The sequence below is a fragment of the Enterobacter sp. H2G27 genome (genome assembly GCF_054403075.1).
On sequence record NZ_JBSVSI010000001.1, the window covers coordinates 4,010,054 to 4,125,396 of the forward strand.

Annotated in this window: 95 protein-coding genes, 4 tRNA genes and 3 rRNA genes (2 of these 102 running past the window's edge); 31 read left to right on the top strand and 71 right to left on the bottom strand. The window is 56.0% G+C overall.

What is annotated here, in order from left to right:
• On the top strand, nucleotides 1-794 hold the 3' portion of the coding sequence (locus tag ACW9E7_RS19165) for an NAD(P)-dependent oxidoreductase (protein WP_458728405.1). It extends 145 nt beyond the left edge of the window; only the last 794 of its 939 coding nucleotides appear in the window; the start codon falls outside the window, past its left edge; its stop codon occupies nucleotides 792-794.
• Between the two features lie 32 nt (nucleotides 795-826).
• Here the strand turns inward: ACW9E7_RS19165 and ACW9E7_RS19170 are convergent, their stop codons facing one another.
• Nucleotides 827-2,023, bottom strand: a complete 1,197-nt coding sequence (locus tag ACW9E7_RS19170; RefSeq protein WP_458728216.1) for a BaiN/RdsA family NAD(P)/FAD-dependent oxidoreductase — start codon at nucleotides 2,021-2,023, stop codon at nucleotides 827-829.
• Between the two features lie 228 nt (nucleotides 2,024-2,251).
• On the opposite strand from ACW9E7_RS19170, the gene pitA reads away from it, so the two are divergent.
• From pitA to ACW9E7_RS19185, 3 genes are all read left to right on the top strand, one after another.
• Nucleotides 2,252-3,751: an inorganic phosphate transporter PitA gene (pitA, locus tag ACW9E7_RS19175; RefSeq protein ID WP_127732547.1), complete on the top strand. Its 1,500-nt coding sequence runs from the start codon at nucleotides 2,252-2,254 to the stop codon at nucleotides 3,749-3,751.
• A 173-nt stretch (nucleotides 3,752-3,924) separates the two neighbouring features.
• Nucleotides 3,925-4,314, top strand: coding sequence for a polymorphic toxin type 44 domain-containing protein (locus tag ACW9E7_RS19180; protein ID WP_458728217.1), 390 nt, complete (start codon nucleotides 3,925-3,927; stop codon nucleotides 4,312-4,314).
• A complete protein-coding gene (locus ACW9E7_RS19185) occupies nucleotides 4,292-4,699 on the top strand; it encodes a hypothetical protein (protein WP_127732549.1) in 408 nt (135 codons plus the stop codon). The genes ACW9E7_RS19180 and ACW9E7_RS19185 overlap by 23 nt, the downstream gene beginning before the upstream one ends.
• Before the next feature lie 43 nt (nucleotides 4,700-4,742).
• Here ACW9E7_RS19185 and uspB read toward each other — a convergent pair whose 3' ends face one another.
• Nucleotides 4,743-5,078, bottom strand: coding sequence for a universal stress protein UspB (uspB, locus tag ACW9E7_RS19190; protein ID WP_003861224.1), 336 nt, complete (start codon nucleotides 5,076-5,078; stop codon nucleotides 4,743-4,745).
• A 283-nt stretch (nucleotides 5,079-5,361) separates the two neighbouring features.
• Between uspB and uspA the strand changes: the two genes are divergently transcribed.
• The gene (gene uspA / locus ACW9E7_RS19195) at nucleotides 5,362-5,799 is read left to right on the top strand and encodes a universal stress protein UspA (protein WP_003861223.1); all 438 of its coding nucleotides are present in this window, start codon (nucleotides 5,362-5,364) and stop codon (nucleotides 5,797-5,799) included.
• 92 nt (nucleotides 5,800-5,891) lie between these two features.
• On the opposite strand, the gene rsmJ is transcribed toward uspA, so the two are convergent.
• Nucleotides 5,892-6,644, bottom strand: a complete 753-nt coding sequence (gene rsmJ, locus ACW9E7_RS19200; protein WP_017384177.1) for a 16S rRNA (guanine(1516)-N(2))-methyltransferase RsmJ — start codon at nucleotides 6,642-6,644, stop codon at nucleotides 5,892-5,894.
• A gap of 7 nt (nucleotides 6,645-6,651) precedes the next feature.
• A complete protein-coding gene (gene prlC / locus ACW9E7_RS19205) occupies nucleotides 6,652-8,694 on the bottom strand; it encodes an oligopeptidase A (protein WP_458728218.1) in 2,043 nt (680 codons plus the stop codon).
• Between the two features lie 207 nt (nucleotides 8,695-8,901).
• On the opposite strand from prlC, the gene ACW9E7_RS19210 reads away from it, so the two are divergent.
• The 3 genes from ACW9E7_RS19210 (at nucleotide 8,902) to ACW9E7_RS19220 (ending at nucleotide 12,999) form a co-directional block, all read left to right on the top strand.
• A complete protein-coding gene (locus ACW9E7_RS19210; RefSeq protein WP_047652937.1) occupies nucleotides 8,902-9,744 on the top strand; it encodes a 23S rRNA (adenine(2030)-N(6))-methyltransferase RlmJ in 843 nt (280 codons plus the stop codon).
• Nucleotides 9,745-9,815: 71 nt separating this feature from the next.
• Complete coding sequence (gorA, locus tag ACW9E7_RS19215) at nucleotides 9,816-11,168, top strand: glutathione-disulfide reductase (RefSeq protein ID WP_458728219.1); 1,353 nt, start codon at nucleotides 9,816-9,818, stop codon at nucleotides 11,166-11,168.
• 181 nt (nucleotides 11,169-11,349) lie between these two features.
• Entirely contained in the window at nucleotides 11,350-12,999 is a 1,650-nt protein-coding gene (locus ACW9E7_RS19220; protein WP_111963711.1) for an alpha,alpha-trehalase, read from the top strand.
• A gap of 61 nt (nucleotides 13,000-13,060) precedes the next feature.
• On the opposite strand, the gene ACW9E7_RS19225 is transcribed toward ACW9E7_RS19220, so the two are convergent.
• Nucleotides 13,061-14,650: an STY4199 family HEPN domain-containing protein gene (locus ACW9E7_RS19225; RefSeq protein ID WP_133295296.1), complete on the bottom strand. Its 1,590-nt coding sequence runs from the start codon at nucleotides 14,648-14,650 to the stop codon at nucleotides 13,061-13,063.
• Between the two features lie 148 nt (nucleotides 14,651-14,798).
• Here ACW9E7_RS19225 and ACW9E7_RS19230 point away from each other — a divergent pair, with 148 nt between their 5' ends.
• Nucleotides 14,799-15,338: a GNAT family N-acetyltransferase gene (locus tag ACW9E7_RS19230; protein ID WP_136195970.1), complete on the top strand. Its 540-nt coding sequence runs from the start codon at nucleotides 14,799-14,801 to the stop codon at nucleotides 15,336-15,338.
• A gap of 265 nt (nucleotides 15,339-15,603) precedes the next feature.
• On the opposite strand, the gene ACW9E7_RS19235 is transcribed toward ACW9E7_RS19230, so the two are convergent.
• On the bottom strand, nucleotides 15,604-16,362 hold the full coding sequence (locus ACW9E7_RS19235) for an SDR family NAD(P)-dependent oxidoreductase (RefSeq protein ID WP_458728406.1): 759 nt from the start codon (nucleotides 16,360-16,362) through the stop codon (nucleotides 15,604-15,606).
• A 119-nt stretch (nucleotides 16,363-16,481) separates the two neighbouring features.
• Between ACW9E7_RS19235 and ACW9E7_RS19240 the strand changes: the two genes are divergently transcribed.
• The 3 genes from ACW9E7_RS19240 to ACW9E7_RS19250 all read left to right on the top strand — a co-directional run bounded on the left by ACW9E7_RS19240 (nucleotide 16,482) and on the right by ACW9E7_RS19250 (nucleotide 20,040).
• Nucleotides 16,482-17,381, top strand: coding sequence for a LysR family transcriptional regulator (locus tag ACW9E7_RS19240; protein WP_047652945.1), 900 nt, complete (start codon nucleotides 16,482-16,484; stop codon nucleotides 17,379-17,381).
• A gap of 50 nt (nucleotides 17,382-17,431) precedes the next feature.
• The gene (yhjD, locus tag ACW9E7_RS19245) at nucleotides 17,432-18,457 is read left to right on the top strand and encodes an inner membrane protein YhjD (protein ID WP_458728220.1); all 1,026 of its coding nucleotides are present in this window, start codon (nucleotides 17,432-17,434) and stop codon (nucleotides 18,455-18,457) included.
• A gap of 260 nt (nucleotides 18,458-18,717) precedes the next feature.
• Nucleotides 18,718-20,040, top strand: coding sequence for an MFS transporter (locus ACW9E7_RS19250; protein WP_104949925.1), 1,323 nt, complete (start codon nucleotides 18,718-18,720; stop codon nucleotides 20,038-20,040).
• Between the two features lie 60 nt (nucleotides 20,041-20,100).
• On the opposite strand, the gene ACW9E7_RS19255 is transcribed toward ACW9E7_RS19250, so the two are convergent.
• Together ACW9E7_RS19255 and pdeH are read right to left on the bottom strand one after the other, a co-directional pair.
• Nucleotides 20,101-22,143, bottom strand: a complete 2,043-nt coding sequence (locus tag ACW9E7_RS19255; RefSeq protein WP_458728221.1) for an AsmA family protein — start codon at nucleotides 22,141-22,143, stop codon at nucleotides 20,101-20,103.
• 65 nt (nucleotides 22,144-22,208) lie between these two features.
• Nucleotides 22,209-22,982: a cyclic-guanylate-specific phosphodiesterase gene (gene pdeH, locus ACW9E7_RS19260; protein ID WP_458728222.1), complete on the bottom strand. Its 774-nt coding sequence runs from the start codon at nucleotides 22,980-22,982 to the stop codon at nucleotides 22,209-22,211.
• Nucleotides 22,983-23,211: 229 nt separating this feature from the next.
• On the opposite strand from pdeH, the gene kdgK reads away from it, so the two are divergent.
• Nucleotides 23,212-24,141, top strand: coding sequence for a 2-dehydro-3-deoxygluconokinase (gene kdgK / locus ACW9E7_RS19265; RefSeq protein ID WP_458728223.1), 930 nt, complete (start codon nucleotides 23,212-23,214; stop codon nucleotides 24,139-24,141).
• Between the two features lie 46 nt (nucleotides 24,142-24,187).
• On the opposite strand, the gene ACW9E7_RS19270 is transcribed toward kdgK, so the two are convergent.
• The 9 genes from ACW9E7_RS19270 to bcsR form a co-directional block, all read right to left on the bottom strand.
• Nucleotides 24,188-25,681 (bottom strand): M16 family metallopeptidase, encoded by a 1,494-nt coding sequence (locus ACW9E7_RS19270; RefSeq protein ID WP_047646783.1) that lies wholly within the window; start codon nucleotides 25,679-25,681, stop codon nucleotides 24,188-24,190.
• Between the two features lie 226 nt (nucleotides 25,682-25,907).
• Nucleotides 25,908-27,194, bottom strand: coding sequence for a dicarboxylate/amino acid:cation symporter (locus tag ACW9E7_RS19275; RefSeq protein WP_023309587.1), 1,287 nt, complete (start codon nucleotides 27,192-27,194; stop codon nucleotides 25,908-25,910).
• Nucleotides 27,195-27,353: 159 nt separating this feature from the next.
• Entirely contained in the window at nucleotides 27,354-29,360 is a 2,007-nt protein-coding gene (gene hmsP / locus ACW9E7_RS19280; protein ID WP_458728224.1) for a biofilm formation regulator HmsP, read from the bottom strand.
• 119 nt (nucleotides 29,361-29,479) lie between these two features.
• Nucleotides 29,480-32,962, bottom strand: coding sequence for a cellulose synthase complex outer membrane protein BcsC (gene bcsC / locus ACW9E7_RS19285; RefSeq protein ID WP_458728225.1), 3,483 nt, complete (start codon nucleotides 32,960-32,962; stop codon nucleotides 29,480-29,482).
• The gene (bcsZ, locus tag ACW9E7_RS19290) at nucleotides 32,944-34,050 is read right to left on the bottom strand and encodes a cellulose synthase complex periplasmic endoglucanase BcsZ (RefSeq protein WP_458728407.1); all 1,107 of its coding nucleotides are present in this window, start codon (nucleotides 34,048-34,050) and stop codon (nucleotides 32,944-32,946) included. The genes bcsC and bcsZ overlap by 19 nt, the downstream gene beginning before the upstream one ends.
• A 6-nt stretch (nucleotides 34,051-34,056) precedes the next feature.
• Nucleotides 34,057-36,477: a cellulose biosynthesis cyclic di-GMP-binding regulatory protein BcsB gene (bcsB, locus tag ACW9E7_RS19295; RefSeq protein WP_458728226.1), complete on the bottom strand. Its 2,421-nt coding sequence runs from the start codon at nucleotides 36,475-36,477 to the stop codon at nucleotides 34,057-34,059.
• 10 nt (nucleotides 36,478-36,487) lie between these two features.
• Nucleotides 36,488-39,103 (bottom strand): UDP-forming cellulose synthase catalytic subunit, encoded by a 2,616-nt coding sequence (gene bcsA / locus ACW9E7_RS19300; RefSeq protein ID WP_136195975.1) that lies wholly within the window; start codon nucleotides 39,101-39,103, stop codon nucleotides 36,488-36,490.
• Nucleotides 39,100-39,852 (bottom strand): cellulose biosynthesis protein BcsQ, encoded by a 753-nt coding sequence (bcsQ, locus tag ACW9E7_RS19305; RefSeq protein WP_115876797.1) that lies wholly within the window; start codon nucleotides 39,850-39,852, stop codon nucleotides 39,100-39,102. Before bcsQ ends, bcsA begins: the two co-directional genes overlap by 4 nt.
• Before the next feature lie 11 nt (nucleotides 39,853-39,863).
• Complete coding sequence (gene bcsR, locus ACW9E7_RS19310) at nucleotides 39,864-40,052, bottom strand: cellulose biosynthesis protein BcsR (protein WP_008503237.1); 189 nt, start codon at nucleotides 40,050-40,052, stop codon at nucleotides 39,864-39,866.
• A 175-nt stretch (nucleotides 40,053-40,227) separates the two neighbouring features.
• Here bcsR and bcsE point away from each other — a divergent pair, with 175 nt between their 5' ends.
• The 3 genes from bcsE to bcsG are packed head-to-tail and all read left to right on the top strand — an operon-like array spanning nucleotide 40,228 to nucleotide 43,653.
• Nucleotides 40,228-41,790, top strand: coding sequence for a cellulose biosynthesis c-di-GMP-binding protein BcsE (bcsE, locus tag ACW9E7_RS19315; RefSeq protein ID WP_458728227.1), 1,563 nt, complete (start codon nucleotides 40,228-40,230; stop codon nucleotides 41,788-41,790).
• A complete protein-coding gene (gene bcsF / locus ACW9E7_RS19320; protein WP_024908822.1) occupies nucleotides 41,784-41,981 on the top strand; it encodes a cellulose biosynthesis protein BcsF in 198 nt (65 codons plus the stop codon). The genes bcsE and bcsF overlap by 7 nt, the downstream gene beginning before the upstream one ends.
• Nucleotides 41,974-43,653 carry a cellulose biosynthesis protein BcsG gene (gene bcsG, locus ACW9E7_RS19325; protein WP_458728228.1) on the top strand — a complete coding sequence of 560 codons (1,680 nt, stop codon included), beginning with the start codon at nucleotides 41,974-41,976 and terminating at the stop codon, nucleotides 43,651-43,653. Before bcsF ends, bcsG begins: the two co-directional genes overlap by 8 nt.
• Before the next feature lie 54 nt (nucleotides 43,654-43,707).
• On the opposite strand, the gene ACW9E7_RS19330 is transcribed toward bcsG, so the two are convergent.
• The 10 genes from ACW9E7_RS19330 to pepQ all read right to left on the bottom strand — a co-directional run bounded on the left by ACW9E7_RS19330 (nucleotide 43,708) and on the right by pepQ (nucleotide 56,010).
• Nucleotides 43,708-44,700, bottom strand: a complete 993-nt coding sequence (locus ACW9E7_RS19330) for a glycosyl hydrolase family 8 (protein ID WP_458728229.1) — start codon at nucleotides 44,698-44,700, stop codon at nucleotides 43,708-43,710.
• 16 nt (nucleotides 44,701-44,716) lie between these two features.
• Complete coding sequence (birA, locus tag ACW9E7_RS19335; RefSeq protein ID WP_458728230.1) at nucleotides 44,717-45,679, bottom strand: bifunctional biotin--[acetyl-CoA-carboxylase] ligase/biotin operon repressor BirA; 963 nt, start codon at nucleotides 45,677-45,679, stop codon at nucleotides 44,717-44,719.
• Entirely contained in the window at nucleotides 45,676-46,704 is a 1,029-nt protein-coding gene (murB, locus tag ACW9E7_RS19340) for a UDP-N-acetylmuramate dehydrogenase (RefSeq protein WP_458728231.1), read from the bottom strand. Before murB ends, birA begins: the two co-directional genes overlap by 4 nt.
• 124 nt (nucleotides 46,705-46,828) lie before the next feature.
• Nucleotides 46,829-46,944: ribosomal RNA gene (gene rrf, locus ACW9E7_RS19345) — 5S ribosomal RNA — on the bottom strand.
• Between the two features lie 73 nt (nucleotides 46,945-47,017).
• A 23S ribosomal RNA gene (locus ACW9E7_RS19350) occupies nucleotides 47,018-49,922 on the bottom strand.
• A 199-nt stretch (nucleotides 49,923-50,121) separates the two neighbouring features.
• Nucleotides 50,122-51,663 (bottom strand): 16S ribosomal RNA (locus ACW9E7_RS19355).
• The 16S, 23S and 5S rRNA genes sit together here, the layout of an rRNA operon.
• Before the next feature lie 354 nt (nucleotides 51,664-52,017).
• Nucleotides 52,018-52,563 (bottom strand): menaquinone-dependent protoporphyrinogen IX dehydrogenase, encoded by a 546-nt coding sequence (gene hemG, locus ACW9E7_RS19360; protein WP_136196052.1) that lies wholly within the window; start codon nucleotides 52,561-52,563, stop codon nucleotides 52,018-52,020.
• A 10-nt stretch (nucleotides 52,564-52,573) separates the two neighbouring features.
• Nucleotides 52,574-54,025, bottom strand: a complete 1,452-nt coding sequence (gene trkH, locus ACW9E7_RS19365) for a Trk system potassium transporter TrkH (protein ID WP_023309600.1) — start codon at nucleotides 54,023-54,025, stop codon at nucleotides 52,574-52,576.
• A 39-nt stretch (nucleotides 54,026-54,064) separates the two neighbouring features.
• Complete coding sequence (locus ACW9E7_RS19370; RefSeq protein ID WP_024908007.1) at nucleotides 54,065-54,679, bottom strand: IMPACT family protein; 615 nt, start codon at nucleotides 54,677-54,679, stop codon at nucleotides 54,065-54,067.
• Nucleotides 54,679-56,010: a Xaa-Pro dipeptidase gene (gene pepQ / locus ACW9E7_RS19375; protein ID WP_111963551.1), complete on the bottom strand. Its 1,332-nt coding sequence runs from the start codon at nucleotides 56,008-56,010 to the stop codon at nucleotides 54,679-54,681. Before pepQ ends, ACW9E7_RS19370 begins: the two co-directional genes overlap by 1 nt.
• Before the next feature lie 189 nt (nucleotides 56,011-56,199).
• Here pepQ and fadB point away from each other — a divergent pair, with 189 nt between their 5' ends.
• Together fadB and fadA are read left to right on the top strand one after the other, a co-directional pair.
• Entirely contained in the window at nucleotides 56,200-58,389 is a 2,190-nt protein-coding gene (fadB, locus tag ACW9E7_RS19380; protein ID WP_458728232.1) for a fatty acid oxidation complex subunit alpha FadB, read from the top strand.
• Between the two features lie 9 nt (nucleotides 58,390-58,398).
• Nucleotides 58,399-59,562, top strand: a complete 1,164-nt coding sequence (gene fadA, locus ACW9E7_RS19385; protein WP_458728233.1) for an acetyl-CoA C-acyltransferase FadA — start codon at nucleotides 58,399-58,401, stop codon at nucleotides 59,560-59,562.
• 78 nt (nucleotides 59,563-59,640) lie between these two features.
• On the opposite strand, the gene fre is transcribed toward fadA, so the two are convergent.
• Nucleotides 59,641-60,342, bottom strand: coding sequence for an NAD(P)H-flavin reductase (fre, locus tag ACW9E7_RS19390; RefSeq protein ID WP_008501516.1), 702 nt, complete (start codon nucleotides 60,340-60,342; stop codon nucleotides 59,641-59,643).
• Nucleotides 60,343-60,384: 42 nt separating this feature from the next.
• Nucleotides 60,385-61,878, bottom strand: a complete 1,494-nt coding sequence (gene ubiD / locus ACW9E7_RS19395) for a 4-hydroxy-3-polyprenylbenzoate decarboxylase (RefSeq protein WP_458728234.1) — start codon at nucleotides 61,876-61,878, stop codon at nucleotides 60,385-60,387.
• A 170-nt stretch (nucleotides 61,879-62,048) separates the two neighbouring features.
• Here ubiD and rfaH point away from each other — a divergent pair, with 170 nt between their 5' ends.
• Nucleotides 62,049-62,540: a transcription/translation regulatory transformer protein RfaH gene (rfaH, locus tag ACW9E7_RS19400; RefSeq protein WP_111963548.1), complete on the top strand. Its 492-nt coding sequence runs from the start codon at nucleotides 62,049-62,051 to the stop codon at nucleotides 62,538-62,540.
• Here rfaH and tatD read toward each other — a convergent pair.
• From tatD to udp, 9 genes are all read right to left on the bottom strand, one after another.
• Nucleotides 62,537-63,319 carry a 3'-5' ssDNA/RNA exonuclease TatD gene (tatD, locus tag ACW9E7_RS19405; protein WP_458728235.1) on the bottom strand — a complete coding sequence of 261 codons (783 nt, stop codon included), beginning with the start codon at nucleotides 63,317-63,319 and terminating at the stop codon, nucleotides 62,537-62,539. The genes rfaH and tatD overlap by 4 nt on opposite strands.
• A gap of 41 nt (nucleotides 63,320-63,360) precedes the next feature.
• Nucleotides 63,361-64,131 carry a Sec-independent protein translocase subunit TatC gene (tatC, locus tag ACW9E7_RS19410; protein WP_115877026.1) on the bottom strand — a complete coding sequence of 257 codons (771 nt, stop codon included), beginning with the start codon at nucleotides 64,129-64,131 and terminating at the stop codon, nucleotides 63,361-63,363.
• A 2-nt stretch (nucleotides 64,132-64,133) separates the two neighbouring features.
• The gene (gene tatB, locus ACW9E7_RS19415; protein WP_115877025.1) at nucleotides 64,134-64,676 is read right to left on the bottom strand and encodes a Sec-independent protein translocase protein TatB; all 543 of its coding nucleotides are present in this window, start codon (nucleotides 64,674-64,676) and stop codon (nucleotides 64,134-64,136) included.
• Nucleotides 64,677-64,679: 3 nt separating this feature from the next.
• On the bottom strand, nucleotides 64,680-64,934 hold the full coding sequence (tatA, locus tag ACW9E7_RS19420) for a Sec-independent protein translocase subunit TatA (protein WP_020882874.1): 255 nt from the start codon (nucleotides 64,932-64,934) through the stop codon (nucleotides 64,680-64,682).
• Nucleotides 64,935-65,010: 76 nt separating this feature from the next.
• Nucleotides 65,011-66,651: a ubiquinone biosynthesis regulatory protein kinase UbiB gene (ubiB, locus tag ACW9E7_RS19425; protein WP_111963544.1), complete on the bottom strand. Its 1,641-nt coding sequence runs from the start codon at nucleotides 66,649-66,651 to the stop codon at nucleotides 65,011-65,013.
• Nucleotides 66,648-67,253, bottom strand: coding sequence for a ubiquinone biosynthesis protein UbiJ (ubiJ, locus tag ACW9E7_RS19430; RefSeq protein WP_126304516.1), 606 nt, complete (start codon nucleotides 67,251-67,253; stop codon nucleotides 66,648-66,650). The genes ubiB and ubiJ overlap by 4 nt, the downstream gene beginning before the upstream one ends.
• 13 nt (nucleotides 67,254-67,266) lie before the next feature.
• Nucleotides 67,267-68,022, bottom strand: a complete 756-nt coding sequence (gene ubiE, locus ACW9E7_RS19435) for a bifunctional demethylmenaquinone methyltransferase/2-methoxy-6-polyprenyl-1,4-benzoquinol methylase UbiE (RefSeq protein WP_023309612.1) — start codon at nucleotides 68,020-68,022, stop codon at nucleotides 67,267-67,269.
• 66 nt (nucleotides 68,023-68,088) lie between these two features.
• Nucleotides 68,089-69,546 carry a DNA recombination protein RmuC gene (rmuC, locus tag ACW9E7_RS19440; protein WP_133295314.1) on the bottom strand — a complete coding sequence of 486 codons (1,458 nt, stop codon included), beginning with the start codon at nucleotides 69,544-69,546 and terminating at the stop codon, nucleotides 68,089-68,091.
• A gap of 139 nt (nucleotides 69,547-69,685) precedes the next feature.
• Nucleotides 69,686-70,447: a uridine phosphorylase gene (gene udp / locus ACW9E7_RS19445; protein WP_003860792.1), complete on the bottom strand. Its 762-nt coding sequence runs from the start codon at nucleotides 70,445-70,447 to the stop codon at nucleotides 69,686-69,688.
• Between the two features lie 255 nt (nucleotides 70,448-70,702).
• On the opposite strand from udp, the gene ACW9E7_RS19450 reads away from it, so the two are divergent.
• The gene (locus tag ACW9E7_RS19450; RefSeq protein WP_115877022.1) at nucleotides 70,703-71,509 is read left to right on the top strand and encodes a dienelactone hydrolase family protein; all 807 of its coding nucleotides are present in this window, start codon (nucleotides 70,703-70,705) and stop codon (nucleotides 71,507-71,509) included.
• Nucleotides 71,510-71,558: 49 nt separating this feature from the next.
• Here ACW9E7_RS19450 and metE read toward each other — a convergent pair whose 3' ends face one another.
• Entirely contained in the window at nucleotides 71,559-73,820 is a 2,262-nt protein-coding gene (gene metE / locus ACW9E7_RS19455; RefSeq protein ID WP_458728236.1) for a 5-methyltetrahydropteroyltriglutamate--homocysteine S-methyltransferase, read from the bottom strand.
• A 115-nt stretch (nucleotides 73,821-73,935) separates the two neighbouring features.
• On the opposite strand from metE, the gene metR reads away from it, so the two are divergent.
• On the top strand, nucleotides 73,936-74,889 hold the full coding sequence (gene metR, locus ACW9E7_RS19460) for an HTH-type transcriptional regulator MetR (protein WP_045357166.1): 954 nt from the start codon (nucleotides 73,936-73,938) through the stop codon (nucleotides 74,887-74,889).
• On the opposite strand, the gene ACW9E7_RS19465 is transcribed toward metR, so the two are convergent.
• The 3 genes from ACW9E7_RS19465 to pldB form a co-directional block, all read right to left on the bottom strand.
• Nucleotides 74,777-75,676 (bottom strand): carboxylate/amino acid/amine transporter, encoded by a 900-nt coding sequence (locus ACW9E7_RS19465; RefSeq protein ID WP_133295315.1) that lies wholly within the window; start codon nucleotides 75,674-75,676, stop codon nucleotides 74,777-74,779. The genes metR and ACW9E7_RS19465 overlap by 113 nt on opposite strands.
• 82 nt (nucleotides 75,677-75,758) lie before the next feature.
• Entirely contained in the window at nucleotides 75,759-76,559 is an 801-nt protein-coding gene (gene yigL / locus ACW9E7_RS19470) for a sugar/pyridoxal phosphate phosphatase YigL (RefSeq protein ID WP_136196058.1), read from the bottom strand.
• A 31-nt stretch (nucleotides 76,560-76,590) separates the two neighbouring features.
• Nucleotides 76,591-77,583: a lysophospholipase L2 gene (gene pldB, locus ACW9E7_RS19475; protein WP_111963538.1), complete on the bottom strand. Its 993-nt coding sequence runs from the start codon at nucleotides 77,581-77,583 to the stop codon at nucleotides 76,591-76,593.
• Nucleotides 77,584-77,693: 110 nt separating this feature from the next.
• Here pldB and rhtB point away from each other — a divergent pair, with 110 nt between their 5' ends.
• Nucleotides 77,694-78,314 carry a homoserine/homoserine lactone efflux protein gene (gene rhtB, locus ACW9E7_RS19480; protein ID WP_458728237.1) on the top strand — a complete coding sequence of 207 codons (621 nt, stop codon included), beginning with the start codon at nucleotides 77,694-77,696 and terminating at the stop codon, nucleotides 78,312-78,314.
• On the opposite strand, the gene rhtC is transcribed toward rhtB, so the two are convergent.
• From rhtC to pldA, 3 genes are all read right to left on the bottom strand, one after another.
• Entirely contained in the window at nucleotides 78,311-78,931 is a 621-nt protein-coding gene (rhtC, locus tag ACW9E7_RS19485; protein WP_010426287.1) for a threonine export protein RhtC, read from the bottom strand. The genes rhtB and rhtC overlap by 4 nt on opposite strands.
• A 61-nt stretch (nucleotides 78,932-78,992) precedes the next feature.
• Nucleotides 78,993-80,822 (bottom strand): ATP-dependent DNA helicase RecQ, encoded by a 1,830-nt coding sequence (gene recQ, locus ACW9E7_RS19490; protein ID WP_047345452.1) that lies wholly within the window; start codon nucleotides 80,820-80,822, stop codon nucleotides 78,993-78,995.
• Between the two features lie 90 nt (nucleotides 80,823-80,912).
• A complete protein-coding gene (pldA, locus tag ACW9E7_RS19495; RefSeq protein ID WP_133295316.1) occupies nucleotides 80,913-81,782 on the bottom strand; it encodes a phospholipase A in 870 nt (289 codons plus the stop codon).
• Nucleotides 81,783-81,945: 163 nt separating this feature from the next.
• On the opposite strand from pldA, the gene yigI reads away from it, so the two are divergent.
• Nucleotides 81,946-82,413, top strand: a complete 468-nt coding sequence (gene yigI, locus ACW9E7_RS19500) for an acyl-CoA thioesterase YigI (RefSeq protein WP_008501538.1) — start codon at nucleotides 81,946-81,948, stop codon at nucleotides 82,411-82,413.
• A gap of 51 nt (nucleotides 82,414-82,464) precedes the next feature.
• Entirely contained in the window at nucleotides 82,465-83,361 is an 897-nt protein-coding gene (gene rarD, locus ACW9E7_RS19505; protein ID WP_008501539.1) for an EamA family transporter RarD, read from the top strand.
• 83 nt (nucleotides 83,362-83,444) lie between these two features.
• On the opposite strand, the gene corA is transcribed toward rarD, so the two are convergent.
• From corA to lptM, 8 genes are all read right to left on the bottom strand, one after another.
• Nucleotides 83,445-84,395, bottom strand: a complete 951-nt coding sequence (gene corA, locus ACW9E7_RS19510) for a magnesium/cobalt transporter CorA (RefSeq protein ID WP_008501540.1) — start codon at nucleotides 84,393-84,395, stop codon at nucleotides 83,445-83,447.
• Between the two features lie 150 nt (nucleotides 84,396-84,545).
• A complete protein-coding gene (ysgD, locus tag ACW9E7_RS19515; protein WP_212743980.1) occupies nucleotides 84,546-84,602 on the bottom strand; it encodes a YsgD/CorL family protein in 57 nt (18 codons plus the stop codon).
• A gap of 149 nt (nucleotides 84,603-84,751) precedes the next feature.
• Nucleotides 84,752-86,914, bottom strand: a complete 2,163-nt coding sequence (uvrD, locus tag ACW9E7_RS19520) for a DNA helicase II (RefSeq protein WP_458728238.1) — start codon at nucleotides 86,912-86,914, stop codon at nucleotides 84,752-84,754.
• Nucleotides 86,915-86,990: 76 nt separating this feature from the next.
• On the bottom strand, nucleotides 86,991-87,707 hold the full coding sequence (gene yigB / locus ACW9E7_RS19525; RefSeq protein ID WP_045909227.1) for a 5-amino-6-(5-phospho-D-ribitylamino)uracil phosphatase YigB: 717 nt from the start codon (nucleotides 87,705-87,707) through the stop codon (nucleotides 86,991-86,993).
• The gene (xerC, locus tag ACW9E7_RS19530) at nucleotides 87,707-88,609 is read right to left on the bottom strand and encodes a tyrosine recombinase XerC (RefSeq protein WP_252034854.1); all 903 of its coding nucleotides are present in this window, start codon (nucleotides 88,607-88,609) and stop codon (nucleotides 87,707-87,709) included. The genes yigB and xerC overlap by 1 nt, the downstream gene beginning before the upstream one ends.
• Nucleotides 88,606-89,313, bottom strand: a complete 708-nt coding sequence (locus ACW9E7_RS19535) for a DUF484 domain-containing protein (protein ID WP_111963533.1) — start codon at nucleotides 89,311-89,313, stop codon at nucleotides 88,606-88,608. Before ACW9E7_RS19535 ends, xerC begins: the two co-directional genes overlap by 4 nt.
• A complete protein-coding gene (dapF, locus tag ACW9E7_RS19540; RefSeq protein WP_008501545.1) occupies nucleotides 89,310-90,134 on the bottom strand; it encodes a diaminopimelate epimerase in 825 nt (274 codons plus the stop codon). Before dapF ends, ACW9E7_RS19535 begins: the two co-directional genes overlap by 4 nt.
• A gap of 35 nt (nucleotides 90,135-90,169) precedes the next feature.
• A complete protein-coding gene (lptM, locus tag ACW9E7_RS19545; protein WP_024907980.1) occupies nucleotides 90,170-90,373 on the bottom strand; it encodes an LPS translocon maturation chaperone LptM in 204 nt (67 codons plus the stop codon).
• Nucleotides 90,374-90,508: 135 nt separating this feature from the next.
• Between lptM and cyaY the strand changes: the two genes are divergently transcribed.
• A complete protein-coding gene (gene cyaY / locus ACW9E7_RS19550) occupies nucleotides 90,509-90,829 on the top strand; it encodes an iron donor protein CyaY (RefSeq protein WP_458728239.1) in 321 nt (106 codons plus the stop codon).
• A gap of 91 nt (nucleotides 90,830-90,920) precedes the next feature.
• Here the strand turns inward: cyaY and cyaA are convergent, their stop codons facing one another.
• Nucleotides 90,921-93,464 carry a class I adenylate cyclase gene (gene cyaA / locus ACW9E7_RS19555; protein WP_458728240.1) on the bottom strand — a complete coding sequence of 848 codons (2,544 nt, stop codon included), beginning with the start codon at nucleotides 93,462-93,464 and terminating at the stop codon, nucleotides 90,921-90,923.
• A 349-nt stretch (nucleotides 93,465-93,813) separates the two neighbouring features.
• Here cyaA and hemC point away from each other — a divergent pair, with 349 nt between their 5' ends.
• From hemC to ACW9E7_RS19580, 5 genes are all read left to right on the top strand, one after another.
• The gene (hemC, locus tag ACW9E7_RS19560; RefSeq protein WP_143345649.1) at nucleotides 93,814-94,755 is read left to right on the top strand and encodes a hydroxymethylbilane synthase; all 942 of its coding nucleotides are present in this window, start codon (nucleotides 93,814-93,816) and stop codon (nucleotides 94,753-94,755) included.
• Entirely contained in the window at nucleotides 94,752-95,492 is a 741-nt protein-coding gene (gene hemD / locus ACW9E7_RS19565; protein ID WP_458728241.1) for a uroporphyrinogen-III synthase, read from the top strand. Before hemC ends, hemD begins: the two co-directional genes overlap by 4 nt.
• Before the next feature lie 20 nt (nucleotides 95,493-95,512).
• Nucleotides 95,513-96,709 (top strand): uroporphyrinogen-III C-methyltransferase, encoded by a 1,197-nt coding sequence (gene hemX, locus ACW9E7_RS19570; RefSeq protein WP_458728242.1) that lies wholly within the window; start codon nucleotides 95,513-95,515, stop codon nucleotides 96,707-96,709.
• Nucleotides 96,710-96,711: 2 nt separating this feature from the next.
• Complete coding sequence (hemY, locus tag ACW9E7_RS19575) at nucleotides 96,712-97,911, top strand: protoheme IX biogenesis protein HemY (RefSeq protein ID WP_008501551.1); 1,200 nt, start codon at nucleotides 96,712-96,714, stop codon at nucleotides 97,909-97,911.
• Between the two features lie 172 nt (nucleotides 97,912-98,083).
• Nucleotides 98,084-99,295 carry an MFS transporter gene (locus ACW9E7_RS19580; protein ID WP_458728243.1) on the top strand — a complete coding sequence of 404 codons (1,212 nt, stop codon included), beginning with the start codon at nucleotides 98,084-98,086 and terminating at the stop codon, nucleotides 99,293-99,295.
• Between the two features lie 507 nt (nucleotides 99,296-99,802).
• Here the strand turns inward: ACW9E7_RS19580 and ACW9E7_RS19585 are convergent.
• From ACW9E7_RS19585 to trxA, 17 genes are all read right to left on the bottom strand, one after another.
• Nucleotides 99,803-99,879: transfer RNA gene (locus ACW9E7_RS19585), tRNA-Pro, on the bottom strand.
• A 45-nt stretch (nucleotides 99,880-99,924) separates the two neighbouring features.
• Nucleotides 99,925-100,010, bottom strand: a tRNA-Leu gene (locus tag ACW9E7_RS19590).
• Between the two features lie 22 nt (nucleotides 100,011-100,032).
• Nucleotides 100,033-100,108, bottom strand: a tRNA-His gene (locus ACW9E7_RS19595).
• A 67-nt stretch (nucleotides 100,109-100,175) separates the two neighbouring features.
• Nucleotides 100,176-100,252, bottom strand: a tRNA-Arg gene (locus ACW9E7_RS19600).
• A gap of 102 nt (nucleotides 100,253-100,354) precedes the next feature.
• A complete protein-coding gene (gene thrP / locus ACW9E7_RS19605; protein ID WP_136196065.1) occupies nucleotides 100,355-101,740 on the bottom strand; it encodes a bifunctional threonine/serine APC transporter ThrP in 1,386 nt (461 codons plus the stop codon).
• A gap of 197 nt (nucleotides 101,741-101,937) precedes the next feature.
• Nucleotides 101,938-102,678 carry a lipopolysaccharide N-acetylmannosaminouronosyltransferase gene (gene wecG / locus ACW9E7_RS19610; protein ID WP_111963523.1) on the bottom strand — a complete coding sequence of 247 codons (741 nt, stop codon included), beginning with the start codon at nucleotides 102,676-102,678 and terminating at the stop codon, nucleotides 101,938-101,940.
• Between the two features lie 12 nt (nucleotides 102,679-102,690).
• On the bottom strand, nucleotides 102,691-104,043 hold the full coding sequence (wzyE, locus tag ACW9E7_RS19615; protein ID WP_458728244.1) for an ECA oligosaccharide polymerase: 1,353 nt from the start codon (nucleotides 104,041-104,043) through the stop codon (nucleotides 102,691-102,693).
• Nucleotides 104,040-105,119, bottom strand: a complete 1,080-nt coding sequence (locus ACW9E7_RS19620; protein WP_143345653.1) for a TDP-N-acetylfucosamine:lipid II N-acetylfucosaminyltransferase — start codon at nucleotides 105,117-105,119, stop codon at nucleotides 104,040-104,042. The genes wzyE and ACW9E7_RS19620 overlap by 4 nt, the downstream gene beginning before the upstream one ends.
• Nucleotides 105,116-106,366, bottom strand: coding sequence for a lipid III flippase WzxE (gene wzxE / locus ACW9E7_RS19625; RefSeq protein ID WP_458728245.1), 1,251 nt, complete (start codon nucleotides 106,364-106,366; stop codon nucleotides 105,116-105,118). Before wzxE ends, ACW9E7_RS19620 begins: the two co-directional genes overlap by 4 nt.
• Before the next feature lies 1 nt (nucleotide 106,367).
• Nucleotides 106,368-107,498, bottom strand: coding sequence for a dTDP-4-amino-4,6-dideoxygalactose transaminase (gene rffA, locus ACW9E7_RS19630; protein ID WP_274241262.1), 1,131 nt, complete (start codon nucleotides 107,496-107,498; stop codon nucleotides 106,368-106,370).
• Between the two features lie 4 nt (nucleotides 107,499-107,502).
• Nucleotides 107,503-108,180 carry a dTDP-4-amino-4,6-dideoxy-D-galactose acyltransferase gene (gene rffC, locus ACW9E7_RS19635; RefSeq protein ID WP_458728246.1) on the bottom strand — a complete coding sequence of 226 codons (678 nt, stop codon included), beginning with the start codon at nucleotides 108,178-108,180 and terminating at the stop codon, nucleotides 107,503-107,505.
• A complete protein-coding gene (gene wecC, locus ACW9E7_RS19640; protein ID WP_274241266.1) occupies nucleotides 108,177-109,439 on the bottom strand; it encodes a UDP-N-acetyl-D-mannosamine dehydrogenase in 1,263 nt (420 codons plus the stop codon). Before wecC ends, rffC begins: the two co-directional genes overlap by 4 nt.
• Nucleotides 109,436-110,566 (bottom strand): non-hydrolyzing UDP-N-acetylglucosamine 2-epimerase, encoded by a 1,131-nt coding sequence (gene wecB, locus ACW9E7_RS19645; protein WP_136196072.1) that lies wholly within the window; start codon nucleotides 110,564-110,566, stop codon nucleotides 109,436-109,438. Before wecB ends, wecC begins: the two co-directional genes overlap by 4 nt.
• 56 nt (nucleotides 110,567-110,622) lie before the next feature.
• Nucleotides 110,623-111,669, bottom strand: coding sequence for an ECA polysaccharide chain length modulation protein (gene wzzE / locus ACW9E7_RS19650; protein WP_458728247.1), 1,047 nt, complete (start codon nucleotides 111,667-111,669; stop codon nucleotides 110,623-110,625).
• Nucleotides 111,670-111,682: 13 nt separating this feature from the next.
• Nucleotides 111,683-112,786: a UDP-N-acetylglucosamine--undecaprenyl-phosphate N-acetylglucosaminephosphotransferase gene (wecA, locus tag ACW9E7_RS19655; protein WP_111963514.1), complete on the bottom strand. Its 1,104-nt coding sequence runs from the start codon at nucleotides 112,784-112,786 to the stop codon at nucleotides 111,683-111,685.
• Between the two features lie 242 nt (nucleotides 112,787-113,028).
• Nucleotides 113,029-114,288 (bottom strand): transcription termination factor Rho, encoded by a 1,260-nt coding sequence (gene rho, locus ACW9E7_RS19660; RefSeq protein ID WP_008501566.1) that lies wholly within the window; start codon nucleotides 114,286-114,288, stop codon nucleotides 113,029-113,031.
• A 345-nt stretch (nucleotides 114,289-114,633) separates the two neighbouring features.
• The gene (gene trxA, locus ACW9E7_RS19665; RefSeq protein ID WP_006179218.1) at nucleotides 114,634-114,963 is read right to left on the bottom strand and encodes a thioredoxin TrxA; all 330 of its coding nucleotides are present in this window, start codon (nucleotides 114,961-114,963) and stop codon (nucleotides 114,634-114,636) included.
• 144 nt (nucleotides 114,964-115,107) lie between these two features.
• Here trxA and rhlB point away from each other — a divergent pair, with 144 nt between their 5' ends.
• Nucleotides 115,108-115,343 carry the 5' portion of an ATP-dependent RNA helicase RhlB gene (gene rhlB / locus ACW9E7_RS19670; protein WP_111963512.1) on the top strand. The gene runs 1,033 nt beyond the window's last position, so 236 of the gene's 1,269 nt are visible here — the first part of the coding sequence; it begins with the start codon at nucleotides 115,108-115,110; its stop codon lies off the right edge, out of view.

Genomic DNA, 115,343 nt, shown 5'->3' on the forward strand with positions numbered 1-115,343 from the left:
TGGCAATCCTGGTACGTTACGGCAAGATCACCGCGAAGGTCATGGATGCGGCTCCGGCTCTGCAGGTTATTTCCAAGCACGGAAGCGGGATCGATGTGATAGACCAGGAGGCAGCAGCCGAGCGCAACATCGCCGTCCGCTCTGCGCCTGGCGCAAACGCGGCGGCAGTGGCTGAACATACCTGGGCGCTGCTCCTGGCCTGCGCAAAGTCAGTGGTGCCTCTGGACAAGCGGCTGCGAGACGGGCACTGGGATAAGGCGACGCATAAATCCATTGAGCTGGAGGGCTTAACGTTAGGGCTAATTGGGTTGGGTGCTATCGGCTCGCGCGTGGCGACTATTGGTCACGCTTTCGGCATGAAGGTGCTGGCTTACGATCCCTATGCTAAGACCATGCCTGCCCTGTGCGAACGCGCAGAAACGCTGAACGGACTTCTTTCCCGTTCCGATGTTATCTCTTTGCACTGTCCGCTGACCGATGAGAATCGGGGAATGATCAATAGCCAGACGCTTGCACACTGCAAGCGGAACGCCATTCTGGTCAACACGGCACGCGGCGGACTGATCCACAGTGAATCGTTACTGGCGGCGCTCCGGGATGGCACGCTGCACAGCGCGGCGCTGGACAGCTTTCCCCACGAGCCGCTGACGGCGCCGCACCTCTGGCAGTCCGTAGAAAACGTGGTTATTTCACCGCATATTGGCGGCGTTACCGCAGCGTCATATATCAAGATGGGGACCGTGGCCGCGAGCAATATTCTGGCCGTGACGGACGCAACCACCGTCAGCCCATAAAGCCAACCGTGACGAGTGGCAGCGCGCTTAGGTCACTTGTCCTCTGCCAGCGCCTGAGCACACGCCCAGGCACTTGCCCATGCCCACTGGAAGTTGTACCCGCCGAGCCAGCCGGTCACGTCCATCACTTCGCCAATAAAATAGAGCCCCGGCACGTTGCGCGCTTCCATGGTGCGGGACGAGAGCTCATTCGTATCGACCCCGCCCAGCGTGACCTCTGCCGTGCGGTAGCCTTCGGTGCCGTTTGGCTGAACGCGCCAGTTTGTCAGGGTCTCGACCAGCGTTTCCTGCTCGCGGCTATTCAACTGCTTAAGCGACACGTCCGGGATCTGCCCCAGCGCCTGCAAACATTCCACCAGACGTTTTGGCAGCTGCATTGCCAGGGTGTTTTTCAGGCTTTGATTCGGGTGCGCGGTACGCTGCTCGTTAAGAAAAACATCCAGATCGCACTCCGGAAGTAGGTTAACCGTGACGAACTCACCCGGTTGCCAGTAGCTGGAGATTTGCAGTACCGCCGGGCCGGAGAGGCCGCGATGGGTAAAGAGCAGATTTTCGCGGAACACCGTCCCGTCTTCGGCGGTAATGACCGAGGGAACAGACACGCCGGACAGCGTCTGAAGCTGTTCAAGAAGCGGTTTATGTAGGGTAAACGGCACCAGCCCGGCGCGCGTAGGCAAGACTTTAAGGCCAAACTGTTCGGCAATCTTATAGCCGAACGGGGAGGCACCCAGCCCCGGCATCGACAGGCCGCCGCTGGCGATCACCAGGCTGTCAGCACTGACGGTTTCACCGTTCAGCTGCAGCGTATAGCCCTGGTCGTCGCGGGCGACCTCCAGCACTTCCGTGCGCAGGCGCATGACGACGCCGCCCTTCTCGCACTCGGCCACCAGCATATCGACAATCTGCTGCGCGGAGTCGTCGCAGAACAGCTGTCCCAGCGTCTTCTCATGCCATGCGATGCCGTGCTTACCGACCAGGTCGATAAAGTCCCACTGGGTATAACGCGCCAGCGCAGATTTACAAAAATGACGGTTTTGGCTCAAATAGGCCGCGGGTTCAACATACAGATTAGTAAAGTTGCAGCGCCCGCCGCCGGACATAAGGATCTTACGGCCTGGCTTTTTACCGTTATCCAGCAGCAGCACGCGACGACCCGCCTGTCCGGCCATTGCCGCACAAAACATACCCGCCGCACCGGCGCCAATTACCACGGCATCAAACCTTTCCACGTTAAAACCCTCTTTGTTAACTGCCGCGGATTGTAAAGTTTCCTATGTGGTCACACCAGCGTAAAAAGATATTACAAAGCCATTTCATTGAAATTTAAAGAATATCCTTTCTGGCCCTTTTCTCAAATCAGGTGGTATGTCAAAAAAAGTCTATATTTCACTTTGCCCGCCGCGCATTTGTCCTGGATAATGCGCCGCGTTCATGTCCTCAAAATGGCGTAACGTCCTATGCTACATTTGTTTGCCGGCCTGGATTTACATACCGGGCTTTTATTATTGCTTGCTCTGGTTTTTGTACTGTTTTACGAAGCGATCAACGGCTTCCACGACACTGCAAACGCAGTAGCGACGGTTATCTACACTCGCGCAATGCGATCGCAGCTTGCGGTTGTTATGGCGGCAGTATTTAACTTTTTTGGTGTCCTCCTGGGCGGGCTGAGCGTTGCGTATGCGATTGTGCATATGCTGCCAACGGATCTGCTGCTTAACGTTAGTTCTGGCCATGGCCTCGCTATGGTGTTCTCAATGCTGCTTGCTGCAATTATCTGGAACCTCGGTACCTGGTATTTCGGCCTGCCTGCATCCAGTTCTCACACCCTCATCGGCGCGATTATCGGTATCGGGTTAACCAACGCCCTCATGACCGGTACCTCGGTTGTTGATGCGTTAAATATCCCGAAAGTACTGGGGATCTTTGCCTCACTCATCGTCTCCCCTATCGTGGGTCTGGTGGTGGCGGGCGGGCTGATCTTCATCCTGCGTCGTTACTGGAGCAATACCAAAAAACGCTCCCGTATTCACCTGACGCCAGCAGAGCGTGAAAAGAAAGACGGCAAGAAAAAGCCGCCATTCTGGACGCGTATTGCCCTGATCATTTCCGCTATCGGCGTGGCCTTCTCACACGGCGCGAACGATGGTCAGAAAGGCATTGGTCTGGTGATGCTGGTACTGATTGGCGTTGCACCGGCAGGATTCGTGGTCAACATGAATGCCTCCGGCTACGAAATCACCCGAACCCGTGATGCGGTAAACAACGTTGAAACCTATTTCCAGCAGCACCCTGAGCTGCTGAAAAAAGCGACCGGCGTTGACCAGCTGATCCCTTCTCCGGAAGCCGGTGCCACTACTGCACCCGGCGAGTTCCACTGCCATCCGGCAAACGCGATTAACGCGCTGGAACGTGCCAAAGGGATGCTGGGCAATATCGAAAGTTATGACAAACTGACCGTTGAGCAGCGTGGTCAGCTGCGTCGCATTATGCTGTGCATCTCTGATGTGACGGATAAAGTGGCGAAGCTGCCTGACGTGAATGTTGACGACCAGCGTCTGCTGAAGAAACTGAAAGGCGATATGCTCAACACCATTGAGTACGCGCCAATCTGGATCATCATGGCCGTCGCGCTGGCGCTCGGTATCGGTACGATGATTGGCTGGCGTCGTGTGGCGACCACCATCGGCGAGAAGATCGGTAAGAAAGGCATGACCTATGCGCAGGGTATGTCCGCGCAGATGACGGCGGCAGTGTCTATCGGTCTGGCGAGTTACACCGGTATGCCGGTATCCACCACCCACGTACTCTCCTCGTCCGTAGCAGGTACCATGATTGTTGACGGTGGCGGCCTGCAGCGCAAAACCGTGACCAACATTCTGATGGCCTGGGTGTTCACCCTTCCGGCTTCAATCCTGCTGTCTGGCGGGCTGTACTGGATTTCGCTGAAGCTGATTTAATCGGTTGAAGGCGACAAAAAAGCGGGTCAGGAAATTGACCCGCTTTTTTATGGCTGTTATTTGCAATCGAACATTTTATAACATTAGGATTTCCTGAACATTTTTTGCTCAAAAGAATTGCGAAGATAACACTATGATGACGGTCAGAAGAAAAACCAGACAAAGGAGAATGTATGGCTTCTGTCCCTATCTCAGGACCGGGTTCAATCGTTATAGCGAACAATATGCGTGAGGCACGCCTTAACGGAATGTCACGCAATATGGCCACTCCCTCAACGTATTACTGGTTCTACCAAAAAGTCCGAAATGGTGGTCCCTGGGGTTACAAAAAGTTCGACCCTTATTTTGCTGCATTTGGTAATTTCAACTTCGGAGCCGCCGGAACTGCAGCAGGCATTCCTGCAAACATCCTTCTTATGGGAGCAGGTTGGGCTCAAAGCCGTGCTGGCACATCAAAACCTGAATGGGGAAAATGGTACGAAAAGCCGCCTTACGGGGACGATCCAACGGACCAACGCAATATCAGAGAAGGAATAGAGTATGCCATTCAAAACGGCTACTAAATGGATTCATCGCCTTGTTACGGTTTCGCTTCTGGCTCTGGTCATTGGATTTGTGTGGCTAAACCACCAGCCCAATCAGCGAAATAACGATGCACTTCAACACGCTTATAAATTATCTGACAGCGTCTGGCTCTATATGACCGTGAACAATCAGGGTGGCGCCACCGTACCCACAATCTACCGTTACTATCTCTCGGAAAAGATAACAGGGAAAGACACCGACATTATCCATCAGTTGGCTAAGAAGCATCCTGTCATTGAAGGTACGGGTACAATTACTGCGGCCAGCATTGATACAAACGGAGACGTTAACATCGCCTATAGCGGGAAGGTTACTTCGATTGAGACCAATATCTCCGATCTTCGGTTCTCAGTTAAGCCCTGAACCAGAGGAAAGAAGGCGGGGCTGACCCCGCCTGCTGTGGTGATCAGTGCCAAATCATCAATGCAATCATGCTGACGACGACCAGCCCGCACAGGGCACTGGTCAAAATGAACTGACGACGCAGGCGCTCGCAGCGACGGATAAATTCTTCATCGTGATGATCGCGGTAGCGCTGGTAGTAGATGTATCCCACCAGACGCATCTGTTTGCTGGGCTGTCCATGCGAGGTGAAGAACCCTCCACCGTCCACATACTGATAAAGCAACGGATCGCAACCACGAAGTACCACTAACAGCGCACGTAACGATGAGAAGTAGCGCGCCATATTCACTATGCAAACTACGCATAACGCCCAAAACAATGCGACGGTGCTAATCATACATCCTCCCCGGCGTCCGCCCACGAAGCAAGGCTTCTGAGCTACCGCACCCCAATGCCCTGACAGACAGTTCAGTGAAAGAATGACCAAAAGTCGATCCGGTTCGCGTTTTAATATCCGAACGGCTCATTTAATAGTGTAGGAGATCCGTTAATTTTTTTGCCACAAGGTTAATCGTTATCAACACCAAAGCTTGAAAAATATGTTTAACTGGGCCGTAATGAAAGCATCAGACGACGGCTTTCCTATTTAGTCATCGATAACTTAAGGAAGGAGTAACACTATGGCTTACAAACACATTCTCATCGCGGTAGACCTCTCCCCGGAGAGCAAAGTGCTGGTTGATAAAGCGGTATCCATGGCACGTCCCTACAACGCGAAAGTTTCGCTGATTCACGTTGACGTGAATTACTCCGACCTCTACACCGGTCTGATCGACGTCAATCTGGGCGATATGCAGAAGCGTATCTCCGAAGAGACGCACCACGCCCTGAGCGAACTCTCCACCAACGCGGGTTATCCGATTACCGAAACCCTGAGCGGCAGCGGTGACCTGGGCCAGGTATTGGTTGATGCGATCAAGAAATATGACATGGACCTGGTGGTGTGCGGTCACCATCAGGACTTCTGGAGCAAGCTGATGTCTTCCGCGCGCCAGCTGATCAATACCGTCCACGTGGATATGCTGATTGTTCCACTGCGTGACGAAGAAGACGAGTAAGTGCAAAAAAACCCGGTGGCGCTAACGCTTACCGGGCCTACAGGCGGCACTAAATGTAGGCCGGGTAAGGCGAAGCCGCCACCCGGCTTTTTTTATTCCGGTGTCCCCGAATAAATATCAAACCGGTGCCCTTTGGTGGTCACCGCGTTAGTGGTCGCCACGTCCGCCAGCGGCGGTGCATAGTCAGGACGCTTCACCACTACCCGCTTCGTCGCCAGCTGACGAGCCGGCTCCAGCAGGCCATCCGCGTCCAAATCAGGCCCCACCAGAGACTGAAACACCCGCATCTCTTTCTTCACCAGCGCGCTTTTCTGCTTGTGCGGGAACATCGGGTCGAGATAGACGACCTGCGGGCGCGGGGTGATATCCGTCAGCGCCGTCAGGCTGGAGGCGTGAATCAGCTGCAATCGTTCCTGCAACCACGGGCCGATTTCCGGGTCCGCATAGCCTCGCGTCAGCCCGTCGTCGAGCAGCGCAGCGACCACCGGATTACGCTCCAGCATCCGCACGCGACAGCCGACAGACGCCAGCACAAACGCATCGCGCCCCAGCCCCGCCGTGGCATCGACCACGTCCGGGAGGTAGCTCCCTTTGATGCCAACCGCTTTGGCAACCGCTTCACCACGACCGCCACCGAACTTGCGCCGGTGCGCCATCGCGCCGCCGACAAAATCGACGAAAATCCCGCCGAGCTTCGGTTCATCGCGTTTACGTAATTCGAGGTGTTCTGGTGTCATCACCAGCGCCATCAGGTTATCTTCATCATGTTCCAGCCCCCAGCGGGCGGCCAGAACAGATAAGGCGCCGTCTCCGGCGCCCGTTTCATCTACTAAGCAGATCTTCACGTAACAATCAGCCTTTGATCCCGTAATGCTCAAGCATCGCATCCAGCTGCGGCTCGCGGCCGCGGAAGCGTTTGAACAGCACCATTGGCTCTTCGGAACCGCCGCGGGTCAGGATATTGTCGAGGAACGACTGGCCGGTTTCGCGGTTGAAAATCCCCTCTTCTTCGAAACGAGAGAAGGCATCCGCCGCCAGCACGTCGGCCCACAGGTAGCTGTAGTAACCCGCCGCGTAGCCGCCAGCGAAGATGTGGCTGAACGCGTGCGGGAAGCGGCCCCAGGTTGGCCCAGGGATCACGGCGACCTGCTTTTTAATCTCGGCCAGGGTCTCAAGAATCTTCGCACCCTGCTCCGGGCTGAACTCGGCGTGCAGGCGGAAGTCGAACAGTCCGAACTCCAGCTGGCGCAGGATAAACATCGCCGCCTGGTAGTTTTTCGCCGCCAGCATTTTGTCCAGCAGCTCTTTAGGCAGCGGTTCGCCGGTCTCGTAGTGGCCGGAGATAAACGCCAGCGCGTCCGGCTCCCAGCACCAGTTTTCCATAAACTGGCTTGGCAGCTCGACCGCATCCCACGGCACACCGCTGATGCCTGCCACGCCTGCGGTTTCGATGCGGGTCAACATATGGTGCAGGCCGTGACCGAACTCGTGGAACAGGGTGATCACTTCATCGTGGGTAAAGAGCGCAGGTTTGCCGTTCACCGGACGGTTGAAGTTACAGGTCAGGTAGGCGACCGGCTTCTGCAGAGAACCGTCTGCTTTACGCATCTGGCCCACGCAGTCGTCCATCCACGCCCCGCCGCGCTTGTTCTCACGCGCGTAAAGATCGAGGTAGAAGCTGCCGCGCAGTTCGTTTTTATCGTCATACAGTTCGAAGAAGCGCACGTCCGGATGCCAGACGTCGATATCGGTACGCTCTTTGGCGGTGATGCCATAGATGCGCTTCACCACTTCAAACAGGCCGTTCACGGCTTTGTTTTCCGGGAAGTACGGGCGCAGCTGCTCGTCGCTGATGCTGTAGAGGTGCTGCTTTTGTTTTTCGCTGTAGTAAGCAATGTCCCACGGCTGCAGCTCGTCCACGCCGAACTCCGCTTTCGCGAAGGCGCGCAGCTGGGCCAGCTCTTTTTCACCCTGCGGACGGGCGCGTTTCGCCAGATCGGTCAGGAAGTCGAGCACCTGCTGCGGGTTCTCCGCCATTTTGGTGGCGAGGGATTTATCGGCGTAGTTTTCGAAGCCCAGCAGCTGGGCCAGCTCGTGGCGCAGGGCGAGGATTTCCGCCATGACCGGGCTGTTATCCCACTTACCGGCGTTTGGCCCCTGATCGGAGGCGCGGGTGCTGTAGGCGCGGTACATCTCTTCGCGCAGGGCCTGGTTGTCGCAGTAGGTCATCACCGGCAAATAGCTCGGGATATCCAGGGTTAACAGGAACCCGTCCTGCTCTTTCGCTTCGGCCTGGGCTTTTGCCGCCGCCAGCGCGCTTTCCGGCATGCCTGCCAGCTCCGCTTCGTCGGTAATCAGCTTCGTCCAGCCCATGGTGGCGTCGAGCACGTTGTTGCTGTACTGGTTACCCAGCTCGGACAGGCGCGCGGCGATTTCACCGTAGCGGGTTTGTTTCTCTTTTGGCAGGCCAATCCCGGACAGCTCGAAATCACGCAGGGCGTTATCGACCGATTTTTTCTGCGCCGTGTTCAGTTCGGCATAATGGTCGCCGTCGCGCAGGTCGCGGTAGGCTTTGTAGAGCCCTTCGTGCTGGCCGACCCAGGTGCTGTACTCAGAGAGCAGCGGCAGGGTTTGCTCGTAGGCTTCGCGCAGCTCCGGGCTGTTTTTTACCGAGTTCAGGTGGCTCACCGGGGAGAAGATGCGCCCCAGCACGTCGTCCACTTCGGCCAGCGGCTGACACAGATTTTCCCAGGTGTACGGCGCGCCCTGCGCTACCACGCTTTCTACCGCCGCGCGGCAGTTGTCCAGGGATTGCGTAACGGCTGGAACCACATGCTCGGGGAGGATTTTAGAAAACGGCGGCAACGAAAAAGGCGTCAGTAATGGATTGGTCATAAACGCTGTCCTGTTGAATAAGATGAATGAAGCGCGCATCCGGCGCTGTGCATATGCGATCTAGAATGGGGTTAAGTGTAGAGGATTTCAATGCCAGACGTTGTCGAAAAGAGCCCGGTGGCGCTGCGCTTACCGGGCCTACGGGTAATCTTTGCCGTTCTGCTGTAAACTGTGGCAAATCGTCAATTCAGCGGAATATCATTACCCATGCTCAGTTATCGCCACAGCTTCCACGCAGGCAACCACGCCGACGTCCTTAAACACACCGTTCAGAGCCTGATCATCGAATCGCTCAAAGAGAAAGAGAAGCCGTTTCTCTATCTGGACACCCACGCGGGCGCGGGCCGTTATCAGCTGAGCGGTGAGCATGCCGAGCGTACCGGTGAATATCTGGAAGGGATCGCCCGCATCTGGCAGCAGGACGACCTGCCTGCCGAGCTGGAGCCGTACATCGGCGTGGTGAATCACTTCAACCGCAACGGCCAGCTGCGTTATTACCCGGGCTCGCCGCTGATTGCCCGCCAGCTGCTGCGCGAGCAGGACAGCATCCAGTTGACCGAGCTGCACCCGAGCGACTTCCCGCTGCTGCGTTCAGAATTCCAGAAAGACAGCCGCGCCCGCGTCGAAAAAGCCGACGGCTACCAGCAGCTGAAGGCCAAACTGCCGCCGGTTTCCCGTCGCGGCCTGGTGCTCATCGACCCGCCGTACGAAATCAAAACCGACTATCAGGCGGTGGTGACGGGTATCCACGAAGGCTACAAGCGCTTTGCTACCGGCACCTATGCCCTGTGGTACCCGGTGGTGCTGCGCGCGCAGATCAAACGCATGATCAAAGACCTGGAAGCGACCGGCATCCGCAAGATCCTGCAGATCGAGCTGGCGGTACGTCCGGACAGCGATCAGCGCGGTATGACCGCCTCCGGCATGATTGTAATCAACCCGCCGTGGAAGCTCGAAGCGCAGATGAACAACGTGCTGCCGTGGCTGCATAAAACGCTGGTGCCGGCGGGTACAGGCCACGCTACCGTCAGTTGGATAGTGCCGGAGTAATCGCAGCCATCGGTGGAAACTATTGATTTCAGGTATACAATCGCGGCAATTCACGATTAAGGACAAAAGCTATGACTAAGCATTATGACTACATCGCAATCGGCGGCGGCAGCGGCGGCATCGCCTCCATCAACCGCGCGGCCATGTACGGCCAGAAGTGCGCGCTGATTGAAGCCAAAGCGCTGGGCGGCACCTGCGTGAACGTGGGTTGTGTACCGAAGAAGGTGATGTGGCATGCGGCGCAGATCCGTGAAGCTATCCATATGTATGGCCCGGACTACGGCTTTGACACCACCATCAACCGCTTCGACTGGGACAAGCTGATCGCCAGCCGTACCGCGTACATCGATCGCATTCACACCTCGTACGACAACGTGCTGGGGAAAAATAACGTCGACGTTATCCACGGTTTCGCTCGCTTCGTTGACGCGAAAACGATCGAAGTGAACGGCGAGACGATCACCGCCGATCACATCCTGATCGCCACCGGCGGTCGTCCGAGCCATCCGAACATCCCGGGCGTGGAATACGGCATCGACTCCGACGGTTTCTTCGAGCTGCCAGCCCTGCCTCAGCGCGTTGCCGTGGTAGGCGCGGGATACATCGCGGTTGAACTGGCCGGAGTGATTAACGGCCTGGGCGCAGAAGCGCACCTGTTCGTACGTAAACACGCGCCGCTGCGCAGTTTTGACCCGCTGATTGTCGATACGCTGGTTGAAGTGATGAACACCGAAGGCCCAACCCTGCACACCAACGCCGTACCAAAAGCGGTGGTGAAAAACGCGGACGGAAGCCTGACGCTTGAGCTGGAAGATGGTCGCAGCCAGACCGTTGATTGCCTGATCTGGGCGATTGGCCGTGAACCGGCGAACGATAACTTCAACCTGGGCGTGACTGGCGTGAAAACCGACGAAAAAGGCTATATCGTCGTCGATAAATTCCAGAACACCAGCGTACCGGGCATTTACGCGGTCGGCGACAATACCGGTGCGGTTGAGCTGACGCCGGTCGCCGTTGCGGCGGGTCGTCGTCTCTCCGAGCGCCTGTTTAACAACAAGCCGGACGAGCATCTGGACTACAGCAACATCCCGACCGTGGTCTTCAGCCATCCGCCAATCGGCACCGTCGGCTTAACCGAGCCGCAGGCGCGCGAGCATTACGGCGACGACCAGGTGAAAGTGTATAAATCGGCGTTCACCGCAATGTATACCGCCGTCACCTCGCACCGTCAGCCATGCCGAATGAAGCTGGTCTGCGTCGGCCCGGAAGAGAAGATTGTCGGTATCCACGGCATTGGCTTCGGCATGGATGAGATCCTGCAGGGCTTCGCCGTGGCGCTGAAGATGGGCGCAACCAAGAAAGACTTCGATAATACTGTGGCAATCCACCCGACGGCCGCGGAAGAGTTTGTGACCATGCGTTAATCCTGATGCCCCTCCCCGGAGGGGCATTTTTTTAACATTCATAAATCGTTGCAAAACGAATGCTCCGAAAATAGTGATCTACCGCACATTTCCCTCCCCATCTACCGAAGCGAATGTCTACGCTTATAAGACGCCCGGATAAACCTGTCTTTTGAACACACAACCGGAGGTCCCTATCACCATGTTCAACCAGAAACTACAGGCTACCGAGAACATCGAGTTCGAGATTGCAGAAGAGCTGCGCTACGAGACCGATCCCTGCGAGTTGAAACTGGATGAAATGATTGAGGCGGAGCCGGAACCCGAAATGATCGAGGGGCTACCCGCCTCCGATGCGTTGACGCCCGCAGACCGCTACCTTGAACTGTTCGAACACGTGCAGTCGACGCGGCTGTTTGCGGACAGTAAAACCTTCCCCGACTGCGCGCCGAAGATGGATCCGCTGGATATCCTGATCCGCTACCGCAAGGTCAGACGCCACCGGGATTTCGACCTGCGCCAGTTTGTGGAGAACCACTTCTGGATGCCGGAAACGTACGGCACAGAATATGTCTCCGACCCGGGACTTTCCCTGAAAGAGCACATTGATAACCTGTGGCCAGTGCTGACGCGCGAGCCGCAGGATCATATTCCCTGGTCTTCCCTGCTGGCGCTGCCGCAGGCCTATATCGTCCCCGGCGGGCGCTTCAGCGAGACCTACTACTGGGATTCTTATTTCTCCATGCTGGGGCTGGCGGAGAGCGGCCGTAACGATCTGCTCAAATGTATGGCGGACAACTTCGCCTGGCTGATAGAACGCTACGGGCATATCCCCAACGGCAACCGCACCTATTATCTCAGCCGCTCACAGCCGCCGGTCTTTGCGCTGATGGTGGAGCTGTTTGAGGAGGACGGCGTGCGCGGTGCGAAACGCTATCTTGATCACCTCAAAATGGAGTACGCCTTCTGGATGGACGGTGCGGAGTCGCTGCTGCTTAATCAGGCATACCGCAGCGCCGTGCGCATGCCGGACGGTTCACTGCTCAACCGCTACTGGGATGACCGCGATACCCCGCGCGACGAATCGTGGATCGAGGACGTGGAAACCGCGCGCCACTCGGGCCGTCCGCCAAATGAGGTGTATCGCGACCTGCGCGCGGGTGCGGCTTCCGGCTGGGATTACTCGTCCCGCTGGCTGCGCGATCCGTCGCGGCTCGCCAGCATCCGCACGACGCAGTTCATCCCCATCGATCTGAACGCCTTCCTGTTCAAACTGGAAAGCGCTATCGCCAACATCTCGGCGTCGAAAGGGGATAAAGAGACGGCAGAGGAATTCCGCCAGAAAGCCAACGATCGCCGCGCGGCGGTGAACCGCTATCTGTGGGACGAGGAGAGCGGCTGTTACCGAGATTACGACTGGCGACGCGAAGAGCTGGCGCTGTTTTCTGCCGCCAGCATCGTGCCGCTGTACGTTGGCATGGCAACTCACGAGCAGGCGGAACGCCTGTCGGATGCGGTCAAGGCGCGTCTGCTGACCCCGGGTGGAATTCTGGCGACCGAGTACGAAACCAGCGAGCAGTGGGATAAACCCAACGGCTGGGCGCCGCTGCAGTGGATGGCGATTCAGGGATTCAAGCAGTACGGAAACGACTCGCTGGGGGATGAGATCGCCTGGAGCTGGCTGCATACGGTGAACCATTTCTACAAGACGCACCACAAGCTGATTGAGAAATACCACATCGCCAGCAGCACGCCGCGCGAAGGTGGCGGGGGTGAGTATCCGCTGCAGGACGGTTTCGGCTGGACGAACGGCGTGGTGCGGCGGCTGATTGGTTTGTATGGGGAGCCTTAAGCAGGGTGTGATCTTTTCCCCCTCGCCCCTCAGGGGAGAGGGCTGGGGTGAGGGGAAAATGTTAGCGAATCACCTCATAAATGGCGCTCTGAATAGACTGCCATTTTTTGGTGGTGGCATCCGGCTGTGACTGCGCGCGGCGTGTGGCCATGTCGAGATCGTGCTGCTGGCGTTTCACTACGGCAGGCACGGTGCAGAACGCTTTAAGATACTCTTTACGTACCGAGGTCAGAGACTCGCCGTTCGACATCGCGTGGCTGAGCGTGTTGATGAAGCGGCGACACGGCTTCTCTTCCACCATGTTTTGCCGGTAGCGTAACATCAGCTCCAGCACGTCGTCATGGCCTGCCGACATCGCCTCTTCGGTCCAGGACAGCTTCCAGTCCATACCGCCCTGCAAAAAGAGCTGGGTCACGCGGGTATCGTTGCGGTTAATAGCCGAGCGGAAATTATTCTCGTCCCAGGTCACCCCCATGCGCGTGAGCGTTTCGCGCGAGGAAGGCGTCTCACGCATTTCCTGCGGTGGAGCCGCTTCAGCCGCGCTGACGGCCGCTGGCTGCGGCTTGCTGCTGGTCACCAGCCAGAAGCCCCCTGCCACAATGGCAATCACCATAACGCCAACTGCCCCCCATAACGCACCGGAAATGAGCTGCTCGCGTTGTTCGGGGGTGCGCGGCGCGCGCTGGGTCGGCTTTTCAATAGTGTCACGGACTTCAAACAGATCCCCACCGGTAACCCGATCCATTTTCTGCGCCTTTTCCCAGAAGGTATGCAATTCACTGGCATCTACCGCCATGAATCCTGCCGGATTAACGCGCGTTCTCCCCTCTTCAAACGCGCGTTGAACGGGCCGCGCGATCTGCGCGTAGTAGTTGTCCAGCAGCTGAATTTGCGCCGAGCTTAACGTCTTCTGAACGGTGATGCTGTTGCGGATTTGCCGAATATCGTCGAGAAAGGTTTGCAGCGTTTTGCGCGGTTCAACCAGCAGCGTCAGCATGGACGGGTCGCTGAAAAGCGAAGCGTAATAGCGGCTGAACTCTTTTTTATCCACCAGCATCTGCGCCAGCTCGCTGAACATCATGCCGCTCAGGACATCGTTGATCTCGCCAAGCTTCAGCCAGCGCCTTACGCGGTCAGCGTTAAACAGGGTCTTAAGATGGTTGTTCAGCTTTACCTGATCGGGCCAGGCCTGCTGGATAAGCCCTTTAAGCATCAGCTCAATTGCGCGTACCTGCTTGTGCGCCTGCTGCTGCTGGAGTTCGCTGCCCGGTGCCAGCTCCGTGCTATAGGTCAACAGCGGCTGCTGAAGACGAAGATGTTCCAGCGCGGTCACAAACCGCATCGCCGCAATAAGCTGGTTTTCACTCACATCCTGTCCGCTTTCATACTGCGGTACGCGCTGCTGCAGCAGGCGCAGCTGGAGCGTAAATTCCGACATCTCGGCATCATTCAGGTTTAGTTTTTTCGCAACGGCTCCCCAGCCGCCCAAAGCTAATCGCGCGCTGTCGAGTTGTTCCAGAAACCAGCGTGGATCTTTGCCCTCAGAAGCATGTACATTCAGAAGGAGTAAAATTTCCACCGACGCATGGCGAATGACCGCCAGACAGTGTTCAAACTGTTCGCGAATATGGTGTGATGTGCTGAGAGTCATTGTTTTCCTTAAGCGACAACGAAGACATCAGGAATGGGCGCGAGACGCCCTTTATTCTTTTTATTTATACGCGGTTAACCATACCTGACTTTCTGTTGAAATAAAGTGACAACCCTAAAATCATTTAAAAAGTGTCAGGAGAATCTGAATGCCCGTTTTAATTACCCCTCGCCTGAACTGCTCACCTTTGCAGGAAGAAGACTGGCCCTTTTTTCTGGCGTTACAGCAGCACCCGGACGTGATGCGCTTTGTGGCGGAAGACCGCCCCGTCGCGGCGATACGAGAGGCGTTTGATTCGCGCCTGACGCCATGGGCTCCGGGCAGCGCGCACTGGCTTTGTCTCGTCGTACGTGACACCGCCTCCCAGGCCCCGCTGGGCGTTACCGGGTATATTCATCGGGAGGAGGACTGCGCCGAAGTGGGCTTCCTTTTCGCCCCCGAGGCGCAGGGGAAAGGTTACGGCTTTGAATCCCTGAAAGCGCTTTGCGATTACGCTTTTCTTCAGGGCGGTATACGGCGACTCACCGCCACCGTAACAGCGGGAAACGCTGCTTCAAGACGCCTGCTGGAAAAAGCCCGCTTTCGCCTGGAAGGTGAATTACGTGAGAGCTATTATCTTGCGGGTCGCTGGCAAAATGACTGGCTATTTGGTTTATTACAGCAGGAATACCTGAATAATAATTCCTGACCAACAGCAATTTAGCCGATATTTCCGGACGTCGTTTCCTCTTTAGTGTCGCTATTAAGAGGAAACGAATATCAAACGTCATGCGCTGAAAATATTTTCTGCGGCCATTGCGTTAATAAAAAACATCAGGGTCTTTCCCCAGAAGAAATATCGTGATGAAAATGGGTTATCGGCTATGGCTGACTGCGTTCTTTATCGCTGTCAGTGTGCAGACACATCCATATTAAGGGTTCCTTAAGAGGTTCCTTCCCCTTAAGTCCGGGCATCACAGGAACATACCGCCTGACACTTCAATACGTTGCGCATTCATCCAGCCCAGCTTATCGCTGAGCAGTGCCGCAATGGCACCACCGATATCGTCCGGTAGACCCACCCGTCCCAGCGCCGTCTGCGAGGCCAGCAACTGATTCAGCTCCGCATTGTCGCGCACGCGTCCGCCGCCAAAGTCTGTTTCTATCGCGCCAGGCGCAATGATATTGACGGAAATGCCGCGCGCGCCCAGCTCTTTCGCCTGATAGCGCGTCAGCACTTCCATCGCCCCCTTCATGGCCGCGTAGGTCCCTGAGCCCGGCTGGGTAAAACGGGCCAGCCCGCTGGAGACGTTGAGGATACGTCCCCCGTCGTTAAGCAGCGGCAGCAGGCGCTGGGTCAGGAAGAAAGGCCCTTTGAAATGAATGTTCAACGCTTCATCAAACTGGGCTTCCGTCGTGTCGGCATAGGGTGCATATAAACCCGTCCCGGCATTGTTCAATAAATAGTCAAAGGTTTCGCGCTGCCAGACGGTCCTAAGGGTTTCCTGAAGCTGTTGGGCAAAATGTTCAAATCCCGTGATATCCCCGACGTTAAGCTGTAATGCCGCTGCGTTGACGCCTTTTTGCTGAATTTCATGCACAACATCCAGCGCTTCCTGCTGGCTACGGTTGTATGTCAGGACAATTCCCGTGCCGTCTGCCGCCAGCTTTAACGCAGCGTTTTTGCCCAGACCACGGCTACCACCCGTCACTAATGCGATACGTTCACTCATCATAAACCTCGTTTTGGCTGTTAAGGAGATTGAGAAAGAGCTTATTAGGTGATAGAAAATCAATAAAGATGGGTTAAAACGCTTCACTGTTTCACCAAAAACAACAATGAGCTTCCTCTATGGATAAAATTCACGCAATGCAGTTGTTCGTCCGCGTCGCGGAACTGGAGAGTTTTTCCCGCGCGGCCGAAACATTAACCCTGCCGAAAGGCAGCGTCTCGCGGCAAATTCAGGCCCTGGAAAACCGGCTTGGCACCCAGCTATTACACCGCACCACGCGCCGCGTCAGCCTGACGCAGGACGGCATGGTCTATTACGAGCGGGCAAAAGATCTGCTGGCAAACCTTGATGAACTCGACGGTATGTTTCAGCACGATCCCTCCAGCATCAGCGGCCGGCTCCGCGTGGATATGCCCGTCGGGGTTGCACGAAATTTAGTCATCCCCAAACTGCCTGCTTTTCTGCAGCATTATCCGGGCATTGAACTGGAGCTCAGCAGCAGCGATCGTCTGGTGGATGTGATCCGAGAAGGGTTTGATTGCGTGGTACGCGTCGGCACGCTGAAGGATTCAGGGCTGATTGCCCGCCCACTGGGCAAGCTGTCGGTGATTAACTGCGCCAGCCCGGACTATCTGGCGCGTTTTGGCTACCCGGAAACCCTGGACGATTTAGGCTCGCACGCCGTTATTCACTACACCGCTACGCTGGGAACACGCCCACAGGGCTTTGAGTTTTATAACGGCAGTGCAACGCAGTGGATAAAAACGGGCGGGGTCTTAACCGTCAACAGCACGGAAACTTACCAGGCTGCCTGTCTCGCCGGACTGGGCATTATTCAGGTGCCGCGGGTTGGTGTGCGCGATTTACTGCGCGCGAAGAAGCTGATTGAGATCCTCCCGCAATACCGGGCCGAACCGATGCCTGTTTCCCTGATTTATCCCCACCGGCGCAATCTCTCCCGCCGGGTCCATCTGTTCATGGAGTGGCTAACCGAACTCACAAAAGCTTACGTGGACTAGTCGCAAGCTATAATTCAATAACATCCAGCCAAACGAAAAGGAAAAGACGCGTGACGCCGGAAAACAACCCGCAACGACCCACCCAACATTTAGAGTATGAGCCCGTCAAAAAGATGGAAACCGGGCCCGAAGAGGCCAAAACGCCTGGTACCGCCAGCAAAGCGCTGGGAACCGTAACCGGCATCGCCGCGAGAATTCAGCAGTTTCCCATGATTGCGCATCTGATACGCGCAACCGAGCGCTTTAATGACCGCATGGGGAACCAGTTTGGTGCTGCCATAACCTATTTTTCCTTCCTGTCGATGATTCCGATCCTGATGGTGTCATTTGCGGCGGCCGGTTTTGTGCTCGCGTCCCACCCGACGCTGCTGCAGGATATCTTCACGAAGATCCTGAATAACGTCAGTGACCCGACTCTTGCCAGCACGCTCAAAAGCACCATCAATACCGCCGTTCAGCAGCGTACCACGGTCGGGATCGTCGGTTTGCTGATCGCCCTTTACTCCGGCATTAACTGGATGGGCAACCTGCGCGAGGCCATTCGCGCCCAGTCGCGCGACGTCTGGGAGCGTAAGCCGCAGGACCAGGAGAAAATATGGGTTAAGTATCTCCGCGACTTTATTTCGCTGATTGGCCTGCTGGTCGCCCTCATCGTGACGCTCTCCATAACCTCGGTGGCGGGTTCGGCGCAGCAGATGATCATCTCCGCGCTCTATCTGGATTACATCGAATGGCTGAAGCCCGCCTGGCGCGGCATTGGGCTGGCTATTTCCATCTTCGCCAACTACCTGCTGTTCTTCTGGATCTTCTGGCGCTTGCCCCGGCATCGGCCGCGTAAGAAGGCGCTGCTCCGCGGCACATTGATTGCGGCGATCGGCTTTGAGGTGATCAAAATCGTGATGACTTACACCCTGCCGTCACTGGTTAAATCCCCTTCCGGCGCGGCGTTTGGCTCGGTGCTGGGACTGATGGCCTTCTTCTACTTCTTCGCCCGCCTGACACTGTTCTGCGCGGCATGGATTGCCACCGCCGAGTACAAAGGCGACACGCGAATGCCCGGCAAAACGCACCGCTAGGCCCGCCATCGGGCTGAAATTTCAGCCCGATTCATCATTTCAGCATATAAATCCAGCCCGTAACTTTTATTTAACCGAAAACCAGTTTAATTGACTGATATTTAAAATCTGTGAAGCATTTCATAGACGTGTTTTGGCTGGTCTGAAAATTATCCGCTTTTTGCTGTTTTTATCACCGGGTCGCGGCTTTGTTACAGATTGAAATGTCGCTTTTGCTGTGCGTAATATGGCCTTTCGTTCGACAAAAATAAGAAAATATTATGCAAGCAACCGCCACCACACTCGACTCAGAAACGGAAAACGTTCCGGTAAATTCGCGCAATAAAGTTGTCGTCGCATCGCTGATTGGCACCGCCATCGAGTTCTTCGACTTCTATATTTATGCCACCGCTGCGGTCATCGTCTTCCCGCATATCTTCTTCCCGCAGGGTGACCCGACGGCGGCCACGCTGCAGTCTCTGGCGACCTTTGCGATTGCGTTTGTTGCGCGTCCGATTGGCTCTGCGCTGTTTGGACACTTTGGCGATCGCATCGGCCGCAAAGTCACGCTGGTGGCCTCGCTGCTGACGATGGGGATCTCCACCGTAGCCATCGGCCTGCTGCCGACCTACGAAACCATTGGTATTCTGGCGCCGGTCCTGCTGGCGCTGGCGCGTTTTGGTCAAGGTCTGGGGCTGGGTGGTGAATGGGGCGGCGCGGCGCTGCTGGCCACCGAGAACGCCCCGGCGCGCAAGCGCGCGCTGTATGGCTCATTCCCGCAGCTTGGCGCTCCGATTGGCTTCTTCTTTGCCAACGGGACGTTCCTGCTGCTCTCCTGGCTGCTGACAGATGAACAGTTCATGAGCTGGGGCTGGCGTATTCCGTTTATCTTCTCAGCCGTGCTGGTGCTGATTGGCCTGTATGTGCGTGTTTCTCTGCATGAAACGCCTGTCTTCGCGAAAGTGGCCGCGGCGAACAAGCAGGTAAAAGTACCGCTGGGCACGCTGCTGACCAAACACGTTCGCGTGACCGTGCTGGGCACGTTTATCATGCTCGCCACCTATACGCTGTTCTACATCATGACCGTCTATTCCATGACGTTCAGTACCGCCGCTGCGCCGGTTGGGCTGGGGCTGCCGCGTAACGAAGTGCTGTGGATGCTAATGATGGCGGTGATCGGCTTTGGCGTGATGGTTCCGATTGCGGGCCTGCTGGCGGATAAATTCGGTCGTCGTGCAAGCATGATTACCATCACCACGCTGATCATTTTGTTTGCCCTGTTCGTCTTCCCGCCGCTGCTGGGTTCAGGTAGCCCGGCGCTGGTGATGGCCTATCTGCTGATTGGCCTGAGCCTGATGGGGCTGACCTTCGGCCCGATGGGCGCGCTGCTGCCCGAGCTGTTCCCGACTGAAGTACGTTATACCGGCGCGTCGTTCTCCTATAACGTCTCGTCTATTCTGGGTGCGTCCGTTGCGCCATATATCGCCACCTGGCTGCAGGCAAACTATGGTCTGTTCTATGTGGGCGTCTATCTTGCGGCCATGGCGGCGCTGACGCTGATTGCGCTGCTGCTGACGCACGAGACGAAGCACCAGGCTCTGTAATTCACTGCGGCCTGATGCCCTCACCCCGGCCCTCTCCCACAGGGAGAGGGAGAAAGGGAGCTATTTCTTCATCTGCGACAAAATGGTCCGGCACTGATTCGCCTCGCCCTCTGACGGCGAAATCAGTGCCAGCAGCGCTGCAGCTGGGGTAACCAGCGTCGCAAGGGCCGCAGCCACCGCACCGCGCGCAATCAGCGGCCCTGGCTTCACGCCCGCCTGCGGATTTTTGAAGGTCCCGCGCACGTACAGCGGCGAGCGCAGCGTGATAATACGGATCCCCTTACTCTCCGGGTCAATCGTCAGATCAAGCTGCTCCGAAGCCATGCTGGCGGTACCGGTCACGTTAATCACCGCGTTTTCCGTGTCGAAGGCAAAAATCTGCGGGCGCGCCACGCCGTTCACCAGATCCAGATTGGCCGCCGCACAGTTCACCCGTACCTCATCATCCCCGAAGATTTGCCCGATGATGTAGTTCCCGACGTTCAGCCCCAGGATCTCCATCAGGTTGCGGCTCACCAGCCCGTCGTTCATCAGCAGCTTCAGGTTGCCATTACCGCTGCCCAGCAGCGCCGCCACGGAGTTACCCACGCCGCGAATGTCGGCATCGCCGTTCATCTCGCCGAGGGTTTTCTGCATCAGCTCGACGTTCGGCATCAGCGCTTTCAGCTTAAGCCTGCGCGCCTGAATCTCCGCCCGGCCCTGCATCGGCTTTTTATCGCCTTCCAGGTGAATATTTGAGGAAATCGTCCCGCCTGCCATGCCAAACTTCAGCGGCTGCAGGCGCAGGTCGGCGTTTTTGAGGATGATATGGGTCGAGAGATCGCTCAACGGCAACGTGCTGCCATGCTCAATTTTACGCCCTTTGAAGCGGACGTCCGCATCCATCACGTTCCACTTATCGGTTTCAAAGCGATCGTAAGGCAGCACTTTTCCCGCAGGCTGAACGTCCTTTTTGACCTCTTTGGACTTTGTGCCTTTGCCCGAATCCACGCCAATCAACGGACCAAGATCGGCCAGACGCAGCTGACGGGATTCAACATCCCCTTCCAGTTTCGGGCGCGGTTTTCCGGTGGTGTAGGTCAGCGTGCCGTGGATGTCGCTGTCGCCAATGCGGCCATTAAAATCCCGGTAGTCAAAAACGGACGATTTTTCGGTATCGATTTTGGCGACCAGATGCCCGTCCGTTTCGAATGGCGGGGTATCCGGCAGCAGTACGCCGGTCAGTTCATACAGCTCGCCCAGCGAATCACCGGCAAATTTAAGCTGAAGGTCAACGCCGCCCATGTTCATCGGGTCGTTAACCATTCCTACGAACGCCACGCGGGTGTTACCGGAACGGAAGTCCGCCTGCACCGGGAACGGCGTGCCTTCGCTCCGGAGCGCCAGCATGCCGCCTATTTTCCCTTTACCGCTAAGCGGCTGGTCGTTGTAGCGTCCTTTTGCCGTCAGGCCGAAGACATAGTCACCTACGCTTGCCGCGTCGCCTTTTGCTTTCGTGCCCGTGACCTCGCTAAACGGCAGCGGTTTGCCCAACGGATCGACCAGGATCTCCACATCCGCCTTGCTGACCTTATCGTCGATGGCGATCCGTCCGCGATCGAAAAGAATATTGTCGAGACGGAATGACCAGGAAGAAGGCTGGGTATTCGGATCTTTTTCGCCATCGCTGGCAAGGTTAAACGTCCAGTTGTTGGTTTTTTCTGAGAGTCGGATCAGACGCGCATCAGGCTGCTGAAGTTTGATCCACGGCAGATAAACGGTTTTGGTCAGAAGCGCTAACGGCGCTAGCGTGGCCTCCACGCGCGGCAGGTGGACCATGGTGACGTCCGGGATGTCCGGCGGGTTGCCGAGAATGATGTCGTCGGCATGGACGTGTGGCCAGGGGATCCAGCTTCGCCAGCCTGGCTCCTCTTTCTGACGCTCCCATACCACACCTAAATCACCGCGTATGGCGAAGGGGCGGTTCAGTTCGGTTGAGACTTTCTGGTTGATGGTCGGCTTGAGACGGTTCCAGTCAAACGTCGCAATAATGATGGCGACGACCACGATCAACAACAAGAAAATCCCTGCTGTCCAGGAGATTACCCTGGTTGTTCTTGTCATTTTTATCCCCTTTCCTGATGACCTGTCCTGTAAAACTATAGTCCAGACAAAGGGAAGCGGGCTTATCAGAGGGTAGTTATCACGCTATCGAGGCGATCGATGGGTACCGGTCGGGAGAGGAAATAGCCTTGCGCCGCCGCGGCAGGCGAGCTTTGCACATCACGCCACTCTTCCAGCGTTTCCACACCTTCAACAATCACGCCCTGGCAATAGCGGTTCATCAGCTGTAATAACAGCGTAAACAGATTCCGACCTTCCGGGGTCTGACGCAGCATAATGAACAGATCGCGGGCCACTTTAATGTAGTCGTAGCGCACCTCACTCAGGGCGGAGAAATTCGCCATGCCGGTGCCAAAGTCATCCAGCCACAGCGGGCCGTATTCGCATATCGAAGCAAACGAGGAATCCTGCGGCAGACGGACATGCTCCACCAGCTCAAAGCGCATCCACGGCAGGGTGGCGATCAGCTCCTGCAATTTTGCGTTCTGCCGCAGCGCCAGCAGGGTTGGGCCGTCGACGTTCACCGAGGCGAGGATATCGTGCTGTTCAAAAAAGGACTGCTTCGTCGCCAGCATGCGAAGCTGTTCTTCCAGCACATCCAGACGCTGGCGAACGGCAACTTCGGCAAAATAGCGATCCGGCGCGATGCGCTGAGTGGGGTTTGAGGGGTGCGTAACGACGGTCAAAATTTCAATTGCCATCAGTCGACCATCTGTTCGGTAGATCGGCTGATAGGTGTACGCACGCTCACATTGCAGCCAGTAGCGATGCTCCTGCAAGTTCTCAATACTTGCCTCAGGCGTAGTGCTCAGCCGCTGGATAACCTGCTCTGACTTCATTTCAGATGTCCTGTTGTTGGGATAGCCTTTCTGGACTCGTCACAGGATTATCGGCGCGGCAATTGAGAACTTTATGTTCAATTCACCGGGAAAATGAAATTAAGATGACAGAAATGCGCGGGAACACGCGCTGGCTCAAATAAAATAATGGAACGTTGTTTTAATATAGTTGACCGGTTAATTCACTCAGCGCACACTGCTGATTATTCTTCTGTTCAGGTTCACGACTATGTCCAAAAAAATTGCCGTGATTGGCGAATGCATGATTGAACTGTCACAAAAAGGCGCTGAAGTCAGCCGCGGATTTGGTGGCGATACGTTAAACACGTCCGTTTATATTGCCCGCCAGGTCGCGCCTGAGGCGCTCACCGTGAACTACGTTACCGCCCTGGGAACGGACAGCTTCAGCCAGCAGATGCTGGAGGCGTGGCAGAGTGAACATGTTGAAACGTCGCTGATTCAGCGTATGGAAAACCGCCTCCCGGGACTTTATTACATCGAGACCGACAGCGCCGGCGAACGCACGTTTTATTACTGGCGTAACGAAGCCGCGGCCAAATTCTGGCTGGAGAGCGACGCGGCTGCGGCCATCTGCGAAGAGCTGGCGACCTTTGACTATCTCTATCTGAGCGGGATTAGCCTTGCGATTTTAAGCCCCACCAGCCGTGAAAAGCTGCTGTCGCTGCTGCGCGAATGCCGTGCAAACGGCGGCAAGGTTATTTTCGATAACAACTACCGCCCGCGCCTGTGGGGCAGCCGCGAAGAGACGCAGCAGGTTTATCAACAGATGCTGCAGTGCACCGACATCGCCTTCCTCACGCTCGATGATGAAGACGCCCTGTGGGGTGAAAAGCCGGTTGAGGACGTGATTGCACGCACGCAGGCGGCTGGCGTGAGCGAAGTGGTGATTAAGCGCGGCGCGGAATCGTGCCTGGTCGCGATTGCGGGTGAAGCGGTGGTTGAGGTCCCTGCGGTGAAGCTGGCCAAAGAGAAAGTGATTGATACCACCGCGGCGGGGGATTCCTTCAGCGCGGGCTACCTGGCGGTACGCCTGACAGGGGGAACGCCGGAAGCGGCGGCACAGCGTGGGCACCTGACGGCCAGCACCGTGATTCAGTATCGCGGGGCGATTATTCCGCGCGAGGCGATGCCTGTTTAGTTTCCCCTAACCCTCTCCCTTTGGGGAGAGGGCCGGGGTGAGAGGATTACTGCCCCTGCGGAATATCCGTCGCGTCCGGATGTAAATCATCCGCCGTGGCGGCCTGCGCCGGCTGCGGCGCGGTAGCCATAATGGAATCCCATGTCGTCTGAAGTTCCTTCATGTCATATTCCGGCTCGCCCTTCGGCTGCAGGAGGATCAACGCCATCTCCTGTGACAGCTGCTGACGGAGGTCCTGATTGAGCATCTCGACGGTCAGACCGTTCAGGAAGTCCTGACGCAGTTTCTGGTACTGTTCCGGCGCAATGTCCACCACCTGATTCTGCAGGGAGCGAATACGCTGGCTGATCAGAATGTCGGTATCGGCACGTGCGTAGGTCGCAAACAGCTTCTGCAGCTCGAGTTTTTTCTGAGCCACGAGAGCATTGAATTCCTCTTCGGAAAGCCCCTCTTTACGCACTTTTGCCAGCTCTTTCGCGACCACGCCCAGATTGGCATTCAGCTTATCGCCCGGCGATTCAACGTTAATGGCACACTGCGCGCGCTGGAACAGCACGCGGCAGTCAAAGCCAAGACCGATATTCTTGACGTTGTTCTTGCTCAGCGTCTGCTGAACGTGCCAGAACAGCGCCTCACGCGCCAGATCGGCACGCCAGTAGCGCAGCATTGCCGCTGACTCACGGATGGGCTGCCAGGCGTTATCCCACATGACGGAGAGGCGATCCTGACGCACGGCGTCCGTCATAATGCTGACAGGCTCTGCACGCAGCGGAGAGAGCGTCGGGACAGGGGCTGGCGTTTCACGCTTACCTTTCAAATCACCAAACGCTTTGTTGATCTGCTCCACCACCGCGCGGCTGTCCACGTTACCTACCACGATCAGCGTCATGGCGTCCGGGGTGTACCACTTCTGGTAGAACGATTTTACCTGTTCGGCATCGACCGGTTGTTTCAGCGGTTCGGCCGGGTCATGTCCCAGTAACGTTGAGCCCTTCAGGCGGTAGCGCCACCAGCCCTCTTTGGTATCTCCGGGCCAGGTCGCCACCATGTCACTGTTGCTCAACGCATAGTTAACGGTGTCCGGCGTAATCGCCAGATTGCCAGAGGCATCGGAGAGATACGTAAGCGCTTCTTTCAGCAGGTCGTTACGGTTATTAGGCAGGCTCAGGTTAAACATGGTGTAGTCATACGAGACAACAGCCGGAGGAAGCGGGCGCTTCGGATCGATGGCCTGCTGCCAAAGTGAACGCACCTGAACCGCTTGCAGGCTGCCGCTCTGCGTGAGCGCCAGCCGGGGAATAAAATGGCTAAAACCGGTTTGCTGGGTGCTTTCCGTGAGGGAACCGGTATTAATGGACAGACGGATTTCTATACGGTCACTGGGACGTTGCGGAGTGGCTAACACCTGCCACTGAAAACCGTTCGCTAATGTCCCTTGTTGCCAGGCCGGGTCTGGCTGGAGCGCATCTGCCTGCACATAACTGGCTGCTGCCATCATCAGCAAACCGCCGGTTAAGAGTCGAATTTTTGTGCCCTGCATGTGAACCCCTGATCAACATTCCTGGTTAAAAAAGAGTGCCTCGCGACGCGCTTCACTCTTAAAGATGACGATGAAAACACGTCGATTAGACCGCGCGTTCGGCAAAACGTCACGGTCCGAAGTGAAATATACCCAAAAAAATCTTGTCGAATTATGACAGGTACGAACAGTTATTATGCGCAGGAGCCCGCATCCCGACAAGGGAATACGGGCATTTGTGACAAGATTAAGAGGTTAAGCCAGGATTTTTGCTGTCAGTTGAACGATTATTCAGAGTATCGTCGAGCTTTTTGTGATCCAGCTCTTTCACCCATTTCGCCACCACCACCGTTGCCACGCCGTTACCCACCAGGTTGGTTAACGCACGAGCTTCTGACATGAAGCGGTCGATACCCAGAATCAACGCCAGACCCGCCACCGGCAGGTGACCTACAGCGGAAATGGTGGCAGCCAGCACGATAAAGCCGCTGCCCGTCACGCCTGCCGCGCCTTTAGAGGAGAGCAGGAGAACCACCAGCAGGGTAATCTGATGGAAAATATCCATATGGCTGTTGGTCGCCTGAGCGATAAACACGGCCGCCATCGTCAGGTATATCGAGGTGCCGTCCAGGTTGAAGGAGTAGCCCGTCGGGATCACCAGCCCGACCACCGATTTACGGCACCCCAGCTTTTCCATCTTGTCGAGCATACGCGGCAGCGCCGATTCTGAAGAGGAGGTCCCCAGAACAATCAGCAGCTCTTCACGGATGTAACGAATAAATTTGAAGATGTTGAAACCCGTCGCGCGGGCGATGGAGCCCAGCACCACGACTACGAAAAGGATACAGGTTATATAGAAGCAGATAATCAGCTGACCCAGCTGCACCAGCGTACCGACGCCATACTTACCGATGGTGAAGGCCATCGCACCAAAAGCACCGATCGGCGCCAGGCGCATGATCATATTGATGATGCCGAAGATCACCTGCGAGAAGCTTTCGATTACGTTAAAGATAAGCTGGCCTTTGCTGCCCAGACGGTGCAGGGCAAAGCCAAACATCACGGCGAACAGCAGCACCTGGAGGATGTTTCCGCTGGCGAACGCGCCAATGACGCTGCCCGGTATCACGTCCAGCAGGAAGGCTACCACGCCCTGATCCTTCGCCTGCTCGGCATACACCGCGACCGCTTTGGCATCAAGCGTTGACGGGTCTACGTTCATTCCCGCGCCTGGCTGCACCACGTTGACGATGATCAGACCGATAATCAGCGCAAGTGTACTGACCACTTCAAAATAGAGAAGCGCCACTGCACCGGTACGACCAACCGCCTTCATGCTTTCCATGCCAGCGATGCCCGTTACTACGGTACAGAAGATCACCGGAGCGATGACCATTTTGATGAGCTTAACGAACGCGTCGCCAAGCGGTTTCATTTGCGCGCCCAGCTCAGGGTAATAGTGACCCAGCAGAATACCGATGGCGATGGCTGTCAGGACCTGGAAATAAAGACTTTTGAAGAGTGAGGTTTTCATAAGGTGTCCTTGGGAAGAAAAACCACAGGTTTTGTAAGGTTATGGTTAACCTGCGGCTTTAAAATAACACCCACATAACAGGACAGAAATAAACTCAGTTCAAATTTGAAACACAAATGTTAAGAATTTTGAGCTGGCTCGCACAAGCCAGCAACAAAATTACACTTTTGCGTTATTGTCAGCACCAGAAAGGTATCGTTCTTCAAAGATATCCGAAGGGACTGCGGGGGCAAAAAGGAAGCCTTGTCCGCTCTCCACGCCCGCCTCTGCAAGCCAGGCGCGTTGCTCTTCGGTTTCAATCCCCTCGGCAATAAGATGCAGGTTGAGGCTACGCGCCATCTGGATAATCGCCTGCACCATGCTGCTGTCGCCCGGCAGACCGTCGACAAACGCTTTGTCAATTTTGAGCACATCTACCGGAAGGGTTTTCATGTGCTGAAGCTGACGCAGCCCGGCGTATCCCATGCCAAAATCGTCCAGAGCAATGCGAATACCGGCATTACGCAGCGGTTTGAGAATCGCGACCGCCTGATTAGGATCGTCGATGCGTCGGCTCTCCGTCACTTCCAGAGTTAACGTATCAGGCTTGATTCGGTAACGATGGATCAGCTCCAGCATCTCTGAAACCATGGTCGGGTGCATAAGCTGCATGGCAGACAAATTGACCGACAGCGGCAGCGTCACGCCGCGCTCCTGCCAGGCGGCCAGCTGACGGCAGGACTCTTCCAGCACCCAGTAGCCGACGGTAACCATCAGGCCGCAGGACTCAATGCGCTCAATCAGCCCTTCCGGCAGTTCCCATGAACCATCCGGCTGCTGCACGCGCAGCAGTGCCTCGGCGCTTTTCACTTCTCCCGTCAGCAAATTCATCTGCGGCTGTAGCCAGAGGGCAAACTGCCGGTTATCCAGCGCGGTCAGGATGTCGCTCTCTTCCGTCAGGCGCTGCTGCGCCTTTTCCATCTGCTCCGGTTCAAAGAACTGGATCTGATTTTTCCCTTTGCGCCGGGCGGTAAACGCCGCCGAGAACGCGCGACGATAAAGCTGCTCCGCCGTTAAATCACCATAGTACATGGCGATACCGATACTGGCGCTCGGACGAAGCTGGATACCCTGAATGGGCAACCGCTCATTAATGACAGTGAGTACTTGCTGACCTAAGGTGATCGCATGCCACGGTTCTTTTACGCCGTTGGCAATCACCACCAGATCGTAACCGCTGACCTGGGTCAGCACCATGCGCGGGGCAAGGACAGATTTGATCTTTTCCACCAGGGTGAGCAGCAGCATTTCGCGCTGGCTCTCCTGAAGCACGCCAGCCGTGTCCTGCAAGGTTTCACAGGCGATAACCATCAGCGCCGTAGTTTGCTGACGGGCAACGGTCTGCTCCAGCATCGCCATCAGGAAGGCTTTATTGGGGAGCTCCGATACCGGAAAACGGGTGGCGCTGCTGTTTAATTCATCCTGCTGACGCTGGATGCGCTGCTGATTGAGGTTGTAGCTGCGCACCAGCATACCTATCTCATCGTCATGATGCAGACGCGGCAGCTCAAGCTGATGTCCCATCTGATCCTGCGGCGCAAGCGTATTCAGCTCACGGGCGATACGGCGCAGCGGATGAACAATCAGCCGGTTAATGCACCAGGTGAGCGCCACGCTGAGAATAAGCGTCATAAGTAAGCAAGTGGTCACTAACGTAACCACCCAGCTCATGACGAATTTATACATGCGGTAGGAGTCCGCCTGCAAAACCAGGTAGGCCAGCGGCTGCGGATTCGCAGGGCGTTCAAGCGAATAAACGGGAAGCGAAATTTGCACCGGCAGTTCAAACAGGCGCATCACCATCATCGGGACGGGACGCTCCGGGATAAAGCTCATCCGCAGCGCCTGAAACTGGTTGGGCAAGACGACATCGGCGCGGCTAACGACGCCGGCAGGCTGAATACGTTTTAAAATGGTTTCCGCTTCGGGAATATCCCCTTTCAGGATAGAGGCAGAAAGCGGGCCACGCACCGAGCGGGCGATACTTTCTAACTGCGAAGCCGTGTTATAGCGATTCTGCTGTACGGAATGAAACAGCAAAATTACGCAGAAGAGCAGGACAAACAGCATGGTGACGGCAGAGACCATCGCCATCTGTTTGATTGTTAAGGAACGGCTGACACGCAAAATGACTCTCCACAAAACTCGAAGCGCAGGGCGCGCCAGGGTGTAAACCCGGCGCGCCTGAGTATACCCGATTGCCGCGCTATTAAGAGAGACTTACAAATGGATTAAGGAAAATCCGATTACCAGTCCGCGTAAGGGATGAGCGGCTGCGGCGGTAAGTCCATATCGCCCTGCCAGCCTGCGGCAGAGTAGCGCACATAGATCAGCGCATGGCTTGGGGTATAGTCTTTCGCCTCCTGAATATCCACGCCCATGCCTACAAACCAGTTGGACGTTACGCGGCGCTCGATAATGGCCCGCGCGGTATAACCCGTTCCTGATGAACTGCTGCCGGTTTCCATTGCGCCCCGGTCGGTATAGCGGTCTGGCTCATCGGTCGGGATCAGATTCTGGATCGGGTAGCGCAGTTCGTCTTTGGTTTTCGAGTGAGACCAGGAGACCGAGCCACCCAGCTCCCAGGACCAGTTCTCCGTGCGTTTACGCCAGGTCACCGGCAGTGCGAAGGAGACGTACTCCTGCGGACTGTAGTAACCGCCCTGACCCAGGGTATACCCGCTCAGGTCTTTGTCGTAGTGCCAGAGCATATTGGAGACGCCGACCGTCAGGCGCTCATTGTTTTTATTAATGAGCTTGTAGTAGTAACCCGTCATCCAGCGGACGCGCCAGTTATCCTCAACATTTTTACCCGTCAGCGTTTCCGCATTCAGGCTCGACCAGATGCCGTTCGCTTCACCTTTGTCATAGCTCATGCTTACGCCGCCACCGGTGGCACGTACGCCGCCCCAGGTGGTGCCGGTGTTGGTATCTTTTTGCCCGGCGAACGCCAGCAGAGAGCTGGAGATTGGGCGACGATGGGCGTTAACGGTATAGCCGATGGGGCCCAGATCGCTGCTGTAGCTGATGCCGCCCACCACGTCGACAACGTCAAAGCCCATCGGCGTGGTGCCAATATCCATCGCCCAGGTTTTATTCTGCCAGCCGACGGCAACGCTTGCGCCATTGTCGGACTGATGGGTATTGCCGCTACACGGCGTTTCGTAGCAGGTCCCCCATTTAGGATCGTAGGTTCCGTTATTGTTATCAAATGAACCAGCGTCCATGTTGACCAGATCGCTTCTGAAGAACATGCGCCCGTCAGAGAGCGGGGCATCCACCTGGAGCATGGTGGTGTGCGCTTTCAGGTCGGAATAGCCGCCCGTGCCGCTGGAGCCCCAGTAGTCGTGCTGCAGCGTGACGTTAACATCCTGCTGACGGTACAAGTCACCGGCATCACTGCGCACGCCGCGTTTCAGCCAGTCGTCTTTTTCATCGTTACGCGTCAGACGAGTGAAACTGTCGTTATCCACCGGTCGCGTCGTGGTGATGCCAGACGACACCATCGCGTCTTTGTAGGTTTCCAGTGCCTGCTGAGGCTGCCCGTTCTGCGCCTGGAAACGCGCGGCATCACGCAGCACCAGCGCGTTTTCCATGGAGCCGGGCTGCGATTTAGCCTGCGGAATAATTTTATTGAAGGTCTGTTCTGCGGCGGCGGAATCGCCCAGACCCGCCTGCGCCATCGCGATGCGGCGCTGCATATTGAGCGACAGCGGCTGACCGTTTTGCGCGGCGGGCAGCTTCGCCAGCTCCGAGCGCGCGGCATCTTTGTTACCCTGAGCGCTATAAATCTCGGTCAGGCCGAGGATGGCGTCTTCGTTCTGCGGTTCACGCTGCAGAACGGCGTTGTACGTCGTTTTTGCCGAGTCCAGATCGCCACGCTGCTGCGCCCAGTCCGCCAGCGTCAGGTCGATGCGGGTGGAGGTTGGCTGCTGGCGCAAAAGGTTTTCAGCCTCCTGCTCTTTGCCGCTGTCGCGCAGACGGTTGGCGGTTTCCAGCACCTGGTTACTTTGCAGACGGTCAGCAAGCTCCTGAATATTGCCGTTCCACTGGCTTCGCGGCAGCGTATCCAGATGCGCCAGCGCGGCGCGGTCCTGATCGTTTCCGGAAAGATAGAGCCCGTTAGCATAAACCTGATCCGGGTCGGACGGTTTCTGGCTGGCAAGCTGACGCATAAGGGTATCCGCCTGGCTTCGCTGACCCGCGCTGTAGAGATCGCGCGAGAGACGATAGGTTATCCATACATCGCCGGGAGAGAGCGCCAGACGACGACGCTGAATCTCTGCCGCCTGAGCGTATTTCCCCTGATTTTCAAGCTGCTCGGCCTGAGCAGAGAGCTGCTCGTTGGTCAGGCTACGTTCAATATCATCTATGCTTCTGCGCTGGCTGGCGGAGAGAGACTGGATAAACTGCGAGGCTTTCTCCGGGGACTGCGCACGGTAAATATTGGCCAGACCGCGGACCGCATTGCTGTTGCCGCTGTCCATTCGCAGCGCCTGACGGTAATAACGCTCCGCCGCGTCGTTATCTTTACGCGCCGCGGCGGCGTCGCCCAGCCCCAGCACGGCATAGCTGTCGGTATTGTCGATACTGCGTGCCTGCTGATAGTAACGCTCCGCCTGCGCCGGGTTATTCGCCTTCAGCGCCGCATCGCCCTGCTGGATCAGCAGCCAGTAGCGGTTAACCTTCAGCAAACTGTCCCATTTACCCCGGTTATCGCTCTGGGGATCGAGGGCAATTGCCTTTTCAAACTGTGCCACCGCGCGGGCGCGGTCGCCTTTCTGGGAATAAGCCTGTCCCAGGGCACCCACCGCTTCACTGTCGGCATGGTTGGCGCTGACGGCTTTTTGCAGCTCCGCCACCGCCTTACTGCCCTGCCCGGCATCCACCGCCGCCAGCCCTTCCGCTTTCGCACGGAATGCAGGGTCAGCGAGCTGTTTTTGCTGGGCTTCAAGCTGGGCACGCGCCGCCGCGACGCTATCACCGTCGCTGAATACGCTCAAGTATTTTTGCAGCGCGCTAACGCTCGCGCTGCTGGCAGACCGGTCTTTAATTTGGTCATACCACATATCAGACGCCTGGCTGCGCCCGTTGGTGGATTTGGCCATCTCCTGCAATACCGCAAAGCCTTCATCACGGCGTCCGCTCTGGAACAGAAGCTGGGACAGCGTCGCCTGCAGCTGTGTATTTCCGGGGCTGCTGCTGTTTATTTTCTTGAGCTGGTTAATGGCTGCATTCCGGCGAGCAGGATCTTTCGCCACCACGTTCCAGTATTCCGTCGCCACGTCGCCGCCCGGCGGGTTGCCGTCAAACAGCTTGTCATAGGCTGCAATCGCCTCCTGCGTGTGTCCCGTGGTAGCGAGCAATCGCGCCTGCTGGAGCTGCTGGCGGCCATCCGGCGTGGACAGCAGCATCGTGTTGCGTGATGACTGGTACGCGCTCGAGCCCGGCGCGATCCCTTTCAGACGGTCCAGCTCTTTTTGCGCGCCGGCGTTATCGCCCTGGCGCAGCAGGTAGCGAAAGCGTGCGGCAATGACGTCAGGGTTGTTCGGGTCAATCAGCTCAAGACGATAAAGCGACTGACGAACCAAATCCTCACGCTGTGTCGATTCGCCCAGCCGAACCTGTTCCAGCAGCTGTTTCTGCTGCGGTGAGTTGGCGGCCTGGGCCCACGGCATAAGCGCCAGGCCAAGCGATAAAGTGAGTAGATTTATTGTGAACTTGCGCATTCCTGGCCCCAATCCGGTATTAATTCACCTTTTGCGGTGAAGCGAAAACGATGCTGATCCCATCCTTGCCCAAAGAGAGTCAGCACGTAGCTGTAATAGGCATTATTATCGGGAAAATGGTCTGCAACGCGCTGGCGCTGAACCGCCTGGGCATCACGTTGTTGTAAAAACGGCAGCATGGCGGCAGAGAACCCGACCGGACCATTCCCGGTGCGTTTCCCCGTCGCCACATCCACTTTCTCCGGCGGCACACCCCGTTTCATTGTCTTGGCCGCCATCGGCTGGAACCGCGTCAGCAGCCGGGCTTTCTGAGGGTCTTTATCACTCATCATTCCCACCCAGAGATAAACGCGGATGGCGTCGTAGCCGCCCACCAGCGATTTATCCTGCTGCAACCGCCAGCCTTTGTTTTTCTGATACTGTACCCAGTCCGGCGAAAAACCTTTCGGCGCACTCTCCAGCAGCAGGCGCTGATTGGTTTCACGAAGCGTGGTCCACGGGGTACCAAAACGCGTGAAATAACTCGCTAGCTGCGGAGGAAGATAGCTGGGGTTAAAACGCCAGACGTTTTCATCGGCAAAACCGACTTTACCGGGAAGCAGCATTGCGCCGAGCCCCGGCACTTTCACCACTTCCTCACTGACAATGCGTTTCAGCAGCGCCTTACCCGTGCGGGTATAGTCCGGATGTTTCCACAACCGGCCCGCTTCGAGCAGAGACCAGGCGATCCAGACATCGGCGTCAGAGGCGGAGTTGGTATCAATCACCGCCCATGTCTCTTTATCTTTCTGGCCCCATAGCCAGGCGGGCAGGTTGTCGTTGAGATTGCCGCTGGCAAGATTATCGCGCGTCCAGGTCAGCAGCTGGTCAAACGCGCTGCGATTGTTCGCCGCAAGGGCAAAGAACAAGGCGTAGCTTTGCCCTTCCGAGGTCGTAATTTTGCGCGTGTCGCTGGGATCAACGACACGCCCGCCCTCACTGATGTAATCCTTTTTAAACTGCTCCCAGGCAGGCCAGGTACAGGCGGCGCGAAGAGGAAGCGCCGCCAGCATCAACGCTGCTAATGCACACCAGCGAAAGGCTTTCATCACATCTTACTCATCCGGGTTCAGGCGACGACGGCTGATGATACGCAGCAGACGCCACAGCACCCATGCCAGCAAGACCACGCTGACCGCAGCCAGGATGGCGAGCAGAACCGGATGGTTAGCCAGCGCATACCACAGGCGTTCAAACCACGGCAGATGGCCTACGTAGTACACATCGCCCACGCGCAGGCTATTGACGCCGGACTCACGGATCACCGACACGGAACCAAACATCGCGGCACGTTTACCGCTGTCGTTCATGGCCGTATTGAGCAGTTCATACCCGCGCGGGCTGTCCGCGAGGAGAGCCACCACGCTACGCTGTTCGTTGTAAGGTGACTGGAAGCCCACCACCGCGGCCATTGCCCCCTGAGACGTTACCGTCGTCTGCGCGCTGGCCTGACGGTCGTTCACATCCGGCATAATGCTCGGGAACTCGGTCTGGCGCAGCGGCGTGTTAACCCAAGACTGGGCCGCTTTCACCAGCAGATCGATACGTTTGTCATCCTTCAGCTTGTCCGGAATGGTACCGATCACCATGATGTCAGCGTCTTTGTTCTGAATCTGGCTGCCATCGTCCGTCAACGTAACGTTAATCGCCGGTAATCCCGTCTGTCCTCCAACGGTCGCCATGGTATCCAGCAGGGTCGTTACCTGCCCTTCAGTTGGCGCTTTTGGCATTACTACGATGGACTCAGAAAGATCGGCCATGCGGCTGAACGGGAAGCCCGCGTTAGCAAAAGCGCGCAGATCCGGCATCGCCAGGAAGTGATAGTACTTCGAGAAGTCGATGGTCGACTCATCGCCAATCACAACGTGGTTCTGTACGGGCTGGAAGGTGATGCAGTTTTCCGCAGAACCGCCAGGCATTGGGTTCATGTACTGGAAGTCAAAGCGCAGCTGGTTTATCGCGCCAAGCTTAAGTGCCGGAATAGAGACATCCGTTTTGCCATCCAGAAGACCCTGCAGCACCGGCAGGCGAAGCATCAGGCGGTTAGTATCCTGCGTGCTTTGCAGGCTGAAGGATTGCAGGAACTGGTTGTTCAGGCTGATATCCATGCGCGAGCTGTCTTTGGTGGCCGGCGCGGTGTAGCGGTAGTTCAGATTGATATCAATGCCGTTGGTACGCAGCAGGTACAGATCCGGCGGCAGATTCAGCGACAGGCTAATCGGCGCTGGCTCAAGCCCCGTCGCCTGCAGCTGTTCTTCATAGGTTTTCAGCTCGCCAAAGGTGACCGCACGGTCGGTACGCACCCAGTTTGGCGCATCATAAGGTTTACGCGCCAGCAGCGGCTTGACCTCATCTATCACCACGCTGTTGCCGCGGAACAGGACGTTACCCTGGGCAATGGCTTTTGCTGCCTGCACCAGGTCTTTATCATCACGACCAAAGACCACCAGCAGCTTCACGTACGGGTTTTCCGGGTGGCTTATCATCTCAACGGTCGGCGCTTTGACGTCCGGACGATCGCGCAGGAAGGCAGGGCGTTTCGCGTTGGTCGCAAACACAATGGCATTTCTGTCCGGCAGTTTGTCATACATCGCCGGGAAGCTCTGTCCACGCCAGCCCGCGCGTGAACCAAACCAGGACGCCACAATGGTGGCCGCCAGCTGTTCGGTCACGTCCGGGGACGAGGCAAACACCATCGGCAGCGTGAGCGGACGGTTATCACGCGGATCAAAGAACGGAACCGGGAATGCGGAGAGATCGTTTTTCAGCGCCAGCGACTGGTAGGTCATCTGCAGCGAGGAGTTACGTCCGACGTCCATCCACAGCGTGTTGCTGGCCGGGTTTTCGCAGACATCGCGGTAGTGACCGACAAACTCCAGGCGAATACGGTTAAAATCGGTGATGAACAGCGGGTTGATCGGCACCTGAGCCTGAGTTTTCTTGCCCAGCTGCTCTTTCGTGACCGGCAGTACGTCCATCAGCTCGTCATTCAGGTAGACCTTCAGCTGAGACTGCGTCGGCAGCAGAGACGGCGACGGGGTGTATTCAAGGTTCAGCACCGCATTAGAGACGACCTCATCGCTGCGCATGCCAAACTCAATGCCGCCGTTAGGGTTGATGCCGCGCAGCACCATGCTGCCCGGAGGCGGCGCAATTTGCGCGAAGGTCAGCTTCACGTCGCGCGACGGCGCATTGTCCGCAACGACGGGCGCATTCGCCCCCCGGACGCCCGGCATCACCTGCCCGATGACCTGGCCGTCGGCCGGCAATGTGTTCCCCTCCGTCGGCTGGTTCGGCGTGATATTTTCTGTTTGGCCAGGTGCCGCGGTGACAACCGGATCGGTTGCTTGCGCGACGACAGGTACCGTTGGCGCAGGCGTTGCCGCTGCGTTACCCGGGGCTGCGTTAGCCATTGTTGCGGGGATCGCATTCATCCCCATTGCCACTGCACATAACCAGGAAAGTTTTGTTTTCATCGCGTTATCATCATTGTTGAGCCATAACCGGGTCCGCCTGCTTCGCCTCATCCCGCTCAGGACGACGAGGAATGAACGACACGACCCAGGAAACCAGCGAAGTAAGTGACCGGAAAATTAATTTCACCGACGACGGGGCAAATTCTGCAAGGTGACGATAGCCACGGAACCCCAGCTTCAGAATATCCAGCAGGCTTTCCAGAGGTTTATCTTCCGGGAAGCTGTCCTGCCAGAGAGCCCACGTATCCGCGCGGGCAAACGTACACTGCACAAAATCGATATGTTGCTTTTTGGTCAACGGCATCAGCTGCAGACCGACTTCATTGCCCGCCACGCGAACAACCTGCGTCGGGAAGACATACTCCTGCTGACCGCGCTTAAGCAGCAGGTTAACTTTTTGCCCTTCAAGCACCTTCGCCTGGCCGTTGATTTTGATCCCCAGACCGCCGTCAGAGAAGTCATGCACGGTACAGGAGAAGAGGTGGCCATCTTCACGGGCAATCGCCGCAGGCATGCAGATTTCAACACGATGCGCACGACGAACCTGTTTGCTTTCCACCGACACCGCCACCGCGCCGCCGAGGATAATCAGGTTGTAGAAGACCCATGCCATACTGACGAAGACGGTCAGGATTTCGTTTTCCGGGCCGTAGAAGTAACGCCAGATACCCGCAATGACGCCCACGATATTCAGCAGCACCAGGAAGATATACGGCCGGGAGATCACCCAGTCGACGTACTCCTCCTCCACCAGCCCGCCCTTCGCGGTGACGTTGAATTTACCTTTGTGCGGATTAATCAGCGCCACCATCGTCGGCGGCGCGATGTACCAGGCCAGCACCGTTTCGTAGATTTCACTCCAGAAGGAGTGGCGGTATTTACCCTGTATCTTCGAGTTCGTCAGGCTCGCGTGGATCATGTGCGGCAGAACAAACAGCGCAATCATCAGCGCGGGAGCGTAGATGATATAAGCGTGAAGAAGCAGGAACGCCAGCGGCGCGGTCAGGAAGATTAGCCGCGGAATGCCGGACAAGAAGTGGAACATGGCGTTGACGTAGCAGAGACGCTGCGCCAGCTTGAGTCCTTTCCCGATCAGAGGGTTATCGAGACGGAAAATCTGCACCATCCCGCGCGCCCAGCGAATACGCTGGCCAATGTGCGCCGACAGTGACTCCGTTGCCAGACCAGCTGCCTGAGGAATACGCATATAGGCAGAGGTATAGCCACGACGGTGCAGGCGCAGAGAGGTGTGCGCATCTTCAGTTACCGTTTCGACGGCGATACCGCCAATTTCATCCAGCGGTTTACGGCGGATAACCGCACACGAGCCGCAGAAGAAGGTGGCATCCCACATGTCGTTCCCGTCCTGCACCAGGCCATAGAACAGGGTGCCTTCGTTCGGGGTCTTACGGAAGCGGCCAAGGTTACGTTCAAACGGGTCCGGCGAGAAGAAGTGGTGCGGCGTCTGCATCATCGCCAGCTCTTTCTCCTTCAGGAACCAGCCCATAGTCATCTGCAGGAAAGAGCGCGTCGGCACGTGGTCACAGTCAAAGATCGAGACAAACTCCCCGGAGGCATACTTCAACGCGTTGTTGATGTTACCCGCCTTAGCGTGTTCGTGAGTCGGACGGGCGATGTATTCGACGCCGACCTCCTCCGCGAACTGGCGAAACGCCGGGCGGTTGCCGTCATCCAGGATCCAGACCTTGAGCTTGTCTTTCGGCCAGTCGATACCCAGCGCAGCATAAATCGTGTTCTTCACCACGCTCAGGTCTTCGTTGTAGGTCGGCACGAAGAGATCGACGGTTGGCCACTGGGTCGTGTCCTTTGGCAGCGGAACCGGCTGGCGGTTGAGCGGCCAAATCACCTGGAAATAGCCCAGCACCAGCACGATCCAGGCGTAGGTTTCTGCAAACAGCAGCACCAGACCGCATACCAGGCTGACCGGGTCGTCCCAGTTCAGGGTTGAGGTATAACGCCACCAGATGTAGCGACAGGAGACGGTCAGCGACAATACGATCAGCATCAGCGCCGAGAAGCGACCCGGAATACGGCGGACCAGCAGCGCCACGCCCCACAGCAGGATCAGGAAGGTGAACTGCGCCAGAGGGTTGAAAGGTTGCGTAATACAGACCAGCGCCAGAATGAGCGAGAACACGACGATCACGCCGAGGATAAAACGCCGCAGGCCCGGATGGAGATGTCCGAGCTCTTTATGGTTATCCAGATGGCTGGTCTTATCGCTGACGCTGTTGGGCAGTCTGTCCAGCCACTGGTGGTAGCGCTCACGTAACTGCTGCACGCGGGAGAAGCTGCGCCAGTGCGGCGTTATTTTCTCTGAGCGGGATGATGTGACCACCAGCCAGATAGCCTGAATGAGATAACGCGCCGGATCCAAAGGACGCGGTCGGTTGGGATTAATGTGCGGATATAGCTCACTGTGGCGGGCGCGTATGCGCTGCCAGCGAGGGTGTTCGAGTGGAATAAACATCCAGGCCAGAATCATCCAGAAACAGCCGAGCGCGGCGCTGAATGCCGACGCGCCGTGACGGCGAAAATGCCGGTAATGTTCGCTCAAACGCGAACTGACCGGTGGGATGAGTAACCAGCTGGCGAGACGACTCATACATCACTCCCTGCATGCTCCGCCCGGTTGGCGAAGTTCAGCAGACACCAGTTAGCCAGCGTCAGAATCTCTTCTGCCGCCAGTGAATCGCTGCGGTATTCGCCGAGCGGTTGCTTAGACGCAAGACATTCCGCCATTCCCTCATCACGATGAATGACAATAGGAAGCAAACGGCGCTGGCTTTGCAGCCACACCTGATAGAGATCGTCCTGGATCTGGCTGCCAATACGCAAATCGTTAATCAGAATATGAGCGTTCTGAGGTAGCCCCTGCTGGTGCAGGCGGATATGGCAGTTCGCATCAACGTTAACGATCGAGAGGATATGATCGCACTGGGCGATAAGCTGTCTGGTCAGCGTACCGGCGCCGTGGGGCAGATCCAGCAGGATCCATTTGTAGTGCCCCTTTTCTTTCAGGGTCTGCAGCGCCAGGGTGAACTGCGAAAACAGGCGCTGATACGCGGCTTCATTTTCGCGTTCCGTGGTGGTCAGTTGACCAAACGGCAGCAGATCGAGCTGGGAGGTATAGCGCATCCCTGCATCCTGCCAGTCTTTATCATCAAGCAGCGCGCGGGCCCAGCCCTCTTCACGAGTAAAGTCAACGTTAAACGACATACGCAACAAATTATCGGCGCAGGCGTCAATAACCAGCACCGATTCACCTAAAAGCTGTAATGACCACGCCAGCGCCGCGGTAACTGATGTGGTACCCACACCGCCACGGACACCCTGTAATCCGAGTATGGCCATCAATGGCTCCCTTATTGTTGATGGGCGAATTCAGCTAATAACGGCCAGCGTTTAATAGCCGCGGCCAACTGTTCCCGCTGGGAAATATCGGTGTAATCTATTTCAGGTAAAGAAAAGGCCTGCGTCAGCGCCAGAAAATCGTTTTGGAATGTGTAACCCAGAGTCGAGTCGACTGGGGTTCCAGGTTCGTTATTATCCATTCTTTTTCCATCCCTTTAAGGAAAATCGCACGCTAAAGAAGTTGCGGGGCTTCCTGCCCTGACAAATTTCATTTACATGCTAAATCTGATGTTCTTTAATTTCAATGTTAGGTTTATTTCTACGCTTTCGCTAGTAAACTGAGATACAGATAAATTAGACGAAAAGAGGGACACCGTGGACTCCATATTTTCTATTGGCATCCAGTCATTATGGGACGAATTGAGCCACATGCCAGTCGGAGGAGTCTGGTGGATTAATACGGACCGAAATGAAGATGCTATCAGCCTGGTTAACCAGACAATTGCTGCCCAGGATAAGGATTCCCGCGTGGCCGTCATTAGCATGGGCGAAGACCCGAAGAAAATTATCACGCTGGAAAACAATCGCGGGCCTCAGACGGTGCGATTATTTTCCATGACATCGGAAGCCGATAGTCTATACTTTTTGTCCCGCGACGTTCAGTGCTCTATTGATCCGGATCACCATTTGGTGATTCTTAAATGTGCAAATAACGTCCTGCAAAATATCCCTGCTGAAAAACTGTTGCCGTGGCTTGAAAAAATCAATAAATGGGCAAAATTTCAAAATTGCACGCTATTGATAGTCAATCCTGGCAGTAATAATGACAAGCTGTTCTCACTTTTAATGGGCGAATATCGCTCCCTGTTCGGTCTGGCAAGCGTTCGCGATCAGGTGGGTAGCTATCTCTACGATATTGCATTCTGGTGTAATGAAAAGGGCGTGAGTGCCAGGCAACAGCTTACCCTGAAACATTTTGAGGGCGAGTGGCACGTTGCACTGCAGGAAGAAACCGTGGTCCAACCGCGCAGTGATGAAAAACGCATTCTGAGCCATATCGCGGTTTTAGAGGGGGCACCCGCCCTGTCGGAAAACTGGACACTTTTTGAGTCTAACGAAGCCCTTTTCCATGAAGCCCGCACAACCCAGGCGGCGACCCTTATTTTCTCGCTGATGCAGAATAACCAGATTGAGACGCTGGCACGGCAAATCCACACCCTACGCCGCCAGCGCGGAAGCGCGTTAAAAATCATCGTGCGCGAAAATAATACCAGCCTGCGCGCCACCGATGAGCGCCTGCTTCTGGGCTGCGGCGCCAATATGGTTATCCCATGGAATGCGCCGCTGTCACGCTGCCTGACGCTTATCGAAAGCGTTCAGGGCCAGCAGTTTAGCCGCCATGTACCGGAAGATATTTCCACGCTGCTCTCCATGACGCAGCCGATGAAGCTGCGTGGGTACCAAAAATGGGATACCTTCTGCGACGCCGTCGGCAACATGATGAACAACACTCTTCTTCCTGCTGACGGAAAAGGCGTCATGGTTGCCCTGCGTCCTGTACCGGGTATTCGCGTTGAACAGGCTCTCACCTTATGTCGTCCGAACCGTACAGGGGACATCATGACCATTGGCGACAATCGCCTGGTGCTATTTTTGTCCTTTTGCCGGGTTAACGATCTCGATACGGCGCTTAACCATATCTTCCCCCTGCCTACCGGGGATATTTTCTCGAACCGTATGATTTGGTTCGAAGATAATACGATTAGCGCGGAGCTGGTGCAGATGCGTGCGCTCCAGCCCGAACAATGGGCTAAACCGCTCGCTATCACGAGCGATGCGAAACCGATCCTGAATGCCAGACATGATGGACACGTCTGGCGTCGGGTTCCGGAACCCCTTCGCTTATTAACAGACAACGCGGAGAACGCATCATCATGAATATCAGCGATATTATTCAACTGGTTATATTCTGTGCGCTGATCTTTTTCCCGCTTGGCTACTATGCGCGCCATTCCATACGCCGTATCCGTGATACGGCCAGAGTGCTGTTTATAAAACCTCGCTATGTAAAACCAGCCGGAACACTGACACGGGCATCACACGTCAAGGCAGACCGAAAACATGACTAATTCTACCTATACCGCTTCGTCACCCTCGCCGCTCTGGCAATACTGGCGCGGCCTTTCCGGCTGGAACTTCTACTTTCTGGTGAAGTTTGGCCTGCTGTGGGCAGGCTATCTGAATTTCCATCCCCTTCTCAACCTGGTGTTTATGGCCTTCCTGCTGATGCCGCTGCCGAATATCAGGCTGCATCGCTTACGTCACTGGGTCGCCATTCCTGTCGGCTTTGCGCTGTTCTGGCATGATACCTGGCTACCGGGGCCGGATAGCATTATGAGCCAGGGTTCGCAGGTGGCGGGCTTTAGCGCCAGCTATATCCTCGATCTGACCGAGCGCTTTATTAACTGGCAGATGATTGGTGCGGTATTTGTGCTGCTGGTTGCCTGGCTGTTCCTGTCACAGTGGATCCGCGTCACGGTGTTTGTCGTCGCGATTATGATCTGGCTTAACGTGCTGACGCTGGCTGGGCCAAACTTTTCTCTGTGGCCTGCCGGTCAACCAACCACCACGGTGACCACCACAGGAGGAAGCGCGGCGGCAACCGTCACAACGGCAGGCGATACGCCTGTAGTGGGCGATATCCCAACCCAGACCGCACCGCCGACTTCTACAAACCTGAACGCCTGGCTCTCCAGTTTCTATACCGCGGAAGATAAGCGACAGACTAAATTCCCGGATGCGCTTCCGGCGGATGCTCAGCCGTTTGAACTGCTGGTGATCAACATCTGCTCTCTCTCCTGGGCCGACGTGGACGCCGCCGGTTTGATGTCTCATCCGCTGTGGTCACACTTCGATATTCAGTTTAAAGATTTCAACTCTGCCACCTCGTACAGCGGCCCGGCAGCAATCCGCCTGCTGCGTGCTAGCTGCGGTCAGACATCCCATAAAAACCTGTATCAACCCGCCGGCAACCAGTGTTATCTGTTCGATAACCTCGCAAAACTGGGCTTTACGCAGCATCTGATGCTGGGGCATAACGGCCAGTTCGGTAACTTCCTGAAAGAAGTACGCGAACAGGGTGGCATGCAGGCACCGCTGATGGATCAAACCGGCCTTCCTGTCTCTCTTCTGGGCTTCGACGGCTCGCCCGTCTATGACGATACCGCCGTCCTGCAGCGCTGGCTGCAGACCGTCAAAAAAGACAGTAATCCACGCAGCGCGACGTTCTTTAACACCCTGCCGCTCCACGACGGTAACCATTTCCCGGGCGTGAGCAAAACGGCTGATTATAAAGTGCGTGCGCAGAAGTTCTTTGACGAGCTGGATGCGTTCTTCACGGAACTGGAAAAGTCAGGCCGTAAAGTGATGGTGGTAGTGGTACCTGAGCACGGCGGCGCGCTGAAAGGCGACAGAATGCAGGTATCAGGTCTGCGTGATATCCCAAGCCCGTCGATTACCAACGTGCCTGCTGGCATTAAGTTCTTTGGTATGAAAGCACCCCATCAGGGCGCACCGATTGAAATCACCCAGCCGTCCAGCTATCTGGCGATTTCAGAACTGGTTGCCCGTGCCGTTGACGGGAAGCTGTTTGTGGAAGATAGCGTGAACTGGGATCAGCTCACCAGCAACCTGCCGCAAACGGCAGAAGTCTCAGAGAACGCTAACGCGGTTGTCATTCAGTATCAGAACAAACCGTACGTTCGCCTGAACGGCGGAGATTGGGTACCGTATCCGCAGTAACTGATTTACGCCTCACCCTCTCCCCATTGGGGAGAGGGGATAGTCAGTGCGTTATTATTGCGCTGAAATCCACACCAGCATTTTCAGACTTGCCGAATAATAGTCGTCTTTAGCGGTGATTTCGGGTTCACCGGAAGACTGTCCCATCGTTAAATCGCGTACAGCCAACAGGCCGCCTTCCATCATATAGGGCGCATATTCGTTGGTCGTGACGTTAACCCAGGCGGGCGTTTGTTCCCGGGGGAACTGACCGAACCAGGCCTTCCACGACGTCAGCAGCGGGCTGTGCTTATCAGACCAGGCGACATACAGCGGAACACGAATCGCGTCATAGCTCATTCGCGGTGGCCAGCCTTTAGCAGGGGTCAGCTTGCCACCTGATGCCAGTGAAACCCAGTCAGTGGGCAGATTCGCTTTACCCGAGCCCATTTTCCCCAGCAGGCGTTTACCATCCTTAATCAAATCACGCCAGACCGGCAAATGACTGCGTCCGGCGAAGGCCTGCCAGGCCGGAAACACAAAATAGGAAGGATTAAGGACCACTTCCCCGTCAAGCTTAAATCCCTGGACGCCGGGCAGCATCACGCGGTAACCCGCATAGCGGATCACGCTATGGGCAACCAGCGCTTTTGTAATGGCATCCGATGCGGCGCTGTAACGTTTGTCATGCCAGCGGGCGTCGGCTTTAAGCAGCGCCCAGGCAATCAGCACGTCACCATCGGCGGCGTTGTTTTTGTCCGCGACCGGGTTGGACTCTGCGGGGTCATAGCGCCAGTAAAAGAGACCATTCTCTTTGTTCTTCAGCTGGCTGTCCGTCCAGTGCCAGAGCTTATCGAACGTGGCTTTATCGTCGTTGGCAACTGCCATCAGCATGGCAAAGCCCTGACCTTCCGTATGCGACACGCCGCCATTGCCGGTATCGACAATGCGGCCTTCCGGTTTGAAAAAGCGGGCCTTGTAACTCTCCCAGGCCTGATCCGCCAGGGAGAGAGGCGAGAACAGCACACTCACCATGACGGCGAGCGTCGCGCAGACGGGTTTTCGCATAATTAACTCGATCCGGTTATTCGGCACTTCGCAGGGAAATCTCACCGCCCACCCAGGGTTTGATCGCGCCATCCTGTTCCAGGAGCAGCGCGCCCTGTGCGTCAATACCGCGGGAAGTTCCGTAGATCTCTTTATCACCAATCAGCAATTTCACCGGGCGATTGATGAAGTTATCCAGCTTTTCCCAACGTGACAGGAACGGTGCCAGCCCTTCCTGCTCAAAAAGGGTGAGTGAGCGACGCAGCTCTTTAATCATACGCAGGGCAAGGGTATTACGATCGATGACGATCCCCGCCTCCTGGAGGTTAGTCCAGGCCTGATTCACCACATCACTTTGTACATTGCGCATCACCATATTGAGGCCTGCGCCAATGACGATTTGCGCCGCGTCGCCCGTTTTCCCCGTCAGTTCGACCAGAATGCCGGCAAGTTTACGATCGTTGAGGTACAGGTCATTAGGCCATTTGACACGTACTTTATCCGCACCCAGATCGTGCAGCACTTCCGCCATGACGATGCCGATAACCAGACTCAAGCCAATGGCAGCGGCCGGGCCCTGATCGAGTCGCCAGTACATGGACAGATAGAGGTTGGCACCAAAGGGGGAAAACCACTTGCGGCCGCGACGACCGCGACCGGCCTGTTGGTATTCAGCAACGCAGGCATCTCCGGATTTCAGCTCAGGCAGCCGATCCAGAAGATACTGGTTCGTCGAGTCAATCACCGGCAGCACAGCGACATTGCCGTGTCCAATCTGGCTGCGGATCGCTTCTTCATTCAGCAATTGAATCGGCTCCGGCAGGCTGTAACCTTTTCCGGGAACCGTAAACACATCAACACCCCAGTCGCGAAGCGTCTGGATATGTTTATTGATAGCAGCACGGCTCATGCCAAGCTGTTCACCCAGCTGCTCGCCAGAATGAAACTCACCGTCAGCAAGGATGCTAATCAGGGTTAAGGGAATAGTATTGTCCTTCACGCGATAGTCTCCACGGCATTGACTTCACCTGTGCGGCCAATGAAGCGAACTTCTGGCTCCAGCCAGACGTTGAATTTTTCGCCCACGCGCTGACGAACATAATGAGCCAGCTGTACAACATCATCGCTGGTCGCATCGCGTTGGTTAATCAGCACCAGAGCCTGATGTTGGTGAACGGCGGCACCGCCTACTGAAGTACCTTTTAGCTGGCATTGATCGATAAGCCACCCCGCGGCCAGCTTCACGCTGCCATCCGCCTGAGGGTAATGTGGCGCAGTTGGCCATCCTTCAAGAAGAATTTTTGCATTTTCGCTGCTTATAACCGGATTTTTGAAGAAACTGCCAGCGTTTCCGTTAACTTTAGGATCGGGAAGCTTGGTCATCCGCATATGGCAAACTGAGTCAAAAACGTCGCGTGCGGTAACGGTAGCCGGATCGAGACGCGTTAAATCTCCGTAGGTCAATACGGGCTGCCAGTTCTTCGACAGACGCAGCCCCACGGCGACAATCACGTAGCGATCCTGATATTCATGTTTGAAGATACTGTCACGATAGCCAAATCGGCACTGTTCTGCCGTTAAACGCTTAGCCGTTCCGGTCGCCAGTTCGATGCAGTCGACATATTCACAGACATGTTTCAGTTCGATGCCGTAGGCGCCGATGTTTTGAATAGGTGACGATCCGGCGCAGCCTGGAATAAGCGCAAGGTTTTCCAGGCCCGGCATCCCTTTTTCGAGGGTAAATTGCACCAGCTGATGCCAGTTTTCTCCGGCCCCCACGTGCAGGTGCCAGCTATCGGCACTCTCTGCAACATCAATTCCCATGATGCGGTTAACGATCACCGTTCCCGCAAAATCGTCGAGAAACAGGACATTACTTCCTTCGCCCAGAATGAGTACGGGTTCGTTATTTTCTGTTGCGCTTTGCCATGCATCCAGCAGCTGATGTGCGGTATCGGCACGTACAATTTGATTAGCATTGCGTTGAATGCCAAAGGTATTCCAGGGCTTAAGGGAGTGGTTCATAGACGCTATCCTGATGCAAAAACGCAGGTAGTTTACCGTATAAGCAGGGCGTTGGGGGATTAGTTTGTGCAGCGCATAAACGCAAAAAGGCCATCCTTCCGGATGGCCTCTTCACTTGTTTGATGCCTGGCAGTTCCCTACTCTCACATGGGGAGACCCCACACTACCATCGGCGCTACGGCGTTTCACTTCTGAGTTCGGCATGGGGTCAGGTGGGACCACCGCGCTAAAGCCGCCAGGCAAATTCTGTTAAATCTGTATCAGGCTGAAATTTGATTGTTCTGTCTCTTCGCCAAAACACCTTCGGCGTTGTAAGGTTAAGCCTCACGGTTCATTAGTATCGGTTAGCTCAACGCATCGCTGCGCTTACACACCCGACCTATCAACGTCATAGTCTTTAACGTTCCTTCAGGAGACTTAAAGTCTCAGGGAGAACTCATCTCGGGGCAAGTTTCGTGCTTAGATGCTTTCAGCACTTATCTTTTCCGCATTTAGCTACCGGGCAGTGCCATTGGCATGACAACCCGAACACCAGTGATGCGTCCACTCCGGTCCTCTCGTACTAGGAGCAGCCCCCCTCAATTCTCCAGCGCCCACGGCAGATAGGGACCGAACTGTCTCACGACGTTCTAAACCCAGCTCGCGTACCACTTTAAATGGCGAACAGCCATACCCTTGGGACCTACTTCAGCCCCAGGATGTGATGAGCCGACATCGAGGTGCCAAACACCGCCGTCGATATGAACTCTTGGGCGGTATCAGCCTGTTATCCCCGGAGTACCTTTTATCCGTTGAGCGATGGCCCTTCCATTCAGAACCACCGGATCACTATGACCTGCTTTCGCACCTGCTCGAGCCGTCACTCTCGCAGTCAAGCTAGCTTATGCCATTGCACTAACCTCCTGATGTCCGACCAGGATTAGCTAACCTTCGTGCTCCTCCGTTACTCTTTGGGAGGAGACCGCCCCAGTCAAACTACCCACCAGACACTGTCCGCAACCCGGATCACGGGTCTACGTTAGAACACCAGCCATTAAAGGGTGGTATTTCAAGGACGGCTCCACGCAGACTGGCGTCCACGCTTCAAAGCCTCCCACCTATCCTACACATCAAGGACCAGTGTTCAGTGTCAAGCTATAGTAAAGGTTCACGGGGTCTTTCCGTCTTGCCGCGGGTACACTGCATCTTCACAGCGAGTTCAATTTCACTGAGTCTCGGGTGGAGACAGCCTGGCCATCATTACGCCATTCGTGCAGGTCGGAACTTACCCGACAAGGAATTTCGCTACCTTAGGACCGTTATAGTTACGGCCGCCGTTTACCGGGGCTTCGATCAAGAGCTTCGCGTTGCCGCTAACCCCATCAATTAACCTTCCGGCACCGGGCAGGCGTCACACCGTATACGTCCACTTTCGTGTTTGCACAGTGCTGTGTTTTTAATAAACAGTTGCAGCCAGCTGGTATCTTCGACTGATTTCAGCTCCACCCGCAGGGGCTTCACCTACATATCAGCGTGCCTTCTCCCGAAGTTACGGCACCATTTTGCCTAGTTCCTTCACCCGAGTTCTCTCAAGCGCCTTGGTATTCTCTACCTGACCACCTGTGTCGGTTTGGGGTACGATTTCGTGTTACCTGATGCTTAGAGGCTTTTCCTGGAAGCAGGGCATTTGTTACTTCAGCACCGTAGTGCCTCGTCATCACACCTCAGCGTTAATAAGGTACCGGATTTACCTGGAACCTCCGCCTACATGCTTAAACCGGGACAACCGTCGCCCGGCTAACATAGCCTTCTCCGTCCCCCCTTCGCAGTAACACCAAGTACAGGAATATTAACCTGTTTCCCATCGACTACGCCTTTCGGCCTCGCCTTAGGGGTCGACTCACCCTGCCCCGATTAACGTTGGACAGGAACCCTTGGTCTTCCGGCGAGCGGGCTTTTCACCCGCTTTATCGTTACTTATGTCAGCATTCGCACTTCTGATACCTCCAGCATGCCTCACAGCACACCTTCAACGGCTTACAGAACGCTCCCCTACCCAACAACACATAGTGTCGCTGCCGCAGCTTCGGTGCATGGTTTAGCCCCGTTACATCTTCCGCGCAGGCCGACTCGACCAGTGAGCTATTACGCTTTCTTTAAATGATGGCTGCTTCTAAGCCAACATCCTGGCTGTCTGTGCCTTCCCACATCGTTTCCCACTTAACCATGACTTTGGGACCTTAGCTGGCGGTCTGGGTTGTTTCCCTCTTCACGACGGACGTTAGCACCCGCCGTGTGTCTCCCGTGATAACATTCTTCGGTATTCGTAGTTTGCATCGGGTTGGTAAGCCGGGATGGCCCCCTAGCCGAAACAGTGCTCTACCCCCGAAGATGAGTTCACGAGGCGCTACCTAAATAGCTTTCGGGGAGAACCAGCTATCTCCCGGTTTGATTGGCCTTTCACCCCCAGCCACAAGTCATCCGCTAATTTTTCAACATTAGTCGGTTCGGTCCTCCAGTTAGTGTTACCCAACCTTCAACCTGCCCATGGCTAGATCACCGGGTTTCGGGTCTATACCCTGCAACTTAACGCCCAGTTAAGACTCGGTTTCCCTTCGGCTCCCCTATACGGTTAACCTTGCTACAGAATATAAGTCGCTGACCCATTATACAAAAGGTACGCAGTCACACCACGAAGGTGCTCCCACTGCTTGTACGTACACGGTTTCAGGTTCTTTTTCACTCCCCTCGCCGGGGTTCTTTTCGCCTTTCCCTCACGGTACTGGTTCACTATCGGTCAGTCAGGAGTATTTAGCCTTGGAGGATGGTCCCCCCATATTCAGACAGGATACCACGTGTCCCGCCCTACTCTTCGAGTTCACAGCCTGTGTGCTTTCGTGTACGGGACTGTCACCCTGTACCGTGCGACTTTCCAGACGCTTCCACTAACACACAAGCTGATTCAGACTCTGGGCTGCTCCCCGTTCGCTCGCCGCTACTGGGGGAATCTCGGTTGATTTCTTTTCCTCGGGGTACTTAGATGTTTCAGTTCCCCCGGTTCGCCTCGTTAACCTATGTATTCAGTTAACGATAGTGCAACGAATTGCACTGGGTTTCCCCATTCGGACATCGCCGGGTCAAAGGTTCATATCACCTCGCCGGCGCTTTTCGCAGATTAGCACGTCCTTCATCGCCTCTGACTGCCAGGGCATCCACCGTGTACGCTTAGTCGCTTAACCTCACAACCCGAAGATGTTTCACTTCTGATTGCGAAAATTTGAGAGACTCAAACACACCATTAAAGATGTGTCGTTTCAATTTTCAGCTTGATCCAGATTTTTAAAGAGCAAAACTTCTTAATGCACTCAAAAGTACATTCAGAAGTTCATCATTCATCAGACAATCTGTGTGAGCACTGCAAAGGCAGGTTCTTTAAGGTAAGGAGGTGATCCAACCGCAGGTTCCCCTACGGTTACCTTGTTACGACTTCACCCCAGTCATGAATCACAAAGTGGTAAGCGCCCTCCCGAAGGTTAAGCTACCTACTTCTTTTGCAACCCACTCCCATGGTGTGACGGGCGGTGTGTACAAGGCCCGGGAACGTATTCACCGTAGCATTCTGATCTACGATTACTAGCGATTCCGACTTCATGGAGTCGAGTTGCAGACTCCAATCCGGACTACGACGCACTTTATGAGGTCCGCTTGCTCTCGCGAGGTCGCTTCTCTTTGTATGCGCCATTGTAGCACGTGTGTAGCCCTACTCGTAAGGGCCATGATGACTTGACGTCATCCCCACCTTCCTCCAGTTTATCACTGGCAGTCTCCTTTGAGTTCCCGGCCTAACCGCTGGCAACAAAGGATAAGGGTTGCGCTCGTTGCGGGACTTAACCCAACATTTCACAACACGAGCTGACGACAGCCATGCAGCACCTGTCTCAGAGTTCCCGAAGGCACCAATCCATCTCTGGAAAGTTCTCTGGATGTCAAGAGTAGGTAAGGTTCTTCGCGTTGCATCGAATTAAACCACATGCTCCACCGCTTGTGCGGGCCCCCGTCAATTCATTTGAGTTTTAACCTTGCGGCCGTACTCCCCAGGCGGTCGACTTAACGCGTTAGCTCCGGAAGCCACGCCTCAAGGGCACAACCTCCAAGTCGACATCGTTTACGGCGTGGACTACCAGGGTATCTAATCCTGTTTGCTCCCCACGCTTTCGCACCTGAGCGTCAGTCTTTGTCCAGGGGGCCGCCTTCGCCACCGGTATTCCTCCAGATCTCTACGCATTTCACCGCTACACCTGGAATTCTACCCCCCTCTACAAGACTCTAGCCTGCCAGTTTCGAATGCAGTTCCCAGGTTGAGCCCGGGGATTTCACATCCGACTTGACAGACCGCCTGCGTGCGCTTTACGCCCAGTAATTCCGATTAACGCTTGCACCCTCCGTATTACCGCGGCTGCTGGCACGGAGTTAGCCGGTGCTTCTTCTGCGGGTAACGTCAATCGCTGAGGTTATTAACCTCAACGCCTTCCTCCCCGCTGAAAGTACTTTACAACCCGAAGGCCTTCTTCATACACGCGGCATGGCTGCATCAGGCTTGCGCCCATTGTGCAATATTCCCCACTGCTGCCTCCCGTAGGAGTCTGGACCGTGTCTCAGTTCCAGTGTGGCTGGTCATCCTCTCAGACCAGCTAGGGATCGTCGCCTAGGTGAGCCGTTACCCCACCTACTAGCTAATCCCATCTGGGCACATCTGATGGCAAGAGGCCCGAAGGTCCCCCTCTTTGGTCTTGCGACGTTATGCGGTATTAGCTACCGTTTCCAGTAGTTATCCCCCTCCATCAGGCAGTTTCCCAGACATTACTCACCCGTCCGCCGCTCGCCGGCAAAGTAGCAAGCTACTTTCCGCTGCCGCTCGACTTGCATGTGTTAGGCCTGCCGCCAGCGTTCAATCTGAGCCATGATCAAACTCTTCAATTTAAGTTTGATGCTCGTGAATTAAACTTCGTAATGAATTACGTATGTTCACTCAGAGACTTGGTATTCATTTTTCGTCTTGCGACGTTAAGAATCCATGTCACTTTGAGTGCCCACACAGATTGTCTGATAAATTGTTAAAGAGCAGTGCCGCTTCGCTTTTCGCAGCGGCGCGGGGTGTGCATATTACGCCTTCCCGCTTCAGAGTCAAGCGTTTATTTACGCTATTCTCTGCTGACCCGGCGGCGTGTGTGCCGTTGTTCCGTGTCAGTGGAGGCGCATTATAGGGAGTTATTCCGACGTGACAAGCACAAAATACAAAAAACTTATCGTTCGCTCATTTTTCAAGCTTAACGCTTATTTAAGTCGCGAATCGCCCGTTAAATGTGCGATTTCCCGGGCAAAACTAGCCACCTGCGACCAGTCGGTATAAACCACTTCTTTACGCGTATCGGTTTCACCTCCGGTCATCTTCATAATAAGACGGATCATAAAGCGGTCATACCAACGATAACGAGGGTAGCGCAGCGCGCCGGCAAAGACAGCGCAAAGGTCTGGCTGCCACGGCGAGCTGAGTAAAAACTTGCGCGTGTAGCTGTTAGTCTGCGGCGTACGCTTCTCTGCTTTACGTGCGACCAGATTTACCGAGTAAAACGCTCCGGGCAATTTATTGAGCGCCGCGGTGTGCTTTTTCACAAAGCGATCCAGCGCCGGATGGAAATGCCCGTAACGAATTGACGCGCCAATTACCACGCGATCGTAATCCTGCCAGGCTATCTGATCCGCACGGTTCAGGTTTACCACATCCGAATATATCCCCAGCTCTTTAAGTTCAGATGCCAGATACGCGGCAATCTCACGCGTTTGCCCGTCTCGCGTAGAGAAAAGAATGAGTGTTTTCATCAACGGCTCCTTACTCGCGCCAGAATGTAGGGGTGAAGAGCACCAGCAGCGTAAAGACCTCAAGGCGACCAAACAGCATATTGGCGATGAGGATCCATTTCGCGACGGGGTTCATACTCGCAAAGTTATCCGCCACAACCCCCAGGCCAGGCCCGAGGTTATTCAATGTTGCCACCACGGACGCAAAGGCGGAGAAATCATCCACACCCGTCGCGATAATCGCGAGCATACTGACGATAAAGACCAGCGCATACGCCGAGAAGAATCCCCACACCGCTTCGAGGATACGTTCCGGCAGCGCGCGGTTCCCCAGCTTAATGCTGTAGACCGCGTTCGGGTGGACCAGACGCTTCAGCTCACGGTTGCCCTGCTTGAACAGAAGCAGAATACGAATCACCTTCAGGCCACCGCCCGTGGACCCCGCACAGCCCCCAATAAATGCAGAGCATAAAAGCAGCACCGGCAGGAACAGCGGCCAACGGGCGATACTGTCCGTGGTAAACCCGGCTGTCGTCGCCATCGATACCACCTGGAAGAACGCCTGATTTAGCGTGGTCAGCGCGGAGTTGTAGACATCATGGAACCACAGCACCAGGGTACAGATGATCACCAGCGTAAGCTGGACGCCAATGAACATGCGGAACTCAGGATCGCGCCAGTACACCTTCAGGCTGCGTCCGCTCAGTAAAGAGAAGTGCAGGCCGTAGTTACAGCCAGAGATCAGCAGGAAAATGGCAATGATAGTGTTAATCGTTGGGCTGTCGAAGTAGCCCACGCTGGCATCGTGGGTAGAGAACCCGCCAATGGCAATCGTCGCGAAACTGTGTCCAATGGCGTCGAAAGCAGGCATCCCGGCAAACCATAGCGCCAGCGCACAGGCTACCGTCAGCAAGACATAAATCAGCCACAGGGTTTTCGCCGTCTCGGCAATACGCGGGCGCATCTTGTTATCTTTCAGAGGCCCGGGCATTTCGGCGCGATAGAGCTGCATGCCACCAACGCCCAGAATAGGGAGAATAGCCACCGCCAGGACGATGATCCCCATACCGCCGAACCACTGCAGCATCTGGCGATAAAAGAGAATGGCGTGGGGTAGTGAATCCAGCCCGACCAGCGTCGTCGCCCCAGTGGTTGTTAAACCCGAAAACGATTCAAAAAAGGCATCCGTGATGCTCAGATTAGGCTGTTCAGAGAAGATAAAGGGCAGCGAACCGACGCTCCCCAGCACCGTCCAGAACAGGACCACAATCAAAAATCCTTCGCGAGATTTCAGTTCACCTTTCTGACGACGGTTTGGCCACCACAGCAGCGAGCCAATCGCCAGCGCGACAAAGAAGGTCTGGGTGAATGCCCGCCCCGCACCGTCCCGGTAGATAAGCGCCACCAGTCCTGGGAGAATCATCGTCCCGGAAAAGAGTATGACCAGCAGTCCAACGATTCGGGTTATGGCACGAAAATGCATCTCTGCCGCTTCCTTTGGTATTCAAAAGTGAGGTGGGGATTATTCTTCAATCGGCAGCAATTGCAACGAACCACGACTAAAATCAGCCAGTTTTGCTGAAAAAGCAGCCAGCTCCGCCTGAGGAAGCGCCACGCGTAATTGCACCATTGCCTGATATTCGCTGTGTGCGATGACACCGTTAAACTGCCGCAGCAGCGCTTCAATACCCGATAGCTGGGCGTAATCGCATAATAAAGTATATTCGGTAAGCGGCGTTTTGCGGGTAGTGACCAGCATATTAAGCGCCTGCTGCACGCCCCCGCCATAGGCTTTTACCAGCCCACCGGTGCCTAACAAAATGCCGCCGTAGTAGCGCACCACCACGGCGGTTATTTCGCCCACGCCGCTGCCCATCAGCTGCGATAGCATAGGCTTACCGGCCGTGCCCGCCGGTTCACCGTCGTCGGAAAACCCCAGCTGTTGTGAATCGTCCGGCGGCCCTGCTACCCACGCCACGCAGTGGTGGCGGGCGTCAGGATGCTCAGCCCGAACGGACTCGACAAACGCCTTTGCCGCCTCTACGCCGTCGGTATGCGCCAGCAGCGTAATAAAGCGGCTTTTCTTGATTTCCTCAACAAAGGTGACCGGTTCCGCCGGTATCAGCCAGCTTTCCATCAGGCCAGCTTCAGGTCTCGCGTCATGTTCTCGATACCGTTTTCATGAACCACAACGTTATCTTCGATGCGAATACCGCCAAACGGCTTCAGCGCGTCAATTTTTTCCCAGTTGAAGTGCTTGCTGAACTGACCTTCACGCCACGGCGCCAGCAGGGATTCGATAAAGTAGATCCCCGGTTCAATCGTCAGCACCATACGCGGCTCCAGAATACGGGTGCAGCGCAGGTAAGGATATTTAGACGGTGCCGCCAGGTGCGTGCCGGTATCATCCTGCATAAAGCCCGCAACGTCGTGAACCTGCAGGCCCAGCGGGTGGCCGATACCGTGCGGCATGAATGGCCCGGTCAGATCGTTCTCGACCATCGCCTCTTCGCTCATGTCTTTCACAATCTGATGCTTACGCAGCAGTTTAGCAATGCGCTGATGGAACTGAATGTGGTAATCCACATAGCTGGTTCCCGCCTTCATGGTGCCAATAAGCGCCAGCTGTTCATCGTTTACGTCTTTAATAAGCTGCGCGAAATCGGTATCAGCATTCGCCGCCCAGGTACGGGTCAGGTCAGCCGCGTAGCCGTTATATTCTGCCCCTGCGTCCAGCAGGAAGCTGCGCATTTCCGACGGAACATGGTGATCCAGTTTGGTGTAGTGAAGCACAGACGCGTGCTCATTCAGCGCGACGATGTTGCTGTACGGCACGTCGGTATCGCGATGACCGGTGGCGGTCAGGTACGCCTGGTTGATATCGAACTCGCTCATGCCGGACTGGAAGGCTTCATGCGCCGCACGGTGACCGTTCACCGCGGTCTTTTGCGCTTCACGCATGCAGTAAAGTTCGTAGTCGGTTTTATACGCGCGGTAATAGTGGAGGTAATCCAGCACCCCTTTCGGGTTGAGTTTGTCTGCCGCAATATCCAGGCCCAATGCACGCTCCGGAACAGGGCCAATATAAGCGATGTTGCCACGCGCGGCAGGCAGCTGGCTGCCAATGCCGTCCGCTTTTGGCAGCGCAATCACCTCAATTTCTTCCGTCCAGAAAGAGGTCGGCAGCGGCTCAACGTTGTGCCAGTAATCGACCGGCAGGTAGAACCACAGTTTCGGCTTGTTCACACCATCTACCAGCAGCCAGCAGTTGGGAACCTGCGTCACCGGCACCCAGGCCTTAAACTGTGGGTTCACCTTAAACGGATAAGCGTGGTCATCCAGAAAGGTATTCATTAGCTCGCCGGAGTGGATCAGCAGCGCATCCAGCTTAAAACGGGCCAGTACATCGCGGGTACGTTCCTGTAGGGTAACGATATGATTTTTATAAAGCGAAGCCAGTGAGTCCATCATTATTCCTTTCGTTTTTTGACCTCAAGTCATCGCATCTTAGCACACCTCACTCCGGCTGCGTGATTTCCACCGACCGTGATCAATGCAGCATTTTCTTAATGAGTAATTTGCATTTTATTAACATAAATCCCACACTCCGATTCATCTGGTATGACCAGATCCAATTGCTGGATTCAGGAGACTGACATGCTCTACAAAGGCGACACCCTGTACCTCAACTGGCTGGAAGATGGCATTGCCGAACTGGTGTTCGATGCCCCCGGCTCAGTGAACAAGCTTGATACCGCGACGGTGGCCAGTCTTGGCCAGGCGCTGGATGTTATTGAAAAACAACCTGAATTAAAAGGGCTGCTGCTGCGTTCGAACAAAGCGGCCTTTATCGTCGGTGCCGATATCACCGAGTTCCTTTCGCTGTTCCTGGTTCCGGAAGAACAGCTGAGCCAGTGGCTGCACTTTGCCAACAGCGTCTTTAATCGTCTGGAAGATCTGCCTGTCCCGACCATTTCCGCCGTTAATGGTTATGCGCTGGGCGGTGGCTGCGAATGCGTGCTGGCGACCGACTACCGCCTGGCGACGCCGGACCTGCGCATCGGCCTGCCGGAAACCAAGCTGGGCATCATGCCGGGCTTTGGCGGCTCCGTGCGTATGCCGCGCATGCTGGGTGCCGACAGCGCCCTGGAGATCATTGCCGCAGGTAAAGATGTCGGCGCCGAACAGGCGCAGAAAATTGGCCTGGTCGACGGCGTTGTAAAACCTGAGAAGCTGGTTGAAGGCGCACTCGCCATTCTGCGTCAGGCAATCAACGGCGATCTCGACTGGAGAGCCAAACGCCAGCCGAAGCTGGAACCTTTAAAACTCAGCAAGATTGAAGCCACCATGAGCTTCACCATCGCCAAAGGCATGGTGATGCAGACAGCGGGTAAACACTACCCAGCGCCGATCACGGCGGTGAAAACCATTGAAGCGGCTGCCCGCCTTGGTCGCGATGAAGCGCTGAAGCTCGAAAATCAGAGCTTTGTCCCGCTGGCGCACACCAATGAAGCTCGCGCGCTGGTCGGTATCTTCCTCAACGATCAGTTCGTAAAAGGGAAAGCCAAACAGCTGACTAAAAACGTTGAGACGCCAAAACATGCGGCGGTACTCGGCGCGGGGATCATGGGTGGCGGCATCGCTTACCAGTCAGCCTGGAAAGGCGTGCCGGTGGTGATGAAAGACATCAACGAGAAATCCCTGACGCTGGGCATGACCGAAGCGGCCAAGCTGCTGAATAAACAGCTTGAGCACGGGAAAATTGACGGTCTGAAGCTTGCAGGCGTGATCTCCACCATTCAGCCCGTGCTGGAATACAGCGGTTTCGACCGTGTCGACGTGGTGGTCGAAGCCGTCGTCGAGAACCCGAAGGTTAAAAAAGCGGTGCTGGCGGAAACGGAAGACAAGGTTCGCCCGGATACCGTACTGGCCTCTAACACCTCCACCATTCCAATCAGCGAACTGGCGAGCGTGCTGAAGCGTCCGGAAAACTTCTGCGGCATGCACTTCTTCAACCCGGTACACCGTATGCCGCTGGTCGAAGTGATCCGTGGGGAAAAAACCTCTGACGACACCATCGCCAAGGTGGTGGCCTGGGCCAGCAAGATGGGCAAAACGCCGATCGTCGTTAACGATTGTCCGGGCTTCTTCGTCAACCGCGTGCTGTTCCCTTATTTCGCCGGTTTTAGCCAGCTGCTGCGCGACGGCGCGGACTTCCGCAAAATCGACAAAGTGATGGAAAAACAGTTCGGCTGGCCGATGGGACCGGCATATCTGCTGGACGTTGTGGGCATTGATACCGCCCACCACGCCCAGGCGGTAATGGCGGCAGGCTTCCCGCAGCGCATGCAGAAAGACTATCGCGACGCGATTGACGCGCTGTTCGACGCTAACCGCTTCGGTCAGAAAAACGGTCTAGGCTTCTGGCGCTATAAAGAAGACAGTAAGGGCAAACCGAAGAAAGAAGAAGACGCGGCGGTGGATAGCCTGCTGGCCGATGTCAGTCAGCCGAAACGCGACTTCACCGACGATGAGATCATCGCCCGCATGATGATTCCGATGATCAACGAAGTGGTGCGTTGCCTCGAAGAAGGCATTATCGCCAGCCCGGCGGAAGCGGATATGGCGCTGGTATACGGCCTGGGCTTCCCTCCGTTCCACGGCGGCGCGTTCCGCTGGCTGGACACGCTCGGCAGCGCTCGCTATCTCGATATGGCTCAGCAATATCAGCACCTTGGCCCGCTTTATGAGGTGCCGGAAGGTCTGCGTAACAAAGCGCGCCATAACGAACCCTACTATCCCGCAGTTGAGCCAGCCCGTCCGGTTGGCGAGCTGAAAACGGCTTAAGGAGTCACAATGGAAAAGGTTGTCATTGTTGATGCGATTCGCACCCCGATGGGCCGTTCAAAAGGCGGCGCGTTCCGTAACGTGCGTGCGGAAGACCTCTCCGCGCACCTGATGCGTAGCCTGCTGGCGCGTAACCCGGCGCTGGATCCGGCTGCGCTGGACGATATCTACTGGGGCTGCGTGCAGCAGACCCTGGAGCAGGGCTTCAACATCGCCCGCAACGCGTCGCTGCTGGCGGAAATCCCGCATTCGGTTCCGGCCGTCACCGTTAACCGCCTGTGCGGTTCATCAATGCAGGCGCTGCACGACGCGGCCCGCATGATCATGACCGGTGATGCGCAGGCCTGCCTGGTGGGCGGCGTCGAGCATATGGGTCACGTCCCGATGAGCCACGGGGTCGATTTCCACCCGGGGATGAGCCGCAACGTGGCGAAAGCTGCGGGGATGATGGGTCTGACCGCCGAGATGCTCTCCCGCCTGCACGGCATCAGCCGCGAAATGCAGGATGCCTTTGCCGCGCGCTCTCACGCTCGCGCATGGGCCGCCACGCAGTCCGGTGCCTTTAAGAACGAGATCATCCCTACCGGCGGCCATGATGCAGACGGCGTTCTGAAGCAGTTCAGCTACGACGAAGTCATCCGCCCGGAAACCACCGTCGAAGCGCTTTCCACGCTGCGTCCGGCGTTTGACCCGGTCACCGGTACGGTCACAGCAGGGACCTCGTCGGCGCTGTCAGACGGTGCCGCCGCGATGCTGGTGATGAGCGAAAGCCGCGCCCGCGAGCTAGGATTAACGCCTCGCGCTCGGGTACGCTCGATGGCGGTCGTGGGCTGCGATCCGTCGATCATGGGCTACGGCCCGGTTCCGGCTTCAAAGCTGGCGCTGAAAAAAGCGGGATTAACCGCCAGCGAAATCGACCTGTTTGAGATGAACGAAGCGTTCGCCGCGCAGATCCTGCCGTGCATTAAAGATCTGGGGCTGATGGAGCAGATCGACGAGAAGATTAACCTCAACGGCGGCGCGATCGCCCTCGGTCACCCGCTGGGCTGCTCCGGGGCGCGTATCAGCACGACGCTGATCAACCTGATGGAACGCAAAGATGCCCAGTTTGGTCTGGCAACGATGTGTATCGGGCTGGGTCAGGGTATCGCGACGGTGTTTGAGAGAGTGTGATAAAAAACCGGGTCGCAAATGCGACCCGGCAGAAGTTTAGTTGCCGTTCTTCCCGCCTGTCAGGGGCGGGTTTTTTATTTAAATGAAGGCAAACGCATCGCCAAACAGGCGGTCTTCACGCGCGTCACGTTCGTTACAGAACAGGTCACGGGCAATTTTCGCCATCTCAAAACGGCCAGCGATATAAATATCGTGTCCTGCCAGCGTGCCGTGATCCTGCAGCACCGCCGTCAGCACCGTCCCGCTACGCCCGCGCCAGCCCTCTTCCGGCTGCTCAACCACCGGCTCGATGCGCAGGTTAGGATGGGTTACGCTCAGCGCTTCCAGTTCAGACAGGTCATACAGGTGTTTCTCTTCACGGCCACCCCAGTAGATCGTGATATCACGGTCCGGGTTACGCGCCAGGGCGGTTAACAGAATGGAGCGCACATAGGAGAAGCCTGTACCACCGGCAATCAGGATCAGCGGACGATCTTCGTCATCGCGCAGCCACGCATCGCCGTGCGGAATATCCACCACGATTTCACGTTCCTTCAGGATCCGATCCATCACCGCCATTGCATACAGGTTAAGCTCTGACGCACCAATATGAAGCTCAATAAATTCCTGCTCCGCTGGCGTGGAGGCCATAGAGAAAGGACGCTTATCACGCTCATCCATCACAACCATCAGGTACTGACCCGCGCGGAAAGAGAATGGCGCTTCTGGCACTAAACGGACGCGATATACGGTGTCGGTGATGGCATCTACCGAGGTCACTTTACAGCTTAAGGTTGTCATTCGCTCTCTCTGTCGGGAAGTCTATAGGGCTTAACGGTCAGCTCACGGTTTACCGTTATTCATTATGGCCAGCTCGTCCCAGATCGCGTCAATGCGCGCGGTCACAGCAGGATCTTTTTTGATCGGGCGACCCCATTCACGGTCGGTTTCGCCAGGCCATTTATTTGTGGCATCCAGTCCCATCTTTGAGCCAAGACCGGAAACCGGCGAGGCAAAATCCAGATAATCAATCGGCGTGTTTTCGACTAACACCGTATCGCGCGCCGGGTCCATTCGCGTGGTAATGGCCCAGATTACGTCATTCCAGTCGCGGGCGTTAACGTCATCATCGCAGACAATAACAAATTTGGTATACATAAACTGGCGCAGGAAAGACCACACGCCCATCATTACGCGTTTAGCATGACCAGGATACTGCTTCTTCATCGTAACCACCGCCATGCGATAGGAGCATCCTTCAGGCGGCAGATAAAAATCAACAATTTCCGGGAACTGCTTTTGCAGAATCGGCACAAACACTTCGTTCAGCGCCACGCCCAGTACCGCGGGTTCATCCGGTGGACGCCCGGTATACGTGGAGTGATAAATCGCATCTTCACGCTGCGTAATGTGCGTCACGGTAAACACCGGGAAGTTATCCACTTCGTTGTAATAGCCGGTGTGGTCGCCGTAAGGGCCTTCTGGCGCCATTTCACCCTGCTCAATGTAACCTTCCAGCACAATTTCTGCACTGGCCGGGACTTCGAGATCGTTAGAGATACACTTCACAACTTCCGTTTTCGTCCCGCGCAGCAGGCCTGCAAAGGCATATTCAGAGAGCGTATCCGGGACGGGCGTGACGGCTCCAAGAATGGTGGCCGGATCGGCGCCCAGGGCGACAGATACCGGGAAACGTTCACCCGGACGCGCAGCACACCACTCCTGAAAATCCAGCGCGCCGCCGCGATGCGACAGCCAGCGCATGATGAGCTTATTCTTGCCAATCAACTGCTGGCGGTAAATACCAAGATTCTGGCGCTCTTTGTGCGGGCCGCGCGTGACGGTCAGTCCCCAGGTGATCAGCGGCGCGGCATCTTCCGGCCAGCACTGCATTATAGGGATTTTAGTCAAATCAACTGCATCGCCTTCCAGCACCTTCTGCTGGCACGGCGCGCCGCGCAGGCGTTTAGTGGGCATGTTCAGCACCTGCTTAAACTGCGGCAGCTTGTCGAACAGATCGCGGAAGCCTTTCGGCGGCTCCGGCTCTTTCAGGAAGGCCAGCAGCTTACCGACTTCGCGCAGGGCCGTGACGTCTTCCTGCCCCATCCCCAGTGCGACGCGACGCGGTGTACCAAACAGGTTGCACAGCACCGGCATGGCGTACCCTTTAGGATTTTCAAACAGTAACGCGGGGCCACCGGCACGCAGGGTGCGGTCAGCAATTTCTGTCATCTCCAGATAAGGATCAACAGGAAGTGTAATACGCTTGAGTTCGCCCTGCTTTTCCAGCAGCGTCAGGAAGTCGCGGAGATCGTGGTATTTCATGCAGTTAATCATGGCCTCTCTGTAAGCGCTTCATTATACGGCGTAAGCCTGCTTGATGCTGTAATTTTGTTAAATTAGCGTGAAGTTATGCGTTCTGTCCCATTTTCGCCCATTATAATCAACTTAGCGATCCCGCCAGGGTTTTGATATGCTTGCGCCCCGAACTAAGGGAAAGAGTGATTATGCAGGCCTGGTATTTACTGTATTGCAAACGCGGGCAACTTCAGCGCGCGCAGGAACATCTTGAACGTCAGTCTGTAAATTGCCTGACGCCCGTGATCACGCTTGAAAAAATGCAGCGCGGGAAGCGCACAACCGTCAGCGAGCCGTTGTTCCCGAACTACCTCTTCGTGGAGTTCGACCCGGAAGTCATCCACACCACAACCATCAGCGCAACGCGCGGCGTCAGCCACTTCGTTCGTTTTGGTGCCCACCCGGCAACGGTTCCGTCGACGGTTATTCATCAGCTGTCGATTTATCAACAGCCCGAAGGTCTCACCGACCCGGAAACACCCTATACGGGCGATAGCGTCGTGATTACCGAAGGGGCTTTCGAAGGCCTGCAGGCGATTTTTGCCGAGCCGGACGGGGAAGCGCGCTCTATGCTGTTGCTTAATCTGCTGAACAAGCAGGTGCTGCAGAGCGTTAAAAACACCGACTTCCGTAAACTTTAAACATTTATCCCGAACAGCTTACGCACGTTGTCATCCGTCTGTGCCGAAAGCCAGTGCGGATCGTCTCCGCGCCGCTTCGCGACGCTCTCAATAATGTGCCCCAGATAAGCGGGCTCATTTCGTCGCGATGCCGGTTTGGGTTTCATATCGCGCGGCAGGAGATAAGGTGCGTCCGTTTCAAGGAGCAACCGGTCAGCCGGGATCGCTGGCAACAGCTCCCGAAGCTCAAGCCCGCGGCGCTCATCGCAAACCCAGCCGGTAATCCCCAGATAAAGCCCACGCTCCAGGCATTCCAGCGCCTCCTGCCGTGAGCCGGTGAAGCAGTGCAGCACCGCGCCGGGCAGTTTCTCGAGCCACGGATCAAGCAGAGTCAGAAAACGCTCATGCGCGTCGCGGCAGTGCATAAATACGGGCATTTCAAGCTCTGCCGCTAGCGCAAGCTGGGCAGTGAATGCCTTTTCCTGCTCTTCAGGCGTGGAAAAGTTACGGTTGAAATCGAGGCCGCACTCGCCAATCGCCACAACTTCTGGTGTCTTTGCCAGCCTGCGTAGGGTGTCGCCACTTTCCGCGGTCCACTGGCTGCTGTCGTGAGGATGCACGCCAGCAGTAGACCAACAGCGATCGTATCGTTGCGCCAGCTGCTGCGCCTGCTCGCTCTCATGCAGGTTGGTGCCCGTCAGCAGCAGTCCTTTCATCCCGGCGGCAAATGCACGCGCAACCACCTCATCACGATCTTTCGCAAACTGCGAGCTGGTCAGGTTGAGTCCGATATCAAACATGCAAATCCCCATATAACAACCGCCCTCACGGGCGGCTGGTTTTACTCTTCAGTGGTCTTGTCGGACGTATCGTCTTCGTCATCCGCTCGACGTCCTTTACCCACGTAGAAACGCGAGAAGAAAACGCCGACCTCAAACAGACAGTACATCGGTATGGCCAGCAGCGTCTGCGAGAACACATCCGGCGGCGTTAGCAGCATGCCGACCACGAAGGCGCCCACCAGAATATACGGACGCTTCTTACGCAGGTCATCCGGGGTCGTAACCCCTACCCAGCAAAGCAGCACAATGGCCACCGGCACTTCGAATGCCACGCCAAACGCCATAAACAGCGCCATCACAAAGCTGAGGTAGCTGGCAATATCCGTCGACACCTGGACCCCTTCCGGCGCGGTATGCGTCAGGAAGCCGAAGGCCAGCGGGAAGACAACGAAATAGGCAAACGCCATGCCGATATAGAACAGCAGCGAGCTGGACACCAGCAGCGGGATAACCAGCTTGCGTTCGTGTTTATACAGCGCGGGCGCCACAAACGCCCATACCTGGTAAAGAATGACGGGCGCAGAGGCTATCAACGACACCCAGAAGGTCAGCTTAATGGGGGTAAAGAACGGAGAAGCCACATCCGTCGCAATCATCGTTGCGCCCAGCGGCATCTGCTTAATTAATGGTGCAGAGACAACCTGGTAGATATCGTTGGCGAAATAAACCAGGCATAGAAAAATAACGAAAACTGCAATAATGCAGTTTAACAGGCGCTTACGCAGCTCTATGAGGTGCGTAATCAGCGGTTGAGTATCATCTACTGCCATGTTTACGCTTTATCACTCGACGAGGGGGATGATTCGGAAACGGACGCAGCGGGCTTTACTTCCGCCGTTTTAGTTACCGGTTCTTCCGGCTGCGCCTGTTTTTTCACTTCGGTTTCCTGCGGCGTCTGTTCTGGCGCAGCAGCCTGATGTTCAGCGCTGGCAGGCGTTACGCCCTCGCGCTGCTCCTCGCTGCCCTTCACCACCGGGTTATGGATGGTGTTCGCTTCATCGCTCGCTTTTTCAGGATCGTTAATGCTGTAGGAGCGCTTCATGGATTCCGCCGCTTCACGCAGTTCATCCATTGAGGCTTTCAGTTCCGGCGTCAGATTATCCATGCTCGCCTTCTCGACCTTTTTGAGGCTTTCCTGAAATTCCTGCAGCTTAAGCTCCTGCGCCAGCTCATTCTGAACGGTCGATGCCAGCGATCTCAGCGCACGCACCCAGCCCGCAACGGTTTTCACCGCCACCGGCAGACGCTGCGGCCCCAGCACGATCAGGCCAATCACAAAGACCAGCAGCAGCTCACCAAAACCAATGTCAAACACGACTTATACCTGCTCTTTATCGTGGCGTTTGGCGTCTTCCTTTTTGGCTTCTTCTTGCTTGTCGGAGATGGATTTAGCAGTAAAGTCAGCGTCCTGGCTGGTTTTATCCTGCTTGCTCTCATCATCGCTCATCGCTTTCTTAAAGCCTTTGATAGACGCGCCCAGATCGGAACCAATAGAACCGAGCTTTTTGGTGCCAAACAGCAGCACGACGATGACGGCAATGATCAACAATTGCCAGATACTGATACCACCCATACATGTTCCTCAGGGATAGATGATTAATGAGTCAGGTCGCATTATACGTATGCGACCCATCGATGGCGACGCAAACTCAGCGCGTTTTTCGCCATCCGGCAAGCCAGACTACCACCCCGCCAGCCATCAGCCAGGCTGGCATCATCTGCCAGTCCGGACGGTTGATCAGCAGCAGCGTACCGCTCAACAGCAGCGTTGCGCCAATCCCAAAGAGATAGCGGGACTGCCCCTGGCGAACGCGGCTGGACTGAAGCTCGCGGGCGATTTTATCCATGCTGTGCTGAAGGTTCTTGCTCTGACGCAAACTGTCATAAACCAGTTCGGGAATTTCAGGCATTTTTTCTATCCAGAACGGGCCCTTCTCTTTCAGCGAGCGCACCAGCGCTGGAATGCCAACCTGATCCTTAATCCAGGATTCAAGGAAAGGTTTCGCAGTCTTCCACAAGTCTAACTGAGGATAGAGCTGTCGGCCTACACCCTCAACGTAAAGTAATGTTTTCTGGAGTAAAACTAGCTGTGGCTGAACTTCCATATTAAACCGGCGAGCCGTGTTGAACAGGTTCAACAGTACGTGCCCAAAGGAGATTTCCGCCAGTGGTTTTTCAAAAATCGGTTCACAAACGGTCCGGATCGCAAACTCGAACTCTTCGACGTTAGTGTCCGGCGGAACCCAGCCGGAATCGACGTGCAGCTCGGCCACCTTACGGTAGTCGCGGTTGAAGAACGCGATGAAGTTCTCAGCCAGATACCGTTTATCTTCTTTGTTCAGCGACCCCACAATCCCGCAGTCGATACCGATATATTTCGGGTCCTCAGGGTGTTCGTAGCTCACAAAGATATTGCCCGGATGCATGTCCGCATGGAAAAAGCTGTCGCGGAATACCTGGGTAAAGAAGACCTGTACGCCACGTTCGGCCAGGAGCTTCATGTTTGTTCCCTGCTTCTCCAGGGCTACGACATCCGAAACCGGAATACCGTAGATACGCTCCATCACCATCATGTTCTGGCTGCAGTAGTCAGAATAGACTTCAGGTACATAGAGCATCGGGCTGTTTTCAAAGTTGCGGCGCAGCTGAATGGCGTTTGCCGATTCGCGCAGCAGGTTAAGCTCATCAATCAGCGTTTTTTCATATTCCCGCACCACTTCCAGTGGACGAAGGCGGCGCCCGTCCGGCAGCAAGCGTGGCACCCAGCGCGCCAGACGATAAATCAGCTTCATGTCCGCTTTGATGACTGGCAGGATGTCCGGACGAATAACTTTGATAACGACTTCTTTGCCGTTTTCTTTCAAACGCGCGGTGTGCACCTGCGCGATAGAGGCCGACGCCAGCGGCTGAATATCGAAATCGTCAAACCAGGTTTCGACGGGTACATTTCCCATCGCCTCTTCAATTTGCTTTTTCGCGCGCGCGCCGTCAAAGGGTGCGACGCGGTCCTGAAGCATTGCGAGCTCATCGGCAATGAGAGGCGGGAAGAGGTCGCGGCGGGTCGAGAGCATCTGCCCGAATTTAATCCATACCGGACCGAGTTCCTGCAGCGCCAGGCGCAGACGCTCACCCAGCGGTTGACCTTTGTGGCGATTGGGCATCCAGAACAGCATCCGCCGCCAGATGCGAAGCGGCAGCGTGATGCGCATTTTGGGAATAAGCTCGTCGAGCCCGTAGCTCAAAAAGGTGCGAATAATAAAATAGAGGCGCCGAATTTCACCAGGCGTCATTTGCCCTCCAGTTTTTCCAGCCGTTTGGTAAACGCATCAACCGCGCGTTCAACAGCAGCGGTTTCTTCCGCAAACCATGCAACTTCCAGTGGCCCGGGCGCCATTCGCCACTCCTCAGTCATCACTTCCGCCACATAGCGTTGTTGGCGCTGGAGGCTTTTACGCGCAAAGGAGGCGCCACCATGAAGGGCTTTCCCGATGCCTTCGGCAGCAATGTCGCCGATAAAAGGCGCGAGCAGCTCTGCCGGATCGAACTCCGCCAGATCGGTGAGGGCAACGAAGTTTTGCACGACCTGAATGTCGCCTTCCACCTCCAGCTCACCGCTGCGGATAAGCGCCGTTAATTGCTGGCGATCGCGCAGTTTTGGCAGCACGCTCATGTGCGTGATGACCGAGCAGTCAGCTTCACCTTCCCACGCCCCCAGAACGTCAAGCTGGCGTTCGCTGAATACCAGCACAAGCGGCGTCGAGAACTCTTTTAAAACAATACGTAATATCTTCCCGTTTAGCCGCTGACGCGCTGCTTTCAGCGCCGGAGCACGATAGAGAAAGGCATTCAGTACGTTTTCGATACCTGCGGTGACTAAGGGCTTAAAGGGCACGGGACACCTCCACTCAGAACTTGTAACCGCGATGCAGCGCGACGACACCCGCCGTCAGGTTGAAATATTCAACGTTCTCAAATTCTGCATCCTGCATCATGGCTTTTAATGTGTCCTGATCCGGGTGCATACGGATAGATTCCGCCAGATAGCGGTAGCTTTCAGCGTCGTTAGCCACCAGCTCACCGATGCGCGGCAGCACGTGGAAGGAATAGGCGTCGTAGGCTTTGCTCAGCGGCTCAATAATCGGTTTGGAGAATTCAAGCACCAGCAAGCGTCCACCCGGCTTCAGCACGCGGTACATGGAGCGCAGCGCTTTTTCTTTATCGGTCACGTTACGCAGACCGAAGGAAATAGTGATGCAGTCAAAGGTATTGTCCGGGAACGGCAGCGCTTCGGCGTTTGCCTGCACATATTCCACATTCCCCACCACGCCGATGTTACGCAGCTTTTCGCGTCCCATTTTCAGCATGGAGTCATTAATATCGGCGAGAACAACGCGACCGGTTTCACCCACCAGACGAGAGAATTTCGCGGTTAAATCGCCCGTACCGCCAGCTAAATCCAGCACCGTTTGTCCGCGACGCACGCCGCTACAGTCAATGGTGAAGCGCTTCCACAAGCGATGAATGCCGAACGACATCAGGTCATTCATCACATCGTACTTCGCCGCCACGGAATGAAATACGTGGGCCACCATGTCAGCTTTCTGCGCTTTGGCGACAGTCTGAAAGCCAAAGTGCGTTGTGTCTTGTGAATCGTCAGCCATCTTAGAGCCTGCTTATCAGTAAAATGTTCGTGAAGTGTATCAGATTGGGCGCGTTTGCCCTACGTTTCAACCACCGCGAAAAAAACGCGCTGGAATCTCGTCTGGTGATGAATCCGCCGCTAACGTGTTGTCTTCACTGTTTGTTTTTTGTTCGCTCGCCCCTTCTCGCAGGCGAAACTCGTCGTCCTGGGCGGTGGCCTGCTCGACCAATTCCGGATTAATCTCGCGTTTAACTTCTACCCCCAGGCTGCGGAATGATTCAGCCTGCGCCAGCAGATTGCCACGTCCGGAGGCGAGTTTTTTCATCGCCTGGCGATAGTTATCCTGCGCACGATCCAGGCTTTGCCCGACTGAAGACATGTCGTCCACAAAGAGGCGCATTTTGTCGTACAGCTTGCTGGCACGATCGGCAATCTGCTGCGCGTTGCGGCTCTGGTGCTCATAGCGCCACAGGTTCGCAATGGTGCGTAACGCCACCAGCAGCGTGGTGGGGCTGACCAACATAATATTATTTTTGAGCGCTTCGGTTATAAGCTCAGGCTGTCTGTCGAGTGCCAGCAGAAATGCGGGCTCTACCGGAATAAACATCAGGACATAGTCCAGTGAGCGCAAACCCGGCAACTGCTGGTAGTCTTTTCTGCCGAGCAGGCGAATGTGATTACGCACCGAGGCAATGTGCTCCTGCAGCGCCGATTCGCGGGTGTAGTCGTCCTCCGCGTTGAAGTAACGCTCATACGCTACCAGCGTCATCTTGGCGTCAATCACCACATCTTTGCCCTGCGGCAGCCGCACGATCACATCTGGCTGCATGCGCGAGCGGGCATCGTTTTCGATACTCACCTGCGTTTCGTATTCATATCCTTCCCGCAGGCCGGAAGCTTCCAGTACGCGGGTCAGCACCACCTCACCCCAGTTGCCCTGGGTTTTGTTGTCCCCTTTGAGCGCTCGGGTGAGGTTGACCGCTTCCTGCGCCATCTGTGCATTTAGCTGCTGAAGATTGCGAATCTCATGAGCCAGGGTGTGCCGCTCACGAGCTTCCTGACCAAAACTGTCCTGCACCTGACGACGAAAACCGTCCAGCTGCTCGCGCAGAGGCGTCAGCAGGCTGTTCAGGCTCTGGCGGTTTTGTTCGTCAACGCGGCGGTTGCTGTGCTCAAAAATGCGGTTCGCGAGATTCTCAAACTGTTCGCTGAGACGCTGCTCGCTGTTGATCATCTGGCGGATTTTGTCTTCCGCATGCAGTTGGGTAGATTCAAGGCGGGTGGTCACTTCGCGGAGATCGGCCTCCAGTGACGTGTTGATATCACGCAGGTTGCGCAGCTCGTTGTTGAGCAACTCACACTCATCGCGCCAGTGTTCGCTCAGCGCAAGCTGCTGTTTTATAGCGCTTAAATCTGCGACCATCTCTTCTCGCTCAGCCAGCTGGTCGGCCTTCTGCTGCGCATGCTGGTAGCTGGAAATCAGCCAGCCAATCCCTAAGCTCACCAACGCAATCACCGCGTAAATCAGGATTGAGATATCCACAATGCCCCCTGCATCAACGTATTACCCGCACAAAATAGAATTGTGCTGTATAAACGTCCAGTTTGAAAGGGTTTTCCTGCGAGGCGCTACGCAAAAAATAAAGGCCGAACGTGTCGGCCTTTGATTTAAGAAGAGAGGACTAGATCAGGCGACGCGCTGCTTCCACCACGATTTTCACTGCATGACTTTCGGTCTGCTTCATGGTTTCGGCGTTCGGGATCTCTTGCTGGGTACGGTTGACGATAACGCCCGCCACCATACCGGCACGCAGACCCTGGCTTGCACACATGGTCAGCAGCGTTGCGGATTCCATTTCGTAGTTCATCACACCCATGGACTGCCACTCTTCCATTGAGCCTTTGAAACGGCTAACCACGCGGCCTGAGAAGGTATCGTAACGCTCCTGGCCCGGGTAGAAGGTGTCGGAAGAGGCGGTTACGCCCACGTGAGTGGTTGCGCCTACGGATTTCGCAGCTTCAACCAGCGCGGTGGTACATTCGAAATCAGCCACTGCCGGGAATTCCATTGGTGCAAAATGCAGGCTTGCGCCGTCCAGACGGACGGACGCGGTCGTGACCAGAACGTCGCCGACGTTGATATGCGGCTGAATAGCGCCGGTCGTACCGATACGCAGGAAAGTGCGGATGCCCAGCTGCGCCAGCTCTTCAACAGCAATAGACGTAGACGGACCACCGATACCGGTAGAGCACACGATCACCGCTTTGCCATCCAGCTCTGCGCGCCAGGTGGTGAACTCACGATGGGCAGCCAGCTTGACCGGCTTATCCATCAGCGCGGCGATCTTTTCCACACGCTCCGGATCGCCAGGGACGATGGCGAGCGTAGCCCCTTGTAAATCGTTTTTAGTGAGGCCGAGATGAAAAACATCAGACTTAGACATAGGTGACTCCTCTGTGGGTCGGTTAGTCAGAAGAAGTAAAACGGTACTTTACAGAAGCAGTAAGCATATTTTCGTGACGAACCTCACCATGAATGAAAATGGTTACATTGAATTTCCATAAAAAAGTGACTTACATCACATTAACAAGTTATATCGCCAGGTGCTGCACAAAAGATAGACCGTTTAAGGCACTGTGAGTTGTTAACCTGGTGTCTATATTTACCTTTGCGCTAACTCATTGGTACGGAGAATGCCATGACTGAAAAAACCGGTTTTGCACCTGCTGCGGCCCCACATGCTTCAACCATCGTGTCGACTCCAGAAGCGGCAATTACCGCGGGCGAGACCTCTATTCCCTCGCAGGGGGAGAATATGCCTGCTTATCACGCCCGACCAAAATCGGCAGAGGGTCCGCTACCCATCGTGATTGTGATTCAGGAGATATTTGGTGTTCACGAACACATTCGCGACCTCTGCCGCCGGCTGGCGCTGGAAGGGTATCTGGCCGTTGCGCCAGAGCTCTACTTCCGTCAGGGCGATCCGAACGACTACAGTGATATTCCAACATTGCTCAGCAACCTGGTCAGCAAAGTCCCGGACGCGCAGGTGCTGGCCGATCTCGATCATGTCGCCAGCTGGGCGGCGCGCAATGGCGGCGATCCGCATCGTCTGCTGGTCACCGGTTTCTGCTGGGGCGGTCGCATTAGCTGGCTGTATGCCGCGCATAACCCGCAGCTCAAAGCTGCTGTCGCCTGGTACGGCAAACTGGTGGGTGAAAAAACGCTGAATTCGCCTAAACATCCCGTCGATATCGCCACCGAGTTAAATGCCCCCGTGTTAGGGCTTTATGGCGGTCAGGATACCGGTATTTCGCTGGATTCGGTAGAAACCATGCGCCATGCGCTGCGTGCGGCCAATGCGAAGGCGGAGATTGTGGTGTACCCGGATGCCGGGCATGCGTTTAACGCCGATTATCGTCCGAGCTATCACGCGGAATCAGCCAAAGATGGCTGGCAGAGAATGCTGGCGTGGTTTAGCCAGTACGGCGGTAAGAAAGCGTAATAACAATAAGCCCGGAGGCAGTTACGCCTTACCGGGCCATCCAATACCCCTACGCCTGACGCAAATTCTGCGCTGCCTTCACCATGTTCGCCAGCGCTGCGCGGGTTTCAGGCCAGCCGCGGGTTTTCAGTCCGCAGTCCGGGTTTACCCAAAGACGCTCTGCCGGAATACGCTGGGCCGCTTTTTTCAGCAGGGCTTCAATCCACTCCACGCTCGGCACGTTCGGGGAGTGGATGTCGTACACGCCCGGCCCGATTTCGTTCGGGTAGTCGAATTCTTCAAACGACTCCAGCAGCTCCATATCTGAACGCGAGGTCTCAATAGTGATCACGTCGGCGTCCAGCGCGGCAATTGAATCCATGATGTCGTTAAATTCGCAATAACACATGTGGGTGTGGATCTGAGTGTCGTCCTTCGCCACCGCGGCGTTGATGCGGAACGCCTCCACGCCCCACTGCAGGTAGGCGTCCCAGTCGCTACGACGCAGCGGCAGACCTTCGCGCAGGGCCGGTTCGTCAATCTGAATAATGCCAATGCCTGCGGCTTCCAGATCCGCCACCTCATCACGCAGCGCCAGGGCGATCTGTTTGGCGATGGTTTCACGGGTCACGTCTTCACGCGGGAAGGACCAGCAAAGAATGGTCACAGGACCGGTGAGCATGCCTTTCACCGGCTTGTCGGTCAGGGACTGGGCGTACTTCGCCCACTCAACCGTGATCGCTTCCGGACGGCTGACGTCACCGATGACCACCGGCGGCTTCACGCATCGGGAGCCATAGCTCTGCACCCAGCCGTTCTGGGTAAAGACGAAGCCGTCCAGGTGCTCGCCAAAGTATTCCACCATGTCATTACGCTCTGCTTCACCGTGCACCAGCACGTCCAGCCCAAGGCGTTCCTGCTCGATAATCGCCTGCTTGATGTGTTCCGCGATCCCGGTGCGGTAGTGATTCGCATCCAGATTGCCCTTTTTAAAGTCCAGACGCAGGCCGCGGATCTCGGTGGTCTGCGGGAAGGAACCAATCGTCGTGGTCGGCCACGCAGGCAGATTGAAGCGGGCGCGCTGGGCTTCGGCGCGCACCTCATACGGGCTCTGGCGCTGGCTGTCCTGGGCGGTGATGGCCGCCAGACGTTTTTCCACCGCCGGGTTATGCACGCGCGCGGAGTGGCGGCGCGCCCGGATCGGGGCGCTCCATTCGGTAATTGCCGCCGTGTCGCCGCTGTTCAGCGCGTCGCGCAGCAGGGCCAGCTCTTCACATTTTTGCAGCGCGAAGGCAAACCAGCTCTTTACTTCAGGGTCGAGACGGGTTTCCACGCTCAGGTCGATCGGGCTGTGCAGCAGCGAGCAGGACGAGGCCACCCACAGCTCACGTTTACCGACGATGTCTTTGATTTGTGCGTATTTCTCGGTCAGATCGGCGCGCCAGACGTTACGGCCATTCACCAGACCGGCGGAGAGCAGCCAGTCCGCTGGCAAACGCTTGTGCAGCTCCGTCACATCATCTTTACCGTGTACAAGGTCTACGTGCAGGCCCTGCACCGGCAGCGCGGTAATCGTGTTCAGGTTCGGCGTCACGCCTTCGAAATAGGTTGTCAGTAGCATCTTCACCTCCCCGGTGAGCGCGTCATACGCTGGTTTGAAGGCATCGAGCCATTCCTGAGGCAACTCGAGCACCAGCGCCGGTTCGTCGATTTGCACCCACTGAATACCGCGTTTGCCCAGCTCAATCAGCACCTGTTTGTAGACCGGCAGAATGTCCTTCAGCAGGCTCAGACGATCGAACTGCTCGCCTTTGACTTTCCCCAGCCACAAATAGGTCACTGGCCCCAGCAGCACGGGTTTAACCTGGTGGCCCAGCGCCAGCGCTTCGTCCACTTCATCCAGAAGCTGCGTCCAGGTCAGTCTGAACTGCTGGCCTTTGGCGAACTCCGGCACCATATAGTGATAGTTAGTGTTAAACCACTTGGTCATCTCCGCCGCTGCCGCTGGCTCACCCGTTGGCGCACGGCCACGGCCGATGCGGAACAGGGTATCGATATCTACCGATCCATCTTTGTTCTGATGACGAGCCGGCACGTTGCCAAGCAGCAGGCTGGTCGTCAGAACATGGTCGTACCAGGCGAAATCGCCCACCGGCAGCAGGTCAATGCCCGCCTGCTTCTGCTGATCCCAGTGGCGGGCGCGCAGCTCGCGTCCCACCGCCAGCAGCTCTTCACGCGTGGCGTTACCCGCCCAGTAGCTTTCTTGCGCTTTTTTCAGCTCGCGACGCAGGCCAACGCGAGGGAAACCGAGAGTGTGATTGCGGATTGTCATGGTGTACCCCTTGTGAAATTCGTTATTTAGACGTCCAGATGTTTACACTTCTATAATTGGCAGGTACTGTATATTCCTCAAGCGCAAAATGTTCATGGCGAAGTGAAGGACTTTCATGATCGAGATTAAACACCTGAAAACGCTACAAGCGTTGCGGAACTGCGGTTCGCTCGCGGCTGCTGCGGCCACGCTGCACCAGACACAGTCCGCCCTTTCTCACCAGTTCAGCGATCTGGAACAACGCCTCGGCTTCCGTCTTTTTGTGCGTAAAAGCCAGCCGCTACGCTTTACGCCGCAGGGTGAAATTCTCCTTCAGCTGGCGAATCAGGTTCTGCCACAGATCGCGAGCGCGCTGCAGGCGTGTAACGAACCGCAGCAGACCAAACTGCGTATCGCTATTGAGTGCCACAGCTGTATTCAGTGGCTGACCCCCGCGCTTGAGAACTTCCGCCAGAAGTGGCCGCAGGTGGAGATGGACTTTAAATCCGGCGTGACGTTCGACCCGCAGCCGTCGCTGCAGCAGGGCGAGCTGGATCTGGTCATGACCTCTGACATTCTGCCGCGCAGCGGCCTGCACTATTCGCCGATGTTTGATTATGAGGTGCGCCTGGTGCTGGCGCCGGACCATCCGCTGGCGGCCAAAACGCGCATCACGCCGGAAGACCTGGCGACGGAAACGCTGCTGATTTACCCGGTTCAGCGTAGTCGTCTGGATATCTGGCGTCACTTCCTGCAGCCCGCGGGCATTAGCCCGCAGCTAAAAAGCGTGGATAACACCCTGCTGCTGATTCAGATGGTGGCGGCCAGAATGGGTATCGCGGCGCTGCCGCACTGGGTGGTGGAGAGCTTTGAACGCCAGGGTCTGGTGGTGACCAAAACCCTGGGAGAAGGACTGTGGAGCCGGCTGTACGCTGCCGTGCGCGATGGCGAGCAGCGTCAGCCGATTACGGAGGCGTTTATTCGCTCAGCGCGGAACCACGCGTGCGATCATCTTCCGTTTGTGCGGAGCGCGGAGCGACCCATCGGCGATGGACCCACAGCGAAGCCAGGATCACCGCTCCCCCAATAAGGAAGCTCGGCCAGTGCGGCTGTTGCTGCCAGATAGCGAGGTTGACCAGCAGCCCTGCCGGGACATGCACGTTGTTCATGATCCCCAGCGTACCGGCGTCGACCTGAGTCGCGCCGTAGTTCCACATGAAGTACCCCAACCCGGAAGCCACGACGCCCAGCCAGATCAGCACGCCCCACTGCACGGACGTAGTCGGCAACTTTTGCGGGTTACCGAGCATAAACCACGCCGCTACCGCGACAATCGCGGCGCCCATATAAAACCATGCGAACGCGTTATGCTGCGGCATCGGACGGGTTTCCATCAGGCGTTTGTAGCCCACCATGCCGATAGCGAAACTGATGTTGGCGAGCTGGACGAACATCAGCCCGGTCCAGAAGTGATCGCTTACTTTGTCGTAGCGAATAATCGCCGCGCCAATCACCGCCAGCGCCGCGCTCAGCAGGTATCCCCAGCGCAGACGGCGTTTACTCAGCAGATCGTAAATCAGCGTGATGTAGAGCGGCGTCAGCACGGTAAAGAGCAGGAATTCCGAGACGGACAGATAGACGTAAGCCCGGAAGCTGAACAAATACATGATGCCGAGCTGCATCGCCCCCACCAGCATATACAGCACAATCGTTTTCAGCGACTGTCCGCGCGTGCGCAGAAACGGCAGGAACACCAGCGCCGCCAGCCCCACGCGCATCAGCACCGAGAAGTAGCTGTCGACCGAACCGGCAAGGTATTCGCCAATCAGGCTAAAGGAGAAGGCCCACAGGATAGTGGTGATAATGAGTAGCGCCACAATGCTTGTCTCTCAGAAAGAAGGAGAGGCATTGTAGCGAACTCTTTAGTTGACAACTGAGCAATAAACAATCAAGTGAAGATTATTCAAGGAACAGCTTGCGCAGATACTTCGGTACCGCGTTGTCAGCGTTAGAACCAATGACTTCCAGTTCAGGGTGGAGATCCTTCAGACGCTGGTGCGCGTTCTGCATGATGCAGCCCTTGCCTGCCATTGAAAGCATCTCGGCGTCGTTCATGCCGTCACCGAAGGCGATACAGTCTTTCAGCCCGAAGCCCAGGCGTTTCGCAACCGCTTCCAGCGCGTGACCTTTGGAGACGCCACCCGCCATCACTTCAAGACAGGTCAGGGTTGAGAAGCTTACGTTGACGCGATCGCCCCAGCGAGCGTTGATCGCCTGTTCCAGCGGGAGCAGCTCTTCGTGGCTATCACAGGTAAAGAACACCTTGCTGATCCCTTCCGGCTCCAGCAGGCCCGGTTCGTAAAGGGAGTAGTTGAATACCGCTTCCTTGAAGAAACGCATTTCATCCGGGCGGTGGCGGTTCATAAACCAGTCGTCGTCGCGGTAAACGTTAGTGACGATAGTCGGGTTGTTATGCACCACGCCAAACAGATCGGCGGCAATATCGCGATCCAGGTTGTGGGTAAAGATCAGGTTGCCGTCGGTATCATGCACGCGCGCACCGTTGGAGGTGATCATGTACGATTTGATCTCGAGATTATCGCGGATCTGCCCCACGTCGACGTGGTGGCGGCCGGTAGCGAACACAAAGTTCACACCACGTGCAGTCAGGAGTTTTAAGGTCTCTTTCGCGTAAGGCGACAAGGTGTGGTCGGGGGAAAGCAGCGTGCCATCTAAATCAGATGCAACAACCTGGTACATAGGGATTTCAACCTCTGGTGGAAAACAAAAATCAATTATGCCTGTTGAAAAATTCAACAATGGCGTTGAGCGCGACTGAGCGCATAGCGTCCTTTTCAAAAAGGATCTCATGGAACGCGCCGTTAATGACCAGCGGTTTACCCCCTTCACAAGGGTGACCGGCAGCAGCGCGCAGTTCACAATAGCGGTCATGCATGCGGTTATCCACCACACGCTCTTCTTCCGCCTGAATCAGAAGCGTCGGCGTATCATCATCGCCTACGCCCGCCAGCACCTGCTCACCGGCCATAATACCCTCCCGCACCCAGTGCCAGGTCGGGCCGCCGACGCGTAAGCGTGGTTCATCGGCATAGAAGCGCAGGTTGCGGCGATAACGCTGCCGACTATGGGTTAAGACGTTGATGGCGAACGGCAGCGCGCGCCAGCGTCCTGTACCTATGGCGTAACCTTCACGAATGCGCTGATGGCCCTCAGCCCAGTCAAGAAGATGGCGCACCATCCAGTCAGGAAAACGGATAACGATACCGTACATCGGCGCGGTCAGCGCAATGGCATCGCACTGGTGTTCATAACGCTGCAAAAACAGCGTCGATATCGCGCCCCCCATGGAGTGCGCAAGGATGTATCGCTTACGCCAGGGACCGGGCTGAACGTCCTGCTGCCAGAACGCGGCAAAATCGTCGACGTAATCGCTGAAGCGATCGACGTGCCCACGGTGCGTGTCCGGAAGCATACGTCCGGACAGCCCCTGCCCACGGTGGTCGATAATCAGGACATCGAACCCCATATGGACCAGGTCGTAGGCCAGCTCAGCGTATTTAACGTAGCTTTCAATACGCCCAGGGCAGACCACAATCACCCGGTCATTTTTTTCATTTCGGAAACGAACGAAACGCACCGGGATGCCCCCGACGCCCGTAAACTCATCTTCCTCACGCTGCCGCCAGAAATCGGTCAGCGGCCCCATAGAGAAAGCAGCAAAAGCGTTTTCTCGTGTTTCCCAGTCCTTTTTCTGCTGAAACATTGGGTTTCCACTCACGTAATCCAGGGAATATCGTTTTTTTCGTCACCGGTCACAAAATGACTCAATAATAGCGTATTGTGGCATAAAAATAGACGGTTCGGGAGTTTCAAATGACCTTCGAGTGGTGGTTCGCCTACCTGCTGACATCCATTATCCTCAGCCTTTCTCCGGGTTCGGGTGCTATTAACACCATGACTACCTCAATCAACCACGGTTACCGCGGTGCGGTGGCATCCATTGCCGGACTGCAGGCCGGGCTGGGCATTCATATTGTGCTGGTTGGGATTGGTCTGGGGACACTTTTCTCCCGCTCGGTGCTGGCGTTTGAAGTGCTGAAATGGGCCGGGGCAGCCTATCTGATTTGGCTCGGCATCCAGCAGTGGCGCGCGGCAGGCTCCATCAACCTGAATACGCTGGCTCTGACGCAAAACCGCGGCCATCTGTTTAAGCGTGCGGTATTCGTCAACCTGACCAACCCGAAGAGCATCGTGTTCCTCGCCGCGCTGTTCCCGCAGTTTATCGTTCCGCATCAGCCCCAGGTGATGCAGTACGTGGTGCTGGGCGCGACCACTATTATCGTCGATATCATCGTGATGATTGGTTACGCGACGCTGGCGCAGCGAATTGCGGCGTGGATTAAAGGGCCTAAGCAGATGAAGGCCCTGAATAAAGTCTTTGGCTCGCTGTTTATGCTGGTTGGCGCGCTGCTTGCGTCAGCGCGTCACGCTTAGCGAGAAATGATGAGATGAATGCCGAAGCCGGCGAACAGCGCGCCGGCGAAGCCGTCAATCCACTTCGCGATACGCTGATAGCCGCGGCGCATCGCCGGTAAGGCAAACAGGCTGGCCACGATAGTAAACCAGGCAAAGGTTTCAACGACGATCAGCAGGAAGATTCCCCAGCGTGCGCCCGCGCCGACGCTATCGCCGACAAACAGCGAGAACACCGAGCCGAAATAGATAATCGCTTTTGGGTTCGCCAGATTAGTCAGCAACCCTTTTACAAAGCTGCGACCGCCCGTTGCCAGCTCCACCTTTGGCTCTTCCGGTTTTTTCTCTTCTTTCTTCAGCGCCCCGCGCAGCATCTGGTAGCCCATCCAGCACAGGTACAGCCCGCCGCCGACCATAATGATGTTATGCAGCCAGGCCATCTTCGCCAGGATCAGGTTCAGACCGAGCAGCGCAACGGCCGCCCAGACCATAACGCCCATGGTGATACCGAGCACGCCCATCATCGCCTCTTTTCGGGAGCGGCTGACGGCCGTTTGTGACACGAAGAAAAAGTCCGGGCCGGGGCTCATCAGCGCAACGATGTGCACTAATGCCACGGTGAGAAATAGCATTAACATAATTAGCTCGCGGGGAAATAATTTAGTGAGTCATCATCCTGGCACTTTTTCGCCCGGCTGACTACTCTTCATCGTCGCCGTCGGCGTGAGAGCGGATGAGCGCCATAAACTCTTTACCGAAGCGCTCCAGCTTGCGCGTCCCCACGCCGTTGACGCTGAGCATCTCGCTGGCGCTAAGCGGCATCTGCTCGGCCATCTCAATCAGCGTCGCGTCGTTGAACACCACGTAAGGCGGGATGTTCTCTTCGTCGGCGATGGCTTTACGCAGCTTACGCAGTTTGGCGAAAAGCTTGCGGTCATAGTTGCCGCCGTAGGATTTCTGCATCACCCGCGGCTTCAGAGCGATGACGCGCGGCACGGCGAGCTTGAGCTCAACGTCACCGCGCAGCACCGGACGCGCCGCTTCGGTCAGCTGCAGGGCGGAGTGCTGGGCAATGTTCTGCGTGGCGAAGCCGAGGTGAATCAGCTGGCGAATAATGCTGACCCAGTGCTCGTGGCTCTGATCCTTGCCAATACCGTAGACAGGCAGCTTGTCGTGGCCCATGTCGCGGATACGCTGGTTGTTGGCGCCACGCAGCACTTCCACCACGTAGCCCATACCGAAGCGCTGGTTCACGCGGTAAATAGTCGAGAGCGCCTTACGCGCGTCCATGAGGCCATCGTACTGCTTCGGCGGATCGAGGCAGATATCGCAGTTGCCGCAAGGCTCCTGGCGCCCTTCACCAAAGTAGTTGAGCAGCACCAGACGACGGCAGGTTTGCGCTTCGGCAAACGCGCCCATCGCGTTGAGCTTGTGGCGCTCGATATCCTGCAGCTGTCCCTGCGGCTTCTCTTCCAGACAGCGCCGCAGCCACGCCATATCGGCCGGATCGTAAAACAGCATCGCTTCCGCAGGCAGACCGTCGCGCCCGGCGCGGCCGGTCTCCTGATAGTAGGATTCGATATTGCGCGGAATGTCGAAGTGCACCACAAAGCGCACGTTGGGCTTGTTGATGCCCATCCCAAACGCCACCGTCGCGACGACGATCTGCAGGTCGTCGCGCTGGAATTTTTCCTGCACGTCGGCGCGGATGTGGTTCTCTAACCCGGCATGGTATGCCGCCGCGCTAAAGCCGCGGTTTTGCAGACGCGCGGCGGTGTCTTCCACCTTTGCGCGGCTGTTGCAGTAGATGATGCCGGACTTGCCGCGCTGCTCCTGGACGTAGCGCAGGAGCTGATCCAGCGGCTTGAACTTTTCCATCAGCATATAGCGGATGTTTGGGCGATCGAAGCTGCTGACCTGGATATAGGGGTCGTTCAGCCCGAGCAGGCGAACGATATCCAGCCGCGTGGTATCATCCGCCGTGGCGGTAAGCGCCATAAACGGCAGCTCGGGGAAGCGCTGACGCAGCTGGCCGAGGGCGGCGTATTCCGGGCGGAAATCGTGTCCCCACTGGGAAATACAGTGCGCTTCATCCACCGCCAGCAGGACCGGGTTCCAGTGCGCCAGGTGGTCGAGGAAGTTATCCAGCATCAGGCGCTCCGGGGCGATATACAGCAGGCGGATCTGCCCGGTGCGGCACCCGGCCATGACCTCTTGCTGCTGCTCCCGGGTTTGGGTCGAGTTGAGACAGGCCGCCGCCACGCCGTTGGCGAGTAGCTGGTCAACCTGGTCTTTCATCAGAGAAATTAGGGGGGATACCACGACCGTCAGGCCGTTAAGCACCAGCGCGGGAACCTGATAACAGAGGGACTTGCCGCCGCCGGTCGGCATTACCACCAGGCAATCACGACCTTCCAGCACCGTTTCAATGATGGTTTCCTGGCCAGGGCGGAACTGCTGGTAGCCAAAGGTTTCATGCAAAACCTGTTTAGCCAGCGACTCCTGATTCAATACTTCCGCCTGCGCCACGTTAACCCCATATGCCTGAAATGAAACAGGCGCTATTTTCAGCGCCTGAGAGAGAAACTTCAACGTTTAACGCAAAAACATTCGAACAGCCTAGAGAATATCGTTCAGCATCACGCCCACGCCGACGCGGGTCTGGTTGAAGTTGTAATCGATAAGCGACTCGCCGTAACCGCTGTAGACTTGCGTATAAAGGCGGACATGCTTGCTTACCGGATAGCTTAAGCCCACTTCCGCGCCGCCGTAGCCGGTGTTCCAGTTATACTGACCTTTCGCACTCAGCACGGCATCACCTAACTGGTAGCCGACTTTAAGCTGGTAGTAGCCCATATATTTGGTGATGTCCGGGTTGTCATCAGTGCTGCCGACCACATACCACGGCTTCACTTCCACCATCCAGTTACCGTTCTGCGCCATCAGGCGCGTATAGGCACGGTTCCAGCTACGGGATGTCGGATCGGAACGTCCGTTAGAGTCATGGTTAAAGCCCACTTCCACATCGCGTAACGTCCAGCCCGCAAACTCATAATCCGTTGCAAAGCCGAGGAACAGCTGGGGCTCATAGTTGGTTTCGCGGAACGGCGAGGATTCCCCGCTGTTAGAGAGCTGCCACCAGGACTTCTGCGTATAGGAGGCACCAAACACCGAGTTCGGTCCCAGAATGCCGCGCCAGAACGGGAAAGCGAGGCTGAGCTGGAACTTCACCTCATCTTTACGCGCATTATCAGACCAGTTATAGGAGCTTATCGCCTCTTTGTTGAGATCGCTGGTCTGGGTGTAAATCACGTAGTTGGTGTCATACGGATAGAGCGTGAACGGATTGTCATGCTCCTGAAGAAGGTTCGCGATAATGCTACCGTGAACGGCAGGCTTATCATGCACCTCTTTGATTGTCGCTTCCTGCGCATATGCTGTGAGGGGCAGCGCAACCGCCGCCAGTAACCATGCCAGATACGTCCGCATCGGTGGTGTTCTCCTGCAAAAGAGTAAAATTAGCTAAATAGTTATGTGGCGGACATTCTACAGACTTCTGCGACAACTGCTGCATCCTCGTTTCTGAAAGTGGAATTCCTTGTTGCTGAGGCATAAAATCAACATTTCGTTAACAATAAGGATGTGATGCCTCATGTCAGCCATGCTTACCGCCGAAGAAGTGTTAAAACTCGTGGGCGAGATTTTTGTTTACCATATGCCGTTTAACCGCGCGCTGGGACTGGAGCTGGAGCGTTACGAGAAAGACTTTGCCCAGCTGAGCTTCAACAACCAGCCGATGATGGTAGGGAACTGGGCGCAAAGTATTTTGCACGGCGGCGTGATTGCCTCCGCGCTTGACGTGGCGGCAGGTCTGGTCTGCGTGGGCAGCACGCTGACCCGCCATGACACCATCAACGAAGACGAACTCCGCCAGCGTCTGGCGCGCATGGGCACCATCGATCTGCGCGTCGACTATCTTCGCCCGGGGCGCGGAAATCGCTTTACCTGTACCAGCAGCCTGCTGCGCGCGGGGAATAAAGTCGCCGTGGCGCGCGTTGAATTACACAACGAAGAGCAGGTGTATATCGCCAGCGCAACCGCCACTTATATGGTGGGTTGAGGCGGCAAAATCGGGTAAAATTAATTCACTTTTTTGTAACGGATTTTCCCGATGGATGCTAAACAGACGCGGCAGGGCGTTTTACTCGCCCTTGCCGCTTATTTTATTTGGGGTATCGCCCCGGCGTATTTCAAGCTTATCGCCTACGTTCCGGCCGATGAGATCCTGACTCACCGCGTCATCTGGTCGTTCTTCTTTATGATTGCGCTGATGAGCCTCAGCCGTCAGTGGTCGGGCGTCAAAACGCTGCTGCAAACCCCGAAGAAGATCTTCCTGCTGGCACTTTCTGCCGTGCTGATTGGCGGCAACTGGCTGCTGTTTATCTGGGCGGTGAATAACCATCACATGCTCGAAGCGAGCCTGGGGTACTTCATTAACCCGCTGGTGAATATCGTGCTGGGGATGATTTTCCTCGGTGAGCGCTTCCGCCGGATGCAGTGGGTGGCGGTGATTCTGGCCTTCTGCGGCGTACTGGTGCAGCTCTGGACCTTCGGCTCGCTGCCGATTATTGCCCTCGGCCTGGCGTTCAGCTTTGCGTTCTACGGTCTGGTGCGTAAGAAGATTGCGGTAGAAGCGCAGACGGGGATGCTGTTTGAAACCCTGTGGCTGCTGCCCGTGGCGGCGATTTATCTTTTCGGCATCGCCGACAGCCCAACCAGCCACATGGGCAGCAACCCGTGGTCGCTGAACCTGATGCTGATGGCGGCGGGCGTGGTGACCACTATTCCACTGCTGTGCTTCACCGGTGCGGCGACGCGCCTGCGTCTCTCCACGCTGGGTTTCTTCCAGTACATTGGACCGACGCTGATGTTCCTGCTGGCGGTGGTGTTCTACGGTGAGGTGCCAGGGGCGGATAAGATGGTGACGTTCGCCTTTATCTGGGTGGCGCTGGCGATTTTCGTCGCCGATGCGATTTATACCCAGCGCAGGGGGCGCAAAGGGCTGTGAAGTTGCCCTAACTCTAACCCTCTCCCACAGGGAGAGGGAATTCGATCGTAGGGCGGGTAAGCGCAGCGCCACCCACCAGATTTTTACAGCCAGTTCCGGCGCTTAAAGTACAGATACGGCGCCAGCCCCGCGAGGATCATAAAGATAATCGCCCCCGGGTAACCAAAGCTCCACTTCAGCTCCGGCATAAACTCGAAGTTCATCCCGTAGCTGGATGCCACCAGCGTTGGCGGCAGGAACACTACAGAAACCACCGAGAAGATCTTGATGATGCGGTTCTGCTCGATGTTGATAAAGCCCATCGCCGCCTGCATCAGGAAGTTGACCTTCTGGAACAGGGATTCGTTGTGCGGCAGCAGGGATTCGATATCGCGCAGGATCTCACGCGCCTGCTCCAGCTGACCGCCCGGCAGACGCGCCTTGCGCACCAGGAAGTTCAGCGCGCGCTGGGTATCCATCAGGCACAAACGCACCTTCCAGCCGATATCTTCCAGCTCTGCCAGCGTGGACAACGCTTCGTCGTACTCATCGCCCTGATGGCCTTCCATGATCACGCGGCTCAGCTTTTCCAGATCGCTGTAGATGTTTTCAATTTCGTCCGCCAGCTGTTCAATTTTGGTCTCGAACAGATCGAGCAGCAGCTCGTAAGCGTTACCATCCACCATTGCCTGGCTGCGGGCGCGCATGCGGTAGAGACGGAATGCCGGCAGCTCGCGCTCGCGCAGCGTAAACAGGCGGCCGTCGCGAATGGTAAACGCCACGGTGGAGTTACCCGCGTGGTCTTCCGCATCTTCAAAGAAGAAGAAGGAGTGAATATGCAGACCGTCTTCGTCTTCAAAAAAACGCGCGGATGCTTCGATGTCTTCCAATTCCGGGCGGGTTGCCAGGCTTTGCCCCAGCTCAGATTGTACGCGAAGGCGCTCATCGTCGTCCGGCTCGACCAGATCCACCCATACGGCATCAATGAGGGGCTGTGACTCTTCGGCTTCAAGCCGAGTCAGTCGGTTATTTTCGAGTTGAAATGCGCTCAACATGACCGGGACTCCCAATGCAAAAAATATCGGACAGTTCGGTGGGCACACAGAAACAAATTGGGTTTCAGACCATTAAACAGCCTGACTCAGCGCGACGGGAATAATGCAGTCGCTGACAACCACTAAGGCCATCAGCAAGAGGAGATAGCCTTAGGAGTTGTTCCTGGATGACAGGGAATTGAGCCAGTATCTACTGGGTGTGTCCAAGGCGAATGTCCTCTTAGCGTAATCGTGCGCGCATGTTACGCCAGCTATAACTGTGGCGTCAACACGCAACGAAACGCTGAAGGGCATTAATTGACCTTCAACGTATAAGGCTAGCAGATTATTACAAAATAATGATATTTTTCTGAATGTTAGACTGTTTCCAGCTTCGCGTAGGCCGCCACCAGCCATTTGATCCCCTGCCCCTGGAACGCCACCTGCAGGCGGCTGTGCTCGCCGCTGCCTTCCAGATTCACAATGGTGCCTTCGCCAAACTTCGAATGGCGCACGCGCTGGCCCAGCTTGTAGCCAGTGTCGGTTTCCGCAATCGGCGATCCCATGCGCTGATGGCTGACAGGACGACTGATGCTTGCCCGCAGACGCACCTCCTCCACGCACTCTTCCGGCAGTTCACCGATAAAGCGCGACGGACGGTGATAGACCTCTTTACCGTACAGACGGCGGGTTTCCGCATAGGTCAGCGTCAGCTTTTGCATCGCGCGCGTCACGCCCACGTAGGCCAGACGACGCTCCTCTTCCAGACGGCCGCCTTCATCCAACGACATCTGGCTCGGGAACATCCCCTCTTCCATCCCGACGATGAATACCTGCGGGAACTCCAGCCCTTTGGCGGAGTGCAGGGTCATGAGCTGAACCGCATCCTGCCAGGTATCGGCCTGTCCTTCCCCCGCTTCCAGCGCGGCGTGGGAGAGGAACGCCTGCAGCGGCATCAGGTCTTCGTCTTCTTCGTTGTAGCTGAACTGGCGCGTTGCCGTGACCAGTTCCTCTAAGTTCTCAATACGGGTCTGGCCCTTCTCGCCTTTTTCCTGCTCATACATGGTGCGCAGGCCGGAATCTTTAATCACCCGGTCGGTCTGCACGTGCAGCGGCATGTCGGCCGTTTCCTGCGCGAGGGCGTCAATCAGCTCAAGGAAGCGCTGCAATGCGCTGGCGGCACGTCCGGCGAGCGCTTTTTCCTGCAGCAGCTCGCGGCACGCCTGCCACAGAGTCAGCTGGCGGTCGCGCGAGGCCTGACGCACCACGTCCAGCGTGCGGTCGCCAATCCCGCGGGTCGGAGTGTTGACCACGCGTTCAAACGCCGCGTCGTCGTTACGGTTGGCAATCAGACGCAGATACGACAGCGCATCTTTGATTTCCTGACGTTCGAAGAAGCGCATACCGCCATAAATGCGGTACGGCATGCTCACCTGCAGCAGCGCCTCTTCCAGCACGCGCGACTGGGCGTTGCTGCGATAGAGAATGGCGCACTGCTCCAGCGCGCCGCCATTGTCCTGCCAGGTTTTAATGCGGTTCACCACGAAGCGCGCTTCGTCGAGCTCGTTGAAGGCGCAGTAAATCGAAATCGGTTCGCCATCGACACCGTCGGTCCACAGCTTTTTACCCAGACGCCCGTTGTTGTTCTCAATCAGGGCGTTGGCCGCGCTCAGGATGTTGCTGGTTGAGCGGTAGTTCTGCTCCAGACGGATGGTTTCCGCGCCGGGGAAATCGTTGAGGAAGCGCTGGATGTTCTCCACCTGCGCCCCGCGCCAGCCGTAGATCGACTGGTCATCATCGCCCACGATCATCACCTTGCCGGTATCGCCGGCCAGCAGGCGGATCCACGCGTACTGGATGTTGTTGGTATCCTGGAATTCGTCCACCAGGATATTGGTGAAGCGTTCACGGTAGTGCTGCAGGATGTGCGGTTTGTTCAGCCACAGCTCGTGGGCGCGCAGCAGCAGCTCGGCAAAATCCACCAGACCGGCGCGATCGCACGCTTCCTGATAGGCCTTGTAGACGTTCTGCCAGGTCTGCTCGACCGGGTTGCCGAAGCTCTGAATGTGGTGCGGGCGCAGCCCCTCGTCTTTCTGGCTGTTGATGTACCACATCGCCTGACGCGGCGGCCACTGCTTCTCGTCGAGGTTCATCGCCTTGATCAGGCGTTTCAGCAGACGGAGCTGGTCTTCGCTGTCGAGGATCTGGAAATCTTGCGGCAGGTTGGCGTCCATGTGGTGTGCGCGCAGCAGGCGGTGCGCCAGGCCGTGGAAGGTGCCGACCCACATGCCGCCCTGGCTGGTGCCCATCAGCTGGGCGATGCGGTGGTGCATCTCCGCCGCCGCTTTGTTGGTGAACGTGACCGCCATGATGGAGTACGGCGAGCAGTTTTCCACGCTCTGCAGCCAGGCGATACGGTGAACCAGCACGCGCGTCTTACCACTGCCCGCTCCAGCCAGCACCAGCAGGTTGGTGCGCGAGGCGGCAACCGCGTCACGCTGTTTGTCATTAAGGCTGTCGAGCAGGTAAGAAACGTCCATTGGCACCGTCACGTCATGTCGGGCTGGCGAATAGCATTCGTCAAAACCCTGTTAATTTATACAGAACAATTGATGATTATATCAGCGTCGTGAGGGATGCCAACCGCGAAATTTCCACGTGCGGCAGAAGACGGCTATCGGAGGCGATCATCAGGTCAGCATTTTCCGGCTTGATCCAGCAGGCCTGCATCCCGCAGCGGATGGCGCCGGCCACGTCTGTGGTCAGGTCATCCCCCACGTGCAGGATCTCACCCAGCGGCAGGTTAAGCTTATCTGCCGCCAGATGGTACATGTCACTGAACGGCTTCGCGCGCCCGTGAGGACCCGCACGCAGCACGAATTCAAAATAATCGCTGAGGCCAAACAGCTCCGGCTGGGCATTGCCGTTGGTGATGGCCACCAGCGGCCACTTTTCGGCAAGCTTCGCCAGCGTGTCGTGGGTTTCCTGCGGCACGTCGATACGGCTGCGCCATTTAGCAAAGTTTTCCATGGCCGCTTCCGCCCCAATGGCGGCATCCTGCGCGCTCAGACCCACGTTGAGCATCGCCTGCTCAACCGCGCGACGACGCCATTCGGTCACGTCGTGGTAAATGTCCGGCTCGGTCTCACGCAGGGACTGGCGCAGCTTCTGGAAGTCCTTGTTCTGTATCGCCTTCAGTGCGGGATGGTAGTTCTGCACAAACGCCAGGGACTCCTGCTCGGTGCGCAGGATCACCTCGCGGTTGTCATAAAGAGTGTCATCAAGGTCAAACGTCAGGGCTGAGATCTGACCGAGTGGGCGGTAAAAACGCATTATTTCCCCCGTTTGGCGCGTGGATGCGCCGCGTCATACACCGAGGCAAGGTGCTGGAAGTCTAAGTGGGTATAGATTTGAGTGGTCGACAGATTTGCGTGGCCAAGCAGTTCCTGCACGCCGCGCAGATCGCCGCTCGACTCAAGCATGTGTGTCGCAAAGGAGTGGCGCAGCTTGTGCGGGTGAACGTGGCTGTTCAGCCCCTGCTTAATACCCCACTCCGCAAAGCGCTTCTGCACGTTACGCGCCGAGATCCGCTTGCCAAGCTTCGACAGGAACAGCGCATCCTCTTCGGTGCCAAACAGCCCGCGCAGGTCAAGCCAGTGCTCAATCCAGGAGACCGCATTGCGGCCAATCGGCAGGCGGCGCTCTTTGCTGCCCTTACCCATTACCCACACTTCGCCAGATTCCAGATCGAGATGCTTGAGGTCGAGGTTAACGAGTTCAGACAGACGTAACCCGGCACCGTACATCACCTCCAGCATCGCGCGGTCGCGCACGGCCAGCGGATCGTTAAGGTCGATATCCAGCAGGCGGTTTACGTCGTCAACGTCAATATTTTTAGGCAGATGGCGCGGCGCCTTCGGCGTGGCGATCCCTTTTGCCGGGTTGGCTTTTAAGCCCCCCTGGCTGACCAGCCAGTCGAAGAAGCTGCGCAGCGCAGAGAGCCTGAGCGCCAGGCTTGCCGGGCTGAGATTTTTTTTACGGCTACGCACGACAAACCCGCGTACCGTCGCAGCGTCACATTGTTGCCAGCTTTTCAGGCCGATTTCGTCGGCGATCTGCATGATGGCATCAAGCTGACGCTGATAGTTAAGCAGCGTAATGGGGCTAAGCTGACGTTCCACGCCGAGATAGCGCAGAAAGCGCGAGACGTCAGTGGCGAGCAGTCCGTCCGTCATACGCGCTCAATCCAGCGCTCCAGCAGCTCAGGCAGCATCAGGGCGATCTCCTGCAGCAGGTGCGTGGCTTGCCCCTGCTCGTAGTGATGCGCGTCGCGGCTGGTAAATAATATGACGCCCAGATCGCCATCGCGCCCCATCAGCGACATCGCCACCGAGCCAATCGCTTTGGCTTCCGGTAATACCACCAGCAGCTCAGGCCCGTTCAGCGGCCCCAGATAGTGGTGATCATGGCCCAGACGCTGAATGCGCAGCGGTTCAAATGCCTGACGGCTGAGTGCCAGATGGGTAAATCCCGACGGCGCGCCGATGCGCCAGCGGTCAGGGAAAAGACGAATCGTTGCGCCCGCCAGCCCCAGCTCGCGCGCCCAGCGGTGGAAACGGCTGAGGAACTCGTCGAGACTGTGCGCCGACGCCAGACGCGCCTGCAGATGCAGCAGTCGATAGAACAGGCTTTCGTTGGTGCTGGCCTGCTCCATCAGCAGCGTCATGTTCTCTTCAAGCTGGCTGATGTGGTTGCGCGAGCGCGCCATGTGCCATTCGACCAGCGACACGGTTCCGCGAACCGGGTGCGGCACGCGCATCTCTTCGACGACGCGTGCATTGCGAATAAAAAACTCAGGATTGCGCAGCAGATAATCAACAACAGCCCTGTCGTCCAGTTCCGTCACTGTTTCCTGCAGTTCTTCCCCTGGTTGTTTCATAGATGGATAAACCCGTCATAGACATGTGCCGCCGGGCCAGTCATATACAGTGGATGACCCGGTCCTTTCCAGGCGATATCAAGCCGACCGCCCGGTAATTCGACGCGAACCTCTTCAGCCAGTAACCCCTGGGAGATGCCCACGGCCACCGCAGCACAGGCACCGCTTCCGCAGGCCTGAGTCTCACCCGCGCCGCGCTCGTAAACCCGCAGGCGAATGTGCTCGCGCTTCACCACCTGCATAAAGCCGATGTTCGCGCGCTCCGGGAAACGTTCGTGGCTTTCCAGTACCGGGCCGAGCGTTTCGACCGCGGCGGTTTCCACATCATCAACCTGAATCACGCAGTGTGGGTTACCCATAGAGACGACGCCGCACAATACTGTCTGCTCGGCCGCACGCATAATATAGGTCTTTTCCGCTTTGTTTGCGCGAAACGGCACGACGGAGGGCTCGAAGTTAGGCTCGCCCATGTTCACGCGCACCAGCTCATCATCGGTGACGCTGAGCACCATGCGACCATTGGCCGTACTGACGCGAATATCACGCTTGTTGGTCAGCCCTTTCAGGCGGACAAAGCGGGCGAAACAGCGCGCGCCGTTGCCACACTGGTTAACTTCGCTGCCGTCCGCGTTGAAAATACGGTAGTGGAAATCAAGATCGGGATCGTACGGTGGCTCGACCACCAGCAGCTGATCGAACCCCACGCCCAGATGCCGATCCGCCAGGCGACGGATCAGTTCAGGCGAGAAAAACACATTCTGCGTTACCGCGTCGACGACCATAAAATCGTTGCCAAGGCCATGCATTTTAGAGAACTGCATCATTTGCTCCATTGCGCGGGTACAGAACGTTGTCGTCAGAGATTAACCTGAGTCGGGCCACCGTTGTCGCCACGATCGTTAGTATTTGGCGTGGTAGACTCAATACCGCTGTTAACCGGTTTCGTCGGCGGCGGCGCGGTTTTATCCGCGGGCGGAAAGTACAGTGGTCCCTTCAGTCCGCAGCCAGTCAGGCTAAACAGCGTGATGAGAACGGCAAGCGTTCGGAAAGCGTTTTTCATTATAAAGTTGCCCGTAAGTTCAAATCTGTTTCTATCATCGCAGGAGAAGACACAAAAGCAAGAGTTTGCCGCTTTCCTGCAACGGGAATTATTTAGGGTTATACTGCCGGCATCACGAAAAACAGGAACAAAACCATGAACGACAGTGAATTCCATCGCCTTGCCGACAACCTGTGGATGACCATCGAAGAGCGTCTTGACGACTGGGACGGTGACAGCGATATCGATTGTGAAATCAACGGCGGCATTCTGACCCTGAGCTTCGAAAATGGCAGCAAAATTATTATTAACCGCCAGGAGCCCTTTCACCAGGTGTGGCTGGCCGCTAAACAGGGCGGCTATCATTTCGATCTGAAAGACGGGGAATGGGTTTGCGACCGTAGCGGCGTACCGTTCTGGGATCTGCTGGAACAGGCGGCGACCGCGCAGGCGGGTGAGAACGTGCGTTTCAGGTAGTTTTCTTGCCCGGTGGCGGCTGCGCCTTACCGGGCCTACAACGGCTCGAACCGTAGGCCGGGTAAGCGTGAGCGCCACCCGGCGAAAAGGCTCAGGAGAAATACTGCTGCAACAGCGGCGCGGTGTCCTGATTGGCAGGCGCGGTTGGCGTGACGGATTGGGTGCGGAACGGAATCACCTGCGTACGGCCGTCGACGTTCACAATCTGGTAGAACTGCGGCAGGTTAAAGTTGATAAAGCTTGAGCCGTAGGTAAAGCGGTCATGCGAAGAGGAGTAGAAGCGGCTGACGTCGCGCACCAGCTCCTCTTTACTGCCTTCACAATGGTGATACACCTCGGCGCGGTTGGTCTCATCCAGAATGTAGATGTTGAATCCGGCATCGTCGCCCGACTCTTCAAAGAAGAACTGAATAATCCCTTCACTTGCGAATCCGTCCACCACCTGCGGGAGCTTAACGTGGTTGGTTTCCACCTGCACCGACAGGCCATGCAGCTTGTTGTGTGAAATCGCGCCGTAAAACTCGATGGCGTTTTCCAGCTTCTGTACCGACACGTTCAGGCGCTCGAAGAACAGTCCCCAGGTCTGACCGGAGACGCGCAGCGCTTTAAAGCGGCCTGTTTCCTGACGGGTACTGGAGAGACGCAGTTCGATACACTCAGAAACCAGCTGCTGCACGCGGGTGCGAATTAAACCGCGCAGGTGCTGGCTGTAGCAGAACACTTCCACGCTGTCCGGCGGCGCGGCATCCTGGTGCATCTTGCCAAGAATGGTTTTCAGCGCTTCGATCATTGCCTGCTCGCCGTTGAAGTGCAGGGTACGCACTTCGTTCCACGAGTTGCGGTACAACAGATCGACACTGCCTACCAGGCAGTTTTGCTGCTCGCCAAAGCTAAAGACGTCCAGCTTGCGGAAGTCAAAGTGAACCACCTGATTGCGGAAGGCCGCCGTCGGGTCGTATTCCAGGTTGACGATAATCGCCAGATGGCGAATCTCACACGGGCTGTAGAGCGCTTTCGGCGTAGGGGCAGGCAGACGCAGCGGGAAGTGGTGCGATACATCCGTGACCATCTCCTGCAGCTTAGCAAGATCAACCACCTCGTTGCCTTTGATAAACAGGCGCGTGCGCGAGGTCAGCAGACCGTTAAACCAGGCCCAGGCCACCAGCTTGTTCAGGTAGCGGTTATACTCCAGCGGCTGATGGCTGATAATTGAATCCATGCTTGGCGCACGGTTGTAAAGATACCACCCGGTGCGGTTTGCACGGCCCGGCGGCACAAAGATAAAGGTCAGATTCGGTTCAGACAGGTCTGGCGAAATCTGCGGGTTAACCAGGGTAACTTTACCCGGCAGCGCTTCAAACGCGGCGTAAAGCTTACGGGTCAATACCCCGATGTCCTGCGGGCTGGCAGAAACGCTGAGGTTGTTACGGCGCGCAAAGCGGATCAGGTTGCGGTAGCTTTGCATCATCGCATCGAGCAGTTCGTTGTGCGCTTCACGCACCTGATCGATTTTCCAGTTGGCCCGGTTATCGAGCATGGACAGACGCGCTTCGTCCCATCCCCACTCTTTCACTAACTGACTGACCACTTCACGACGCCAGCCCACGCAGGCGCGTTCGCGGCTCAATTTCTCACAGACTTTGAGATAGAAACATCGACGCACCAGGTCAAGACGCGTGGTGTCATCGATGGCTTTCAGGTACTCGGTTACGCGCTCCAGCATCATGCAGTAGGCGTCCAGCCCGAAGGAGACGATTTCCCCGTCGTGCAGACGCTGCTTGATATCTTTCGCCAGCAGGCGCGGCGTAGGGTATTCCCAGGAATAGGCTTCCAGCAGCAGCGTTTTCAGCACCGCTTTATACGGTGAGTCGATACTCTTATAGAGCTGCCAGAGGCTTGCGCCAAAATACTCTTCTGCTGACAGAGAGCTGAGGCCGCCGAGATCCAGCCATTCGTTTGGCGTCAGTACGCCCTGCGCGTAAAGCGACATGACGTAGTCATCGTAATGCTCTTCTTCTTCGCACGGGACCATATTCCACAGAATACGCTTCCCGGCCAGACGCACAGCAGTACGGTAGAATTCATCCAGCAATAAGATGTGCTGAGTCGAGCCGCAGTCCTCACCACCCAGACTGCCGCTTTCGTTATGGCGGAAACGGTTTTCATCAATCAGGAAGAAGCTCACTTCCACGCCGAGCGAGGCCGCCCAGCTCTCCAGCAGGCTGCATTTACGCTGCAGTAGCTGACGCTCGTCGTTATCGAGCCAGGACTGATGACAGACCCAGATGTCCAGGTCCGAAGAACAGCTTTGCCCTACCGATGAGGTGCTCCCCATTGAGTAAACGCCGGTAATAGGCAGTTCACCTTTTGGAGATTCCTGTGGCGGCATGCCGCGGTAAAGTTCCAGCTCGTTCAGATAATGCTGTTGGGTTTCATCAGGCGTGAAAAGGCAAATGCCCTGGGGAACGTTACCGTCAAGGTAGCCAGGCATCAGCGGATGGTGATAGTGCAATAATGTCGGCAGCAGACTGTATACCTGCTGGAAAGCAGGGCCCATGGCAGCAAGCGCGCGATCCACACGCAGTTGATTTATGGCATCCAGTCTCTGTTTCAGAGTCTCAATATAGAGGTACAAGACGTATCGCCTGATGTTTCCGGGTGTCGCAAGCTATTCAAAACACGAGTAACAGCGGACCCGCAGTATTTCAAAAAGATAACCGTTACCCTTTTTCGCCCTTATCATTTTTGGTGGTACCGACGAAAAAATGGTCTAAAACGTGATCAATTTAACACCTTGCCGGTTGACCGTAAAGAAAGATGCGCTACATACAAGTGTAGCACCGTTCTGTACGTGTAAATTCCTGAATACGGCTCTGGCTGACGAATACGCCGCCTTGTCCCTCTCACGCTCATCAACCGTAAAACTGCCATCCCAGAGTCAACAATGTTAGGATGGTTAGCGATTGATAATGACGGTAACAAGCATGTTAGACAATGTTTTGAGAATTGCCACACGCCAAAGCCCTCTCGCGCTCTGGCAGGCACATTATGTGAAGCAGCGCCTGGAAGCCTGCCACAGTGGATTGCGCGTCGAGCTGGTGCCGATGGTCACACGCGGTGACGTGATCCTCGATACGCCCCTGGCGAAAGTGGGCGGCAAAGGCCTGTTTGTCAAAGAACTGGAACTGGCATTGCTTGAGAACCGCGCCGATATCGCCGTACATTCGATGAAAGACGTGCCCGTCGAGTTCCCGGAAGGGCTGGGACTGGTGACCATCTGCGAGCGCGAAGATCCGCGCGATGCGTTTGTCTCCAACCACTACGACTCGCTCGACGCGCTGCCGGAGGGTAGCGTGGTTGGCACGTCCAGTTTACGCCGTCAGTGTCAGCTGGCGGAGCGTCGTCCTGACCTGATCATCCGCTCACTGCGCGGTAACGTCGGCACGCGTCTGGGCAAGCTGGATAACGGCGATTACGATGCCATTATCCTCGCCGTTGCCGGTCTGAAGCGTCTGGGGCTGGAGTCGCGCATTCGCGTGGCGTTGCCGCCAGAGCTGTCGCTGCCGGCCGTGGGCCAGGGTGCAGTCGGCATCGAGTGCCGCCTGAACGATGCGCGTACCCGCGAACTGCTCGCACCGCTGAACCATGACGAGACCGCTACCCGCGTAAAAGCGGAACGGGCGATGAATACCCGCCTCGAAGGCGGGTGCCAGGTTCCAATTGGCAGCTATGCTGAATTGACGAATGGCGAACTGTGGCTGCGCGCGCTGGTGGGCGCCCCGGACGGTTCGCAGATGGTACGCGGCGAACGTCGCGGTAAAGCGCAAGATGCCGAGCAGCTTGGCGTGTCGCTGGCGGAAGAATTACTGGATAACGGCGCCCGCGAGATTCTGGCTGACGTTTACAACGGAGAACCCCCTGCATGAGTATTCTCGTCACCCGCCCTTCTCCCGCAGGAGAGCAGTTAGTGAGCCGTCTGCGCGCACTGGGGCAGGTGGCCTGGAGTTTTCCTCTCATTGAATTCTCCCCCGGTCGGGAGCTCTCTGCGCTCGCCGACCAGATGAATACCCTTCAGGACGGCGACCTGCTGTTTGCGCTGTCGCAACATGCGGTGGAATTTGCCCATGCGCAGCTGCAACAGCAGAGTTTGGCCTGGCCAGTTGCCCCCCGCTATTTCGCGATTGGCCGAACAACGGCACTGGCGCTGCATACAGTAAGCAGCGCGGACGTTCGTTACCCGTTAGATCGGGAAATCAGTGAAGTCTTGCTACAATTACCTGAATTACAAACTATTGCCGGAAAGCGTGCGCTCATTTTGCGCGGCAACGGTGGCCGCGAGCTGCTGGGTGAAACGCTGCGTGAACGCGGTGCCGACGTAACGTTCGTTGAGTGCTATCAGCGCTGTGCAAAACACTACGACGGCGCGGAAGAGGCGATGCGCTGGCACGCGCGCGGCATTAATACGCTGGTGGTCACCAGCGGTGAAATGTTACAACAGCTTTGGTCGCTGATACCGCTTTGGTATCGCGAAAACTGGTTACTCCGCTGTCGGCTTCTGGTCGTCAGTGAGCGTCTGGCGAACCAGGCCCGGGAACTGGGCTGGCAGGATATTCGGATCGCTGATAACGCCGACAACGATGCGCTGCTGCGCGCATTACAATAACTCTCAAATGGGAAGCCATAATGACGGAACACGACAAATCCTCCGCCGTGGTTGAAGAGACCAGGGAGACTGTGGAGACGACGCCACAGCCAGAGACGACTGAGAAAACCGCTGAGAAGAAAAACGGCAGCAACAAAACGAGCCTCGCGCTGAGCGCGATTGCCATCGCCATTGCGCTGGCTGCGGGGGTTGGCCTGTACGGGCTGGTGAAGCAACAGAGCGCTAACCAGACGTCCACCAGCGACGCGCTGGTGAATCAGCTCACTGCCCTGCAAAAAGAGCAGGAGACGCAGAAAACCGAGCTGGAAGCCGTGATTAAGCAGCAGGCCGCCGCGCTTGCCGAAGCGAACGGCAAACAGGAAGAGCTGACCAAACAGCTGGGTGAAGTACAGCAGAAAGTCGCCACGATTTCCGGCACTGATGCCAAAACCTGGCTGCTCTCGCAGGCCGACTTCCTGGTGAAGCTCGCCGGACGTAAGCTCTGGAGCGACCAGGACGTGACCACCGCCGCCGCACTGCTGAAAAGCGCCGATGCAAGCCTGGCCGACATGAACGATCCAAGCCTTATCACCGCTCGTCGCGCGATTACCGAAGACATCGCCAGCCTCTCCGCCGTCTCACAGGTGGATTACGATGGCATTATCCTTAAAGTGAATCAGCTTTCGAATCAGATTGATAACCTGCAGCTGGCGGATAACAACGACGACGACTCCCCGATGGATTCCGACGGTACCGAGCTTTCCAGTTCCCTGAGCGAATGGCGCATAAACCTGCAAAAAAGCTGGCAGAACTTTATGGACAGCTTTATCACGATCCGCCGTCGCGACGAAACTGCCGTACCGCTGCTCGCGCCGAACCAGGACATCTATCTGCGCGAGAACATTCGTTCCCGTCTGCTGGTGGCGGCCCAGGCCGTGCCGCGTCATCAGGAAGAGACCTATAAACAGGCGCTTGATAATGTCTCAACGTGGGTACGCGCCTACTACAACACCGATGATGCGACGACCACCGCCTTCCTCGAAGACATTGATAAGTTAAGCCAGCAGAACATCACCATGAACGTGCCGGACAAGCTGGCCAGCCAGCCGATTCTGGAGAAACTGATGCAGACGCGCGTACGCAATCTTCTGGCGCAGCCGGGTGTACCTGCAGAGCAGACGAGCGGAGCGGCACCTGCTCCGGCTGCTGCGCCTGAAAGCGCACCGCAAGGAGAGTAATGATGCTAAAAGTTCTCTTACTCTTCATCCTGCTGATCGCCGGGATCGTCCTCGGGCCTATGCTTGCGGGTCATCAGGGTTACGTCCTGATCCAGACCGATAACTACAACATTGAAACCAGCGTAACGGGTCTGACGATCATTCTGATCCTCGGCGTGGTGGTGCTGTTTGCGATCGAGTGGATCCTGCGCCGTATTTTCCGTACCGGTGCCCATACGCGCGGCTGGTTCGTTGGCCGTAAGCGCCGCCGCGCCCGTAAACAGACCGAGCAGGCGCTGCTTAAGCTCGCCGAGGGTGACTATCAGCAGGTTGAAAAGCTGATGTCGAAAAACGCCGACCACGCCGAACAGCCGGTAGTGAACTATCTGCTGGCGGCCGAAGCGGCGCAGCAGCGCGGTGATGAAGCCCGAGCTAATCAGCACCTGGAGCGGGCGGCTGAGCTGGCTCACGGCGACCCGATTCCGGTAGAAATTACGCGAGTTCGTCTGCAGCTGGCACGCAATGAGAATCACGCGGCTCGCCACGGTATCGACCGTCTCCTGGAAGTCGCGCCGCGTCATCCGGAAGTGCTGCGTCTTGCCGAGCAGGCCTATATTCGTACCGGCGCCTGGGGTTCACTGCTGGACATCATTCCGTCAATGGCGAAGGCCGAGGTGGGCGACGATGAACATCGTGACGAGCTTCAGCGTCTGGCGTGGATTGGCCTGATGGATCAGGCGCGCGCTGACCTGGGCAGCGACGGTCTGAAAACGTGGTGGAAGAATCAGAGCCGTAAAACGCGCCAGCAGGTTCCTCTGCAGGTGGCAATGGCGGAACACCTCATTGAGTGTGACGATCACGACACGGCTCAGGAGATCCTCCTCGACGGTCTGAAGCGTCAGTACGACGATCGTCTGGTGATGGTGATCCCGCGCCTGAAAACCAACAATCCTGAGCAAATAGAAAAAGTGCTGCGCCAGCAGATTAAAACCGTTGGTGACCGCCCGCTGCTGTGGAGCACGCTTGGCCAGTCATTGATGAAGCACGGCGAATGGCAGGAGGCAAGCCTCGCCTTTCGCGCGGCGCTGAAGCAGCGTCCGGATGCCTTCGACTACGCGTGGCTTGCCGATACGCTGGACAAGCAGCATAAGCCGGAAGAGGCGGCCGCGATGCGCCGTGATGGGCTGTTGCTGACGCTGCAAAATAACGGTACGCAGCAGTAATTCATCAGGAGGCCAGATGGCCTCCTTTTTTTATCGCATTTCTCCTGCTACATTCTTTACACCCGCATCCGCAAACGAACCCGCCAATGTAACGATGTCTTTTCATTAACTTTTTTTCACACACGCGCACTTTCTGCAGCGTGGACTAAATCGTTTTTGAAAGGAAATCGTCATGAACTCGCTTTTATATGCGCTTATTGAAGCGCTGCGCTACCACCGCTGGCTGCGCCTGCTTGCCTGTGCTTTTATCTTTTCTTCGCTGGGGAATGGCTTAACCCAGGTCGTGGTCTTCGGCTTGCTGTTAGCGTGGTCAGCTCCGCCCGCTCTGCTCACCCTTGCTTTTCTTTTCGCTACGATACCGGGATTTATCGGCAGTACGATCGGCGAAAAGCTGTGCTTACGCTGTTCTCCGATATCCCTGCTGATACTGACCGAAGGGCTGGGCCTGCTCGCCCTGCTCTTTCCCCTGCTTGGCGTGGGTTACCATAGCGTTGCCGCATTGCTCGCTGTGCAATCCACCGAGGCGCTGCTCAGCGGGATGAGCTGGCCCGCGCTGACGTTGCTCTTTAAGCGCGGGCTCAGCGAAGCAGAGTTGCCTGCTGCAACCTGTCTGGAAAATGTGATTTTTGCTTCTCAGGTATTATTAGGGACAGGCCTGGGCGTGGTGCTGTTCCAGAAGATATCCGTGTTTACCCTGCTGGCCATTGATGCCGCCAGCTTTCTCGGATCACTGCTCATGCTATGGCTGGCTGGACGCCGGTTTTCTCCGGCACCAGGCTCCACCGCTATGAAAAAAGGAGTTTCTGCAACATTACGCTGGCAGGCGTTGACCGTTCGGCAGAAACGCAGCCTGCTCATCCTGCCGTCGCTGGCGGCCGTTGGCTCACCGGCCATGGCGCTGCTTCCGGCCCTGGCCCAGCAAATCCATCCTCAGGATGCGGCGGGCCTTGCTCTGCCGCTGCTTTTCGCAAGGAGCATGGGACAGCTTTGCGGCCCCCTGTTGCTAAAAAAAGAGAGCCTGACGCGCGTTGCGGCTCATACCCCGCAAATAATCGTTTGCCTCAGCATCTTTCTGACCGCTTATGGCATGCTGCCGTTGTTGTCCGGGTGGACGGCATGCGCGCTGGGGATGATCTTTATTGCGCACCTGGCCTCGAATATTCTCTTCGCGGCCGGGACGTTTTGCTTACTCAGTAGTTTTCATCACACGCAAACCGCTTCGGCCAGCGGGAAAGCCTGGCGCTGGCAAACGCTCAGCGCCTCTCTTTTCACCGGCATTGCAGCTGCGGTGGCTTCAGGGTTTGGCTCAGTACAGGCGCTCTATGCTGTCTCTGCATCAGCCCTGCTAATGGTTGCCCTGCTGATGCGCTTGTATCGGGAATAAGGCATAAAAAAACGCCTGCTATAAAAGCAGGCGTTAAAACAGGTCTGTAAGACAACATATTTGGTGCTTCACTCAACGTTGTGTCCATGGTGTCTGATGAGGCCGAAGCGACATCTGTCAGTGGACGATAAGCACCGTAAATGGCTCTGCGTCATTCCTGAGTTTATGAGGCACTAAGGCGAACATAAGAGATGGAATGAGCATCTACACGCATATTATTGCACGTAACGTGCCAACATGACAGCCAGAACTTTTACATAACGCAACATTTTAAGATAAAAGGAAATTATGCTGTTAAGCACCGTTTTAAGCTCTACAACGTATCGGGAAAAGGCGGGCATATGTCGCCAGGAGGAGACAGCAAAACCCAGAAATAAATATTCATTTAACTTTCAATGTGTTGAATGTCTCTGGATTGCGACAATGAAAAAGGACGTTGTTGGGGAATGACTACAAGGATGAAGAATCTCAGAAAACAAAAAACCCCGCCGAAGCGGGGTTCAAAATTGGTCGGCGAGAGAGGATTCGAACCTCCGACCCACTGGTCCCAAACCAGTTGCGCTACCAAGCTGCGCTACTCGCCGATGTACTGCTTTTTGAATTTTTAGTTCAATTCATTTAAAAAGTCGTGGTGCGAGGGGGGGGACTCGAACCCCCACATCCAAAGGACACTAACACCTGAAGCTAGCGCGTCTACCAATTCCGCCACCTTCGCAATTCACAACTCTTTCAAATAATGGGGTGGCTAATGGGATTCGAACCCACGACAACTGGAATCACAATCCAGGGCTCTACCAACTGAGCTATAGCCACCACTGTATTCTTTCACGCGGTACTGACTACTTCTCAGACCACCGCAGCTCTAGCGCCGGGACTAAAATGGCGCGCCCGACAGGATTCGAACCTGAGACCTCTGCCTCCGGAGGGCAGCGCTCTATCCAGCTGAGCTACGGGCGCTTAGCGCCGTTGCGGGGCTGGATATTACGTACCTCCGTCCCCGCTGTCTAGTGCTTTTTTGAAAAAAATGCGCGTTTGGTTATGGTTTGCACATTTTGCCGCTTATTCCTCCACTTTCTGCGTGGTGGCACGGCGGCCCAGGCCAAAAAGCTTATATGCGGCCGTCACAGCCGCCAGGAAGATCACCCCGACAAACAGCGACATGCGGGTATCTTCATTAAAGTACATCCCGATTAATACGCAAATCAGGAACGCCATCGTCAAATAGTTCGCATACGGGAACAGAATTGAGCGGAACGGATGGCTTTCAATCGCTTTTTTATGCGCATGACGGAAACGCAGCTGGCTGATGAGGATAACAAACCACGGCACCATGCCCGGCAGCACGCTGGCGCTGTAGACGTAAACGAACACGCGCTGCGGGTTAGGAATAATGTAATTCAGGCAAGAGCCAATCAGCAGTATTGCAATGGAAACCGTCACACCCGCCACCGGCACGCCGGCACGTGAAACTTTACTCATCACCGCAGGCAGCTGGTTATTCTTCGAAAGCGCATAGAGCATACGCCCACAGCTGTACATCCCACTGTTACAGCCTGACAACGCTGCCGTCAGGACCACAAAGTTGATGATACCCGCCGCTGCCGTGATGCCAATTTTGGCAAAAGTTAAAACAAACGGGCTACCCGTCGTGCCAATTTCGTTCCACGGGAAGATGGTCACGATAACGAAGATCGCGCCCACATAGAAAATCAGAATACGCCACAGCACTTTGCCCACCGCGCTACGCAGCGTGACCTGCGGGTTTTTCGCTTCACCGGCGGTAATACCGATCAGCTCCACGCCCTGATACGAGGCCACAACGATACACAGCGCCGTCAGGAAGCCCTTCCAGCCGCCGGCAAAGAAGCCGCCGTTTTCGGTCAGATTGCCAAAGCCGATAGCGTGTCCACCGTTGCCAAAGCCGAAGAAAATCACGCCCAGGCCGACGACAATCATCACGATAATCGTGGTGACTTTGATCATCGCAAACCAGAACTCGATCTCACCGTAAAGACGCACGGCGGCCAGATTTGCCAGCGCCACCAGCCCCACGGCAATGAGCGCGGGTATCCACTGAGCCATATCCGGGAACCAGAACTGGACGTAGACCCCTATCGCGGTGATCTCTGAGATGCCCACCGCCATCCACATAAACCAGTATGACCAGGCCGTCAGGTAGCCGAAGAACGGGCTCATATAACGATGCGCGTAAACGGCGAAGGAGCCGGTTACCGGCTCCAGGAAAAGCATTTCGCCCATGGAACGCATGATGAAGAAAACAAACAGCCCGGCAATAATGTACGCCAGTAATACGGAAGGGCCTGCCCATTTGAGCGTGCTTGCAGAGCCCATAAACAGGCCCACGCCGATAGTGCCGCCCAGCGCTATCAGTTCAATATGACGAGCTTCCAGCCCACGCTGTAGCTCCGGTTTTTTCTCTGCCATAGATCCTCGATTGTGTTTGCTGTTTCCCGGCTTAATACCGGGTATTGTTTTTTAGGGGTACTAAAATACGGAGCGAATGGTTTCTTAAAATCTGCCAAATGGCAAACGATGCATTAAAAAAATGAATGCATTGCACAGATTATCAGCAGTTTTGCAGGCGAGTTGCAGCGCGAATAGCATATCGCGCTACATTTTGATTACATTTTACCGGTGTAATGCCAGGCGAGGTAGCGAAGCAGACGGATCTGTCGTTTAATGCGCGTCGGTTGCGATAGCAGACGGTACAGCCACTCCAGCCCCAGATTTTGCCAGACCTTGGGCGCACGCTTAACGTGGCCGGTAAAGACATCGTACGTACCGCCGACGCCCATGTAGAGGGCATCCGGACAGACCAGACGGCAGTCGCGCATCAGGATCTCCTGGCGCGGGGAGCCCATCGCCACGGTGACAATCTTTGCCCCGCTGTCACGAACGCGCTCAAAGAGCGTCTGCCGATCTTCCGGTTTGAAGTAACCATCCTGGCTGCCGACAATATTAACATTCCATTGACGACGCAGTTTCTCCTCAGTCTGGGCCAGTATCTCCGGCTTCCCGCCAATCAGGAACACGGGCGTGCCCTGTTCACCTGCGCGGGCCATAAGCTGCTCCCAGAGATCGGCCCCCGCCACGCGAGATACATTAGCGTCAGGATACTTTTTACGGATAGAGCGGACCACGCTGATCCCGTCCGCGTATTTAAATTCCGCCGCTTCAATCAGGCTTTTGACTTCCGCGTTATCCTCAACCGCCAGCATTTTTTCCGCGTTGATCGCCACCAGCGTACCGGATTTCATCTGGCCGTCGGCGAAAAGAAAGTCCAGCGCGTGCTGCATGTCGCGCCAGCCAATAAGCTGCAGGCCACGTAGCGCATAGCGCGGTGCAGAAATTTTATCAGTCATTACTATCCTTACTCAGACTTGCGACAGCGTTGTGCTGCCCTGCCGCTCGCGCCTGTGCACAAGCCCTGCGCTGTCAAACAGCCAGTACAGCAGTTTGGCCAGTAACAGGCAGAGGCCGAAAACAACCATGAAGAACACCACGCGCGAAACGAACGAGTCCAGCCCTTCGCGCGCCAGAACGATCATATTGAAAATGGCACCAAAGCAGAAACTGTGCAAAATGGCGGCCTTATAGCAGTTGGTCTCTTCGTTTCCACGCACGTAAAGCCAGTCGAACCACTTGATAATCAGCCCCACGGCAACCGCCCCGGGGAGAATGAACCACGCTCCTCCCATCACCACCAGGGAACCAATCAGCGTTGGCGAGATTGCCAGACCAGAATGGTTGTTCAGCACTTCCCAGGTAAAGTAATTTGCCGTGTTAAGCACCACGCCAGGCCGGTCCGGCCATAGCCAGGAAGGGATAAAGACGTAGAAGTCGCGAACAATCGGCGCCAGCCCCTGGAAATCAATCTTGTCATAGTTTTGCAGCAGCAACGCCAGGTTTTCCCACGGCGAGAAGGTATCGCGCGTCAGGTAAAGGAACGTGTAAAACGCCTCATCTCCCGCCACGTTCATTCCATAGCGCTTTAGCGCCAGCCAGAACATACCCACAATGCCAAACGCGCCTGCCGCAACCAGCATCCACAATGAGATCCAGCCGCGGATGATGCCGATAAACAGGAAGATCGCGAAGGCGATGATGATGTTCGCGCGCGTGCCGCCCACGATCATGTAGGTCAGGATGCCAAACGCGACGGTGCTAACCAGGAAGAACAGCCACGCTTTGCTGTCCTGGCGCAGAAAGAAGATCACCAGCATCGCCGGGATGAAGAAGTAGAAGAAACGCTTAAGCGCCACGCCCGAAACCTCGGCCGAAAAAATCTGGCTGTAGGAGTGGAGCTTAAACAGCAGGAATCCGTTATGCATGAAGAAGATGCCGACGCTGACCAGGGCGATGGTCATCAGCATCACCCACGTCAGGTGGGTCTCCACCCTATTCATGGTAAAGAGCGCCCGACGCGGGGCAGCTGTCTGCGCTGAACGCAGACGCGTTTTATAGGTGACGTAATAGACGGCATAGAAGCAGGTTGCCGCCAGAAGCGCCTGGAGCAGGATTTCCGGCGGCGCGACGCTCACGTCAAAACGGAAGACCAGAATGCTGGTTAGCGGGAAGCCGAAAAAGAAGGTCAGCAGAAACAGTAACGAGAAGAACACGTTAAAGTTGAAGCGCACCCGGCGGAATTCAAACCAGGTAAGCGTGGCGATAAACAGGGTGCTCAGAAGCCAGACAATCAGTAAGCCGCTGAATTGCAACTGACTCATACTTTGTCTCCTGAAGCGATACGCAGCGCGCGGTGCCACGGCGTGAGGTAATTCGGGCTGAAAAAATCAATGCTATTTTTATCCACCAGCGTGAGCTGGCGTTGGGCTTCCCGTACCACCTCGACGTTCAGCGTGTCTGAGGTAAACAGCACGGGAATATGCTGCTCGGCCATGTCCTGCCAGAACGGGTTCTCGCGGTTTAGCACGCACGGTACCCCCGCCTGAATCAGCAGACATAGGGTGCCAATCCCCTGCTGTCGGGCAAAGATGAAATAGCCGAGATCGCATTTTCTCAGCAGCGCGAGATATTCCTCAAATTCCAGCTTATCGCTGAGAATGTGCAGATTTTCTGCGCTAAACAGCGCAAGCCCCTGTCGGCGAACCTCATCTATGTAAGCGTCGTTATTGGCGGGATAGCCCATCGGCACCACCACGTTCACCGTGTCGCCGAACTGCTGATGCACCGCCCTGAGCGCCGCGACGTGTTCGTTACTACGATCGCCGGAATTCCCCACCAGGATCGTTAGTTTGCCTTCACGCACCGTGTCATTCGCCATGGCGTTAAGCGCCGGATCCATGCGGGTGGGGAAATAAAGCAACTCGCCGCGCACGTTGGGGTGCTGTTTAGCAAAATAGTTGAGATCGCCGCGGGTAGCAAAAACGCAGCCCACGCGCCCCTGCGCCATGCGGCGCAACGGATAGAAAAGACGGAATTTCCAGCCTCGGGAGACTTCGTAGAGATCGGCTCCCCAGATATGCCAGCTGCACTGGGAGGGTTTAATCCCCCCGCTGAGAAGCGCCAGCCATAGCCCGGTATTAAACTGTCCGTGGAAGAAGAATCGTTGCTCGCGGTCGGCTTTCGCTTTGGCAACAACCGCCTTCGCCAGCGTGGCCTTGTCCGGCCAGAAGCGAATCGTCAGCGCCGGAAACGCCTCGCTCAGGCCCTTATCCTGACCTGCAACCATAAACTCACGCGCATCTGGATTACCCGATGCCAGCTCGTCGTTGAAGAACCGCAAAACGGTCTGGTTATGGTGTGGGATGTCCGATCCCAGGATGTGAATCAGTGCAGTCATGCGCGTTTACGCCACAATAAAAATACGCCGCAACAGGCAGCGAAATAAACGATATAGGTTGCCATGTAAGCCTGAGCCGCCCCCAGCGCGCCGTGCATGGGTATCAGCCAGTGCGAAAATGCTGTCAGTAACGCAAACTGGCTAATTTCCGCCAGGATATACAGCCGCAGGGACGCTTTTGCAATCACCAGGTAGCCGAAAACGTATGCACCCACTTTCAGCACATCCCCCACCAGCTGCCAGGCAAAGAGATCGCGCATGGCGATGAATTTCGCCGAGAACAGCAGCCAGATGGCGACATCGCGCAGTAGCCAGACGGTAAAGCTGGCAGCCGCGACGGCCGGTAACACAAAACGCAGCGATCGGAAAATCTCGCGCGTTATTTCCTGTCTGGACGTCAGTCGCGATAAGGTTGGCAGCAGGTAAACGCTAAAGGAAGCCGTAATAAACTGGAGATAGGCGTCGGAAATACTGCTTACGCCCTGCCAGATCCCGACCTCATCCCAGCTATAATGCGCTGCCAGCAGGTTTCGCATCATCACGTAGGCCACCGGCAGCGTGACGGAGGTAATGAGCGCCATCAGGGTAAATTTACCCAGCTGGCTGGCAAGGACCTTGTCCCATTGCGGTTTCAGGTAGCTAAGAGGGATGACGCCCCGGCGCATCAGCATAAATGCCGCAGGCACAACCACCAGCGCCGGGACCAGCGCAAGCCCCAGCAGTGCGCCTTCATAGCCGCCCAGGCGATAGCAAAAGTAATAGGCAATCACGCCGATGACGCTGCCCAGGATTAACGCAAGCGCGTTTCCGGCAGCATCACGAAACCCTTTCATCAGCGCCAGCAGCAGGTTAGCCCAGGCAATCCCCATCTGAACCAATGCGACCAGACGCACCAGCCCCTGATAATGGGTGTGCCCGAACAATCCCTGGCTGATGGGTGCCGCCGCCAGCAGAAAGACAATCGCCATCAGGGTTGAAAAACCCGTGACCATAGCCGAAGAGGTGCCCACCACTCTGCGCAGCTGAGCCGCATCATCGTGATACTGCGCAACGTATTTGGTCACGCCGTTGAAGATACCGGCCCCGGCCAGCACACCAAGGACGGTGATAAGCTGACGGAAATTACCCGCCAGCCCCACACCAGCGGGGCCAAATGAGACGGCCAGCAGCTTGACGACCAGCAGCCCGGCGCCAATTTTTACAAGCGTGGACGCGGCGGTCCACACCGATGCTTTTGCCAGAGACATATCAGCCGAAATAACTCAGAAGGGTATTAATCACCGTACGCTGGTTAACGGGCGCGAGGTTGTAGAACAGTGGCAGGCGAAGCAAACGCTCACTTTCTTTAGTGGTGTAGCGGTCTTCACCCGCAAACGTGCCAAACGCTTCGCCGGCCGGACTGGAGTGCAGCGGGATATAGTGGAACACCGCCATAATTTCGGCCTCTTTCAGCCAGGCGATGAGCTCGCTGCGGTCCTCGTTATCGCGCAGCTTGATGTAGAACATATGCGCGTTGTGGACGCAATCTGCCGGGATGGTTGGCAGTTCAATACGCCCGGCTTTTGCCAGAGGCTCAAGCGCATCGTAATAGGTTTGCCACAGGGAAAGACGCTGAAGGTTGATACGCTCCGCCGCTTCCAGCTGCGCCCACAGGTACGCAGCCTGCAGATCCGCCATCAAATAGCTGGAGCCGATATCGCGCCAGGTGTATTTGTCTACCTGCCCCCGGAAGAACTGGCTGCGGTTAGTGCCTTTTTCGCGGATCACTTCTGCACGCTCCACGAGAGCCCGGTCGTTAATCAGCGTCGCACCACCTTCTCCACCCGCCGTGTAGTTTTTGGTTTCGTGGAAGCTAAAGCAGCCGATGTGGCCAATCGTGCCCAGCGCGCGTCCCTTGTAGGTGGACATCACACCCTGCGCGGCATCTTCCACCACAAACAGGTTATGTTTTTTGGCGATCGCCATGATGGTGTCCATTTCACAGGCCACGCCCGCGTAGTGAACCGGCACGATCGCGCGCGTTTTGTCAGTGATCGCCGCTTCAATCAACGTCTCATCAATGTTCATGGTATCCGGGCGGATATCCACAAAAACAATTTTCGCCCCGCGCAGGACAAAAGCGTTCGCGGTGGAAACGAAGGTATAGCTCGGCATAATCACTTCATCACCGGGCTGGATATCCAGCAACAGCGCCGCCATTTCCAGCGATGCCGTACAGGACGGGGTCAGCAGCACTTTGGCGCTGCGAAAACGCTGTTCCATCCACTGCTGACAGCGCCGGGTGAAACCGCCGTCACCACAGAGTTTTCCGCTGCCCATAGCAGACTGCATATAGTCGAGTTCAGTTCCGACAACGGGTGGTGCGTTAAATGGAATCATCTTGTCACCTGTATAACCAGTAGGCGGTGGCGTCGATGTTGGCACCACTCGCAATATAACGTTTAAGCGCGGCGGTGTTGCCCAGTTGGGTCGCTACCCGCAGCGTCACAAGCTGTTGCTGCTGCGCCCAGTGCAGCGCCGCCTGCATGAGTTTTTCACCCATGCCGCGCCCGGCTAATAAGCCAATACGCGCCTCGCGCTCGTTGAGCTTACGCAGCGAGACGAAGCCCTTGATTTGACCGTCTCCTGCACGGAAAACCAGGCAGACGTGGTCAAAGGTGCCTTTAACCGCATTCTCTACCCACTGGGCATAGAAACGCCCGCTATCGTCAGGTGCATACCAGGGCGCACGAAAGCGGCTCTGCGCAAACGCCTGGGCCGCCATCTGACGCAGGACGGGGATGTCCTTTTCCGTTGCCATTTCCGCACCGGGCACATCGTGCCGGGTGAGGGTTATGGAAAAGTCTACCTCACCTTCAACCAGCTGAAAGCTGTGTTGCTGGAGCGCGTCAAGCAGATCGGCTCGCTCTGCCGGGATCTTAGCCTGCACCCGTTGCCAGGCGGTAAAATCCGGTTCAGTCAGTACCGGCGCGTCATTGCTCAGACGCACGATGGCCGACGGCAGACTGAAAAAGGTACTCTCCCACTGCAGGGGCTCGAGTACCCCGTTCAGGCTGTTCAACGCCAGACACCTTTGGTATCAACTACATACTGCTGACGCACCGCATTAGCGGATGTCGCTTTAAACTCTTTGTGATCCACCAGCAGCACCAGCACGTCCGCCGTCGCAAGCGCTTCATCCAGCGCCGTCAGCGTGCAGTGCCCCGCCAGTTTTGTCGGCAATTCATGGATATTCGGCTCAACCACCAGCGTTTCCCCCTTGTGCCATCCGGCAATCATCTCAGCAATTTCCATCGCCGGGCTTTCACGCAGATCGTCAATGTTGGGTTTGAATGCCAGACCGAAACAGGCAATTTTCAGCTCGCTGGCGCGCTTGCCGCTCTCTGCCAGACAATCCGCTACCGTGGTTTTGACCTGATTGAGCACCCAGTGAGGTTTGCTGTCGTTCACTTCACGCGCGGTGCGAATCAGGCGCGCCTGCGCTGGATTCTGCGCCACGATAAACCACGGGTCGACGGCAATACAGTGTCCGCCCACCCCCGGGCCTGGCTGGAGAATATTCACACGCGGATGGCGATTCGCCAGGCTAATCAGCTCCCAGACGTTAATTCCCTGATCGGCGCAGATGAGTGAAAGTTCGTTCGCAAAGGCGATATTCACGTCACGGAAGCTGTTTTCCGTCAGCTTGCACATCTCGGCGGTGCGGGAGTTTGTCACCACGCACTCGCCTTCCAGGAAAATCTTATACAGCGCGCTGGCACGTTCGGAACAGACTGGCGTCATACCGCCAATGACGCGGTCGTTTTTAATCAGTTCGACCATGACCTGGCCCGGGAGTACGCGCTCCGGGCAGTAGGCGATGTTGATATCCGCCTGCTCGCCAACCTGCTGTGGGAAGCTCAGGTCTGGACGGGCCTCTGCCAGCCACTGCGACATCTGTTCAGTCGCCCCCACCGGAGACGTGGACTCGAGGATCACCAACGCCCCTTTTTTCAGCACAGGCGCGATTGATTTTGCCGCCGCCTCGACGAACGCCATGTCGGGCTCGTGGTCGCCTTTAAAGGGGGTTGGGACTGCAATTAGATAGGCATCCGCTTCAACGGGCGTCGTGCTGGCATGCAGGAAGCCTCCTTCCACCGCCTCTTTCACCACACGATCCAGATCGGGTTCCACAATATGAATTTCGCCACGGTTAATGGTTTCTACCGCGCGGGCGTTAATATCCACACCGACAACCTGTTTTTGACGAGAGGCAAACGCGGCCGCAGTAGGCAAGCCAATGTAGCCAAGACCAATGACAGAGATGGTAGTAAAACTCATAGCGATACCCGATTGTGTTTAAGTGCATGCAAAATACGGCCACAAGCCTGCCCGTCTCCATACGGATTATGGGCCCGGCTCATCGCCTGATACGCTTCATCGTCATGCAGCAGGCGCGTGACCTCTTCGACGATGAGCTGCGCGTTGGTGCCGACCAGACGCACCGTACCGGCTTTGACGGCTTCCGGACGTTCGGTCGTTTCACGCATCACCAGTACCGGCTTGCCGAGAGAGGGCGCTTCTTCCTGAATGCCGCCGGAATCGGTGAGGATCAGCCAGGCGTGATTCATTAGCCAGACAAACGGCATGTAGTCCTGCGGTTCAATCAGTAGAACATTGTCGACATGGCCCAGAATGCGATTAACCGGCTCGCTGACGTTAGGATTGAGATGGACCGGATAGACAATTTGCACATCGTCATTTTGCGCAGCGATTTCAGCCAGCGCGTGACAGATTTGCTCAAAACCCCGGCCAAAGCTTTCGCGACGGTGGCCGGTGACCAGGATGGTTTTTTTGCCGTTGTGCAGGAATGGATAGCGGGCAGCGAGGTCTTCCTGAAGATCGCTATTTGCCAGAACGCGGTCACGCACCCAAATTAACGCATCAATGACCGTATTGCCGGTCACAAAGATTTTGTTATCGGCGATATTTTCACGCAGCAGGTTCTGACGAGAATTTTCCGTTGGCGCAAAGTGGTACATCGCCAGATGGCCCGTTAACGTGCGGTTGGCCTCCTCCGGCCACGGCGAATAAAGATTGCCGGTACGCAAACCCGCCTCAACATGCCCCACAGGAATTCGCTGGTAAAACGCGGCCAGGCTTGTCGCCACGGTAGTGGTGGTGTCACCGTGTACCAGCACCACGTCAGGCTTGAATGACTCCAGGATCGGCTTAAGCTCTTGCAGAATGCGACAGGTTATCTCCGTTAAACCTTGCCCCGGTTTCATAATATTGAGGTCGTAATCCGGGACGATGGAAAAGAGCGTTAAGACCTGGTCGAGCATCTCACGGTGCTGGGCCGTGACGCAGACTTTTGCTTCAATATCCGGATCGCTGGCCAGCGCATGAACCAGAGGTGCCATCTTAATGGCCTCCGGCCTGGTGCCAAATACGGTTAGTACTTTCACATCGATTCTCTTCGATTAGGCGATGAAGGCCGCAGCCTTCATCGTAGACGGCGTTCTTAGTTTTTGCGATGACGCGTTAACGCCACGCCAGCGCCCGTCAGTGCGCCTACAATCCCCCACATAATCATCAGGAATGCACGACGCGGACTATCGCGTTTTACAGGTTCTTCAGGCGTTCGCAAATAACGATAGGTCTGAAAACGCGGGTCCAGAGAAGGACCTACATTAAGCGTGTTGAGCATCGCGCGATTTTGATCGTAATCGAGGTCAAAATCAGGACCGACGGCCTGGAGGTTTTCCAGGCGCGCCTGCAGCATGGGGCGGCCAAGGAGGAACATCTCTGAATCAGGCAGCTCATCAGCCGGCACGTCCGTCTCAGTGCGGGAAATATTGTGCTGTTCCGCAATTTTCAGCGCCTGCTCAATATTATGAACACGACGAGCGAAAATGGCTTTAGCCACCTCTTCCTGACGTTTCACCTGTGCTTTCATCTGGATTGTACGAGCCGCCCAGGCGCCTTTAAGCTCTTCGTTAAGATGGCTTGCGGCACGCTGGCTGGCAAACGCGACATACTGACGCAACAGGTTGTTAGCATCCGGCGCGGTTTCTGCAATCAGTTTGACGCTGTCGTTCACGTTACGCAGCGCATCGCCCGGCATAAACTGAATATTGTTAATCAGATCGTCCAGCAGAGCGGCATCGGCTTTAGTGTTATCAACCCGACGCTGCTTGTAATAATCCGTCTGAGACCAGAAGTCGCGGCGCGTATCCCACGAAGCCAGTTGCATCACAAACTCTTTATAAGCCTCATCCATAACGGAGACCTGATCTGGCGTGGCGAGGTTGGCTTTGATATCCAGGTTTCGCAGGAATTGCTGCTGGGAATAGTATCCCCCAAGCATGTTAACCGTTGGTTTGTCCGTGATTGCCGTGGAACTCCATTCTTGTTTTGCAAAGAACGTATAGGCCAGCGCTAACAGTGCAAAACCCAGCGCGATCCCCGCAATCCAAAGTTTGCCTGCCCATAACACGCGAAACAAACCCCGAATATCCAGTTCATTCTCAGTTACCACTGATTTCGCTCCCGCCAACGGTTGAGTCATCATAGTCCCGGTTTTACTTAGTTAATGTTGTGTTTTTGCCACTGTTACGACGCATCCGGCGTTTAATACGTTTTATGAACCGCGCTACTTTCCATGCGCGCTTGATGCAGTAGCCGTACAGGAAAAATGCTAGCAAGAATAATGCCAACATAACCCACTCAGGAATGATATGAGAATATTCTGCAGCTACGCCAATTGCGGCCAAAATAGCAGCGGCCAGAGTAATCAGCACAAACGCCTGACGAGAAGTAAAACCCGCACGCATGATGAGATGATGAATGTGTTGGCGGTCTGGAGAGAAAGGACTCATCCCTTTGCGCAGGCGGCGATACATAATCGCCACCATATCCATCAATGGAATGGCAATAATCCAAAGCGCGGTTACCGGACTTATCGGGTGGGTTTGACCCTGCGTGGTTTCAAGCAGGATCCAGATAACCGTAAAACCAATCAGCGTACTGCCCGCGTCTCCCATAAAGACTTTATAGCGACGGCCCAGCACGCCGAGGTTTAAGAGGATATAAGGCAGAATGGCGGCAATCATGGCAAAACACCACATTGCCAGGCTGTACTGGCCATCAAACCATAAGATAATGCCAATAGCGGCGAAAGAAACGGATGACAATCCACCGAGCAGGCCGTCAATGCCGTCCACCATGTTGAAAGCATTGATTGCCGCCCAGACGGCAAAGAGCGTCAGGAAGAAGCCAAATGGACCCAGAACTAACTCCCACGGGCCAAACACATAGCCGAGGCTACGCAGATACAGTCCGCCGACAACCATCATCACCACGCCAATGGCCGCCTGAACGGTGGCGCGTATTTTCACCGCGATATCGAAGCGGTCATCAAGAGCCCCGACTAACACCAGGACACCGGCGCAGGCAATATAGAGGGCGGCATGCGGGATATAATAGTCAGCAATACCAAACGTGAAGCAAATCCCTGCGTAAACAGAAATCCCGCCGACTAAAGGAATAAGTCCCTGATGGCGTTTACGAAAATTAGGCTTATCCACCAACCCTATTCGTTTTGCCACCTTGCGCGCAATGAACAAAAAACAGGTTGTGAATAAAAAAATACTGATCAGTTCAGTAACGGCGGTGAATAGATTCACAATGGATTGCTCTCAACAAATGTTAGTCCCGGAAGTATAACCATGAAGCCACAGCCTCAGAAGTAATAAAGATGGCTTCTTACAACTCCCTTTGTATATTTTTCAATCAATTATTTCTTTGGCTGCAGAAACGGCCCTATTGTCGCACCGACCGGTCAAAATTGGGAGTAGATGGTACTAGCGTATAGTCCATAAAAGAAAAACGCCACGTAAAAACGTGGCGTTTGCTGGCTTTATTTGCGTTACGAGCGTTTCATCATGTCAAAGAAATCGTCGTTGGTTTTGGTCATCGCCAGTTTGTTAATGAGGAACTCCATTGCGTCGATTTCACCCATTGGATGGATGATTTTACGCAGGATCCACATTTTCTGCAGCTCTTCCTGGGTGGTGAGCAGCTCTTCTTTACGAGTACCGGAACGGTTGTAGTCGATAGCCGGGAAGACGCGTTTTTCAGCGATTTTACGAGAAAGATGCAGTTCCATGTTGCCTGTACCTTTAAATTCTTCGTAAATCACTTCGTCCATTTTAGAACCGGTATCGATCAGCGCCGTCGCGATGATGGTCAGGCTGCCGCCCTCTTCCACGTTACGTGCTGCACCGAAGAAGCGTTTTGGGCGATGCAGGGCGTTAGCATCCACACCACCGGTCAGGACTTTACCGGACGCTGGCACCACGGTGTTGTAGGCACGCGCCAGACGAGTGATGGAGTCGAGCAGGATGATCACGTCTTTCTTGTGCTCAACCAGGCGTTTCGCCTTTTCAATAACCATTTCCGCTACCTGAACATGGCGAGATGCCGGTTCGTCGAAGGTAGAAGCAACCACTTCACCTTTAACCAGACGCTGCATCTCGGTCACTTCTTCCGGACGTTCGTCAATCAGCAGCACCATCAGCACGCAGTCTGGGTGGTTATAGGCGATGCTCTGAGCGATGTTCTGCAGCAGCATGGTTTTACCCGCTTTTGGCGGCGCCACAATCAGACCACGCTGGCCACGACCAATTGGTGATGCCAGATCCAGTACACGCGCGGTTAAGTCTTCAGTAGAACCGTTACCACGCTCCATGCGCAGGCGAGAGTTCGCGTGCAGCGGCGTTAAGTTCTCAAAGAGGATCTTATTACGCGAGTTTTCCGGTTTGTCGAAGTTAACTTCATTGACTTTCAACAGCGCAAAGTAGCGTTCACCCTCTTTAGGAGGACGAATCTTACCTGAAATGGTGTCACCAGTGCGGAGGTTGAAACGGCGGATTTGGCTGGGGGATACGTAGATGTCGTCAGGGCCGGCGAGGTAGGAGCTGTCTGCAGAGCGGAGGAAACCAAATCCGTCTTGCAATATCTCCAGCACACCGTCGCCAAAGATATCTTCGCCACTCTTAGCGTGCTGCTTCAGGATGGCGAAAATGATGTCCTGCTTGCGCATACGAGCCTGGTTTTCCAGCCCCATATTTTCGCCGAGAGTGATCAGCTCAGAAACCGGCGTATTCTTTAATTCGGTAAGATTCATAATGGTGTGGGTTCTTAAACTCGGGGTGATTCTCGAACTTAATGTTGTGAATGGTATGGCAGGGTCATCCATGCCTGTTTAGCGGCCATCAACTCATGTCTGTTCGCTGTCTGGTCACAGGGAAAGAACGCAGAACTGAAACGACAAGACGGATTGAGCGACAAGCCCGGAATTTAGCCACTTCACGCACTGTTCATGTCAACAACGGGAAGTATCGGGTAAAACAAGATTCAAACAACAAGATATGTTTAAAACGAAGTCATAGCTAACTTAGCACGACTTCAGCCGGGCGTCCAGAGTTCCACATCATTTAGGCGGGAGCTCTGAACGCACAGCGGAGAAACCTTACGCCAGGTTAGCGTCCAGGAACTCTTTCAGTTGACCTTTGGACAGCGCACCCACTTTGGTCGCTGCCACTTCGCCGTTTTTGAACAGCAGAAGGGTTGGGATGCCACGGATACCGTATTTTGGTGCGGTGCCCGGGTTCTGGTCGATGTTCAGCTTGGCAACGGTCAGTTTGCCCTGATATTCGTCGGCGATCTCATCCAGAATCGGGGCGATCATTTTGCAAGGACCACACCATTCAGCCCAGAAATCGACGAGGATCAGCCCGTCAGCCTTAAGTACGTCCGTGTCAAAACTGTCGTCAGTCAGGTGAATAATTTTATCGCTCATATATAACTCCACAGGAATAAGCCTGGTACGTTGGTTTTGTCTCCACCAACGACGTGTTGATGTCGCATTAACCAACTAAAGGTTGACTTTATTTCACCGGATACGCTTTCGTAAAGCAATAGTAAGCTGATATTCTACCACACTATGAGCAAAACACATTTAACAGAACAGAAGTTTTCCGACTTCGCGCTGCACCCGAAGGTGATTGAAGCCCTTGAAAATAAAGGGTTTCATAACTGCACGCCCATTCAGGCCCTCGCGCTGCCGCTGACGCTGGCCGGTCGCGATGTTGCCGGGCAGGCGCAAACCGGTACCGGCAAAACGATGGCGTTTTTAACGTCAACGTTTCATTATTTACTTTCTCACCCAGCGATTGCAGA

Coding starts and splice junctions, on each gene's coding strand:
- xerC (WP_252034854.1), bottom strand. CDS start 88,609: ATGACGGACGGACTGCTCGCCACTGACGTCTCGCGCTTTCTGCGCTAT.
- ACW9E7_RS19220 (WP_111963711.1), top strand. CDS start 11,350: ATGTTCAACCAGAAACTACAGGCTACCGAGAACATCGAGTTCGAGATT.
- hemC (WP_143345649.1), top strand. CDS start 93,814: ATGTTAGACAATGTTTTGAGAATTGCCACACGCCAAAGCCCTCTCGCG.
- pdeH (WP_458728222.1), bottom strand. CDS start 22,982: ATGAAGTCAGAGCAGGTTATCCAGCGGCTGAGCACTACGCCTGAGGCA.
- pepQ (WP_111963551.1), bottom strand. CDS start 56,010: ATGGACTCACTGGCTTCGCTTTATAAAAATCATATCGTTACCCTACAG.
- bcsQ (WP_115876797.1), bottom strand. CDS start 39,852: ATGGCCATACTCGGATTACAGGGTGTCCGTGGCGGTGTGGGTACCACA.
- rarD (WP_008501539.1), top strand. CDS start 82,465: ATGGATGCTAAACAGACGCGGCAGGGCGTTTTACTCGCCCTTGCCGCT.
- fadB (WP_458728232.1), top strand. CDS start 56,200: ATGCTCTACAAAGGCGACACCCTGTACCTCAACTGGCTGGAAGATGGC.
- fre (WP_008501516.1), bottom strand. CDS start 60,342: ATGACAACCTTAAGCTGTAAAGTGACCTCGGTAGATGCCATCACCGAC.
- ACW9E7_RS19240 (WP_047652945.1), top strand. CDS start 16,482: ATGGATAAAATTCACGCAATGCAGTTGTTCGTCCGCGTCGCGGAACTG.
- corA (WP_008501540.1), bottom strand. CDS start 84,395: ATGTTGAGCGCATTTCAACTCGAAAATAACCGACTGACTCGGCTTGAA.
- gorA (WP_458728219.1), top strand. CDS start 9,816: ATGACTAAGCATTATGACTACATCGCAATCGGCGGCGGCAGCGGCGGC.
- ACW9E7_RS19580 (WP_458728243.1), top strand. CDS start 98,084: ATGAACTCGCTTTTATATGCGCTTATTGAAGCGCTGCGCTACCACCGC.
- bcsZ (WP_458728407.1), bottom strand. CDS start 34,050: ATGAAAGCCTTTCGCTGGTGTGCATTAGCAGCGTTGATGCTGGCGGCG.
- prlC (WP_458728218.1), bottom strand. CDS start 8,694: ATGACCAATCCATTACTGACGCCTTTTTCGTTGCCGCCGTTTTCTAAA.
- wecG (WP_111963523.1), bottom strand. CDS start 102,678: ATGACTGATAAAATTTCTGCACCGCGCTATGCGCTACGTGGCCTGCAG.
- ACW9E7_RS19225 (WP_133295296.1), bottom strand. CDS start 14,650: ATGACTCTCAGCACATCACACCATATTCGCGAACAGTTTGAACACTGT.
- metR (WP_045357166.1), top strand. CDS start 73,936: ATGATCGAGATTAAACACCTGAAAACGCTACAAGCGTTGCGGAACTGC.
- hemY (WP_008501551.1), top strand. CDS start 96,712: ATGCTAAAAGTTCTCTTACTCTTCATCCTGCTGATCGCCGGGATCGTC.
- ACW9E7_RS19330 (WP_458728229.1), bottom strand. CDS start 44,700: ATGCGAAAACCCGTCTGCGCGACGCTCGCCGTCATGGTGAGTGTGCTG.
- pitA (WP_127732547.1), top strand. CDS start 2,252: ATGCTACATTTGTTTGCCGGCCTGGATTTACATACCGGGCTTTTATTA.
- trkH (WP_023309600.1), bottom strand. CDS start 54,025: ATGCATTTTCGTGCCATAACCCGAATCGTTGGACTGCTGGTCATACTC.
- wzzE (WP_458728247.1), bottom strand. CDS start 111,669: ATGACTCAACCGTTGGCGGGAGCGAAATCAGTGGTAACTGAGAATGAA.
- ACW9E7_RS19370 (WP_024908007.1), bottom strand. CDS start 54,679: ATGGAAAGCTGGCTGATACCGGCGGAACCGGTCACCTTTGTTGAGGAA.
- bcsG (WP_458728228.1), top strand. CDS start 41,974: ATGACTAATTCTACCTATACCGCTTCGTCACCCTCGCCGCTCTGGCAA.
- tatD (WP_458728235.1), bottom strand. CDS start 63,319: ATGTTTGATATCGGACTCAACCTGACCAGCTCGCAGTTTGCGAAAGAT.
- dapF (WP_008501545.1), bottom strand. CDS start 90,134: ATGCAGTTCTCTAAAATGCATGGCCTTGGCAACGATTTTATGGTCGTC.
- yigL (WP_136196058.1), bottom strand. CDS start 76,559: ATGTACCAGGTTGTTGCATCTGATTTAGATGGCACGCTGCTTTCCCCC.
- bcsA (WP_136195975.1), bottom strand. CDS start 39,103: ATGAGTCGTCTCGCCAGCTGGTTACTCATCCCACCGGTCAGTTCGCGT.
- hemD (WP_458728241.1), top strand. CDS start 94,752: ATGAGTATTCTCGTCACCCGCCCTTCTCCCGCAGGAGAGCAGTTAGTG.
- ACW9E7_RS19210 (WP_047652937.1), top strand. CDS start 8,902: ATGCTCAGTTATCGCCACAGCTTCCACGCAGGCAACCACGCCGACGTC.
- yigB (WP_045909227.1), bottom strand. CDS start 87,707: ATGCGTTTTTACCGCCCACTCGGTCAGATCTCAGCCCTGACGTTTGAC.
- uvrD (WP_458728238.1), bottom strand. CDS start 86,914: ATGGACGTTTCTTACCTGCTCGACAGCCTTAATGACAAACAGCGTGAC.
- metE (WP_458728236.1), bottom strand. CDS start 73,820: ATGACAATCCGCAATCACACTCTCGGTTTCCCTCGCGTTGGCCTGCGT.
- ACW9E7_RS19535 (WP_111963533.1), bottom strand. CDS start 89,313: ATGAAACAACCAGGGGAAGAACTGCAGGAAACAGTGACGGAACTGGAC.
- bcsR (WP_008503237.1), bottom strand. CDS start 40,052: ATGGATAATAACGAACCTGGAACCCCAGTCGACTCGACTCTGGGTTAC.
- wzyE (WP_458728244.1), bottom strand. CDS start 104,043: ATGAGTCAGTTGCAATTCAGCGGCTTACTGATTGTCTGGCTTCTGAGC.
- rhtC (WP_010426287.1), bottom strand. CDS start 78,931: ATGTTAATGCTATTTCTCACCGTGGCATTAGTGCACATCGTTGCGCTG.
- uspB (WP_003861224.1), bottom strand. CDS start 5,078: ATGATTAGCACCGTCGCATTGTTTTGGGCGTTATGCGTAGTTTGCATA.
- ACW9E7_RS19270 (WP_047646783.1), bottom strand. CDS start 25,681: ATGCAGGGCACAAAAATTCGACTCTTAACCGGCGGTTTGCTGATGATG.
- ACW9E7_RS19255 (WP_458728221.1), bottom strand. CDS start 22,143: ATGACAAGAACAACCAGGGTAATCTCCTGGACAGCAGGGATTTTCTTG.
- rhtB (WP_458728237.1), top strand. CDS start 77,694: ATGACCTTCGAGTGGTGGTTCGCCTACCTGCTGACATCCATTATCCTC.
- ubiD (WP_458728234.1), bottom strand. CDS start 61,878: ATGATTAACTGCATGAAATACCACGATCTCCGCGACTTCCTGACGCTG.
- udp (WP_003860792.1), bottom strand. CDS start 70,447: ATGTCTAAGTCTGATGTTTTTCATCTCGGCCTCACTAAAAACGATTTA.
- cyaY (WP_458728239.1), top strand. CDS start 90,509: ATGAACGACAGTGAATTCCATCGCCTTGCCGACAACCTGTGGATGACC.
- ACW9E7_RS19180 (WP_458728217.1), top strand. CDS start 3,925: ATGGCTTCTGTCCCTATCTCAGGACCGGGTTCAATCGTTATAGCGAAC.
- lptM (WP_024907980.1), bottom strand. CDS start 90,373: ATGAAAAACGCTTTCCGAACGCTTGCCGTTCTCATCACGCTGTTTAGC.
- ACW9E7_RS19620 (WP_143345653.1), bottom strand. CDS start 105,119: ATGACTGCACTGATTCACATCCTGGGATCGGACATCCCACACCATAAC.
- rho (WP_008501566.1), bottom strand. CDS start 114,288: ATGAATCTTACCGAATTAAAGAATACGCCGGTTTCTGAGCTGATCACT.
- ACW9E7_RS19250 (WP_104949925.1), top strand. CDS start 18,718: ATGCAAGCAACCGCCACCACACTCGACTCAGAAACGGAAAACGTTCCG.
- trxA (WP_006179218.1), bottom strand. CDS start 114,963: ATGAGCGATAAAATTATTCACCTGACTGACGACAGTTTTGACACGGAC.
- ACW9E7_RS19230 (WP_136195970.1), top strand. CDS start 14,799: ATGCCCGTTTTAATTACCCCTCGCCTGAACTGCTCACCTTTGCAGGAA.
- kdgK (WP_458728223.1), top strand. CDS start 23,212: ATGTCCAAAAAAATTGCCGTGATTGGCGAATGCATGATTGAACTGTCA.
- wecC (WP_274241266.1), bottom strand. CDS start 109,439: ATGAGTTTTACTACCATCTCTGTCATTGGTCTTGGCTACATTGGCTTG.
- hemG (WP_136196052.1), bottom strand. CDS start 52,563: ATGAAAACACTCATTCTTTTCTCTACGCGAGACGGGCAAACGCGTGAG.
- ACW9E7_RS19235 (WP_458728406.1), bottom strand. CDS start 16,362: ATGAGTGAACGTATCGCATTAGTGACGGGTGGTAGCCGTGGTCTGGGC.
- bcsB (WP_458728226.1), bottom strand. CDS start 36,477: ATGAAAACAAAACTTTCCTGGTTATGTGCAGTGGCAATGGGGATGAAT.
- uspA (WP_003861223.1), top strand. CDS start 5,362: ATGGCTTACAAACACATTCTCATCGCGGTAGACCTCTCCCCGGAGAGC.
- tatC (WP_115877026.1), bottom strand. CDS start 64,131: ATGGCAGTAGATGATACTCAACCGCTGATTACGCACCTCATAGAGCTG.
- bcsC (WP_458728225.1), bottom strand. CDS start 32,962: ATGCGCAAGTTCACAATAAATCTACTCACTTTATCGCTTGGCCTGGCG.
- wzxE (WP_458728245.1), bottom strand. CDS start 106,366: ATGTCTCTGGCAAAAGCATCGGTGTGGACCGCCGCGTCCACGCTTGTA.
- ubiB (WP_111963544.1), bottom strand. CDS start 66,651: ATGACGCCTGGTGAAATTCGGCGCCTCTATTTTATTATTCGCACCTTT.
- rffA (WP_274241262.1), bottom strand. CDS start 107,498: ATGATTCCATTTAACGCACCACCCGTTGTCGGAACTGAACTCGACTAT.
- tatA (WP_020882874.1), bottom strand. CDS start 64,934: ATGGGTGGTATCAGTATCTGGCAATTGTTGATCATTGCCGTCATCGTC.
- hemX (WP_458728242.1), top strand. CDS start 95,513: ATGACGGAACACGACAAATCCTCCGCCGTGGTTGAAGAGACCAGGGAG.
- murB (WP_458728231.1), bottom strand. CDS start 46,704: ATGAACCACTCCCTTAAGCCCTGGAATACCTTTGGCATTCAACGCAAT.
- ACW9E7_RS19450 (WP_115877022.1), top strand. CDS start 70,703: ATGACTGAAAAAACCGGTTTTGCACCTGCTGCGGCCCCACATGCTTCA.
- pldA (WP_133295316.1), bottom strand. CDS start 81,782: ATGCGGACGTATCTGGCATGGTTACTGGCGGCGGTTGCGCTGCCCCTC.
- fadA (WP_458728233.1), top strand. CDS start 58,399: ATGGAAAAGGTTGTCATTGTTGATGCGATTCGCACCCCGATGGGCCGT.
- thrP (WP_136196065.1), bottom strand. CDS start 101,740: ATGGCAGAGAAAAAACCGGAGCTACAGCGTGGGCTGGAAGCTCGTCAT.
- rfaH (WP_111963548.1), top strand. CDS start 62,049: ATGCAGGCCTGGTATTTACTGTATTGCAAACGCGGGCAACTTCAGCGC.
- ACW9E7_RS19185 (WP_127732549.1), top strand. CDS start 4,292: ATGCCATTCAAAACGGCTACTAAATGGATTCATCGCCTTGTTACGGTT.
- pldB (WP_111963538.1), bottom strand. CDS start 77,583: ATGTTTCAGCAGAAAAAGGACTGGGAAACACGAGAAAACGCTTTTGCT.
- yigI (WP_008501538.1), top strand. CDS start 81,946: ATGTCAGCCATGCTTACCGCCGAAGAAGTGTTAAAACTCGTGGGCGAG.
- ubiE (WP_023309612.1), bottom strand. CDS start 68,022: ATGGCTGACGATTCACAAGACACAACGCACTTTGGCTTTCAGACTGTC.
- ACW9E7_RS19275 (WP_023309587.1), bottom strand. CDS start 27,194: ATGAAAACCTCACTCTTCAAAAGTCTTTATTTCCAGGTCCTGACAGCC.